The organism is Bradyrhizobium erythrophlei (assembly GCF_900129425.1).
Taxonomy (GTDB): Bacteria; Pseudomonadota; Alphaproteobacteria; order Rhizobiales; family Xanthobacteraceae; genus Bradyrhizobium; species Bradyrhizobium erythrophlei_C.
Genome location: NZ_LT670817.1, coordinates 6,161,964 through 6,275,134 on the forward strand (window position 1 = coordinate 6,161,964; position 113,171 = coordinate 6,275,134).

Genomic DNA, 113,171 nt, shown 5'->3' on the forward strand with positions numbered 1-113,171 from the left:
GTCACAATGCCATTTGGGAACAGGCGGCGGCCCTCATCAAGGCCGACGTCAATCCTGACAAGCTCTCTCATGCCGCGCTCGCCGCCGAACTGACCAACCATCTGGTGGATGGCGTCGTTCTAATCCCCGGTGCGGGCGGCACGATGATCGAATTACAGCAGGTCGGCTTTCACTACGCATCGTAACGCCGAACTCTGTCACGACATCCACGGTTAGTGGGACCCCAACTCGGGAGACCATCATGCGAAAGTTGATCACGACGATAGCGTTGCTGGCTCTGCTCGATACTTCGGTGGCGATTGCACAGACGGCTGATTCGCCAAATCCAGCCGCACCTGCGTCGACGACGTCCGGCCAGCCATCCCTGCCGGGTGAGGCACCGATCGGCCACCGCCAGCCACGCGCCGATCAAGTGCCCTCGGCGAAAAACCCGACGGATCCGAACGACCCGGTCAATCGCGAGAACGCTGCGCTCGACCGCATCATCAACGGTATTTGCCGCGGTTGCTAAGTAGGCGCCCTCACCTCTCGCTCCACAGAGGTCAAACAATGTTTGTGCAGACAAGTCCGGGCCAATCGGGTTCAGCGCATGTCGTTGTACTAGGCAACGAAAAGGGTGGCTCGGGGAAATCGACCGTTGCCATGCATGTCGCCGTTGCGTTGCTGCAGGCCGGCCAGCGCGTCGCGACCATCGACCTCGATTGTCGCCAGCAAAGCTTCACCCGTTACATCAACAACCGAAGCGCCTGGGCGCGCCGCACCGGCCTCCACCTCGAACTCCCGGTTCACCGTTGCACCGAGCCTGGCGAGACCATGCAGATTTTGGATAACGAATCGTCGGAATTGGGCCAGTTCCTGAACGCCGTCAGCGCCGTAGAGCGGGCATTCGATTTCATCGTCATCGATACCCCGGGATCCGACACCTACCTGATGCGTCTGGCGCATGCGATGGCCGATACGCTGGTGACGCCGATCAACGACAGCTTCCTCGATTTCGACGTCCTGGGAACGGTCGACCCCATGACCTATTCCGTGACCGGCGAGAGCCATTATGCCAAAATGTTGCGGGACGCGCGGCGCAAACGCCGCCAGCTTGACGGCGCCAGCACCGACTGGATCGTGGTGCGCAACCGGATCTCGGCACTTGAATCACGCAACAAGCAACTCGTTGCCGAGGGCCTCAATGAATTATCACTCCGACTGGGCTTCCGCTCGATCGATGGTTTTGCCGAGCGCGAGGTCTATCGCGAATTTTATCCCCGCGGCCTGACGGCGCTTGACGACCTTGATGAGGCACTCGGCACCGGCCCGGGCGCGGAGCATGTGACGGCGCAGGAAGAGGTCACGAGCCTGCTGCGCCAATTGAAACTGCCGATCGACGAGCGCGGCCGGCGCCGCGCAGCCAACCGGGCCGAATGGTTCAATCAGGTCAACAAGCCGCTCGATGTCCACGACATCCTCGGGGCGCCGCAAACCGGATTTCAAGCAGGCGATCGGCCTGGGCCGCGCTCTTAGCCTGAATTTACCGAAGGCCGCCCCTCCCGCCGGTTGATCGCGTCGAGCTGCCCTCCTGAACCGGGCCGACGCGGCGTCGGTTTGCAGCCAGGATGCTCGATTGAGGCAAGGCTCGTGACGCCCCAAATTGGCGCTTTTCGGGCTCAGCGCGACGTCCGGCTACCGCGCTTGTCGGGAAAAACGCTCGCGGCGAGCGTCCTCATTAGGAAATGATTAACCCCTAGCCGCAACAATCCTGTCATGAGAGTCGCAATGGCCACTTTGGTTGCTCTCCTCATACTCAATTTTGCGGATGAGCACTTTAACAGCGCCCGCTACACGCGGGGTGCGCTGGTCATGCTTTCTCATATCGCCCGGTCATTCAGCTAAAAAAACGCCGCCCTCAGGCGGGTACTGGCCTGTTTCCACCCTAGATTTTACGTTGGCAGTGGCCTAGTTTGGGGCACCGTAGAGCTACTGGCACGCGACTCGACCTGTAATGCAGTGATGGACGAACACCCGCGCGCCCCTCGCCGCCGCACGCTCAAGGCCGGAACGATAGAGTTCGGTGGCGGTGGAATTGACTGCACCGTTCGCAACATTTCAGAGACGGGGGCGGCACTCGAAGTTAATACGCCGCTGTTCATCCCCGACCGCTTCACGTTGTTTGTGCCGACCGAGCAATTGAAACGGCGATGCCGGGTTGTCTGGCGCAAGGAAAAACGGATCGGTGTGACGTTCGATTGAGGCCGCCTCAGTTGGCGGCCTCTTTCATTTGCAGGCCGCCCAGCGCCGTCCCGTGGTGCGCCCGGCAGGCGCAATGTCGAAATGGCCCTGGAAAGCAGGGCCGCAAGTGTCATCGGTACTCGTCCGTGACATGCCCAAATCGCCGGAGCACACGCTTATCGTTGAATTTGCCGATCTCGAAATCTGTCGTGCGGACGAACGCTATAGCGCCAGCATGGCCAAATACCTTCCAAAGCCCCTGCGCGCGTTCGATTGCCGCGGCGGGGCTCGCGCACTCAACGGGTTCACCAGCGGCAATCCCGCCATCGACGAAATCGAAAGGCAACGCCACGAAAACAGTGATTTCCGCCATAGGTCACCGCTTTGCTTGCAGGGACAACCGAATGGCCAAGGCTCAAGAATTTGAACTCAAACCGTGGCCGCCCGATGTCGGCAAGTCGGGGGGCCTCATCCACCACCCCGGCACAGGGCGGCGGCGCGGATTGATTCGTACACTGCGCCGCGTCAGGTACACGGAAAATTCTCGTTTCTGGCCTGTCTCGATCCTCCGGTGGGCCCAATTTGATCCTGAGAAGGGATCGCGAAGAGGTGTTCCGCACAGGAAACGCTAACGGCCTCCGTAGAACTACGGAGGTGGCGATGCTATCCTTTCGGCCATGAGAAAATCCGACGTCATCTGTCCTGAATGCAGCGCCGGCTACCGTCGCGTTGAATTGACCTCGAAACCGGGGACCAAGGGCGAGTTCCATTGCCTGGTCTGTGGCCATCTGCTCGAGGTTTTCGACGGATCAACCGAAGTTGCGCTACGCCTCACGGTCCAGCCTGAGAAGATATTCGAGTAAGGCCGATCCGGGACCTTTTGATTTGCTGTCATCGGACCTTGGCATATTTCGTGCAGACTTGAACTGCCGGGATTTAAGGACCCGACCGCGGAAATAACAACGCCGCCGGGCGATCATACTCCGCTCCGGCGGCGTTGTGCATTTGGCGAATGGCAAAAGAAACGGCCAGTTCGGGATTAACTTCCTGTTTTTTTGGAGTGGCCCGTTTTGAGGCCGCGGGTGGCCCAATTCGAAGATCCGCTATTCGTGCAGCGCTATGTTCGCAGGCGGACATACAGGGCAGTCAATTGATGGGTAAAATATTAGGCTGGCAACCTTTGCGTGGAGAATTTGATATGGACGACGCCGAATATTGCCGACTTCAGGCCCAAGAATGCCGTCGCTTGCTGGGCATGCCGCAAAGCCAGGCGCGGACCCAACTCCTGAGAAATCTCTGCCAGAGTTGGGTCAGGGTTGCCAATCAAGCCGAGCTGTACCGCGATATCGTGAGGCATGAGAGCAGATCAGGCAGCGGCAAGGCTGCTTAGCTGGCGGCCTCTTTTACTTTCGACTTTGCCGGACTTCCTGACCAGCCCGCTGAATGCCCTGGCCGCCGTGATTCCGTTAGACGAAGAAACGGCCCCAGCGCTGCGCCCCGCCGAGGCCGCCCGTGTCGAACCTCGACTGGGTGGTCTGCCAGCCAATGTCCGCACCTCTGAAAGTTTATGCCGGGTTTACCGATTCGTCCCGACCGAATTTGCAGTACCAGATCAGACAACGGTAGAGCCGCCCGAGTTGGCGGCTTTTTTCATTTCGGTCGCCGACGCTTCCGGATGATGGGCCCGCGCACCCCGGGTCATTTTCAACAGCGTCACATCACCCGCTGCCTCAGCGTGGCGCCCATGCTGCACGCGCTCAAAGTAGCACGTGCACGTTCGGCGATGGGCGTTCTCATTTTGCTGTTTGAACATACCGCCCTCTTTAGACTAGCCAGTCTAAATTCCTCAAAGCGCGGACTCAGCGCCGCGTTGGAATTGAGCACCTTTATCGTGCAGGCAGCGACGCACACGCCCATCAATGCCCGCGTAGCGTATTGAAGCGTGTGCTCGACCTCCTTCGCATTCTGCGATCGATGACGGCGTGAACGAGACGGCTTCAGCAATTTGCATGGCTGGTCCGCAGAGGATTTCGCCCGACAACGATCATTCTTCACACTGCCGTAACAATGAACGGCCGCCGCGCCGCGCTTGCACTCGCGGAGTGTGGGCTCGCGCAACGTTTTCATCGGAAAACGCTGCGGAAAGAGAATCAACACACGCCAAAATTTTTCAGAAACAATTCTCAGCATGGATGCTCTGCGCGCACGTTCGCATCGACGTTCTATCGATCAACCGAGACTCACGTAAATTTCATTGGCGTCGAGCGGTGCGCTCGGCGAAAGGGCCTGCGTTGGCGCTCCACTGAGCGCGGAATAACTGAGCGCGAGATAACTGAGCGCGGATAACGGGGCTAACTTGTGAAGAACTTCGGAACGATTCTTTTGTCATCCACGGCGGTGATCGCACTCTGCGGCGCGGCACACGCGGCGGATTTGCCTGTATACACCAAAGCCCCTGCGGCGCCGCTCGCGCCGGCGTCGTGCACCAACGCGGAGCAATTCATCACTACCGATTGCCTGCTGAGCTACTATGGCATCACCGTGTACGGCACGGTCGACATCGGCGGCGGGTATGAAAGCCATGGCACGCCGTTCAATTCGAGTATCATTACCGGCGTCGAAGAACTCGTGCAGAAGAACAGCAATAAGCCCCTGTGGCTTCTCACGCCTGGCGGCATGTCTCAATCGAACATTGGCATCAAGGGAAACGAATCCATCACACCTGGATTGAATTTCGTCTTTGATCTGAATTTCGGCTTCGACCCTTATTCCATGACCGCGGCCAACGGCCCGAATTCTCTTCTTGAGAACAACGGCGTGCCGCTCGCCTCCCAATCGTCGAACGCCGACTCGAGCCGGGCTGGCCAGTTTTACAACACAGTCGGTTATGCGGGCCTCAGCTCACTGACCTGGGGCACCCTGACCGTTGGCCGGCAAAACTCGCTTGAGCTCGACGGCGTAAATGCTTACGACCCGATGGGCGGTTCCTATGCTTTCTCGGTGATCGGCTGGCAGGGAACGGCCGTTGGCGGCGGCGATACTGAAGACGCCAGAATTTCGACGTCGGTGAAATATCGCGCTGATGTCGGCGACAACTTGTTCCGGGTAGGGGCCATGGCGCAGATCGGCGGCTATGACCAGAACAACGCAACACAAGGCGAATACGGGGTCCAGATCGGAAAGGATTTTGACCTCGGCGCTTCCGGCCGGTTCTCCCTCGACGGCATCTGGACCTACGACAAGGGCGCAGTGAAATCGACAGCGCTGGCCGCAGGTTCGCCGGCGTTTGCAGCAAATCCAGACACCCTGGGAGCCACTATTTCCGACGACGAGAGTGTGATGCTGCTGGCGAAATACACTTACCAGAAGCTCAAATTGTACGGCGGCTACGAATTCATCTCGTTCGCAAATCCAAGCTCTCCCTTGACCTCGGGCTTTACCGACATTGCCGGGATCCCGGTCCTCTTCAGCAATATTTCCCAGGCCAGCTTCGTCAACGACGAGCATTTGCAAGTCATGTGGACCGGCGCGAGATATGCCTTCACCAGTACGCTGGATGCCGGCGTCGCTTACTACCACTATGATCAGAACAGCTACGGCAAGACATTCTGCACCAATACCTTGGCGTCAACCTGCGCCGGCACGCTGGACGCGGTTTCGATCAACGTCGATTGGCAGTTCGCCAAGAAGTTCGACGCCTACGCCGGCTTCATGTATTCGCAAGTCCACAATGGACTGGCGAACGGCTACCTCTACACGAACAATTTCGCTCCCACGGCCGGACTTCGTTTCCGGTTCTGAAGGCCCGACGCAGCCTTAAGTTACGGAGTGAAGCGGCACGAAACGCGTGGGGCACCCGTTCCTGCGTCGCGCGTCCTCCGCCAAACAGAGGCGAGCATCGAAAAGGCTCGATGCTCGCCTCGAAATTTTTCCGTTCTATGGATGGTACAGCGGCAAAGTCACGATGAGCAGCGCGGTTGTCCGTTGATGGCACCTCTGAGATATGCCGCAAAGTTCGCCATACCGCTGCTCCCAGGAGATAAGCGGTTAAGCCGCCTGCCCGACCGCCGATGATGCGATCGCATCGCGCCCGGCGCGGGCGCTGCTCCGCAGAGCCGGGACCCATTCGGACTTGGATAGATGGACAAGGCCGGGCATGACGACGGTCTCCATAGAAAGCCCAAGCACTCAGCGAATGCTCTCTTCGGAAATGGTTTCTTCGGCCACTTTTGCCACTTGCCTGCTTTCTTCCGTCAGCAAGGTGGCTTTCCAGCCGCCTTGCGCGAACCAGCACGCCGAGACGATCGCGACCGCAATCGTGGTGACAGGAAACGACCACCACAGGCCCGACGCCTGCAGGCTGGTGTGCTTGGAGAGAACGTAGGCCAGTGGAAACTGCAACATGAACTGGGAGACCAGCGCGATCACCATCGCCGCCAGCATGTTTCCGGACGCACGGAAGGCGGAAACCACGCACAACTGCACGCCGATGCCGCCCCACGCCAGGCACATGACGCGAATGAACTGAGCGCCCTCGGCGATGACGTCGGGCGCGCGCGGCACGAAGAACGCCACCAGGGCCGGTGCAAAGATGTAGGCCATGATTCCCACGACCGAGAGAATGCCGAAGCTGGCGCTGGCGCCCAGCACCGTCACGCGCGCCGCGCGCTGGATATTTCCCGCCCCCATGTTCTGGCTGACCAGCGTTGAAACGGCTTGCGACATTCCCATCGCGGGGATGGTGACGAATTGCAGGATGTTCGATCCGACGCCATAGCCGGCCAGTGTCACCGTGCCGAAACTCGCCACCAGAAACGACAGCAGCATCGGTCCAAGGCCCCGCGTCGACAATTCGATCGATCCGGGCAAGCCCAGGAAGAACGCGCGCCGGATATAGACCGGGTCGGGACGAAAGCCCCGCCACGACAGTTGAATGCCATGACGGCCGCGCAGGAAAATGATGATCCCGAGCAAAGCCGCGAGCCCCTGGGTGGTCAGCGTCGCCAGCGCCGCGCCCATCACGCCCAGCGGCGGCAGCGGTCCGAGGCCGAAGATGAACAGGGGATCGAGCAGAAAATTCAGCACCACGGTTCCCAGCACGATCAGCAGTGGCATCCTGGTTTCGCCGACGCCGCGCATCAGCGCCTGGAACATGGCGTAGATGAAGATGAAGATGATGCCGACAAAGGACACCCGCATGAAACCGAGCGCGCCGCTGTAGACATCCGGTGCGACGCCCAGCAGATCGAGCAGCGACGGCGCGAGCGCATAGCCTGCCGCGCCCAGGACAGCCGACGTGATCGTGACCATCATCATGGTCTGCGCCGCGACATGATTGACCAGGTCCCGGCGGCCGGCGCCCATGTATTGCGCGGACAGCGTCGCGCCGGCGATGCCGAGACCCGCTCCGAGCGCGATCACCAGGAAGGTTACGGGAAAGCTGACCGACACGGCGGCCACCGCGGCTGCGCCCAACCGCCCGACCCAGAACGCGTCGGTCAACTGGTAGCCGGTCTGCAAGAGGTTGCCGAGGATGATCGGGATCGCGAGTCGGATCAGCGCGTTACCGATCGGTCCCTCGAGGAATAATTTTTGGCGGGCATGCGGCATGTCGTCGGCGTTCTGTCTGTTCGCGACGAGCGGCGCAAGTCGAAATGTTCGAAGTCCGGGTCGCAAGTCTGCCGCAATCAGTTGGCGGAACTTTGCCCGCTCCGTGTTCGCGGGGAGACCGCGGCCGGGAACAATCTCGCGGAGGGCGGCGTTTTCCCTGCTTAATGGGAGCCTGCGGATGGCGGACAATCAGGATCGAAAAGCCCCGGTCGGTGGCAGGACGCTGGCCATCATCGTTGGTGCAATCCTCGTGGTATTTATCATCCTCGTCTGGGGACCGTGGAACGTGACGCATGTCGCGAGCAATCCCGGACCGAGCGGAATACCGGGATCGACAACAATAGAACCGGCCCCGCCGCCTGCGGACGGTCCTTCCGAGTCAACCACGGGATCGGCGCGCTGAAGCCGATGTTTACGCGTCGATCGCGTCCTTGATGCGCTTGCGCGTCAGCGGCAGATTGCGCAGCCGCTTTCCGGTGGCGCTGGCGATGGCGTTGGCGATCGAGGCCGCCGCCGGCCCCTGCCCGGTTTCGCCGCTGCCGAGGAAGGGCTGGCCGGGCCGGTTGATGATATGCACCTCGACGCTGTCGGGAACGGCATTGAAGCGCAGGATCGGATAGGTCTGCCAGTCGATGCTGGTGATCCTGGTATCGTCGAAGGTGACGGCTTCATACAGCGTCCAGCTCATCGACTGCATGATCGCGCCCTCGATCTGGTTGATCAGCCCGTCCGGGTTGACGACCTGGCCGCTGTCGACGGAGGCCACCACGCGCACCAGACGCGGTCGGCCGGTCTCGCGGTTGACTTCGACTTCCGTCGCAACGGCGCAATAAGCCGCCAGATTCTTGTAGCGCGCGAACGCAAAACCGAAGCCGCGCCCCTGCGGTGCTTGTTGCCCCTTCCGCCAGCCAAAACCCTGCGCCGCCTTGTTGATGACGTCGCGGCCGCGCGAATCGTCGAGATGCTTCAACCTGAATTCAACGGGATCGGCGCCGGCCGCGGATGCGAGCTCGTCCATGAAACTCTCGATCGAAAACACGTTGTGGTAGGCGCCGAGCGCCCGCATCGACGAAATCCGCACCGGCATGTCCGGCAGGAAGTGGTGCACCACATGCGCATTGGGAAATTTGTAGAGCGGGATCGCGTTGCGGTCGCCGCCGCCTTCGGGCAATGGCAGCGGTTTCCCCGCCGGCACCGCGAACGGCTGCGCCATCTGCTGGGCCGCCAGCATCGAGCCGGCGCCGCCCGGCCGCATCGAATGGGTGTTGCTCCAGACTTCGAAATTCCAGTCGGCGATCGAACCGTTGCCGTCGAGCGAGGCCTTCAGCTTCGTCACCATCGCCGGGCCGAACGGCTCCCAGGCGTGCTCCTGCTCACGCATCCATTGCACACGCACGGGCACACCCGGCAACGCGCGCGCGATCAGCGCCGCATCGGCCGCGGCATCGTCGGCGCCGTTATGGCCGTAGCATCCGGATCCCTCGACATGGATGCAGCGAACGCTGGCCGGCGGCACGCGCAGCATCTCGGCGATGCCCTGGCGGTCAGGATAGACGCCCTGAGTGTGGGTCCAGACCGTCATGGAATCATTGACGGACTGAGCGACGGCACAGGACGGCCCGATCGAACCATGCGATTGATATGGCCGCGTAAAGGTGGCCTCGATGGTCCTGGTCCCTGATACCGACGGATTGCTCTGCTGAAAAATGGTGTGATCTTCCGACCGCATGCTGGTGAGGACATGAAGCAGATCGTCCTGCTTCGGCAGGCTCGGCGTCTCCTTCCATTGCGCGGCAGCCGACAGCGCATGCATCGCCTTGATCGCCTGAAATTCCCTACTGGCGGCGACGGCAAGAAAATTGCCGTCGCGGATCACTTTGACAACGCCGGGCAGTTTCTCGACCGCCGAGGTATCGCAGGCCGTGAGCTGCGCGCCGTAGCTCGGCGGGCGTACGACGCGGGCGTGCACCATGCCGGGCAGACGCATGTCCTGGACATAGGCAGCACCTCCGGTGACTTTGGCCGGGATATCGACACGCGGGATCGGCTGGCCCATCACCTTGAACGTCGCCGGATCCTTCAGCTTCGATTTCGGCTGCGCCTGTACGTGCAGCATGTCGGCAGCGACCAGTTCGCCATAGCCCAGGCGCCGGCCGTCGGGCGAAATCACCGCGCCGTTTTCGGTGCGCAAATTTTCGGCCGGCAGATTGAGACGCCGCGCGGCTTCCGCGACCAGCAGCTCGCGCACCTGCGCCGCCGCGTTCTGGATCGCGGTGCCGCTGTCCTGCATGGAATGGCTGCCGGAAGTGTAGCCTTCATTGGCGGTGCGGCTTGTATCGGCCGTGATGATCGTCAAGGACTCGAAGGGAACGTCGAGCTCTTCGGCGGCGATCTGCTGAAAGGCCGTCTTGAAACCCTGGCCGAGTTCGACCTTGCCGGTGAACGCGGTAATGCGGCCGTCGGCGTCGATGCGAATCCAGGAATCGAGGAATGGCGCCGTCGCGAGGCTGCCCGGAGGCTTCGGCGCCGGCGCTGCGACCGGCGCGCTCTGGTCCTGCGCGAAGGCATCCGACAGCGAGAAACTGACGATCAGCGCACCGCCGCCCGCAAGCACGCGGCGGCGGTCGAGAATGACGGGGGCGTTCATTGCGCGCTCCTCTGGTTCGGTGAAGCCGCGTCGGCGCTGTCCATCAGCCTGGCGGCGCGATGCACCGCGCGCAGGATGCGCATATGAGTGCCGCAGCGGCACAGATGCGGCTCCAGTTCGGCGCGGATCTGCTCGTCGGTCGGTTTTGTATTTTTCTGCAACAAGGCCTGCGCCCGCATCATCATGCCGGCAATGCAATAGCCGCATTGCGCGGCCTGCTCTTCCATGAAGGCGCGCTGGATCGGCGCCGGCGACTCGATTGACCCGAGACCTTCCAGCGTCGTCACCTGCTTGCCTTCGAGCAGAAGCAGCGGCGTCACGCAGGACAGCACCGCCTTGCCGTCGACGATCACGGTGCAGGCCCCGCATTGGCCGAGCCCGCAACCGAATTTGGCGGCATTGAGCTTGATGTCGTCGCGCAGCACATAGAGCAGCGGCGTATCTGGATCGGCATCGATCTGGTGATCCCGACCATTGACCTTCAATGTCATCATGGCTTGTCTCGCTGCGCTGGATCGGCGGGTGCGCTTTGCGGCCCCGGCGAGGTCTGGAGAAACACCGTCTGCGTGCGCCGTGCATCCGCGACGGTCTTTTCGACGCCGGTCCATGCCGGCTGGTTGCTGAAGCGGGAACGCAGATAATTCAGCAGCGCAACAATCTGGTCGTCGGTCATGCTGCTGGCAAAGCCCGGCATGATCGGGCTGCGCTCGCCTTCCACCGCGCGAACGCCTGACAGCACGATGTTGGCGGCGTTGCGCGGATCGGGGCCGGAGATCGGGGTCGACAGCGCCAGATTGACCCCGCCATAGGGCAGCGGCCTATTGCTCTCATGGCAGCTCGCGCAGGCCGCGGCGTAGATCGCCGCGCCGCTCACATCGACCAGCGCCACCGGCGAAGGCGATTTGGCCTGGGCGAGCACCTCGTCGCCCTGACGCTTACGCTCCGGGCTCGGGACGCCGAACACGTCGGCCATGTAGGTTGCGATCGCGTGCACGTCGCTCTCCTTCACCTGGGACAGGTTGCTGACCACTTCCGCCATCGGCCCGCGCGCGGTGCCGTGATCAGACTGCCATCCCTGGCGAAGATAAATGGAAAGCGCTTGCGCGTCCCACGGCACCGGCGCCGGTGACTGCGAATTGATCGCGTAGGCGTCCCAGTTGTCGGCGTCGCCGCCGGCAAACCGGGCATCAGGGCGTTCGGCGCCGAGCGCATTGCGCGGGGTGTGGCATGAGCCGCAATGCGCCAGTCCTTCGACGAGATAGGCGCCGCGATTCCATTTCGCGCTCTGGCTGCTGTCGGGCCGGTAAGTGCCGCGGTGAAGGAACAACAGCTTCCAGCCCGCGATCACAAAGCGCTGATCGAGCGGAAAACGAAGCTGGTTGTCGCGGGCGGGCGCGTGGACCGGCTCTCGCGTCATCAGATAAGCATAGAGCGCCTGGTCGTCTTCGTCAGTCACATTGGTGAAGTGATCGTAGGGGAAGGTCGGATAAAGATGCTGGCCATCGCGATTGACGCCCGAGCGCATGGCGCGGCGGAACGCGGCTTCCGGCCAGCGGCCGATTCCGGTGTCGGCATCCGGCGTGATATTCGAGGAATAGACCGTGCCGAACGGTGTCGGCACCGGCAGGCCGCCGGCAAAGTCCTTGCCGCCGCGAACCGTGTGGCAATCGCTGCAATTGCCGATCGCGGCAAGCTCGCGGCCGCGTTTGACCAGCGCCGGATCGAACGACTGCGGCGGCGGCGGATCGATCGCCGAGATCGCCGGCCGCCACGCGATTGCGAACGCCGCGGCCCCGCCGCCAATCAGCAGCGCCGCGATAGCGCCCGCGATAATCCCTGACTTTGTCATCTGTCCCGCCAGCTTTCGCCGTTATTGCTAGCACACAATCCGTTATGCCTCGCTCGGGGAAGCGATGCCGCCCCGGAAGCAACGCACTTCGGCCCGATGCAGTTGCAGCGGTCGATATGCATTGGACTTTTCGCGGCCCGGACTGAATTGTTACAGGAATGCCACACTCACCTGCAATCGACGATCGTTCTTGTTGCGTTCGAAAGAGTTGATGGGGGGCGCCCGCCGCATGCGGCTAAATTTGGCGCCGGGGTTGAGGCTACCGTCCTTCCTGAAGGAGAGCCGAGATGCCAGCCTACATTCATCATCATGAAGTCGAGACAGCCCCGGTCTTCTGCCCCGGTTGCATCGGACTGCTTCCGATGTACATCAGGGAGGTCGAGCCGCATTGGAGCATGGCGACAATCGACTTCATCTATGAGTGCTCGGACTGCGGCGCCGAGGTCAGGCAGACCATCCGCAAGCCGGAACGGCGGCATTAGCGCATTTCGCCTCCACCGACCGTCGGGATGGGCACCCTGATGGTGCGCCTGGCCCGTACGCTTCATCCGTCGATGATGGCGACCGCCCGGGTCCAGCCCGCCGAAGCGCGCTCGATCTTGACCGGGAAGCAGGACACGGTGAACCCGGTCGACGGCAATTGCTCGAGGTTGTGCAGTTTTTCGATGTGGCAGTAGCCGATATGGCGCCCGGCCTTGTGGCCTTCCCAGATCAGGCTGGCATCCCTGGTTTCGGCATATTTTTTCGCGGTATGGACGAACGGCGCGTCCCAGCTCCAGCCGTCGATCCCGGTCAGCCGCACGCCGCGCTCGAGCAGATACATCGTGGCCTCGTAGCCCATGCCGCAGCCGGAGGCGACATAATCCTGCCGGCCGTATTTGGCGCCGGCGCTGGTGTTGACGACGACGATCTCCAGCGGTGAAAGCGTGTGGCCGATGCGCTTGAGCTCGCTTTCGACGTCGCCGGCGGTCGCCACATAGCCGTCCGGCAAATGCCGGAAATCCAGCTTGACGCCAGGCTGCAAACACCATTCCAGCGGCACTTCATCGATGGTCCATGAGCGCTCGCCGCGATTCATGGTGGGATGAAAATGCCAGGGTGCATCGAGGTGGGTGCCGTTGTGGGTCGACAGCTGCACCTGCTCGACGGCCCAGCCCTGGCCATCCGGCAAATCCTCGGCCTTGAGCCCCTCGAAGAACTGCAGCATGCGCGGCAGTCCCTGCTGGTGATCGATGTACTGGATGGTGGGATGTCCTCCCGGCGGATCCGCGGGGACGTCGTTCTGCAGCGGCACCGAGATATCGATCAGTCGTCTGGCCATCGGCATTTCCTCGAAGATTTCCGTTGTGGCAGCGGTCCCTTCGGCGAGACCGGTGACGCGCCCCCATCGGTTCCAGTCAGACCGGCTTGATGCCCGCCTTGGCGACGACGTCGCGCCATTTCGGCACTTCGTCCTCGATTCGCTTGCGCATGCCGTCCGGCCCATTGGCGAGAACCTCGAATCCGTCGTTGCGAAGCTGCTCGGCGATCTCCGGAGTCTTGAGAATCCTGATCGCATTGGTCGAGAGCAGCGTAACGATCTCGGGCGGGGTTTTGACCGGCGCCAGAAAACCCTGGAACGTGTCGGCGATGAAATCCTTGTAGCCGAGTTCGACCATGGTCGGCACGTCGGGCAGATCGAACCAGCGATTGGCGCCGGTGACGGCCAGCGCCTTCAACGCCCCGGACTCGATATAGGGATGCGCCGGCGGCAACGCCGCGCAGGCCAGTTGGGTGATGCCGCCGAGCACCGCCTGAATGGCGGGGCCGGCGCCGGAGAACGGCACGTGCGTGATCTGAATGCCGCCGACGATTTTCAGCAGCTCGCCCGAAAGATGCGGCGTGGTGCCGATGCCGGGGCTCGCATAGTTGAGTTCGTTAGGATTGGCCTTGGCGCGCGCGATCAGTTCGGCGATCGAGTTGATGCCGAGCTTGGGCCCGACCAGGATCACGTTCGGCGAGGTCCCGAGTTCGGCGATCGGCGCGAAATCCTTGTAGGGATCATAGGGGATTTTCTCGTAGAGACCGGGATTGACGACATAGGCGCTCGATGTGACCAGCAGCGTGTAGCCATCCGGCTCGGCATGCGCGGCGGCGCCGATTCCGATATTGCCGCCGGCGCCGGCCTTGTTTTCGATGATCACCGAACCGCCGATGGCCTCGCCGAGATGCCTGCTGAGCACGCGCGCCATGATGTCGGTCGGTCCGGCCGGCGCGAACGGCACGATGATCTTGACCGGACGGTCGGGATAGCCCGCGGCCCTCGCCTGCCACGGCACCAGGCCCGACGTCGCCATCGCACCGATCGCGAGGCCGGCCCCGCGCAGGATCTCGCGGCGCGATGAAAGGGGCGGTTTGCTACCGGACATGGCGTTCTCCCGATGTCAGCGTCTTTTCGCGCTGGTTTTATGCCGGCCTTTTGCTACCGGAATTTTGGACCGGCAGAACTTGGCCGCCGATCCCGCTAGTCCTAAACGATATTTTCCATTATCGCTATCGCGGTCAAGCATGAGAGGTGGTTATGCGGTTGGTTTCGTTTCTGAAGGAGGGCCGGTGGTGCCCGGGCTTTCGTCGCGGCGATAGCATCGTGGAGATCGCGGACAAGGATCTGGTTTCCGCGCAGGCGGTGATTGCAGCGATGATGCAAGGCCGGAAGCTGACCGAAGGGCCGTCGCATCGCGTCGCCCAAGTCACCCTCGGCTTGCCGGTGCCGGAGCCGGACAAGATCGTTTGCATCGGCCTGAACTACGTCGATCACGCCAAGGAAGGCGGCAATCCGATTCCGGATTATCCGGCCGTGTTCATGCGCACCAAAAGCTCGCTGGTGGCTCATGGCCAGCCGCTGGTGCGGCCGACCTGCTCGGACAAGTTCGACTACGAGGCCGAACTTGCGATCGTGATCGGCAAGCGCGCGCGCAACGTCACCGAGGCCGATGCACTGTCACATGTGTTCGGATATTCCTGCTTCAATGACGGTTCGATCCGCGACTATCAGCGCAAGTCGACGCAATGGACCATGGGCAAGAATTTCGACGGAACCGGTCCGTTCGGACCCGACATCGTCACCGCGGATGAACTTCCCGCCGGCGCGGCGGGGCTGCGTGTCGTCAGCCGCCTGAACGGCGAGACCATGCAGAACGGCAATACCAGCGACATGATTTTTTCCGTCGCGCGCACCATCGCGTTGGTTTCCGAGGTCATGACGCTTGAACCCGGCGATGTCATCATCACCGGCACCCCGGCCGGCGTCGGCTATGCCCGCAAGCCGCCGGTGTTCATGCGGCCCGGCGACGTCTGCGAAATCGAAATCGAAAAAATCGGCATCCTGAGCAATCCCGTGGTGAGCGCCTGACGCGCGCTCACTTCCTGGCGCTCGACGACGCCAGCACCGCGGTCCATTTCTCGATGTCGGCCTGGATAAAATCGGCGAACTCCTTCGGCGTCCCGCCCACGGGATCGGTGCCCTGCTGCTTCAGGGCGCTTTGCACCTGATCGGTGTTCAGCGCCGCATTGGCGGCGGCCGATAGTTTATCGATAATCGCGGGCGGCGTGCCGGCCGGCGCCAGCAGCCCGATCCAGACTCCGGCGTCGAAGCCCGCCATTCCGGCCTCCGTGAGCGTCGGAACATCCGGCATGATCGAGGCGCGCTTCGATTGCGCCACCGCGAACGCCTTCAGCCTGCCGGCCTCGACATGCGGCGCCAGCGTCGCCGCCACGTTGAACATCAGCGTGATGCGGCCCGAGAGCAGGTCCGAGACCGCCTGGCTGCTGCCGCCCTGATAAGGGACCGCCAGGATCTTGGTGCCGGCCTTGGCGTTGAACAGTTCGCCCGCCATGTAGCTCGCCGTGGCATAGCCGGACGAGCCGAACGACAGACTTTCCGGCTTGCTCTTGGCCAGCGCGATCAGCTCCTGCAGATTATTGGCGGGCACCGAAGGATTCGCCACCAAGACGTTGGGAACGATGCCGAGCAGCGCGATCGGCGCCAGAGCCTTTCCGAGATTGAAGCTCGACTTGGTCTCCGCCGGATTGAGCGTGTTGGCGATGGTCGCCATGAACAGCGTGTATCCATCGGGGGCGGCGCGCGCCACGCTTTCCGCCGCGATCATACTGCTGTTGCCCAGCCGGTTTTCGACCACGATCGGCTGGCCGAGACTGACTTCCATCTGCTTGCCGACCAGCCGCGCCAGGATATCCGCGGCCGAGCCGGGCCCGAATCCGATGACCACCTTGATCGGCTGGGAGGGATAGGTTTGCGCCACGGCACCGGCGGTACCTGCGAGCGACGCCATCATGACAACAGCGCAAAGCGCGGCCAATCTAGAGTAACGGCTGAACATATTCCCCCCGGTGCACGCTTCGCCTGCGGTTGATTCCGCATGCGGCTTTGTTGACGCTCAGGGAGGTCGGCCCTAGAGCTTGGACCAATCCTTGCGTGAGGCCAACCGGCTGCAAGTCACTCTAACGCGACCGCGGACAGAAGGAAGCCATGATGCAGTCAGACCCCGAGCGCCGCGCGCGCGGCGCCCAAAAAATCGGTGAAATCCTCGGGCAAACGCCGGAACAGGTCGAGCGATCCCTGGGGGACGTCGCGCCCCAGCTCGCGACTTACGTGCTGGAGACGATCTACGGAGAAATCTACCAAAGCCCGGCGCTGGACTCGCGCACCCGCCAGATCGTCACCGTCGCGGCGCTGGCGACGCTCGGAACCGCGGCGCCGCAGTTGCGAACCCATATCGGCGGCGCGCTGCGCTGCGGCGTCACGCGCGAGGAGCTGGTCGAAATCATGATGCAGCTGGTGCCCTATGTCGGCGTCGCCGCGGCCATCAACGGCGTGGTGGCCTGCAGAGAGGTGTTCGCGGCCGCCGACAAAAAATAGTCGACCTCAAGTGCTGATGCATGGCGTAGACTTTTGCAAACGGCGCCGGACCGGCCGGCGAACGGATCCAGGGAAGGTCAAGGGGGGAAAGATGATTTGGCACAAGGCGATCGGCGATGGCCCGACCAAGGTCATGGTGATTCACGGGTGGTTCTGGGATCACCGGGTGTTCACCCCGATTTTCGACAGCCTCGATGTCAACAGCCACAGCTATGCCTTCCCGGATATTCGTGGGTACGGCCATTCGCGCGATGTGTCCGGTGAGTACAGTATCGGCGAAGTGGCAGGGGATGCGATCGCGCTCGCTGACCAACTGGGCTGGGACAAGTTTCATGTCGTCGGCCATTCCATGGGAGGCAAGGCGGCGCAGAAGGTGGCGATGGACGCCGGCGCTCGGGTGCGTTCGGTCGTGGCAGTCACCCCGGTGCCGGCCTCGCCGCTGCCGTTCGACGACGCGGTATTCGGATTCTTTGCGGCGGCCTGCGAGCAGGACGAGACGGCGCTGGCGCTGCTGGGCGATTCCGTCGGCAATCGTGCCCCCAAGGCGTGGCTCGAACTGATGCTGCGGCGGGCGCGCGACACCGCACGCCCGGAGGCATTCAGGAGCTATATGCGCTCCTTCATCCGGGATGACTTCGCGGCCGATGCCCACAAGGTCAAGGCGCCGATGCTGGTGCAATTCGGCGAATTCGACAACGGCGTCAGCGAGGCTCTGGTGCGCGGCGTCTACCCGGCGCTGTATCCCCACGCGGAAATCGAGAAGCTCGGCAATTCCGGCCACTACCCGATGCAGGAGACGCCGATCCATTTTGCCAACAGGCTGGAAGCGTTTATTGCCAAATCGGCGTAAGGCGCGGCTGCGTATCTCGGGCATCCTCTTCCGCAACGGAAGATGAGAAGATGGACGGCACCCTCAAAGCGTTACGACCTTAGCACCCATCACGCTTTCACTTCGCCCCGTCAAACTTCGCTTCCATCGCGCGCCGGGTCTTGATGGTCTCGTTATCGGCGTCGATCTCGACGTCGCTCCAGCGCACCACCGCGCCATGGGCGATGTCGTTCTTCAGCTTCACCCGGTGCGCCAGCCCGATCGGCAGCGCGCCTGCACGCAGGCTTGCCGCCGCCGGCATCAATTTGCCCCACACCGTGTAGCCGCCCTCGCCGTCGAGCATTTCGCCCGCGCGCAAATCGCGTTTGGCCACCGAGGCGACATCGCCGCGAAAACCATGCGGCTGCCCGGTCGGTTCGCGGCGAAGCGCGGCCGACAGAATCGAGATGTTCAGCTCAAGTCCGATCAGATGATACGGCTTGTACATCGCCGCGTAACGCCCGCTGGCATCGGTCTTCAGCCCATATTGCTTGAAACAATCCGCGGCGTAGTCGTTCGGCGCTTCCAGTACGACATAGACGCCCCAGCGCAGATCGCGGAACACCGGACGGCCATCGCGCTCCAGCGACGACACCACTTCCACCACGCCGGACTTCTCCAGCACGCCGCCCTTGTCGCGCGGCCGCATCACGTGCGGCAGATCGTCGACGCCGCAGGGCGGAAACAACAGACCGCCGGCGGGGACGTCGAGCCCGGTGGCGTTGGCGATCGCCGCCATTTCGATCGCGGACTTGGTGCCATCGAGAAACGAGTTGAACATCTGCGGATTCATGCCGGCCGACTGCGCCTCGTCGGCGGTCAATCCGTAATGGCCCCAGACCCCTGCTGGCGTCACGTCATGATAGGCCGGCAGGTATTTTGTCCCCTTGCCGGCAGCGACCACGTGGAATCCGGTGGCTCGGGCCCAGTCCACCATCTCGGCGGTCAAGGCCGGCTGGTCGCCATAGGCCAGCGAATAGACCACGCCGGCGTTGCGCGCTTCCTCCGCGAGCAGCGGCCCCGCCAGCACGTCGGCTTCGACATTGACCATGACGATGTGCTTGCCGGCCGCAATCGCGGCGCGCGCGTGCTTGATGCCGACCGCGGGATTGCCGGTGGCCTCCACGATCACTTCGATGTTGCCCGAAGTCGCCTTGGCGCCATCGGCGGTGAATGACGTGGCTGCGATCCGTTCCGCGTCCCAGCCGACGGTGCGGCACGCCTCGCGGGCGCGCTCCGGATCGAGATCGACGATTACGGGCACCTCGAGCCCCGGTGTATGCGGCACCTGCGACAGGAACATCGAGCCGAACTTGCCGGCGCCGATCAGCGCGACGCGAACCGGTTTGCCGGCGGCGCGGCGGGCGTTGAGGAGGTGATGAAGGTTCATGGAGGGGTCCGATGGGATTATCCGTCATTCCGGGACACGCGTCTTCGCGTGGACCCGGAATCCCGAGATGATTAGCACGAGATTCCGGGTTCGCGCTTTCAGCGCGCCCCGGAATGACGGTGTAACGCCTACTCCGCCGCCTGGCGATGGGCGCGGGCGAGCCGCAGCAGCGAATCGTCGTCGACGGTCTGGATCGGGGTAAAATCGCGATGGGCGATATAGTCCGGCCGGGTGGGAGTACGAATATAGTTCGAGACCGCGTTCAGCGTGAGATAGACGATCTTGCGCGGATAGGGCGTGATGTTGCCGGCCGAACCGTGCACCAGGTTGCCGTGGAACATCAGCATGCCGCCGGCCTTGCCGGTCGGCGCGACAATGCCGCCTTCTTTCACCAGCCGCGTCACGGTTTCTTCGTCCAGCGTCCATAGCGGATAGGAGGTGGTCTCAAGGTCATGCGAGGCCTTGAGGTCGCCGGCAGTCTGGCTCTTCGGCACCAGCATCAAGGGGCCGTTGATCGGCATCACCTCGTCGAGGAAGATCGCGATATTCATCGCGCGCGGCTGCGGCATGCCGTCGTCGCGCTTCCAGGTGCCGTAGTCCTGGTGCCATTGCCAGACGTCGCCGGTGAAGGCCGACTTGGCGTTGATCTTGTACTGGTGCATGTAGACCTTCTCGCCGAAGATCCGCTCGACCGGATTGATCATGCGCGGATGCGCGCCGAGCAGGCCGAACGCCTCGTTGTAGAGATGGGCGGCAAAGGCGGTGCGCGGCGCGCCGCTCTTCTCGCGCCAGACTTCCGGGCGCTTGGTGTCGTAGATGCCTTCCGCCTCGCGTGCCAGCAGCGCCACTTCCTCGGGGCTGAACAGCTCCGGCAGAAACAGCCAGCCTTCCCGGTTGAAGTCATCGATCTGTTGCTGGGTCAGTTCCATGGCTGGTTCCTCCTGTTAAGATCGTCGCCGCACTGGGTCAGCACCTTAACAAGAAGCGGGGCCGCCGAACACCCATAGACGTTGAATCAATCCGCGATGGCGGCGAATTCAGCAGGGGGTTGAGTTGATAGCGGCCTTGAGCATGCGCTCCGGCTGGCGACGTTAGCCGAGCGATTATGACTGCGCCGTGCGTCGAGGGAGCCACAGGCTGGAGCTGACTGATCATCAGCTCCAGCGATTGAAGGACTGGAAATTCCGCGGTCTTATCTCAAACACGCAACCGCGAATGAACCTCACTTCGGCGCGGCATTGGACCCGACCGTGGCGCCGCTGGCACTGGCCGATGACACCCGCCACACCGTATTTCCCAGATCGTCGGCGATCAGCAATCCGCCGGAATGATCGAGGGCCACCCCGACCGGCCGGCCGTGCGCCTCATCGCTTTTGGCGTCGAGGAAGCCGGTGACGACGTCCTGAGCCATGCCGCTGGGCTTTCCACCGCTGAACGGTACGAACACGACCTTGTAGCCGTTGAAGGGGGTGCGATCCCAGCTGCCATGTTCGCCCACAAAGGCGCCGTTCTGGTAGCTCGCGGGAAGACCGCCGCCGGCCTTGTACATGGCTAAACCAAGCGGTGCCACGTGGGAGCTCAGGGCATAATCCGGAGCTATCGCGCGGGCGACCAGATCGGGTCGCTGCGGTTCGACCCGCGGATCCAGATGCTGTCCGTAGTAACTATAGGGCCAGCCGTAGAAGCCGCCGTCCTGGACCGAGGTCAGGTAGTCCGGCACCAGATCGGGCCCGAGCTCGTCGCGTTCGTTGGCGATGGCCCAGAGCTTGCCGCTCTCTGGCTCCCATGCCAGGCCGGTCGGATTGCGGACACCGCTGGCGAAGATGCGATGGGCGCCGGAGGCCCGGTCGACCTCCCAGATCGCGGCGCGTTCGTATTCGGCGCCGATGCCGTTCTCGGTGATGTTGCTGTTCGAACCGACGCCGACGTAGAGCTTGGAGCCATCAGGGCTTGCCAGCAGCGACTTGGTCCAGTGATGATCGATCGGTCCTCCGGGAAGGTCGGTGAGCTTGGTGCCCGCGTCCGCGATGCTGGTTTCTCCCTCGGTGTAGGGATAGCGCATGATCGCGTCGGTGTTGGCGACGTAAAGGTCGTTGCCGACGAGGGCGACGCCGAACGGCGAATTGAGGTGGTCCAGGAACACGGTGCGTTGCTTTGCGCTGCCGTCAGCGTTCATGCCGCGGAGCAGCGTGATGCGATTTGCGCCCTTGGCGCCGCCGCCGGCATAGGATTGCACCACGTGGAACACGATATCCTTGGGACGGTGGATCGGCGCTCGCGGGCCATTGCCTTCCACCACCAGCACGTCCCCGTTGGGCAGTACGTAGAGCTGCCTGGGATGCTCAAAGCCGGTGGCCAATGCATGGATTTGCAGTCCGTCCGACACCACGGGCGTTTCGTCCTTCCCCCATGGCGCTGGCTTCGCCACCTTCATCGGCGGCATCAGGTATTGCTGCGGCTCGGGCAGCTTGAGATTTGCGCCGATCTGCAGCCGGGGATCGCCGCCCTGGTCGTCGCAGCCAGCCAGTCCCAATCCACAGATGGCGATGGAGAGAGCCGCGAGGCGTGAGAAGCGGTTTGCTTGCCGGGTGATTTGAGGGGCGCGCATCATTCGGTCACTCCCACGCCGTACTGATACACCATGGTCCGTCCCATCCATGCCGTGTACGCCAGGATAATGACGACGAGCACCGACAATATCAGGCCTTCCGGCACCACCGAGGTATAGCCATCGCGGCTGTGCACGAAGGCATTGATCAACGCCAGAATGAGCGCGATCGTGTTACCCAGCGCGTGTGGCCAGGCCGGCGACAATCCGCGGATTTCCCGGTTGCTCAAGAAGTCGATGGCGCCGGTAACGGCCGCAAGCCCGCCCATGATAAGGCCGGCGGTAATCAGCCAGATCGAAAAGGTTTCCCACATCATGCTGGCGGTGCGCCAATAGACCAGGTCGGTCACAAGGGCTCCCACGAAAAAGGCGATGGGAAACGGCACAAACATCGGGTGAAGCGGATGGCCAGCCATCCTCGCCACGGAACTTGGGTTGGCGTGCATGCGTTTTCCTCGAACATTCTTGGAGCCCGAACCAAAGGGCATAGAAAAGACACGGGCATCGCACGAATGCCGTATGCCCGCCCAATGATGATCAAAGTACGGACGTCGCGAAAGTTCCGAAAGATCGTTCACGAATTTTTCATCCCGCGCGCTGCGGGCGCGCAGGCCATCGCCGAACCCTGAGGCGTTCGCGTCAGGGTGCGCTCTTACCAACAAGGCGAACGGAAACCGGAATAGCGGCTCGCACCAGCCGCCTATGGCGATGTGGGCTTAAGTGCCTGTCAGGCAGCCTTTTCGATCCGGAGCTGACGGCTGATCATCTGCTCCAGCGTTTTGATCGACTGAAAATTTTCGGGCGTTATCTCGCTTTGCGGAATCGTGAAGTCAAACTCGGCTTCCACGCCGAGCATCAGACTGACCATATCCATCGACGTCAGCCCAACATCTACCAGCCGGGATTCCGGATGGACTTCGACGGCCATCGAGTTCTGCTCGAGGATCGCCTTGACGAGAGCAAGGATGCGGTTCCGAACGCCGGGGTCAAAGGCCTGCATCTTCAACTTTCCACTGTCGTTGCAACACTACGCTGTCACTGAAAGGACGATAACGAAATCGCCTATCGTCACATGGCAGCATAATTCCGCCCTGCTTTGAAAAACAGTGACTCTCGTTTGACGCAAGCCGTCATTCTGTTCTTAACGCTAACGGCGATTGCCACAAAACGATCGATCGAAAAGCCGCCGGTTAACTTTCATCATCGAAATGAAAAGCGTTTACCTTCATTTTCATCGACGCATTTGAATTAAATCCCTAGCCTTCAGGTTAGATCCTGAGGGGTCAGGCGGCCGACGCGGCATCGGGAGCGATGCCTGCGCGGATATTTTTTGCAACGAGCGCTGGAGGGCGAATCGGCCATGAACGTGCAAGAAGAAGCCGGGTTGCGCGGCTCATCCGCGGATGAAACAAGCGACCAATTCGTTCTCGATCGCAGTTCCTTCGCTGAGCGAACGGCGGCTGTCGCAGCCGCGGCGGCGGCGGAAGCTGAAGACGTCGATCGGCAGGCACGCTTCCCGAAGTCCGCCATCGACGCGGCGCGCCAGCAGAAGCTGTTGGGTATCCAGATTCCGCACCGGTTCGGCGGAGACGGCGCGTCGATATTCGACGTCACCGACATGTGCTACACGCTCGGCCGCGCCTGCGCCTCCACGGCTATGATCTTTGCGATGCATCAGACCAAAATTGCCTGCCTGATCCGGCACGGCACCGGCAGCGGCTTTCACGAAACACTGATGCGCCGCGTCGCGTCCGAACAATTGCTGCTCGCATCATCGACAACGGAAGGACAGAACGGCGGCAACGTCCGTTCGAGCTCGGCCGCCATCGAGCGAGACGGAACTGACATATCGCTGGTGCGCAACGCGACCGTGATTTCCTATGGCGCACAGGCTGACGGCGTCGTCACCATCGCCCGCCGCGCCGGTGATGCCGCTGCTTCCGATCAGGTGCTGGTGGCGTTTACCAGGGATAATTACACGCTGGAACGCAGTCTCGAATGGGAGACGCTCGGCATGCGCGGAACCTGCAGCGCGGGATTCGAGCTGAAGGCAAAAGGTTCGGCCGACCAGATCTTTCCGGAAGGCTACGACAAGATTCACGCGCAGACGATGACGCCCGTCGCCCATCTGTGCTGGTCTTCGGCCTGGGCCGGGATCGCCGCAGCGGCAGTCGAGCGCGCCCAGCTGTTCATTCGCAAGGCGGCTCGCGGTTCGGGCGGCCAGATGCCGCCTGGTGCTGCGCACTTTACCGCGGCCAGGATGACGCTGGCGAAACTGCGCGCCATGATCACGGCGAATCTCGATAGCTATGCGGCCCACGAGCACGACGAACGCGGGCTCTCCTCGCTCGACTTCCAGTCATCGATCAACCTGCTCAAGGTGGAAGCTTCCGAGCTTGCGGTTGAAACCGTCATGAGCGCGATGCGGGCTTGCGGGTTGTCCGGATACCGCAACGACGGCGGCTTCAGCGTCGGCCGTCATCTCCGTGACGTCCTTTCGGCGCCGCTGATGATCAACAACGACCGGATCCTTACCAATATCGCCACCGCAAGCCTCATGAGCGGCATCCCCGCCTTCCTGCGCGATTGATCCGCAATCTTCCGACAAACAAATGGAAGCCTGAACATGAATGTAGCCGTCCGAACCCCCTCAGCGGAGATTGCCCCGCACCCGGCCGATCCGCTCGACCACCTCGCCGATGTGCTGTTCCACAAGATGGGCACCGACGGCGTCTACGCGAGAACCGCGCTGTACGAGGATATGGTGGAACGGCTCGCCGCCCTGATCACGCGCCATCGCCAACCCGATACCGAGGTGATGCGCTTTCCGCCGGTCATGAACCGCGGACAGTTGGAGAAATCCGGCTATCTCAAGAGCTTTCCCAACCTGCTCGGCTGTGTCTGCGGTCTGCATGGCACCGAACGCGAGATTCACTCCGCGGTCAGCCGTTTCGATGCCGGCGGCGATTGGACAACGTCGCTCTCGCCCGCCGATCTCGTGCTCTCGCCGGCGGCGTGCTATCCGGTCTATCCGATCGCCGCGGCACGAGGGCCGCTGCCATCGGGAGGCCTGCGCTTTGACGTCGCGGCCGACTGTTTCCGCCGCGAGCCCTCCCGTCATCTCGACCGGCTGCAGTCGTTCCGGATGCGCGAATATGTCTGCATCGGCAGCCCGGACGACGTGTCCGATTTCCGCGAACGCTGGATGGTGCTCGCCCAGGCGATCGCGCGCGATATCGGCCTGGCCTTCAAGGTCGATTATGCCAGCGATCCGTTCTTCGGCCGCGTCGGTCAGATGAAGGCTGTGAGCCAAAAGCAGCAATCGCTGAAATTCGAGCTGCTGGTCCCGCTGCGTTCCGAGGAGCAGCCGACGGCCTGCATGAGTTTCAATTATCACCGCGACCATTTCGGCACGACGTGGGACATCAGGGATGCGGCGGGCGAACCGGCCCATACCGGCTGCGTCGCGTTCGGAATGGACCGCCTGGCGGTCGCCATGTTCCATACCCACGGCACGGACCTCGCCAAGTGGCCGGTCAAGGTGCGGGAAATGCTCGGCCTTTGATGGCCAGCGGCGTTCGATGACCACGCAAGGCTGGCGCGGGTTGTGACGAATCGTCAGACAGACGGTAAATGGCGGTGCTCACACAAAAACTTCGATGCCGCGAAATTTCCGAGGCCGATCTGGATGGGGTCGCGGATCTCCTGACGCGCGGATTCGTCGGCCGGTCGCGCCACTATTGGATGCAGGGATTGCGCCGCCAGGCGGCACGCCAGGTTCCGAACGGCTATCCGCGTTTTGGTTACATGCTCGACAATGGCGGCATGCCTGTCGGCGTGCTGCTGCTGCTGTATTCGTCGAGGATGAACGGCGGCGAGACCGCGGTCCATTGCAATCTGTCGAGCTGGTATGTCGATCCGGCGTTTCGCAATTACGCGCCGCTGCTGACCAAGATCGCGCAGAAGAACAAGGAAGTGACCTACCTCAATATCAGCCCGGCGACCTGGACATGGCCGATCATCGAGGCGCAGGGGTTCAACTCCTATTGCAGCGGATTGTTTTTCTCGTTGCCGGCACTGTCTCGTCTCGAGCCAGGCTTGACCGTCGATACCATCTCGCCTGATACGCACGCGATTGAAGGCCTGCCCGATCCCGAGGTCGAATTGCTGGTCAACCACGCGCAATATGGCTGCCTCAGTCTGGTATGCCGCACGCCGGGCGGCGGCCCTTTTCCATTCATCCTGATACCGATGCGCATCCGCCGCGGATGGCTTGCGCCGCCGGCGATGCAACTGGTCTATTGCCGCGATATTGCCGAGTACGTCCGATGCGCCTGCGCCATCGGGCGAACTCTGCTTCGGCGCGGCAAGCTTTCAGTCATCCTCGATGCCAATGGACCGGTACCGGGTCTCACCGGTTTCTATTCAAAGGCGCGCGGCCGCAAATACTTCAAGGGCCCGCATCGTCCCCGTCTCGCTGACCTGACCGACACCGAGCTTGTGCTGTACGGGCCTTAAATAGCCCTGCATCGTCAAACGAGCGCCGCAGCGCGAGGTGGCTTGCTGAACCCTTCACGGGCATGGGCGAAGTCCCAGTAGAGCTTCCGCGCGTGGCTGTAGAACGGTCCCGGCTGCAGGCTGCGATCGTCGATCCGGACGACCGGCGCGACTTTTGCAAAGTTGCCGCTCGAGAAGATTTCGTCGGCGCCCAGAAAATCGGCGTAACTGAGCGTCGTTTCGACCACGGTCGCGCCGTCGCCGCGCAACAGATCGATTACCCGCTGGCGCGTGATGCCATTGAGAAATGTCCCGTTCGGCGCCGGCGTATAGACCACGCCGTTCTTAGCCATGAAGACGTTGGAGTTGCCGAATTCCGCGACATTGCCGAGCATGTCCAGCATCAGGCAATTGTTGAACCCGCGCGCCTGCGCTTCCATCAAGGCACGCGAATTGTTGGGGTAGAGGCACGCCGCCTTGCAGTCGACCGGGGCGTTTTCCATCGTCGGCCGGCGGAATGGCGACAGCGTGATCGCCGAGCCGGACGCCGGCGGCATCGGCGCCACATAGATGCTGAGGCACCAGTTCGTCGTTTCCGGATCGAACAGCACGCCGCCGCCGCTGCCGTTTTGAGCCCAATACATCGGCCGGATGTACAGTTCCGCGTTGGCCTCGAAGCGGGCAATTCCTTCGCGGGCCAGTCCCAGCCAGGTTTCGGTTTCGACGACGGGCTTCAGCTTGAAATTGACGGCGGACTGGTTGATCCGAGCGCAATGGCGGTCGAGATCGGGCGCGACGCCTTCGAAGGCGCGCGCGCCGTCGAAAACGATCGAACCGAGCCATGCCGCATGCGTGCGGGGGCCCATGATCGGCACGTTGCCTTCATGCCAGTCGCCTTCAAAGAAGGTCCAGGTCTGCGAGAAACTGACGGGTTTTATGATCTGCGCCATGGCTGCCATCTACGCTGCGGCCCGCGGGGCCGCGCTCATTGCCGCTACTATTGGCCTAATTTCCTAAAGGATTTCCTTTCGCGGCGCTCGGGCGATAGCGATGGATTTACGATTGATCGACCACAATGGCGCGGCGCCTTCCCGCGCCGGAGCCGATATGCCGCTCGATCCCCTGGCCAAGCGTTTTCTCGCCATGATGGCGGCGGCCTCGCCGGGCGATCGATCGCGCCCGTCTCTCGAAGACCGCCGCCAGGCATTCGCAAAGCTCATGCAGCGGTTCGCACGCGCTGACGCGACGGGCGTGGTGACTGCGGACGGCATGTTGCCGGGCCCAGCGGGCGATATTCCCTACCGTCTTTATGCGCCCGCAAATGGAAGCGGCGAGCATTTACCGGGCTTCGTGTTCTTCCATGGTGGCGGCATGGTCGGCGGCAGCATCGACACCCATGACCGCGTCTGCGCGGCACTCGCACAAGCGGCAGCGTGTCGCCTTGTTTCCATTGGCTACCGCCTCGCGCCCGAGCATAAATTTCCGGCAGCGGTAGAAGACGCGATCGCAGCAACCGGATGGGTGTCCCGGCACGCGCCATCGCTCGGCATCGATGCGGCAAAGCTCGTGGTCGGCGGCGATTCCGCGGGCGCGACGCTCGCCGCCGTGGTTTGCCAGGACGCGCTCCGAAATGCCGGGCCTCCGATATCAGCGCAATGCCTGATTTGTCCGGTGCTGGATTTCGGCGGAACGTCACCCTCGCGCGACGCCTTCGCAGAACATCATCTCCTCGACAGGACCACGCTCGAGGCTGATCTCGCCGACTACCTTCCTGACGGTGCGGATCGCGCCGATATCCGCGTTTCGCCGCTTCGCGCGGCTGACCTGGCCGGCCTTCCCGCCGCCATCATCCATACCGCCGAGTTCGATCCGATGCGCGATGAAGGCAATGCCTATGCGCAAAATCTTGCTGCGGCCGGCGTTGCCGTGGAGCACGTCTGTCACGATGGCATGATCCATAATTTCCACGCCATGGGCGCCATTCTTCCGCAGGGCCGGCTGGTGCTGCAGCAGATCGGCGAACAGGTCAGGCGCGCGCTTGGAAATTGATTCAAATTTTAATGAATTGGCGGCGTTTCATTAGGGTTATTTCCTCAATTTTCACGCGAATTATTGTCGCCTTGATAGCTCCCCTCTAACAAAGACACGGTCAAAAAGCGCATGGGAAATGCGACGGTAGAGGTGGAACAATGCGCAACGAAACCATTGCAATTCACGCCGGCTACGACCCCGATCCCACCACCAAGTCCGTCGCCGTTCCGATCTACCAGACCGTCGCCTACGCCTTCGACAGCGCCGATCACGGCGCCGCGTTGTTCAACCTCGAAGCCGTAGGCTATCGCTACAGCCGGATCGCGAACCCGACCACCGACGTTCTTGAAAAGCGCATTACCGAGCTCGAAGGCGGCGTCGGCGCGCTAGCGGTCGCCACCGGACAGGCGGCGCTGCATTTCGCCCTCGTCAACCTCGCCGACACCGGCGGCAACATCGTCTCGGTCCCCCAGTTGTACGGCACCACGCACACCCTGCTCGCACACGTCCTGCCGCGGCAGGGCATCACCACCCGTTTCGCCGACAGCGACAGGGCCGATGCGATCGAGAAGCTGATTGACCAGAACACCAAGGCGATTTTCTCCGAGACCATCGGTAATCCCGCCGGCAACGTCTGCGACATCGAAGCGCTGGCGAAGGTCGCGCGCCGCCATGGCGTGCCGCTGGTGGTCGACAATACGGTGGCGACGCCGATCTTGCTGAAACCATTCGACTACGGCGCTGATATCGCCGTGCATTCGCTGACAAAGTTCCTGGGCGGCCACGGCACCACGCTCGGCGGCGCGATCGTGGACAGCGGACGGTTTCCCTGGACCGAGCAGGCTCGCCGCTTTCCCGCCTTCAACGAGCCCGATGAATCCTACCACGGCCTGGTCTACACCAAGCAGTTCGGCACCAGCGCCTACATCCAGCGCGCGCGCAGCGTCTATCAGCGCACCATGGGATCGGTGCTTTCGCCGTTCAATGCGTTCCTGCTGTTGCAGGGCATCGAAACGGTTGCGTTGCGGGTCGAACGGCATGTCGAGAACGCCCGCAAGGTCGCGGAGTTTCTGCGCAGCGACCCGCGCGTCGCCTGGGTCAACTACGCCGGGTTTCCCGACAGCCCCTATTATGCGCTGGTCCAGAAATACCTCGGCGGCAACGCGTCATCGCTGTTCACCTTCGGCATCAAGGGCGGGCTGGAGGCCGGCAAGACCTTCTACGACTCGCTTAGTCTGATCACGCGCCTGGTCAATATCGGCGACGCGAAATCGCTCGCCTGCCACCCCGCCTCGACCACCCACCGCCAGATGTCTCCCGAACAGCAGCGCATGGCGGGCGTGCTGCCGGAAACCATCCGGCTTTCGATCGGCATCGAACACAGCGCCGACATCATCGAGGACATCGACCAGGCCCTCGCGCAGGCCTGCTCGCGGCATCAGCGGCTCCAGGCCGCGGAATAGATCGATCAGGCCCGGCATGACGCTGCTGTTCGATAGACATCGGCCGATCGTCAGTCCGGCGCTGGCGCCTACGCAGCTGCGCGACGCCGATGAATTCGATCGTCCTGAAAATACTGCCGATGCGCTGCTCAACATCGGACTCATCAACAATATGCCGGACTCGGCACTGCAGGCGACCGAGCGCCAGTTCAGGCGTCTTCTGAAAGCTGCCGCGGGCAACAATCGCATCAACCTCTACTGCTTTTCGCTGCCCTCCGTGCAGCGATCGCAAACCGCCAGATGGCATATCGACAGGCAGTACACCGATATCGCCGACCTCGGGCGCCTGCAACTCGATGGGCTGATCGTGACCGGCGCCGAGCCGAACGCCGCAGCGCTGCCCGAAGAGCCGTTCTGGCAGGACCTCACTGACGTCATCGACTGGGCGAAAACCAACACGCGTTCGACGATCTGGTCGTGCCTTGCCGCTCACGCCGCCGTGCTGCATCTCGACGGCATCGAGCGACAGCGGCTGAATACGAAGTGTTCGGGTGTCTATTCCTGTTTCAAAGCGATCGACCATTGGCTGACGGAGGGTGTCTGCACGCCGTTGAAGGTTTCGCATTCGCGCTTCAACGAATTACGCCACAGCGACCTGGCTGCCCGGGGCTACCACCTGCTGACCCAATCGCCGGAAGCCGGCGTCGACATCTTCGCTAAAGAGTTGCGCAGCCATTTTATCTTTTTTCAAGGCCACCCCGAATACGAGGCCCTGTCGTTACAGCGGGAATATCTGCGCGATATCTCCCGGTTTCTTTCCGGCGAGAGGGACGGCTATCCGGCCGTGCCTGCCGGCTATTTCGACCCCGAGACAGAATACAGGCTGGCAAGCTTTCGGAGACGGGCGATCGCTGGGCGCAAGCCTGCGCTAAGCGCCGAACTTCCGATCCTTGCGCTTCGTCAAGACATTGCAGCCGGCGCCGCCGCAGCAGTTATTTTCCGGAATTGGCTCGGATATCTTTCCGATGGTGCCGCAGTGATGGCGCCGCACACTGACCGCGGCACAGCGCGATAAATGCTCGATAGCTCGACGGCGCCGGCACAACCTCAGCGCTTCTCCGCCGTCGGGTAGACCAGCGATTGATCCTCGATGTCCTGGTTGGGAAGATTATTCACCCCAACCATGGTGTGGAATTCCTGCAACGACGGCATGGCAGCGGTCGCGGCCGAGAGTTCGAGCGAATGAGATCGCGACCGCACCAGGTCTGTTGAAACCGCAATCACCGCGACAAACGCTATCACTGAAATGATCAGGCGCATTATGGGAGCCTCCGTTTCTCGCCCGCAAATGGGTCGGCGGAGCCGCGGTAGGGTTCAACGTGCCGTCCCGGAAGCATCAAGGCGGCCATCAACAATCCGCGAGGACGGAGACCATGCCCCGTAAAGTTGTCCTGACGGTCCGCCTCCCGCGAGCCCTAGACTCTCGCGCTGGGCTCGGCGAACGCAACCGAGACAGGTTCCTGCACGAAATGGTCAAGAATGGCAGCCACTCCGACGGCGATAACGCCGGCGACAACGCAGGCCGCGATAAACGCGCGCATCAGGTTTCTCCTGGTTCCTGCATCCCGTATCCAACACGTTTCCTCAACGGAAGGATCCGTCGGACGGATAAAACGCCGCCCGAGTTCAAATGTTCAAGCCGACAGCGCAAAGGCTTCCGCCTCAATGTCCACGAAGGCTCGCCCAAGCGAGCCTACGCGCGCGTAAAAGTCGGCCGTTTCGACGTGCTCCAGATCGACGAAAAAGCGCCTGATCCAGGGAGCGAGGTGTTTTGCGAAGAAATCACGATCGGCGCCGGCTGGAGCGGCGATACCGCCGCCGACAAGGCCGGCCATGATCTCGCACAGGATCGCGGCATGATCCTCAGGCTCCGACTGCCCCGCCGCCTTTTCGATGCCGAGAGCTTGAAAGGTTTCGCGCACCCGCACCAGCGGCCGTCCGTACAGTGCGCCGGTCAAATAGTGCGATGCGTATGGCGACAGCGAGCCGCCTCCGACCCCGGTAAACAGATCGAAATATTCCCGCTTCACGCGGTCCTCCGTCGCGCGCCCCGCCGCCTCCCCGAGCGCGGCATGCGCGACACCGATCGGGCTTGCATCGCCCTTGAGGCGGGCCAAACCAGAGATCAATCGGGAATCCGGGCTGCGCGAGAGCAACGTCGCCAGCAGCGCATATTCCTCCGCGCGGGCGCGGTCGAACTCGTCGACCCCGCGCTCGGAAGAATCCGGAGAACTCGACTTCTGCATCCGTTCCATTCTCAGCCCACGCTGTAGCAAGGCGACCGATAACGGTCGCGCTTCCGATGTTAGCGCGGCAAAGCGCCGCCGTGATGACGACGATTTGGCGAAGGCTCGCTTCCTTCAATGGTGCGCACGCTCTCCGTCACCACATCCGCATTGTTGTCGACCTTCGACGAACTGGAAATGCCGGCATCGGCCGAAGGTAACTCGTCAGGCGTCTCCCGAACGCTCCGGTCAGCCGGGGCAGGCTCGTCATCGGTTGCCGCCGAAGGCGTCTGTCCCACCGCAGGCGAAATTTCGAGAATTGTCCTGGGACCTTCGTTCGATGTCCCGATTGCCCTGGCGAGAAGAGCGGAACCGTTGTCGGCCTGCAGCGGACCGAACCCAGGTATCGCATTCGGATCGTTGAAATCCCACTGGTTCTCCGCGATGCCGATAAAGTCGCGAATGGCGGGATCAGCGGCCCAGGCCCGCTGCAATGCGGCGCGCGTCAAGCCGGCCGGCACGCGGCTTTGCAGAAACGCGCGGATGTCGGTATCGGCGGTGATCGCTTCGATCGACGGCAGGCTTGCCGGATCAAACGGCTCCTCCGCTGTCGCGTCGCCTTGGGGCTGCGCGACACTCGCTTCCGCACAGTCTGCCGGTACTTCGACGGACGGCGGTTCTCTGCGTTGAGCGCCGGACTCGCGCTTCAATCGCGCCCAGCGTGAGATGAAATTGTCGGGCTCGGTCATTCCCCGTGCTCCCGTCCATTTCCGCGCCGAGCAAGCAGTGGCTCCGCCGGCTGGCGGCGACGCTTGACGAAGGGCCGCTCGATGTGATGCGCGGCGATGAATTGTGCGACGATCTCGACGACCTCGGGAGGCATGGGCACTGTCTCGACAACATTGCTGCCGGCCTCGGTGAACGCTTCGCCCTCCGCCGGATCGGCCGTGACGGCAAGAATCTCATACGGCCGCTCCGAAGGCACGGGACGCAAGGCCACCCATAATGCTGGCGCGCCCGATGAGAGATTATTGCGATAATTTGCCGTCTCGGTGCGGTGCAATTCGATCATGGCCTCACCCGCATAGAACAATGTCTTTTCCGCCGACGTATCGAGCGTTGTCCAGGGCGCGGCCGATGGATTTCCGACAAAAACGGATACCGGCCGCCACACGAAATCGACCCAGATACTCCTGGCCTTGCACCGCTCGACCACGACGCCCACTGCGATGCGCACGAGAGCCGTCGATCTCAATTGACTGCCTCCCCTTGCCGGATTGGCAGGCCGGTCACGAGATTTTGCGGCTTCAATCGCAGCTCCTCGTCAGCCGTCATCGCCGCCAGCAGATACACCGGCTCGCCCCTGATCCTTTCAATCATATCCGCGGGGTCGCGGAAGGTCAGCCGAAACAGGCCCACCAGCCGGGCCCGCATTGCATCGTCGAAATCGCCGCCATTCCAAACTGTATCGCCGATACGGGTGCCGTCGGAATCGAGCCCGACATACCATGAAAAGCGCGCATCACGCAGTTCCATCAAAGGTTCGATCGCGACATCGATCGCAAGCAAATGCGAGAGCCAGCGCGTCATGACGTCGCCAAGCGCGGTCAGACCGCGCTGTCCGGCTGTCACATCGAGCCCCATGTCGAAGCGGTCACTGCGTCCCCAATAGGTGTCTGCGGTTGCATCGTTGAGCATGTCGACCTCGACGGTCGCCGGCAATCCCAGCAACGCAACCAACGGCGATTGGGGCTGCCGGCCGAGCAGCGACTCCGTTTCTTCGTCGATCGCGACGATCGCACCTTCCTGCATCATCAGCCGCTGCGGACGGAAGAACATCTCGGCGGCGCGGAGGATAAAAGCATCTTCGCAATCATTCAGTGCGCTTCTGAGAATCGCCTGCACCAGATGCCCAATAAAGACCTGTGGGAGCCTGATATTGCGCCTGAAGATCTCGAGGTAGGCCACCTCCAGCGTCCTGTGCTTTACGAGATGATCGCGCCACGCGATCATGTTCTCCCAGTTTTCGCGTGCGTCGGGATCCGCGAGCAGTTCAAGTTGCGTCTGCGTGACGGGCTGCCTTGGATGGCTCAGCAAGGAGCCGTACAGTTGCCGCTCTGCGGGACATGCTTCCGGCGGCGGTATAAGCTCGGGACGCGCGAGATACGCCTTCAGGAATTCATCGGTAACAAGCAGCCGGCCCGCGTTGTCGCGATCGAGGAGGTGATAGCCGCAGGAGAGCCAGAAGTCTCGCATTGCCATCAACTGCGCTCCCGAAAATTCGCTCCAGCATCTGACTTTTCGGCGGAACCGGTATATACTTTACTGGTAATTCTGGCCAGTTCCCGCCACGGCCGGGACGCTGTCCGGTTACAATAAATTGTGAGAGCGATGGCTGATTCCACTAGGCATCTCCTGATCTGCTCGTGCGACCACACCATGCCTCTTGACGCCGACGCGGTCAGGCGCGGTTGCCGAGGCGAGCCGACGACCGCGACCCAGCTTTGCCGCGCCGAACTCGATCGCTTCCGCGCGATCGCTGCAGAAGACACACCGCTCACGGTCGGCTGCACACAGGAAGCGCCTCTGTTCACCGAGGTGGCGGCCGAAAGCGGGCGATCCAGTCCGATCTGTTTTTCCAATATTCGGGAGTCCGCCGGATGGTCCAGCGAAGCCGCCCGGGCGGGACCGAAAATGGCGGCGCTGCTTGCGGCTGCGGCCGAGCCCACGCCGCCGGTGCCATCAGTCGAACTGGTGAGCGGCGGCGTCATTCTGATCTGCGGCCGCGATGAGACCGCCGTCGAGGCCGGCAACCTGCTCAAGGACCATCTGGACGTCACGGTGCTGATCGAGCCGCCGGCGGCCCTCGTGCCGCCACGCGTCGCGAGTTTTCCGGTGGCGAAGGGAAAGGTCAGAGGCGCCAGCGGTCATCTCGGCGCATTCGAGGTCAGGGTCGACGATTTCGCGGAGCCTGCGCCATCCTCGCGCGGCACGTTCGCGTTCGGCCCATCACGCCATGACGCCCGGTCGAACTGCGATATCATCCTCGATCTCACCGGCGGCTCGCCGCTGTTCCCCGCGGCCGATTTGCGCGACGGCTATTTGCGCGCCGATCCCGGCAATCCTGCCGCGATGCTGCAGGCGGTTCTCAGGGCGCGCGACCTCGTCGGCAGTTTCGAGAAACCGCGCTATGTCGCTTTCGATGCCACGCTGTGCGCGCATTCGCGTTCGCAGATCGTCGGCTGCACGCGTTGCCTCGATCTTTGCCCGACGAGTGCGATCAAGCCCGCCGGCGATCATGTGGCGATTGACGCCGACATTTGTGCGGGCTGCGGACAATGCGCCGCGGCTTGTCCAACCGGTGCTGCGTCCTACGCGCTGCCCCCGGAAGACGCGCTGATGCGCAAGCTGCGCGCGATGCTTGCGGCCTATCGCGAAGCGGGCGGCGAACGGGCGATCGTGCTGGTTCATGATGACCCCCATGGCACGCCGCTGATCGATGCGCTGGCGCGGTTCGGCGACGGACTGCCGGCAAATGTCCTGCCGTTCGCGGTCAACGAGATCACGCAGGTCGGGCTGGAAAGCATCGCCGCGGCCTTCGCCTACGGCGCATCGGCGATGCGATTTTTGCTTCGTGCGCGACCGCGACACGACGTCGCCGGCTTGATCCGGACGATCGCGGTGGCGGATCCGATCCTCGCGGGGCTCGGCTTCGGCGCCGGCCGGATTGCGACCATCGAGACAGACGATCCGGACGCCCTGACAGAAGCGTTGCGTGCCATCCCGTCGATGCCGCCGACGCCACGACCGGCAAGCTTCCGGCCGGTAGGCCGAAAACGCGACGTGCTCCGGTTTGCGCTGGGCGAGCTTCATCGCGCGGCCCCCGCCCCCGTCGATGTCATCGCGCTTCCCCAGGGAGCCCCGCTCGGAACCGTCGACATCGACGCCGGCGGATGTACGCTCTGTCTGTCCTGCGTGTCAGCCTGCCCAACCGGCGCGTTGCGCGACGATCCCGAACGGCCGATGCTGCGCTTTGTCGAGGATGCCTGCGTGCAGTGCGGCTTGTGCCAGGCAACCTGCCCCGAGAACGTGATCACGCTCAAACCTCAAATCGACTTTCGCGCTGCGCGGGCGCCGGCCCGCATCCTCAAGGAGGAAGAGCCGTTTTGCTGCATTCGATGCAGCAAGCCGTTCGGCGTAAAGAGCACGATCGAGCGCGTGGTGGCGAAGCTTGAGGGCAAGCACTGGATGTACCCTTCCTCAGCCCGGCGCCTCGACGCCATCAAGATGTGCGATGATTGCCGCGTTGCATTCGCCTTGGAGGAAAGTTTCGATCCGCACGCCGCGCCACCGCCACCCGTCCGCACGACCGACGATTATCTGCGCGAGCGGGAGGCGCACAAGCACAACGGCCACGGCAAGCCTTGAATTGCAGGCGCCTCCCGCCATGCAAAAACGGTATCGCGCCGAGCGGATCAGACCGGCACAACCGGAAACTTTTCCTTGTGGAAGGCTGCGAGTGTCGGCGGATCGATTTTCAGGTGTGCCTGCACCAGCTCGGGAGGTGTCAGCGCCAGCCACTGATTGAGCGAGACGTCGGCGTAATAGCTGCTCCTGAATATCTCCAGGAACCGCAGCAGCGTCGTCCCGGTGTTTTCGATGTAATGACCCATGGCGAAGGGTATGTAGCCGACATCGCCGGCCTGGTAGTCGAAGGTGCGCGCCTGGCCGGACGCCCCGAACACACCCATGCGGGCCTGCCCATCAATGTAGTACTGCCATTCATTGGTGTTGGGATGCCAGTGCAGTTCGCGCATGCCGCCCGGCTCGACCTCGACCAGCGCCGCGGCGATCGTCTTCGAAACCGGGAACACACTGCTATCGGTGATCCGCACGGTGCCGCTCTTCGTCTTGATCGGCTGCTGCGCCATCATCTTGTGGCTGAAGCCCGGTGACGCCGCGGTCGCCCCGGCGATCTTGTCGGAGTCAAGCGGCCCCGGCACAGAGGCAGGGAAAATGTAGAGTTCGTTCGGGTCCGGGACATGAGCGAAGGATGAACCAGGGACACCAAAATTCTTGGACAATACTTCTTTCGGGGTGTGCTTGAACCAGTCGCTCAGCAGGAAGGTATCGTCTTCGTCGAAGTCGCCGTCGTCAAAAACCAACAGGAATTCGCATCCGTCCGGGTTGAGCCCCTGGATGGAATGCGGGACACCGCCCGGAAAATACCAGAGATCGCCGACGCCGACATCATCAACGAAGTTGTGCCCCTCGGAGTCAACAGCTGTAATACGGGCAGTGCCGTAAAGCATGTAGGCCCATTCGGCCTGCTTGTGCCAATGCAGTTCGCGAACGCTCCCGGCGTTCAGTCGCATGTCCACGCCGGCAATGTCCTTGGAAATACCGAGTTCTCGCACGGTGGCCTGACGGGTCCAGCCGCCGGATGTCAGCCGGGTATGAGCGTCCGCGAAAGAGAAGCGCAGATTGGGAAGCGTGCCCTGATCGGTGGAGGGTGGAACCAGCAGATCGGGATTCTGCCTGTCACGGGTGACGTTACGCGGACCGGGATCGGTGCCGCCATATCCGGGACGCTGCGGCTGCGGCACCGGTTCACTGGTTTCCGCACCAGCGGCTTTTGCCGCCGTGAGAATCCCGCCTGCGGCCGTCGCCGCCAATAATGTACGTCGCGTAACATCATCCATCACATGCACTCCTTCAAGTATTCAAGTATCGATACTTCGCAGATGTCCCCTGGCCTCCGAGCAAAAAATTATCGTCGTGATGCAATTTGGCTTCGGTCGACGTTGACGGTTGCCTGTTCACCGAGCTCGGCTATGAGCACAGGGATCGAGATCCTCATTCGGCCGGCGTCGCGGAGGGCTGCCGCTGGCGGTCCTGGTTTGCCAGTTGTTGAGCCAGCCAGAGATCGTGATGCTCTTTCGCCCAATTGAGATCGACCTCGCCGGTGCCCATGGCCTCGAATGCACCCTCGATCCCGAGCGTGCCGATATAGATGTGGCCCAGGATCAGGGCGACGAACAGGACAGCCACGACGGCGTGAACCACCTGCGCGAGCTGCATCTCGGCGATATCAGTCCCAAAAAACGGGAACAGCAGCAGAAATCCTGACACGGAGACGGCAAGGCCGGCAGCCAGGGAAAGCCAATAGACGAGCTTCTCGCCAAAATTGAAGCGCCCGGCGGGGGCGTGCCTGGACTTGATGAAGCCGCCGCCCTGCTTGAGCCAGTCGATGTCTACCTTTTCCAGCAGATTGTCCCTGAAAAAAATCACGACGATCAGGACGAGGCCCGCCACGAACGCGAAGCTGATGAAGTTGTGCACGTACTTCGCCGCTTGCGAAACGTCGGAGAACGCTTCGGGGCCGATAAGCGGCAAAAGCACGATCTTGCCGAAGGTGATGTTCAGGCCGGTCAGGCCGAGGATAACGAACGAGACCGCCGTCAGCCAATGTGAGAATCGCTCGAAAGCCTTGAAGCGAAGGATTTTTCGCCCGGACCGCCCCTCGGCAATTCGGATCCGCCCCATGATGATATAGGCCAGTCCGAGCAGCGCGATGGTGCCGAGGATCACGATCGCGCCGCCCCAATGCAGCAGCACCTCGTGGAAATAATCCCAGGTCCGTCCGGCCGGCTGGACCAGGACGCTGGCCTTTGTATCGGGAATGTCGATACGTCCTTCGATGCGCGGAACCTGCTTCAGCAGCGTCCCCTGATCGACCACACTCGCCGTCGGATTAGGGGCGCCATCCGGGCCGAACGTCTCGGCGCGGGCGGAGACCGCCGCGACCATCGAAAGCAGCGCTACGGTGACGATCACAAGGCGAGCACGCGCAACAAGCGTCATGACGATCAACGTCCTCTCATGCCGCGGACGACCTCCAGGATCTTCCGCTCAGACCTCGATGTCCTCTTTGTAAGCCGTTACCCAGCCCCACGCGCCGGAGCCGTAGCCGCGCTTGGCAACCCGCTCCCTGTAGATCTGGGCGATGATATCGCCGTCGCCGGCGAGCAACGACTTCGTGGAGCACATCTCGGCGCACATCGGCAGCTTGCCTTCGCCGAACCGGTTCGAGCCGTATTTTGCAAACTCCGCGGCGCTGCCGGGTGCTTCGGTTCCGCCGCCGCCGGCGCAGTAGGTGCATTTGTCCATCTTGCCGCGCGAGCCGAAATTGCCGACCCGCGGATATTGCGGCGCCCCGAACGGACAGGCATAGAAACAATAGCCGCAGCCGATGCAAATGTCTTTGTCATGCAGCACGATGCCGTCGTCGCTCGGATAGATGCAGGTCACCGGGCAAACCGCCGCGCAGGGGGCGTCGGTGCAATGCATGCACGCCATCGACACCGAACGCTCGCCGGGCTTGCCGTCATTGATGGTGACGACGCGCCGGCGGTTGATGCCCCAAGGTACCTCGTTTTCGTTTTTGCATGCGGTGACACAGGCGTTGCATTCAATGCATCGATCCGCGTCGCAAAGGAATTTCATGCGTGCCATCGATCCGCCCTCTCACGCTGCTTTGATCTGGCAAAGGGTCGCCTTCGGCTCCTGCATGCCGGTCGCCGGATCATAGCCGTAGGTGGTGAGCGTATTGACGCTCTCGCCGAGCACGATCGGATCGTTGCCTTTCGGATATTTGGCACGCAGATCGGCGCCTTCGAACCAGCCGGCGAAATGAAAAGGCATCCAGGCAACCCCCTTGCCAACCCTCTCTGTCACCAGAGCCTTCACACGTGTCTTTGAATTGCCCTCCGGTCCGGTCACCCAGACCCAATCGCCGTCCTTGACTCCCCGCTCGCCCGCATCGGCCGGATTGATCTCAACGTACATGTGCTGCTTCAACTCGGCGAGCCACTTGTTGGAGCGCGTTTCCTCGCCGCCGCCTTCGTATTCCACGAGCCTGCCGGAAGTCAGAATCAGCGGGAACTGTTTGGCGATGCCCTTGTCGACGGCGGCCTTTTGCACGCTGAAGCCGACGTTGGGCATGCGGAACTGCCTCGCGTCCGGCAAGGTCGGATAGTCGGCAACGAGATCCGGGCGTGGGGTAAAGATCGGTTCGCGTTGCACGGGAATTGGGTCGGGAAGATTCCACGCGATCATGCGCGCCTTGCCGTTGCCAGCAGGCGAACAGCCGTGCTCGATCGCCACCCGCTGGATGCCGCCGGAAAGGTCGGTCGACCAGGACACGGCATCGGGATTGGCGGGATTCACGCGCTGGATGGTTTCCATTTCCTGCGAAGTGAGGTCCTTGTCCCAGCCGAGCTTCTTGAGCACGGCCAGGGTGAACTCTGGATATCCATCCTTGATTTCGGAACCGACCGAGTAGGAACCTTCGGCGAGGAGGTTGTAGTGTTCCTCCTTTTCGACCTCCTGCCCGTTTTCCATCACCTTGCGCTTGACGATGCGCTCGACACCGAACCGGGCGCGGAACGTGCCGCCGCCCTCCTTCACCGGCAGATTGGTGTTGTAAAGGATAGGCGAGCCGGGGTGCCTGAACTCGGGCGTTCCCCAGCACGGCCACGGCAGACCGTAATAGTCGCCACCGACCTCCGGATCATCTTTCGGCGCCCGCAGCGTAACCACATCGAACTTGGCCTGGTTCTTCATGTGAGCTTTGAGCCGCTCGGGCGATTGCCCGGAATAACCGGTCGACCAGCCGCCGCGATTGATCTCGCGCAGAATATCTTCCGCCAACACCGCGTTGTTTTCGACCTTGATGTTCTTGAACATCCGGTCGGCAAAGCCGAACTTGCGGGCGAACAGGTACATCGTGTCGTAGTCGTTTTTGGATTCGAAGACCGGCTCCACGATCTTCTCGCCCCACTGCAGCGAGCGGTTCGAGGCCGTGCGCGAGCCAGCCATCTCGAAACTGGTGCAGGCCGGCAAAAGATAAATGCCGTCCTTGCGTTCCGAGAGAACCGACCACGCGGTCGGATAGGGATCGCACACCACCAGCAGTTCGAGCTTCTCGATGCCGCGCTTGGCGTCCGGCATTCGGGTAATGGTATTGACGCCGTGCCCCATGACGAACATCGCCTGCACATTGTTGGGCTGGCTCACTTGGTCCTTCGGCAGCAAAGTCGCATCGAACCAGCGCGTGCTGGTAATGCCCGGTGTCTCCATCAGCGTCTTGTTCGGGAAGCGGGTGCGCATCCAGTCGTAATCCACTTCCCATACCCGGCACCAATGCCGCCAAGCCTCCTCGGCAAGTCCGTAATAGAGCGGCAGCGTCACGACATCGAGGCCGAGATCGGTGGCGCCCTGCACATTGGTGTGGCCACGAAATATGTTGGCGCCTGCTCCCGCGTATCCCACATTGCCGGTGGCGAGAGTCAGAATGCAGCTGGCACGGACATTCGCCGTGCCAGTCGTGAACTGGGTCTGTCCCATCGCCCAGATCAGCGTCGCGGGTTTTTCCTTGGCGAAGACTTCGGCGATGTGCTTCACCTGTGCCTCAGGCAGACCGGTGACTCGCTCGACCTCGTGCGGTGTCCATTTTGCCACCTGCTTGCGAATTTCATCGACGCCGTAAACACGCTGCCTCAGGAATTCCTTATCCTCCCAGCCGTTTTCGAAAATATGCCAAAGCATCCCGTAGATCGTGGCAATATGGGTGCCCGGACGCACACGCACATATTCGGTTGCGTGCGCAGCGGTCCGCGTCATCCTGGGATCGACGACGATCATGTTGGCGCGGTTGAGTTCCTTGCCCTCAAGAATATGCTGTAGCGAAACTGGATGCGCCTCCGCCGGGTTGCCGCCCATGAAGAGAATGGTCTTGGAATTACGGATATCGTTGTAGCTGTTCGTCATCGCGCCGAAGCCCCAGGTATTGGCTACGCCGGTGACGGTGGTGGAGTGACAGATACGCGCCTGGTGATCGGAATTGTTGGTCCCCCAAAAGGCGGCGAGCTTGCGGTTGAGGTAGGCGGCCTCGTTGGTGAACTTGGCCGAGCCCAGCCAGTAAACCGAGTCCGGTCCCGACTTCTCGCGAATCTGCAGCAGCCTGTCGCCGATCTCGTCAACCGCCTGGTCCCAGGAAATGCGGGTCCATTGGCCATCCACGAGCTTCACCGGGTAGCGCAAGCGGCGCTGGTTCAGCACGTCGTCGCGGACCGCGGCGCCCTTGCAGCAATGCGATCCACGATTGATGGGGCTGTCGTAGTCCGGCTCCTGCCCGATCCACACGCCATTGGCGACTTTGGCGATCACCGAACAGCCGACCGAGCAATGGGTGCAGAAATTCTTGCGGGTTATAACCGCGGCCCCCGGGGGCGGTGGCGGACCGGCTTCCGCTTTGCGTACCGCGCCGAGCGGCAGATTGCCGAGCGCCGCGAGAGCGCCGGCCGCGAGGCCGGAGCGCTTCAGGAACGTGCGACGATCCGTGCCAGAGTCTGATTGGCTGGCCAGCGCGGCTGCGAATGTCCCGCGACTTCCATGATGTCCCGACTTCCTGATCAGCACGCGCGTCTCCCTTATCGTGCCGGGTAACGGTTGACGCGGTAGAAATCCTGAACTTCAGCCGAGTTCGCCTGGTAGCGAGCTTTGCGCTTATCGGGGCTGCCTAAGGGCTCCGCCGCGAAGGCTGCTGGTGCCACCGTTTCCGTGGCCGCAGCGACGGCGCCGGCAACCGCCAAATGAAGCAAGTTGCGGCGGTGCACTATCGTCAGGAGCTGTCCCTTCATGGAGGAACCCTTCCCGAACAACCAAGTATGAAAGCCGAAATCGAGGTCGGCATTTCAAATAACGCCCAGCTTTCGAAGCATAGTGAGCGAGCAGTATGACTGCAACCGCCCAAAGTCCTTTTTTTTTGAGCCCGCGAAGTTGACAGCGGTCAACGCTCCCCGTGCGCCGCCGCGCAGGGGCGAATACCCCTGCAATTTTCAGCAGCGTCGGCTTCGGTGTCGCAACTTCAGGTTCGACTTTCCGATTTCCTTAGACTGGCGGCACCACGCTCCAGCGCTTGCTGTTCCTCGGGCGACATCTCCGGTTCGAACGTCCGCACCACGCCATCTCGTCCGACGACACTCGGAAGTGACAGTGTGACGCCGAACTTTTCATGGTAACTGCCGATCGGTATCGCCGCGCGCTCATCGCGAAGAACCATTTCCGCGATCCGCGCGGAAACGATGCCGATACCGAACTGACTGGCGTCGTTGCCTTCGATGATGGTGATATTGGCGTAGCGAACGCTCTTTTCGATCTGCTCGCGCACCTTGTCGAGCGTCTCACCGCGTTGCTCGATCAGTTTGTTGATCGGCACACCGGCGATGCGTGCGCTCGACCACAAAAACACCTCTGAAACTCCATGTTCGCCAATGACCTGCGCCTCAACCTGGTTGGCGTCGACCTCAAAATGCTCGGCCAGATGAACGCGGAAACGCAGGCTATCGAGGAAAGTGCCGGTACTGAGCACCCGATCATGCCCTGCGCTATCGCGGGCTATATCGGCAAGCGGATCGGGCGGGTCGGTGACGACCAGTATGACGGCGCCGGGCGCCGCTCGTACCACCCGCGGAACGATGTCGCGATAGATTTCGGCGTTCTTTTCGAGAAGCCGCAATCGGCCCTGGGGATCGCTGCGGTCGGTGGCGCCGCCGGTTTTTTCGTTGATGCCGGCGGTGATCATCACCAGCGCGGCATCCGCCAGCTCCTCATAATCCCCGTCGACAATAGTCGTCTTGGGACAAAGCGGCGTTCCGTAGCGAAGGTCGGTCGCAACCGCCTTTGCACGGGCGCGCGTCCGATCCACGATGACGATCGCCCGGGCGCTGCCGCGTACGACAGCGGCGAGCGCACAAGCACACCCGACCCTTCCGGCACCAACGATTCCAATCTTCATGATCAAACCCGCATCCAGAGCTGTTCACCGACGTTGCCGTCGCACCGCGATATATCGTCGTTCCCCGCCAGTATTGCGCACTGACCGGGGCGCCAGGCCCGGCACCCCAGGAAGATACCGTCTATTGCGGCCAAGCCGCCGATGCTGTTCTCCGGCGGACTCGCTAGACGGCCTTGGTGAGGGCACCGTCGATAATAAGATTGGTGCCGGAAATGCGACTCGCCACCGGGCTTGCGAGGAACACAACGCCCGCGGCGACTTCCTGCGCCGTGCCCATCCGTCCGGTCGGGTTCAACGACATCGCCGTCTTATAGAGGTCGGGCACGCCGCGTTCGATGTTCTGCCAGATGCCGCCTTCGAAGTAGGTGTTGCCAGGCGATACCGCGTTGACGCGGATGCCCTTGCCGATGAGCTGGTTGCTGAGTCCCTTGGCGTAATGAATCAGCGCCGCCTTGAAGGCGCCGTAGGAACCGGCGGCGAAATCCACCTCGAAGCCGGAAACACTGGAGACGATCACGATCGAAGCGGATTTGGATTTCTCCAGATAAGGCAGCGCGGCCGCGACGGAATTGACGGTATGCATCATGTCGGTGCGAAACGACTTCTCCCAGGTCTCGGCGGTATCGCCGACGGCAAGCGCGCTGACATTGCATACGATGGTGTCGATCCCGCCGAGTTCGGCTGCCGCGCCCTCGACCCATTGCTTCAACGCCGGAGGGTCGGCGACATCGATCGCCCCGCCTGACGCCTTGACGCCCTTCGCCGCCAAGGCCTTCACCGCCTTGCCGACCTCGTCGGCATTGCGTGCACAGATGGCGACGTTGGCGCCTTCATCTGCAAACAGCTCGGCGATTGCTCGCCCAATGCCCTTGCTTCCCCCGGTCACCAGCACGCTCTTGCCCTTTAATCCGAGATCCATGGTCGCCTCCGTTGATGATGCTGCGTGATTGCCGCGCCCTGCGGCGCGGCATCTGACCACCTCGTTGACTTACATCCTGGTCCAGTCGCAGGCGTCTTCGAATGCCGCGGCCGCCCGATAGATCACCGACTCGTCGTAGTACTTGCCGATCAGCATCAGCCCGATCGGCAGGCCGTCACTCATGCCGCAGGGAAGGCTCATCGCCGGATGCCCGCTGGCGTTGAAAGGCGCCGTGTTGGGAACCATTTCGAATGCGCGCTGGATGTAGAGTTCGCGCGGTGCATCGGCCGGCGGCAGCGGGGTCGCCTTCATCGGCAAGGTCGGCATCAGCAGCAGATCGTAGCTGTTCAGCGCGGTATCGTAGGCGGCGCGCAGCTTGCGGTTCAGGTTCTGCGCCTTGGCATAGAAATGACCGCGATAGTGCTTGGTAAAATATTGGCCGAGCAGCATCGTTATCTTGAGGCTGTCGGACAATTCATCGGCGCGATGCTGCCAGCCGGAATGGGCGTCCAGCAGCGTCGTATTGTAGAGACCGCGCCAGTTGGTCCCCATGCCGTTGCCCTTCATCATGAATTCGGTGGCGCCTTCCGCGGCAATCGGCAGCCAGATCGCCGGGGCCAAGAGATGCATCGGCACCGAAATTTCATCGACGGTCGCGCCGAGCTTCTTGAAAAGCTGGGCGGCGGCCATGACCTTGGCATCGACGTCGCGCTCGGAACTCGGATGCCCAAAACCTTCCTTGACGATGCCGATGCGCAACCCCTTGACGCCACCTTCCAGCGCTTCGGTGTAGTGCGCGACTTTGGGCGCAATTTGCCTGGGATCGAGGCCGTCCGCGCCCGCCAGCACCTCCAGCAGAAGCGCGTTGTCGCGCACATTGCGGGTCATCGGTCCGGTGTGATCGAGGGTGAGTTCGATCGGCATGACGCCGGTATAGGGCACGAGGCCGTGCGTTCCCTTCATTCCGTAGACGCCGCAAAACGAAGCGGGGATGCGGATCGATCCGCCCTGGTCGCCGCCGATCGCCATGTCGGCTTCGCCCAGGGACACCACGACGCCGCTGCCTGAAGACGAGCCGCCGGACGAATAACCCATCTTGTGGGGATTATGGACAGGACCCGTCGCGTTGGTATGGCTGCCGCCGGAAAAGCAGAAATACTCGCAATGGGTCTTGCCGACGATGGTGCCGCCGGCATCGAGGATGCGCGTGACGATGGTAGCATCCGTATCGGGGATGTAGCCTTCGAGCGTCGAAGCGCCGTTCATCATGGGAACGCCGGCGAGGCTGACATTGTCCTTCAGCGCAACGGTCTTGCCGGCGAGCTTGCCGCTCGGCGCGCCCTTGATCGTGGTCTTGACGTACCAGGCATTGTACTTGTTTTCCTCGCCCTCGGGACGATAGCCGGGCGTTCGCGGATAGGTCACGGCGGGAACGTAATCCGGCATCGCATCGACGATATCGTAGGCGGCGTAATTGCCCTGCATCAGGGTGTCGTAGGATTTGAGTTCCTCATCGCCCATATGCATGCCGAGGTCCTCGGCGACGCTGCGCAACTGATCGAGAGTGGGTCTTCTGACGGCCATGGTCTTTCTCCCTGTGATACCGCCCGCTGGATCGGGCTTAGGTGGTGATTCCGATAAATTCGCCGATGAGACTTGCGTCGCCGAGATCGCCCGGCTGCACTTCCCTCGTGATCGTGCCTTTTTGAATGATGAGGATCCGCTTCGAGAGCGCGGCGATGAAGTCGAGATTCTGCTCGACCAGGATCATGGTCAGGCCGCTGTTGTCGCGCAGCCGCAGCAAGACCTCGACGATCTCGTCGATGATCGAGGGTTGAATGCCTTCGGTCGGCTCGTCGAGAAGGACGAGACGCGGCTTGCCGCAAAGGCAGCGCGCGATCGCCAGCAGTTGCTGCTCGCCGCCCGATAGCGCGCCGCCGGCGCGATCGAGCAGCGGCTTGAGGCGGGGAAACTCCTCCAGCACATCGGCGATGGTTTCTTGCTCGCTGCCGGCGTGCTTGGTGCATCCCATGCGCAGATTATCGTAAACCGTGAGGCCCGGGAAAATCTCGCGCCCCTGCGGCACGTAACCGAACCCCAGCCGCGCACGGCGATAGGGTTCGGCGGCGGTCACGTCGTTGCCGTCCAGCCGCACCAGCCCGCCGGTCGCCGGCAGAAACCCCATTAACGCCTTGAGCAGCGTCGTCTTGCCCATGCCGTTGTGACCGAGAATGCCGATGAACTCGCCTTCGTTGACCGCGAAGCTGACCCCGTTGAGGATCGGAATGCGACCGTAACCTGTGCGTAACCCCTGCACGTTGAGCATCATGCGGCCGCCTGTTTGCCGAGATAGATATCGCGCACCAGCGGGTTGCGCAGGATGTTTTCCACCGCATCCTCCACCAGTACGCTGCCCTGATTGAACACCGTCACCTGCTTGGCGATCATACGGATGAACTGCATGTCATGCTCGACGACGATCAGAGCCTTGCTGCGATTGATCTCGCGGACGAGCTCGGCGGTCTTGTACACCTCCTCATGCGTCATGCCGGCGGCAGGCTCGTCGAGCAGAATGAGTACGGGATCCGTCGACAACACGATGCCGAGTTCCACCCATTGCCGCTGACCGTGGGCGAGTTGGCCGACCAGGCGCGCTGCCGCCCCAGTGAGGCCGATACGTTCCAGCATCTCGTCGACTACGCCATTGACCCGTTCGCGGGAATGGATGCGGCTCGCCGCGAGCCAGATATTCTCGCGCACGCTCAAACCATCGAACACGCTCGGCACTTGGGTCTTGATGCCCATGCCGAGACGCGCGATCTCGTGGGCGTGGGCGTTGGAAATATCGTGGCCGCGGAACAGCACCTGGCCCTGGCTCGGCTGCAGCTGCCCGGTGAGCATCTTGAAGAACGTGCTTTTGCCGGCGCCGTTGGGGCCGATCAGGCAACGCAGCTCGCCTTCGGCCAGCGTGAAGTTGACGTTGCGTACCGCATGGACGCCGCCGAAGCGCATGCCGAGATCGCGGGTGTGAAGCAGCGGCGCGGCCATCATCCCTCCCCCGCCTGCTTGGGTTTAAGCCCCGCAACCCTGCGCCGAGTACGCAGGCGCAGCAACCATTGTCCGAGGTCACCCAGCGTCGGCACCAGCCCCTTCGGCACCAGCAGCACGAACGCGATGAGGATGATTCCAAAGATCAGCGGCGCATTAGCGAGCAGCCTGGTCCACCAGTCCGAACCGCTGGGCTGGTTTGCCCCCAGCGCCGTGGTGAGCCATTGGATGCCGATGCAACCGACGATCGGACCGATCAGCGTGCCGCGCCCGCCGACGATGACCCAGATGATGATCTGGGCGGACTGCGCCAGCCCGAAGATGGTCGGGCTGACGAAATTGCCCCAATTGGCGAAAAGGCAGCCGGCGAAACCGGCCAGCGCCCCGCCGATGGTGAAGGTCGCGAGCTTGTAGGCGCGGGGATCGTATCCCAAAAGCTCGGCGCGCCGTTCGTTTTCCCGGATGCCGACAATGACGCGGCCGAACCGGCTGCCCAGCAGCAGCCGCAGTCCGAAATAGCTCGCGAGCAACGCCGCCGTCGCCAGATAGAACATGCCTTCGAGATCGATCACCGCGGCCTTGTCGCCGGGCACATTGAGCGGCGGGATCCCCGGAATGCCGTTGAAACCGCCGAGCCGCGCCACGCCGATATGGAATTCCGGGCCGGCGGTGGAATTCACCGAATTGAACAGGATCAGCGTCACCGTCAGCGTGATGACGCCGAGATACACGTCGCTGATGCGCCCGTAGAACATGAAATAGCCGAGCAGCGCGGCGAACGCCGCCGGCAGGGCTATGGCGAGCAAAAGCGGGATCGTGCTCTCACCGATATTGAACATGGCGATCGCATAGGTATAGGCGCCCAACCCGAAGAAGGCCGACTGGCCGAAGCAGAGAATGCCGCCGAAACCCCAGATCAGCCCCAGGCTGAGAGCCAGAATGGCCATGATCATGTAAACGGTAAGTTCGAGTACGGTATCGAGTTCAGCGAAGCGCGGCGTCAGGATCAGGAACGCGACACCGACGATAGCGACCAGCCCGAGGCCGAGCAGATTGAGGGCGCGGGCGTTCACAGGCCTCTCCGGAAGAAGCGACCGGTGATGCCCTGCGGCAGCAGGCGGATCAGGACGATGGCTGCGGCAAGCAACGCCACCTCGCCGAACACCGGCGTGGTGGCAAAGGTGGCGACCTGATTGATGGTGCCGAACAGCGCCGAGGCGGAAACCGTTCCGCTGAGAATCGCAGCGCCCCCTCCGATCACGGTGATGAAGGATTTGGCGACATAGGCGACGCCGATGGTGGGAAATACCCCGGAGACCGGCGCAAGCACCGCGCCGGCAAGACCCGACAGGGCGGCGCCGATGCCGAAGGTGACGGCATAGACGCGCGGCGGATTGACGCCGAGCGCTGCCGCCATGTTGGCGTTCTGCATGGTGCCGCGGGCGATCAGGCCGAGCCGCGTCCAGCGCAGCACGGCGAAGATGCCGGTCAGCACGACCACGGCGACGGCGATGACGAACAGTGTGTATCCGCTGGTGCGATAGGCGCCGATCTGGAAACTGCCGAGCGGCGCCGAGATGCCGACCGTGGTGTTGCCGAAGATGGCCGTCGTCAGCCCGACGAGAAAAAGGCTGAGTCCCCAGGTCGCAAGCATGGTGTCGATCATGCGGCCATACAGGAACCGGATAATCGTCATTTCGACGATCACCCCGATTATGCCGACGACCACGGGTGCCACCACCAGGATGGCGATCCAGATGCTGATGCCGTGGCCGGTGGCGACGATCGCCGCATAACCGCCGAGCATCAGAAATTCCCCATGCGCGAGATTGATAACCCGCATCATGCCGAAAATAATCGCCAGCCCGACGCTGATCAGCGCCAGGCTGGCAATCGCGTAAAGCACCTGGATCGCCAGGAGAGCAACGAGATCCACGTTCACCATTCCCAAAGATACGAGGCCAAGCGACCTCAGATCTTGATCACGTATTGCTGGTTATCGTTGGGGTTCTTGATAAGGTCGCACACCGCGGCGGTGTCCGACGGTTTCTGCTGCGGGAAATCTTCCAGCACCTTGAGCTTCTTGTCGTTGACCTCGGCGATGTGCACGTCGAGCACGCAATGGTGGGTCGGCGGGTCGATCGTGACCTTGCCCGAGGGCGCATCGATGCTGATTCCGGTTTCCAGTGCCTCGATGACCTTCATGCGGTCGACACTGCCGGCTTTCTTGACCCCTTCCGCCCACAGCCGGAAGCCTTGATAGGTTCCCATGGCAAGTTCGGTGACGTTGGGATAATCGGCGCCGAAGCGCTTGTGGAAGCCGGCAACGAAGGTTTCGTTGGTCTTGTTCTTCAAATCCTGGAAGTAATTGTAACAGATCAGCATGCCGTCGCACTCGTCCGGCGACAACACGATATGCTCGTTGCCGACGGCAAAGGTGGTCGACGCCATCGGAATGCTCTTGCGCATGCCCGCCGCGGCCCACTGACGATAGAACGACATGTGCGCGCCGCCGACCAGCGCCGACCACACGAAATCCGGCTTCTCCGCCTGGATCTTGGAGATGGTCGAGCCGAAATTGGTGACGTCGAGCGGGAAGAAGTCGATCGACAAGACTTGGCCGCCGTTTTCGGTGACGTATTTCTTCACCCATTGCGAGGTGATCTGGCCGTAATTGTAATCGGCTGCGACGACATAAACCTTCTTGCCCCATTTCTTCATGGCATAGGGCACGAGCTTTTCCACCGTTTGCGCCGGGGTCACGCCGGTGTCGAACTGATCGCGGTCGCAGACGCCGCCTTCATATTGCGTATTGTAGAAGTACAGCGTCTTGAAACGGTCGAGCACCGGCCGGATCACCTCGCGCGAGGCGGAGGTGATGCCGCCATGCACGACGGCAACCTTGTCCTTCAGCGCCGCCTGCTGGGCAAATTGCGTGTAAAGCTGCATGTTTGATTGCGTATCGTAATTGATTAATTTGATCTGCCGTCCCAGCAGGCCGCCCGCCGCATTAGCCTCTTCGACCGCGAGCGTCAGCGCATCGACCATCGGCTTGCCGTAGATGTCGAGCCCGCCCGACAGATCGTGGATGCTTGCGACGCCGATCGGATCTTCGGCCCAGGCACTGGAACCAAACATCCCGGCAGCGGCAGTAACAGCCGTGCCCTGTAAGAACCTTCTGCGATTGACCTTCATTGCAGTACTCCTCCTCGTTGTGGCCGGGATTTCATCAGACCAGGTATTTTTTCAAAATCGAGGCGCCCATGGTGTATTTCGGATCGACCATGTTTCCGAGCCGGATGCGTCCGGCCTGACTGAGAAGCATGTAAGCGTCGATTTCATCGAAGCCGTAATCCGCGCTCATCCAGCGCACGAGTTCGCGATAGGCGATCCGTGCCGCGTCTTCCAGCGGCCGGGCGCTGCCGATCGTCATGAGAAACTTTTCGGTCTCAAGCCGCGGCCACGCAAAACTCCAGTTCTTGATGACGTCGATCTGCAGCGTGACGGTGGCGCGCTGTTCGATCGCGACCCCCGACAACTCGCCGTCGCCCTGCGCCGCATGGCAATCGCCGACGTAGAGAAGGCCGCCTTTGGTATGCACCGGAAAGTAAAGGATCGCACCCGGCGCGACGTCGGGCAAATCCATGTTGCCGCCGTGATAGTCCGGCTGCAGCGACGAGATCGCCTCGATCTCGGGCGAAACCCCGATGGTACCGATAAACGGCTCGTAAGGCAGAGTGATCTTGTCGTTCCAGCGCACGCCGTCCTTGTCGACGTGCATTTTCCTGACCCGCTCCGGCAGGGGCGGATTGAGCATCGCCGTCGACGCCGTCCCGACCAGGCCGCCGAATTCCGGGATGATGCAGGTGGTGCCTGCGGGCTGCGCGCCTCGCGTCTCCACGGCATGAATGTGGACCGCGAGGCAATCGCCCTTCTCCACCCCGCTGACGGCAACCGGACCACATTGCGGGTTCAGAAAGGGAAACCGCAATTTCGCGGTCGGGCTGTCTTGCTCGCTGGTGAGGACGCCGCCGAAGGCATCTTCCGTCTCCACCACGACGACGTCGCCGGGATCGATCGTGAGCACCGGCTTGGCATAGGGCCCGTAGACATAGTGGAAGTCGCCTTGCGCCGCGATCGAGAGTTCGTGGCGTTTGCCGGCCTGCGCCTTGGCGAGGCCGCGCTTTGCCATGATCGAGGTCTTGAGCCAGGGATCGTTGATCATCGCGATATCCTCATTCGTCAAAACAACTTCCAGTCGCCGCCGGCCTCGACCGCGGAGGCAAGCTGTATCAAGGTCGTTTCCTCGAAATGCCGTCCGACCAGCATTAAGCCGACCGGCAGACCGTTGACACGGCCGCATGGCACCGTGAAGGCAGGATGCCCGGACACGTCGAACGAGCAGGTATTCGCCTGCATGTTGAGCGCGGTATCGATCGCGGTGCCAAGCGGCGCATCGGCCGGCGGAATCGGCGTTGCCGTGAATGGAATGGTCGGCATTGCCAGCACGTCGAATTTTTCCAGCGCCTCGTCGTAGGCTTGGCGCAGCAGTACTCTCAGGTTCTGTGCCTTCGAGTGATAGCGCCCGTGATAGTTGCGGTGCATGTATTCGCCGAGCATCAGCACCAGTTTGACGGTGGGGGAGACGTCGTTGATCCGCGTTCCCATGCCGCGGGCGAAGGCTTCCTGCATGGAAAGCGGATAGTAGCCGTGGATGTTGTTGCCGACGCCATATCCCTTCAGCATCATCTCGGCCGCGCCTTCCAGGATGATGCCGCTCCAGACATGCGGTCCATCAAGGTGCCAGGGCACCGAAATTTCCGCGCTATCGACGCCGACCTTTCCCAATGCCTCGATCGCCGCGCGCACCTTGGCATCGACCGCGGGATTGCTTTCGGGATGACCAAAGCCTTCGCGCACTACGCCGACGCGCAATCCCTTGGCCGGCTTGCCGATCGCGGCCATGTAATCGCCGGTCCGGGCCGCAATCGTTCGGGTGTCCCAGCCGTCATGGCCGGCAATTACCGTGAGCAGCCGGGCAACGTCTTCGACCGTGGCACCCATCGGACCGCAGTGATCGAGGGAATAGCTGATCGGCATCGAGCCCGTGGTCGGCACCAGTCCCCAGGTCGGCTTCAGGCCATAGATGCCGCACCAGCTCGACGGCGTGCGGATCGATCCGCCCTGGTCTCCGCCGAGCGTCATCGGCACTTCGCCGGCCGCTACCAGCGCCGCGCTTCCCCCTGATGAACCGCCGGCACTGTGGGCGACGTTGTGCGGATTGCGGATCACACCGCTCGCGCAGGTGTGGCTCGCGCCGGAAAAGCAGAGATCTTCGCAGGCCGCCTTGCCCGCGATGGTGCCTCCGGCGTCGAGGATCCGCGTCACCACGGTGGCATCGATCTCCGGCACGTATCCTTCAAGCAACGCCGATCCGTTCATCATAGGAACGCCGGCGACGCAGATGTTGTCCTTGATCGCGATCTTCTTGCCGGTCAGCAGACCGTTGCCGCCGGCATGGATATTCGTCTTCCAGTACCAGGCGCCATACGGATTTTCCGACGCCGAAGGCCGGTATCCGGGCGAGCGCGGCGCAATCGGCGCCAAGGCAGGCGGCACCAGTTCATCAAGCCGGCCATATGAGGCCAAAGGACCCTTGAAGGCCTGCTGAAACGCCGCAACCTCGTCAGCGGTGAGAACAAGCCCGAAATCGGATCCGAGATCATCGATTTGCTGCAACGTCGGAAGGCGCACCACCATGCTTCACCCACTTCTTGTCTTTCGGAAGAACAACGAAAAAAGCCATCCGCGACCCGAAAAGGCCCCGAATGGCATCAATGCCGCTGCTATCAATGGTCGCGTAGGCTTACGTTGCAGAACGAAATTTTGGCGGTCGTCACTCAGGCGACATCGGCTGCGCGAGAACTCTTTCGTCATGCACGTACTCACGTACCGGTACATTGTGTCTTAGCGTCGCCAGCCTTGTCAATGAGACCCGCACCTTTTTTATGCGCGGGTAGTCTCAAATGACGCGTAGCGCGGATTGATGATAAGAGGTGACAGACCGATCTTCTTGCGATGAGATAATTGCCGCGCAGCTCCCGGACTCCTGATGAAAAAGCCGTCCATCCCTCTCGGTCTCGTATTTTCCCAGTCGGGATCCTACGCCATGATGGCGGGCGAGATGCTCAAGAGCGCGTTGATGGCGATCGACGAGATCAATCAAAGCGCTCAGTTCGACTTCACCTTCGCAACTCATCTGCGTGATCCCGGCGGGGTCGTCGCCGCCTATCATACGGCGTGCGACGAGCTCATTCGCGAAGAGCGCGTCGATCACATCGTCGGCTGTTATACGTCGGCCTCGCGCAAGCAGGTCATTCCCATCGTCGAGCGCACCGAACGGCTGCTCTGGCATCCGGCGCGGTACGAGGGGTTCGAAAGCAGCGACAACGTGATCTATGTCGGGGCCGCGCCCAATCACAACGTCGTGCCGCTGGTGCGGCACATGCTGGACCACATCTCCGGTGACGTGTTCTGCATCGGGTCCAACTATGTCTGGACCTGGGAAACCAACCGGGTCATTCGTGAAATCGTGACGAGCGCGGGCGGCGGCATCCTCGCCGAACGCCTGCTGGAGCTCGGCGAGACCGCGGTGGGCCACATCGTCAAGGAGATCATCGAGCGAAAGCCGCCGGTCGTGTTCAACACGCTGGTCGGAGAATCCAGCTACGCCTTCGTCCGCGCGCTCCACGAGGCGACGGCACGCGCCGGCCTCACGATCCCGATGCTGAGCTGCAGTCTGTGCGAACCCGAACTGAAGCTGATCGGACCGGCGGCTTCCGTCGGATGCATCACGTCGTCGGCTTATTTCGAGAGCATCGAACACTCCGAGAACCGCGCTTTCGTTGCGCGGTGGAAGGCCCGCTACGGCGCGTACAGCAGCCCATCCGTCGATGGACAATCGACGTATGTCAGCGTCATGCTGCTGGCCCGCGCCATCCGCCGCGCCGGCTCGGCCGATGTCGCGGCGGTCCGGCGTGCCGCCGCCAACCATCGCTATGATTCTCCGCAAGGTCCGGTCTGGGTCGATCCCGACAACAACCACTGCTTCCTGACACCCCGTTTGGCACGTTCTGTGCCTGGATGTCAGTTCAAGATCTTCTGGGAAGCCGACGCCCCCGAACGCCCCGACCCCTATCTTTCGAACCTCGATCTGGCGGCGATTGGCACAAGGCTGCAAAAGAGCAATGATGCGATGACGAAACGGTCCAACCATCTGCGTGTGGTGAAATGACAAAGCCATCGCCTTTCTCGGTCCGCGGCCGGCACGCCCTCATGGCGATGCGGGACGAACGCGAAATCGCCATGCTGCGCCGCCAGCTCAACCGGCTGGGTATGACGACGACACAATATGATCCGACCGGGTTACCGCCGCGGGACGTATCCGTTGACGTCATCGTGGTGGACGCAGACTCCATTCCCATCAAGTCCGATCCGGCCACGGCATGGAAGGCCGGCACGCCGATCATCGCGCTGATCGGAACCGAGACGCCCAGCCGGTTGAAGTGGCTGCTCGACCTGAAGCCGGCATCTTTCCTGATCAAGCCGCTGCGCTCGGCGGGACTCTATACCGCATTGGTGGTCGCTTTCGATTCGGCGCAGCGCAAAGTCGATGAAGCCGCCCATATCGAGAGACTGGAGGATCGCATTCGGTCCCGGCGCATCGTTTTCGCCGCGGTTCTGCAGCTCATGCGCGGTCACGGCCTCTCCGAAGAAGCCGCGTTTACGCTGGTTCGACAGACGGCGATGCGGCACCGCACGACGATCGAGCAATTGAGCGCCGAGATCATAGCGGTCGGTGGCATGCCGAACCGGACGACGCGGACCGCATGATTTGAGATCATCGCGCTATCCGAGATCGTTGACACGCTGAACGCCGGCGTCAGCCATTCCAGCCCAGGCAGCATCGAGCGACCCCGCCAGATCGATGGCCCGGCATCCGGCCTCGACGAGCACGGTGTCGAAGCCGAGCCGGCGCGCATCGACAGCGGAATAATAGACGCAATAGTCCGTTGCGAGCCCGACGAGAAAGATTCGCCGCAAGCCGCGTTCGCGCAGATAACCTGCGAGGCCCGTCGGGGTACGCCGGTCGTTTTCATGGAACGCGGAATAGGAATCGATCGCCGCGCGAAAACCCTTGCGGATCACCAGTTCCGCCCGGTCTGTCGCCAGTTGCGGATGAAAGGCCGCGCCCGGCGTGCCCTGGATGCAATGATCGGGCCAGAGGGTTTGCTGCCCATAGGGCATGCTGATCGTGTCGAAGGCAGCAGCGCCCGGATGGGATGTGGCAAAGGAACTGTGACCCGGGGGATGCCAGTCCTGGGTCAGCACGACGTGATTGAAGCGCTCGGCGAGCCGATTGATGACCGGCACCACGGCATCGCCGTCGGCAACCGCCAGCGCGCCGCCGGGGCAGAAATCGTTCTGCACGTCGATGATCAGCAGCAAATCGTCGTCGCCAAGCCGCATCTGCATGTTGGTCTTGCCCATCATCCGATCGCCACTCTTTAGCGCAAAGCACAGGCGGCGGCAGCAGGGAATTGCAGCGCGCGATTTATTTGCATACGAATGAATAATCCAACTTGATCGGGCCGCCAAGCCGCGCTCAAATTCGGGTTCGAACCGGCGACCGCATTGAACAGCAAGGGAACAAGTCCATGGCCCACGATGAACCTCAGGCAGCCGGTCGCAGCAAACTGGTAATCCGCAATATCGGCCTGCTGCTCTCGGGCGCCATGGAAAAGCCGATCCTCGATGCCGACACGATTGTCGCGGAAAACGGCAAGATCACGGGAATCGGCCGCGCCAAGGATATAGATGCCGAAGGCGCCACCACCATCATCGATGCCAATGGCACCACGGTCGCGCCCGGCCTGATCGACAGCCACGTTCATCCCGTCGCCGGCGACTGGACGCCGCGGCAGAACCAGATCGGCTGGATCGACAGTTTTCTGCACGGCGGCGTCACCACCATGATCTCGGCGGGCGAGGTTCATATGCCCGGCCGCCCCCGCGACGTCGTCGGCCTGAAGGCGATGGCGATTTTCGCGCAGCGCGCGTTCTGGACGCTCCGCCCCGGCGGCGTGAAGGTTCACGCCGGCGCGCCGGTCATCGAAAACGAGATGGTCGAGGAAGATTTCAAGGAATTGGCAGCGGCCGGTGTCAAGCTGCTCGGCGAAGTCGGTCTCGGCGGCGTCAAGGATGGCCCGACCGCGCGCAAGATGGTCGGATGGGCACGCAAATACGGTATTCAAAGCACCATCCACACCGGCGGTCCCTCGATTCCCGGCTCCGGCCTGATCGACAAGGACGTGGTGCTGGAAGCCGACACCGACGTGGTCGGCCACATCAACGGCGGCCACACCGCCCTGCCCGATGACCAGATCCGCTGCATCTGCGAGGGCTGCAAGCGCGGCCTCGAGCTGGTGCACAACGGCAACGAGCGTTCGGCGCTTTATACGTTGCGGATCGCGCGCGAGATGGGCGATCTCAGCCGCGTTATCCTCGGCACCGATTCCCCCGCGGGCTCCGGGGTGCAGCCGCTCGGCATTCTGCGGATGGTATCGCTGTTGTCGTCGCTCGGCGATGTGCCCGCGGAAATCGCGTTCTGCTTTGCGACCGGAAACACCGCGCGAATGCGCGCGCTGGACTGCGGCCTTGTCGAGGTCGGACGGGCGGCCGACTTCGTCATCATGGACAGGGCGCAGCATTCCCCCGGCAAGACCATCCTCGACAGCGTGCAGCTCGGCGACTTGCCCGGCATAGGCATGACCATCATCGACGGCATCGTCCGCACGCAGCGCAGCCGCAACACGCCGCCGGCGACGAAGGTGCCTGTCATCGTCGGGCACTGACCGATCTCGATTTTCGTTCGAAACCTGTTCTGCCCGGGAGCCCGCATGACCACACCGCTCGATCCTGTCATCGCCCAGATCATTCCGCTGCTGCCGCTGCGCGATCCCGAGACCATGACGCCGCAGAGCGCGCGCGATGCGCTCCGCGCGCTGGCCGCGGCGCGTGCTGCCGTTCCGCCGCCGCAGGTGGCGAGCGTGGCTGATATAGAGGTGAAGGGCGCCGCCGGGCCACTCGCCGCGCGCGTCTACCGCCTCTCGCGGGAAAAATCGCCGACCGTGGTGTTCTTCCACGGCGGCGGCTGGGTCGCCGGCGATCTCGAAACCCATGACCGGCAGGCGCGCCTGCTCGCTATCGAGACAGGTGCGGTCGTCGTCTCCGTCGACTACCGGCGTCCGCCGGAAACACGTTTTCCCGGCGCATTCGAGGACGCCTTCGCCGCCGCGCGCGACATTATCGCTGGTATCGCCGAGTTCGGTGGAGACAGCACGCGGGTTGGCGTCGCCGGGGACAGCGCCGGCGGCAATCTCGCGGCTGCCGTTGCGATCGCCTGCCGCGACGCGGGCATCAAGCTCGCCGCGCAGTTGCTGGTCTACCCCGTGACCGATGTCGCCGGAAACTACGCCGACGCCGGCGAGAACGCGCGCTTTCCCTCCCGCGCGGAAAACGCCGAAGGCTACTTCCTGTCGCGCGCGGTGATGGAATGGTTCGCCGGCCATTATCTTGATGACGCCAGGCACGGCGGGGATTGGCGGGTTTCGCCGTTGCGCGCGAAAAGTCTCGCCGGGCTTGCCCCTGCGATCGTTTGCACGGCGTGGTTCGATCCGTTGCGCGACGAAGGCAAGGCCTATGCCGACGCGCTCGCCGCCGCCGGCGTCGCGACGAACTACTATGACGGCAAAGGCCTGATCCACGGCTATTTCGGCCTTGGCGAAGTGTCGGAAACCGCGCGGCGCGAGGCGCAACGCGCGCGCGCCGATTTCAAGGCATTGCTCGAACGCGGCGCGTGAGGCGCTTCGCGGGTAATGACAGTTGGGCGAGATAATCGATACCCCACGTCATTGCGAGCGCAGCGAAGCAATCCACTCTTTCTTTGTGTTGCAGCATGGATTGCTTCGCTGCGCTCGCAATGACGGAATGACACACCTTCGCGATCTCGCGGCGCGGTGCGTCCGAGGTTTGCCAAAAACATCCGCCCTGAAAACAGAGGGCGTGGGGAATGCCGGGCGCCCGATGCACCCGCAGCCTCGTGTGCGCTATTGGTAGCAAGTATGCACACGAGTATTCACAGCGAGCCATCGGAAATCACCCGACATTCCCGCACGCAATGGTTTACGGCTTATACCGTGCTCTCCCCGGTGATCGGCTTTCTTGCCACCGTCGTTACGCGGATTAATCCGCAAACTTGACACCAGCGTCGGGGTGTCAGGACCACACGTCTTCGCCGTCCGCCAAATCAGTGCGCTCGTCAGTCGCACCGCCGGCGTCCATCGCATCTCGCCCCGCGTTCGTGACGATCGCGAGCGCCCCTGTAGTCGGGACGAGACGGCGAGAGATATACAGCTGATTTACGTCTTCTGAAAATCAGAATATTTTTCGCCATGGGGCTGGACAAGCCGCGACTACACCAAATCTAGCCCGTCAGGCACGTGTTTTTTGCGCGACACGCTATCCGCCGATCCGACGGAAGAGAAAAATTTGACCCGTCGGGCAAATCACCGGCATCTGTTCATCATCACGGCAATCAAAGTGTTTCTGGCGAAGTGGGAAACCGGTTCGCGTCAAAAAAACGCGTCGAACAAAGACAAGAGCATCGTCACGAATTCACGAGCGCCAAGGCCGTCATTGCGAGCGCAGCGAAGCAATCCATCCCTCCCCACGGAGAAAGAATGGATTGCTTCGTCGCAATGACGGCGATCCAATCTCACGCACGGCTTTTTCGGCCTCGCGGCGCGAAGCGCCCGAACCGCGCCAAAACTGTTCGTCCCGAAAACAGAGGGCGTGGATGCCGGGCGGCCCATCGGACGCGTTTGCTGCGGACCCGTTGGCGCCTCTGGCTGTCCACATCACCTCAACTTGCTCAGCAGCACCAACAGCGTCTCGCGCTCCTTCGCATCGAGCGGCGCCAGCGTCTCCTTGGTGATCGCCAGCGCGTTCGGTGCGGCTTTTTCTGCCATCTGCTGGCCGGCACGGGTGAGGCTGACCAGCAGGCGGCGGCCGTCTGCGGGGTCGGCGCTGGTCTCGGTCAGGCCGCGCGCGGTGAGCCGGTCGATCACGCCCTTGATGGTGGCGACATCCATCGCCGTCAGCCGCCCAAGCTGGTTCTGCGAGCACGGTCCGGTCTCGGTGAGCTTGGCCAGCGCCGCCCATTGCGTCGGCGTCAGGTTGATTCCGATCTCGCGCGCGAAGATCGTGGCATGGCGCTGCCACACCTGGCGCAGGATGAAACCGATCTGCTCCTCGAGAATATAAGCCGGCCGCGAAGGTCTTATGCTTCGTTTCGGCGAAATACTCCTGGCCATCCCCCTGCCCCTTTTTGCCGGCGCTCACAGCGCCAGATGCGCATCGCGAATGTCCGGACGCGCATCAAGCTCGCGCATGGTACCGGTAAAACAGATACGGCCGCGCTCGATGATATAGGCGCGGTCGCAGATCAGCCGGGCGAAATGCAAATTCTGTTCGGAGAGCACGATGCTGACGCCTTCCTTCTTCATGATCAGGATCGCCTCGACCATCTGCTCCACGATCTTCGGTGACAGGCCTTCCGACGGCTCGTCGAGCAGCACCAGCGACGGGTTACCCATCAAGGTCCGCGCAATCGTCAGCATCTGCTGCTCGCCGCCGCTCATGCGCCCGCCCGCGCGGCCGCGCATTTCGCCGAGGTTCGGAAACAGCGTAAATAATTTTTCCCGCGTCCAGTGCGGCGCGTTCGGGCGCACCGGCTGTCGGCCAACTTCAAGGTTTTCCTCCACGGTCAGGTCCGTGAAGATGCGCCGTTCCTCCGGTACATAGCCGAGCCCGCCACGCACGATTGCGTGGGTCGGCTGAGCCGAGACATCCCTGCCCTCGAACAGGATGCGGCCGGTACGCTGCGCGACCAGACCGACGATCGAGCGAAAGGTGGTCGACTTGCCGGCGCCGTTACGTCCGAGCAGCGCGACCACCTCGCCGTCGCCGACCTCGAGCGCGACGTCGAACAGGATGTGAGCCGGGCCATAATGGCTGTTGAGATCCTGCACGCTGAGCTTCATGCCGGCGCCCCGTCGCGATGGCTGATGTCGTAGACCAGGCCCTCGCCGAGATAGATGGCGCGAACTTGCGGGTTACGCCGAACTTCTTCCGGTGAGCCTTCGGCGATCAGTGTGCCGCGATTGAGCACCAGGATGCGATCGGCGTGTTCGAACACCACGTCCATGTCATGTTCGGTAAAGAGAACGCCGATCGATTTTTCCCGCGCGATCTCCGCGGTAAGCCGCATCAGTTCGATGCGCTCGCGCGGCGCCATGCCGGCGGTCGGCTCGTCCATCAAAAGCAGTTTTGGCTGATTGGCGAGCGCGACGGCGAGTTCCAGCCGCTTGAGATCGCCATAGGCGAGTTCGCCGCAAGAGCGTTCCGCGTAACCGCCCATGCCGACGAGTTCGAGCAGCCCGCTGGCCTCCGCTTTCGCAAACCGCGGCGTCGAGGCCCGGAGATTGAACAACTGCCTGTGATACGACACCAGCGGGACCTGGACGTTCTCGCGCACCGTCATGGTCGGAAACGTTGCCGTGATCTGGAAGGTCCGTCCAACCCCCATTCGCCAGATCTCGCGCGGCTTCTTGCCGGTAGTGTCCCGGCCGAGCAAATGGATCCGGCCGGAATCCGGAACGTTCTGGCCGTTGAGCATGTCGAAGCAGGTGCTCTTGCCGGCGCCGTTGGGTCCGATCAGCGCCAGGATTTCGCCGGCCTTCAGTGCAAACGACACACCGCGCACCGCATGGACGCCGCCATAGGATTTGCTCAGGCCTTCGACTGAAAGCAGCGTGGGCGCGGTGCTCATTCGGCGGTCTCGATTCGCGAGTTCAGCAGTGCGGACTTCGGCGATGCCGGCCGGCGGCGATTCCGGATCGTCTCCAGCATCCCGACAATGCCCTTCGGGAAGGCGACCACGATCAGGACGATGACGCCGCCCAGCACCAGCTTGGACAGGTCGGTCTGGCTCACCAGCCAAATCGACAACGCCTTGTAGACGATGGCGCCGACCACGGCGCCGGACACCGTCTCGACGCCACCCAGCAGCACCATCACAAGCGCATCGACCGAGAGCGAGATGCCGAGATTGTCGGGAAAGACGCTGCCCTTGAGATACGCGAACAGCGCGCCGGCGATGCCGGCGACGGTGCCGGCGATCACGAAGGCGGTCCACCGGATGCGCTTGCCGTCGATGCCGACAGCCTCGCTGCGCAGCGGCGAGTCGCGCGTCGCCCGCAGCGCGAAGCCGAACGGAGAGAATACGACGATCCGAAGTGCGGCGACCGCCAGCGCGGCGACGCCGAGCGAAAGCCAGTAGAAATGCGTCGGGCTCGCCGCCCATTTCTCGGGCCAGACGCCGAGGATGCCGTTGTCGCCGCCGGTGACGCTGACCCATTCGAACGCGATCGACCAGACGATCTGCGCGAAGGCCAGCGTTAGCATCGCGAAATAGACGCCGGACAATTGAACGGCGAAGAACCCGAACACCGCCGCACCCAGGCATCCCAGGAGCGGACCAAGCAGAAGCGAGACGATCATCGGCAGTCCGGCGAGCTTGGCGAGGAGCGCGACGCCGTAGGCGCCGAGCCCGAAATACGCCGCATGGCCGAACGAGGCGAGCCCGCCGACCGACATCAGGAAATGCAGGCTGGCGGCAAAGATCACGAAGATCGCAATCTCCGAGCCGACCGTGAGCGCGTAGTTGCCGCCGATCAGCGGTAGTGCCGCCGCCAGGGCCAGTGCGGCGATCGCCGCGAGGCGTTCATTCGACGTCAGCGGACGCCACGGGTTTACGGTCAGCCCGGGCGTGCGGCGTGCCGGCGCTTCCGCCTTCCCGAACAGGCCCCATGGCCTCACGATCAGCACGGCGGCCATGACCAGGAATACCAGGATGATGGAAATCTTCGGAAAGATCAGGATGCCGAACGCGTTCAGCTCCGACACCAATACCGCCGCCACAAAAGCGCCGATGATGCTGCCGAGGCCGCCGATCACCACCACCACGAATACGTCTACGATGATCCGCAGGTCCAGGGCATGATGCACGGCGTCGCGCGGCAGCTGCAGCGCGCCGCCGAGCGCGGCGAGAAACACCCCGACCGCGAACACGCTGGTAAACAGCCATTTCTGGTTAACGCCGAGCGCCGCCACCATGTCGCGGTCCTGCGTCGCCGCGCGAACCAGCACGCCCCAGCGTGTTCGCTGAAACAGCAGCCACAGCACGCCGAGCACGACCGGACCGAGGCCGATCAGGAACAGGTCGTAAGTCGGAATATTCTGGCCGAAGAAATCGACCGCCCCCTTGAAGCCCGGCGCGCGGCGGCCCAACAGGTCGCTCGGTCCCCAGATCAGGACCACGAGATCCTCGACCATCAGGGTCAGGCCGAAGGTTGCGAGAAGCTGAAACAATTCCGGCACATGATAGATCCGGCGCAGCAGGATCATCTCGACCAGCGCGCCGACGACGGCCACGATCAGCGCCGCGGCGACGATGCCGCCCCAGAAACCGACCGCGCCGGAAAATCGTTCGGTCAGCGTAAACGCCACATAGGCGCCAAGCATGTAGAACGCGCCATGGGCGAAATTCACGATCCGCGTGACGCCGAAAATGATCGACAGCCCCGACGCCACCAGAAACAGCGACGCCGCGCTGGCAAGACCGGTCAGGAACTGAACGAAGTAAAAGGCCATTTGCGGTCCGGGCTAGCGCGCTTTCCGATACAGTGGCTTCATCCTTCGAGACGGCGCTTCGCGCCTCCTCAGGATGAGGTCGTTCCCTTCTCACCTCTCCCCGCCTGCGGGGACGGTTATCGCATTCTTACCCTCCCCTGGAGGGGGAGGGTCGGCACGCATCGCGCGAAGCGAGATGCGTGCCGGGGTGGGGTGATCTCTCAACTTGGGCACTGTTCAAGGGGAGAGACTGTCACCCCACCCCGCTCGCACCGGACGATGCTGCGCATCGCCGAGCGCGAGCGACCCTCCCCCTCCAGGGGAGGGTAAGGTGAGTCCCTCATTCTTTCGGGCGCATCTTTTCGATTTCAGCGTCGCTGGGCAGATAATCGGAGCCCTTGCGATAGGACGTGCCCACCATGATGCCCTTGCCGTCCTTGAGCGCGGTCTTGCCGATGAACGCGCCCAGCGTCGACTGGTGGTCGATCTTGCGGAAGGTGATCTCGCCGAACGGTGACGGCACCGACAATCCTTCCGCTGCCGCGATCAGCTTATCCGGATCGCTGGAGTTGGCCTTGGCCAGAATGGCCGCGGCGGACTTGATGGTCTCGTAGCCGACGATCGAGCCGAGCCTCGGATAGTCGTTGTACTTCGCCTGGTAGGCCTTCAGGAACGCGGCATGCTCCGGCGTCTTGATGCTGTACCAGGGATAGCCGGTGACGATCCAACCTTCCGGCGTTTCATCCTTCAGCGGATCGAGATATTCGGGTTCACCGGTCAGGAAACTGACCACCGCGCGATCCCTAAACAGGCCACGGGTATTTCCTTCGCGCACGAGTTTGACCAGATCGGCGCCGAAGGTGACGTTGAGGATGGCTTCCGGATTGGCCGCGGCGACGGCCTGCACCACGGGACCCGCGTCGATCTTGCCCTGCGGCGGCCATTGCTCGTCGACCCACTGAATATCGGGGCGCTTTTCCGACATCAGCTTCTTGAACACCGCGACCGCGGACTGGCCGTATTCATAATTCGGCGCGATCGTCGCCCAGCGTTTTGCCGGCAGTTTTGCGGCCTCTTCCACCAGCATGGCTGCCTGCATGTAGTTGGAGGGGCGCAGCCGGAAGGTATAGCGGTTGCCCTTGGCCCAGGTGATCGCGTCGGTCAGAGGCTCGGCGGCAAGAAAGAAGACCTTCTTCTGGTTGGCGAAGTCGCTGACGGCGAGACCAATGTTGGACAGGAAGGTGCCGGTCAGCATCGCCACGTTCTCGCTCGACACCAGTTCATTGGCCGCGGTCTGCGCGTCGGCGGGCTTGCCTCCGTCATCCTTGGAGATGACAACGAGTTTCTTGCCGTTGATGCCGCCGGCGGCATTGATTTCCTCGACCGCGAGCTGCCAGCCCTTGCGATAGGGCTCGGTAAAGGCGGGAAGCAGCGAGTAAGAGTTGATTTCGCCGATCTTGATCTCGCTCTGCGCCATGGCCGAATGCGCCATGCCGCTGAACAGAATCGCGAACCCCGCGCCCAGGTAGATCTTGCTTCGTTGCATCCCTAACCCTCCAGTGTTGATAAACCAGTTATCGAAGACCGTCCTCGCCCTTGATTTCCGCCGTCGTCAGGCCGCCGACGCGCGGCAGCGGCCTGCCGCTGTCGGTGATCGCGACCGCGACCATGATCTCGTTGGCGCGCGGCGCGTCGTTGATTTGCACTTCCATGCCGTCGAAATGGCTGCGCACGAACGCCGCGTCCTTGTGGCCGAGCGGAATATCGAGCGTCGTGCCCGGCCCGCTGCGCTTCTTCGATGACGGAATCAGCGCCGCGCCCTTGCCGAGGATCTTGCGCACCGGCGCGCCCATCTTCGGGTGCAGGATCGCGGCCGCGTGTTCGAGCTCGCCATTTTCGCCGACCGCAGCCGCCTTGCCGTAGCTCTGCGCCCTGGCGCCATCAATTCCGAGCGCGGCAACGGCCCTTGCCGCGAGCAGCTCGCCGAGTTCCTCGCCGATCGCGATCAGCGGGCTGAGGTCTTCGACATATTTTCCGGCGAACGGATTTTCGATCACGGCGATGGCCGCCGCCCGCCGGGTCGGCGGCGAGACGGTCTGTCCCATCTCCAGCAGCGTTTCCTCGACCACCGTGACGATCTTGCGAATGACCGCGCTCATCGTTGTCAACCTCGTTGCCTGAGTTCTCTGAATTTAGACATGCATCGCGCTTTCCGTTGCGCTGCTGCGGCGTTGGGTTTGCAATCCCGGCATCTCGATCGCCCTCGCCGCCACAATGATCATCTCGCCCTGCAAACGCAATGTGGCGCCGTCGATCAATCCGGCCGCGAGCTGCCTTCGCGCGCAAGCCGCGCCGGCTTCGAGCGCATCCTCGATTTCGCCGGCTGACAATTCGCCGACGCCGCGGGTGACAAGCCGCGCGCCGAGATCGCTGTCCGGCTGCAGATCTCGGGCCGGGCAGCGAACGATGCCAGGGTGTCCGGGCAAATCGACTGAATTGGCAATGATGGTGGCGGCAGCGTCGGCCTGCGACGCGGTCCGCGCCAGTACGGTGACGGCGTCGGCAATGCCGAGCGAAAAACTGCGTCCGTGACGCCCACTGGTCGCGACCCCTTGCGTGGGGTCATCGTGACCGATGATCATGGTTCGCATCAAACCGGGCTGGTCGGGCCGGTCCGCCAGACCCACGGTAAAACGTTCTCCGTCCGCCAGATGCAGCGCGATGTCGCCGCCATTGTTGACATAAGCGCGCTCAAGCTGCGCCTCACGCAGCATTGCGCCGAGAATCTCTTCCGCGACGGCGCCTGCGACCGCCGCCATCGGCGTGATGAAATGTTCGGCGGCAAAAGGCGCCACCGCCGCATGCATGCGGCGAGCCACCGTGCCCCGCAGCAGGCACCGCGTGGGGTCGGCTGCTTGGCGCAATTCCGGCAGTTCATCGCAGAGTTGATCGAGCAGACCGGTAAAGCGGTGTGCCGCGGCGTCATAAGCCAACCGCACGTTCGCCTCGCCGCCGCGCGCTTCCACGATCAGGTCGATCGGGCCGTCCTGCAGGTGAAGCCGCCTCCCATCAGCCAGAAAACTGATTTGCGGGCGTCTCGTCATGCGCGCGGTCCCGGCGTCGGTGGCTGCGAAGGCATCTGGCGGATTTCGGTATTGTCCTTCAGCGACGCCAGCGGACGAACATGATCCATATGGCCGCCCAGCGCCGCATAATCCGACAGCCGCAACGTGAACTCGATCGGCGCCACCAGCGCCGGCGTCGGAACATAGCCGAACGCGCCCGCCGGCAACCGCGTGACATCAACCATGAAGGTGATGCCGCCGCCCGGCCAGACATAGACCGGCGCGCCGCCGCTCGTGACGCGTGTCAGCGCGTCCTTCACCGAGCGCGTCAGCCGCACCGGATTGTCGGTGACTCCAGCCCGCAGCGACCCGCCCGCCCCGCCCATAAAGAGCACCGTGCATAGCGCCGGTTCGCAGTTCTCCCGGATCCGCTCGACCGATTGCTTGAGATCGGCCGGCATCTGCTTCTCGATCGGCTTGAGCGTCTCGTCGAGTTCGTAATAGGCCGCGTGCTCGCCGGTCGTGCTGACCATCAGCATGGTCATACCGGGACGCGCGGTCTTCGGATCGAACGGGCCCAGCACCGACAGCGGGTCGGAGATCATGGTGCCGCCCCAGCCGGTGCCGGGCTCGGCGACCTGGAAATAACGGCCGGGCGTCGAGCGCCGTCCCTTCATCTTGATTCCGGTGTCGGGAATATCGAGCAGCTTGCCGGCCTGGTGCTCGCTGAGAACGCCGGTGATGTGGTCATCGACCACCACGACCTCGTCGACCTTGCCGTGCCATTGCTTGGCAAACATGCCGATCGTCGCCGAGCCGCAGCCGACCCGCATGCGCTCCTCGGCCACGCCGTTGACGATCGGCGGATAACCGGCCTGCACCACCACGGTCGCACCGCCGTCGATGGTGAGTTCGACCGGCTTGCAGTTGCTCAGATCCATCAGCGCGTCGCAGGTGACGCGGCCTTCTTTCTTGGAGCCGCCGGTGAGATGATGAACGCCGCCCAGCGACAGCATCTGCGAGCCGTATTCGCTGGTCGTCACGTGGCCGATCGCCTCGCCCTGCGCGCGGACCGTCGCCGTCTCGGGTCCGAGATAACGGTCGGTGTCGATCTTCACCTTGACGCCGCAATAACTGAAGATGCCTTCGGTCACCACGGTGACCATGTCGACGCAGTCGATTTCCGAAGACACGATGAAGGGCGCCGGCTTGTAGTCGGGATAGGTGGTGCCGGCGCCGATGGCGGTCACGAAAACGCTGGGCTCGCGCACGATCTTGCCGTCCCAGTCGCCGCCGGCCTGAAACGGCACCAGCCGCCCGCCATGGGACACCGTTCGCTCCAGAACGATATGAGGGTCGACGCGGACCAGTTCGCCATTGTGATTGGCGTAGCGGTCGCAGGCCCCCGCCGCGCCTGGCCTGATGTAGCACATGACCGGACACGCATCGCAGCGGATCTTGTCGGTGGCAGCCTCAGTCGCATCAGTCATGCATGAACGAGCTCACAAGCCAGCGTCAAACTGTCCAACGCCTGGATTGACAACGATGTACGTTGTCCCAAACCAGGCAAATCGAGACGGTGTTCGGCATATCGCGGCCGGGACACTTTGTTCGTATACGAATGATGTTGCGCGTGCAGCAAAATACTGTCAAGCGCCGCCGGCCGCGAAAACACGCCCCTGCCGAATAAAAGCTCAGTTGCCTCCCATCTCTGTTCATAAACCGGGCACAAGCATCGGCCGGGAATGGCATGCTTGCACGTTTGTATGCAAACGGTATCCTCACACGGATCTACCGCGCAGTTTGCAGCGCAACGACCGGGCCGGAACCACAGGCATGACGCAGACCCCGATCCGCCTCGCAGTCAACGGCAGGATCCATCACGTCGACGCCGCTCCCGATACCGCGCTGCTTTACGCATTGCGCAACGATCTGGAATTGAACGGGCCGAAATATGGCTGCGGGCTTGGCGAATGCGGCGCCTGCGCCGTGCTGATCGACGGCATCGCCGCCCGCTCCTGCGTGATCCCGATCAGCGGCTGCGTCGAGCGCGACATCGTGACGCTCGAGGGCCTCGGTTCGCGCGATCATCCCGATCCGGTGCAGGCCGCCTTCATCGGCGAACAGGCGGCGCAATGCGGTTACTGCCTCAACGGCATGATCATGACGACGAAAGCCCTGCTGATGCGCAACCCGCGGCCCTCCGAGACCGAGGCCCTGGAGGCGTTGCGCTACAATCTTTGCCGATGCGGCGCACATGTTGAAATCATGCGCGCGGTGATGCGGGCGGCGGGTCATGTCGTGGAGGCGCTGGATTGATGACCGCGCCGGCTTCGGACGATCGCGAACTTGAGCCGGGATCGTTGTCGATCGTTCGCCCCGCCGTTCCAGGTGCGGCAGGCGTAGTCGAGACCTTCATCAAGATAACCGCAGATGGTTCGGTCACCGCCTTCAACGGCCATGTCGACCTCGGGACCGGCATTCGCACCGCGCTCGGACAAATCGTCGCCGAGGAACTCGACGTGTCCTTTGCACGCGTCGTCGTCGTGCTGGGCGACACCTCGCGCGTGCCCAATCAGGGCCCAACCATCGCCAGCGAGACCATCCAGGTATCAGCGGTGCCCTTGCGCAACGCCGCGGCGCAAGCGCGGCAGTTTTTGCTGGCCCGTGCTGCGGAACGGCTCGAACTTCCCGCGGCAGATCTATCGGTGGAAGATGGCCTGGTCCGCAGCCGCGACAACCGCAGCGTCAGCTACGGCGAACTGATTGCCGGCGAGACGATCCGCCTTGAACTGGCGGAGGACGTTGAGGTCAAGGCGGTCGATGCCTACACCATTGTCGGGCAGTCGGTGCCGCGCACCGACCTGCCGGCGAAGGCGACCGGTGAACTGGTCTACGTTCACGACGTGCGTCTGCCCGGCATGCTCCACGGCCGCGTCGTTCGCCCGCCCTACGCCGGCGTCGATTCCGGCCCGTTCGTCGGCACCAGCCTGATCGCGGTCGACGAGACCTCGGTGAGCAATATTCCCGGGCTGGTCGCGGTGGTCACGATCGGCGATTTCGTCGGCGTCATCGCCGAACGCGAGGAAAACGCGGTCAAGGCGGCTGCGCAACTGAAGATCAGTTGGAAGCCGACGCCGACGCTGCCCGATCTGAAGGACGTCGAGACCGCGCTGCGCGCCCATCCCTCGATGCCGCGAACCCTGATCGACAAAGGCGACGTTGACGCGGCCCTTGCCGCTGCCGCCAAGCCGATGCAGCGGACCTATATCTGGCCGTACCAGATGCACGGTTCGATCGGGCCGTCCTGCGCCGTTGCAGATTATCAAGACGGTCACATCAGGGTGTGGTCCGGCACGCAAAATCCGCACATCCTGCGCGCCGACCTGGCGCTGTTGCTGCAACGGCCGGATGCCGAAATCGATGTGATCCGGATGGAAGCCGCCGGCTGCTACGGCCGCAACTGCGCCGACGACGTTTCGGCCGATGCGGTTCTATTATCGCGCGCCGTCGGCCGTCCCGTCCGCGTACAGCTGACGCGCGAGCAGGAGCACGCCTGGGAGCCGAAGGGCACCGCGCAGCTGATGGACGTCAGGGGCGGCCTGCGTGCCGATGGCAGCGTCGCCGGCTACGATTTTGCGACACGCTATCCGTCTAACGGCGCGCCCACTCTGGCGCTGCTGCTGACGGGGGCGGTTGCGCCGGTCCCTGATGTGTTCGAGATGGGCGACCGCACCGCGATCCCGCCTTACGACTACGACGCTATGCGCGTGGTCGCGCACGACATGCCCCCGATCGTTCGCGCGTCGTGGCTTCGCGGCGTCTCGGCGTTGCCGAACACGTTTGCCCACGAATCCTATATCGACGAGCTGGCAACCGAGGCTGGTGTCGATCCGATCGAATATCGCCTGCGGTATCTCAGGGATAAGCGCGCCGTCGATCTGGTCAACGCCGTAGCCGAGCGCGCCGGCTGGAGCCCGCGTCCCGTCCGGCAAGAGCCGATAGCCGAGGGCGATGTCGTGCGCGGGCGCGGTTTTGCTTACGCGCTCTATGTGCACAGCAAGTTTCCGGGCTACGGCGCGGCGTGGTCGGCCTGGATCGCCGACGTCGCCGTCAACAAGGCCACCGGCGATGTCAGCGTGACCCGCGTGGTTGCCGGTCAGGATTCCGGCCTGATGATCAACCCCGAGGGCGTCCGTCACCAGATCCACGGCAACGTCATCCAGTCGACCAGCCGGGCGCTGATGGAAGAGGTTTCGTTCGACCGCAATTCGGTGACGAGCCGCGAATGGGGCGCCTACCCCATCATCAAATTCCCCGATATTCCCAAGATCGACGTGTTGATGCTGCCGCGGCAGGACCAGCCGCCGCTCGGCGTCGGCGAATCCGCATCCGTCCCGAGCGCCGCGGCGATTGCGAACGCCATCTTCGATGCAACCGGCGTGCGTTTTCGGGAATTGCCGTTCACGCCGGAACGAATTCTTGCGGGGTTGCGCGGCGAACAGAGTGTCGCACCAGGCGCATTGCCATTAACGGCGGCCAAGCCTCCAGCTTCGGCCGACAAGTGGCAAAATCCATTCGCCCGCCGACGCGGTGCCTTTGCGACGATCGCGGCGTTATGTACCGCAGCGGTCGGCATCGCCATCGCCGTGCTGCCGTGGCGGTCGATCGCGCCGATCGCACGGCCGGATGCGTCGGTCTATTCGGCCGCCACCATTGCCCGCGGCCGGCAACTGGCCGCGCTCGGCGATTGCGCGGTTTGCCATACTTCGGCAGATGGGGCGGTCAATGCGGGCGGCCGGGCGATCGAGACGCCGTTCGGGACCATCTACAGCACCAACATCACGCCCGATCCCGAGACCGGCATAGGCGGCTGGTCCTATCCCGCCTTCGAGCGCGCCATGCGCGAGGGCATCCATCGCGATGGCCGGCATCTTTATCCGGCATTTCCCTATCCGCATTTCGCCAAGGCAACCGATGCCGACCTGCAGGCGCTCTACGCGTATCTGATGGCGCAGGCGCCGGTGCATGCCGGGAATCCCAAGACCCAGCTCGCCTTTCCGTTCAATTGGCGTCCGCTGATGGCGGGATGGAACGCGCTGTTCCACCAACCCGCCATATTCGAAGCCGACGCGACGAAATCGGAAGTTTGGAATCGCGGCGCCTATCTGGTCGAAGGCCTCGGCCACTGCGGCGCCTGCCACTCGCCGCGCAATGCGCTCGGCGCGGAAAAAGCCAAAGCCTATCTGGCCGGCGGGTTCGCGGAAGGCTGGGAGGCGCCGGCGCTGACGTCGCTTTCGCAGGCGCCTATTCCCTGGAGCGAGGACGAATTGTTCGCCTATTTGCGCTCCGGCGAATCCCGCTTTCACGGTGTCGCCGCCGGCCCAATGGCGCCGGTGGTGAAAGAACTCGCTGGCTTACCCGACCAGGACATCCGCGCCATGGCGGTTTACCTCGCCTCGTTCAGCGAGAGCGCCATCGGTCAACCGGCCCAGGACGTGCGGGCCGCCCAACTCGAGACCTTGACCAGCACCAGGGTGGCTTCGGCATCGGCTCCCGGCGCACGGCTTTATGAGGGCGCCTGCGCGGTTTGCCATCAAGTCGGCGGGCCGCCTTTGTTCGGCAGCCGGCCATCGCTGGCGCTGAACAGCAATCTGCATAGCGCCGTGCCGGACAATTTGATCCAAGTGATCCTGCACGGCATTACTGCTCCGGTGTCGAGCGATCTCGGCTACATGCCGGCCTTCAAGGACAGCATGACCGACGATCAACTCGCCGAACTCGTCTCCTACCTGCGGCAGCAATTCGCCCCGGACAAGCCGCCCTGGACCGGTGTGCGCGCAGCCGTCAGCCGGGCCAGAGGCTAGCTAACGCACCGAACAACCGCTGCATGGCAACGGCGGGCACCGCCCGCCGTTTTCGTCCAATGCCGTCGTTACGCAACAACTTATCTATTCCCGGCAACGCGCCGAACCGGCCGCGCGTCGCGTTGTCTCGGCTGCACGGGCACGGCTCCGATTTGTGGTCGGCCAGCGGCGTCCATTCTGGACGCCATCGCCAGCAATGCGTTGCGATCAACCTTGCTCAACGCGTTGCGCGGCATTTCCTCGATGATCAAAAGCCGCTCCGGAACCTTATAGGATGCAAGCCGTCTCGCGGCCTCGCTGAGAATTTCGGAAAGGACCGTATCCTTCGTCCCGTCGGCGAGCTTTACGAAACCGAACACGCGCTGTCCGAATACCGCATCCGGTATTCCCACCACGGCGGCTTGCTCGACCGCGGAATGCGAGGCGACCAGCGCCTGCTCCACCTCGGGAGGCGAGATATTGGTGCCGCCGCGAATGATGATGTCTTTCTTGCGGGATACGAACCAGAGCTCATCGTTCTCGCCGCGCCGCATCAGATCCCCGGTATGATACCAGCCGGCCTTCAGGCATTCCTCTGTCGCTCGAGGATCGTTCCAATAACCTTCGAACACATTCGCCCCGCGGATCAGAAGTTCTCCGGGTTCGCCGTCGGCGACATCAGCGCCATTTTCGTCCACCAACCGGATTCGGGCACCTTTCTGGATCCGCACGACCGGTCCACGTTGCAGGCCGAAAGTCAGGGATCCCACGGCTTCCGTTGCAGCCCAAAAATTGCGGAGATGTACGCCAAAGGTCGATGTAACCTGATCCTGCAGATCGATCGGGCAGACATCCGCCCCGGTCAGGCAGATTCGCAGGGAACCCAGATTGCGCGGCTGGGCTCGCTGACTCTCGAGAAGCGCCGCATACTGGGCCGGGAAGCCGATACACCAGGTGCAGCCATGGCGTTCGATGGTGTCCAGCACAGCGTCGGCGTCAAAGCCTTCGAGCAGGACGAAAGGGGCGCCGAACTGAACGAAGGACAGAAGGCAGATGAGCCCGCTCATATGCGCCATGGGCAGCGGCAGGAGCATGACGTCATCGTCCGAAAATCCCCAGTGCCCGACGATCAGATCCACCGATTCGGATAGCGTTGCCGGCGTATGAACCACGAATTTCGGCTGGCCGGTCGTCCCCGAGGTATTGATCAGCACGGCAGGCTTGTACGATGCGGCCGGGAATCGCAAACTCCCGTTACTGGCCTCGTCAAACAGCCCTTCCCAGGGCTGGACGCCGTGATCCTCAAAGGTCCCGTTGACGATGAAGCGCTTGTTCCTGGGGAGAATTGAAGCGTCAACGGGTGCAACATTCTCGTAGAGCCCGATTTCGCCAATATAAATTGCCGGTTTCAACCGCTGCAGGAGGGGGGCGAGTTCGGCGAATTTGAAGGCCGTGCGCAATGGGGCCGCGATGGCCCCCAATTTAAAGCAGGCATAGTACGCGATGATCATTTCGGGACGGTTCATCATATGAAGGACGACGCGATCACCCGGTCCGATACCGCGCTTAGCCAGTCCGCGCGCGAGCCGTTCAGCTTCGATCGCAAGCCGCTTGTAAGTCCAGACCTGTTCGCCGAAGACGAATGCAGTACTTTGTGGCCGGGTTTCCGACTGGCGTAGGAGGGCGTCCATGGGGGTCATTTTCATTGGCTGGTCTCCGGTTGCTGATATGTGACAGCTAGCCTGGACCGGCCGCACTACGGCCCGATTTCAGCTTCGGAAGAAATGGTTGCAATCGTAGCCGAGTGGGCCAACAGGTGGCGGAAACCGGATAAACCTCGCTCGCCCCCCGGAGCGGGATCGGACGGCGATCAGGCCGGACGGCCGTCCCTCAGGCGGCCGGGGCGTTGGCAGCCGACGGGCGCAACCGAAAGCCACTGGTTGCAGGGCTCCCGGCGAGCTAGAGTTGTAATATGGCAGTCACAGATATTGCATCCCGGACCTACAATCACGGCTGGCGGCTCGATCCGATCGTGCGCAGCCTGCTCGATACCGATTTCTACAAGCTGCTGATGGTGCAAATGATCCGGGAATTCTACCCGAACACGCGCACCACCTTTTCGGTCATCAATCGCAGCCGGCACGTCCGGCTCGCCGAGGTGATCGACGCGGGCGAGCTTCGCGCCCAGCTCGATCACGCCCGCAGTATCCGCTTCAGCAAGAAAGAGCTGATCTGGCTTGCCGGCAATACCTTCTATGGCAAGACCCAGATGTTTTCGCCGGACTTCATCAACTGGCTCGCCGCGTTCCGCCTTCCCGAATATGAGCTGCACAAGGTGGATGGCCAATACGAATTGCATTTCCATGGGCCCTGGACCCACACCACGATGTGGGAGATTCCGGCGCTTGCGATTCTCAATGAGTTGCGCTCGCGCCAGGTGACCAAGGGACAGGGGCGATTTGTCCTCGACGTTCTCTATGCCCGAGCCAAAGCCAAGCTTTGGGCCAAGGTCGAGCGTCTGCGCAAATTGGACGGCTTGCGCCTTTCCGATTTCGGCACGCGGCGGCGCCATGGTTTCCTGTGGCAGCGCTGGTGCGTCGAGGCGGTCAAGGAAGGCCTGGGGCCGTCCTTTACCGGCACCTCCAACATCTTGCTGGCAATGGACAACGATCTCGAAGCGATCGGGACCAATGCCCATGAATTGCCGATGGTGGCCGCGGCCCTCGCGAACGACGATACTGAATTGCGCTGGGCGCCGTATCGCGTCCTGGATCAGTGGCGCCATACCTATGGCGGCAATCTTCTGATCGCCCTTCCCGACGCCTTCGGCACCACGTCATTCCTGCGGGATGCGCCCGAATGGGTGGCGGACTGGACCGGCTTTCGACCGGACAGTGCGCCGCCGATCGCGGCAGGCGAAGAAATCATCAAATGGTGGAAGCAGAAGGGCCGCGACCCCAGGGAGAAGCTCTTGGTGTTTTCCGACGGAATGGATGTCGGATCGATCGAGGAAACCTACCGTCACTTTGCGGGACGGGTGCGGATCAGTTTCGGCTGGGGCACCAACCTGACCAACGATTTCGTGGGCTGCGCGCCTGACGGCTCGGTCGATCTCGACCCGATCTCGATCGTCTGCAAGGTGACGTCGGTCGACGGCAGGCCCGCCGTGAAACTCTCGGACAATCCGGAAAAGGCTACCGGTGACTTGTCCGAAGTTGACCGCTATCTGCGCGTGTTTGGAAACGCAGGCCGGGTGCGCAGCGCTGTGCATGTCTGAGGAGCGGCACAAACGATCCCGGGATATGGCGAGAACGGAGTTTTCACCGGCAGCCATGGCTTGATGTATGACAACTTCGGAACGGTTATCTGGCGATTGATTTTTTGGCGGAACGTTCGCTCGCTTTCGGCGCCGGCAGCGGTATCGCGGAGAAAACGTTGTCAGGATCGAAGCGCTGCTTGACCTCCCGCAACCGGTCAATATTGGCGCCGTAGGCCAGCGCGATTTGATCGTGTTCGTCCGGACCCAGAAGATTGGCATAGCCGCCGGGCAGCGCGGCCGTCGCCAACACCCGCGACAGGTGACGCGCCCACTCTCGATGGACACCGCCATTTTGTTCGTCGCCGGGCTCCCACGCCGCGATAGCCTCGACCAGGAAATGTTCCCGCCGTATTCCGAAGGCGGATGCATTCACGGGAATCCGCGTCGGCGCACCGTGGAAATGATGTAGCGCAATCATCGTGAAGCGTGATGTTCTCTTGCTCCCGGCCGCGACCAGCGATACGATGACATTGGACGACAGTTCGGCGAGCCACCGTGTCTGCAGCGCATAGTGTCTGCCGTTTACTACCTCGGCATCGAACATCGCCAGATGATCGAGGCAGCTCATGACATCGATCCGGGTCATGATCGGCGTGCCCAGGTCTTTCAGACCGTCCATAACCTGCGCGCCTTCCGCGGGGTCGCCGCTCCAGGTTGGCGCGAGAAACAGCACCGGTACGCAGTCCGGTCCCGAGAGAACACCGGCTGTCACCGCGAATTCATCAGGAGCCGACGCAACCATTGTTGCGTAGCGTAGCAGTACTGTCTCGGCCTCGGACCATGGAAACAGAATCAGTCCTGCCAACAACTCACTAACCGGATGCAGGCGGATGCGCATCGAGGTCACGACGCCAAAATTGCCGCCGCCGCCGGACAAAGCCCAGAACAGGTCGGGGTGCTGGAACGCATCCGCGATGATGCTTCGTCCATCGGAGAGGACAATCTCGGCGCCAAGCAGGTTGTCGAGCGCGAGACCAAATCGCGGACTGAGCGGACCGTATCCGCCGCCGAGCGTGAGGCCGACCATGCCGACCCCGCCGCAATTGCCGGTGACGGCGGTTAAACCGTGCGGAGCCGCCGCGGCGACCACATCCTTGGCTCGGGCGCCGACTTCGACAGTTGCAACCCGCGCCGTTGCATTCACGGTTACCCGCCGCATCGCAGAGAGGTCGATGACCAGACCTTCGTGGCGCAGGGCTCGCCCGGCCCAGTCGTGCCCGCCGCCCCGCACCGAGAGCGGAAGCTGATGGGCCTGCGCAACGCGCACCGCCGCCTTGACGTCCTCCTGGGTCTCGCAGATCGCCAGAAGCGCCGGCCGGTGATCCACCGCACCATTCCAGATCTGCCGGGCGGATTCATAGGCATCGTCCCCGGGCACCACAACCTTGCCTCGCATCGCCGTGCGGAGTTCGCGCGCCGCGGCGAGTTCGGGCCTGGCTGTCTTGCGCATCGTTTCCATCTCAATCTCCCAACTGATGACGGGAGTGAGAATCGGGAGAACGCGCTACCTCGCGATTTCGGCAATGGAAAATTACGTTACGGCCGTAACAGTGCGCAGTGCGCTTTTCTCATGCGACCAGCAATGCGTTAAGGAACTGGTTGCCGAGCAGCGGGTTCGCGGTTCCGCGACCCACTCAATGCGCCAGGGAATATGCCGCCCGCGGGGGGCCCGGCGGTAGTTTCGCTTCACGCCTGTTCAGCTCCGAACAATGATCGAGCGCCACGGCGATTTCCGCAGCAACAATCGGCCAATGCACGACGTCGGCGATACCGGCCACCATGAGAGCATCGGCACCGATTTCTCCAGTCGATTTCGTCGCCAGCACGACCGGCAGACGGGGCGCGGCTTGATGCAGCGCGGTCGCCAGTTCAAGCGATGCAACAGTCGACCCGAGATGGCCGACGACCAGCACATCGAACCGCTCCGATGCTGATCGGCATGCGGCCAGCGCCGAATCCTTGTCTGTGAATCCGACGGGCTCATAGCCGAGGGCCGCCAACATCTCCTCTTCCCTCAGCAGCTGGCTGCTGTCGTCGGCCACCATCAATACGGTTTCGCCGCGTCCCAGTGCAAGCGCTGGCGCATCCACCTGAGGCGCCGGCGTGGCCGTCGCCAGGCAGCGCAGCCAAATCTCGAAACAACTGCCCACGCCCGGGGTACTCGCAACGTACATCGCTCCGCCATGCTCGCGCACGATCTCGCGTACCGTCGCCAGTCCGAGCCCGTTCCCACCCGAACGCGTGGTAAAGAATGGCTCGAAGATCTGAGCCATCGTGGGCCCGTCCATGCCACGGCCGGCGTCTCTCACCGCGATGCTGACATAACGGCCCGGTTCAAGCTCGCCATGGGTAAGGCGGCGCGCTTCGGAGACTTCGTGCACCGTGGTCTCGACCTCGATGCGTCCGGTATTTCCCATTGCCTGCGCCGCGTTGTTGCAGAGATTGAGGATCACCTGCAGCAGTTGGGCGAATTCGCCGGAAACGATGGCAGCCGCCGGCGGCTCATGGATCACGAGTTCCATCGTCGGCGGCAGCGAGACATTCAGCAGCGAGGCCGCCTCTGCAACCAGAGTCCCCGCGCTCAGGGCCCTCCGACTCGCATCGCGCGGGCGCCCGAAAGTCAGAATCTGATCGACAAGATCACGCGCCCGCTCCGCTCCAAGGCGTATCGCATCGAGACTGTGACGTGGCCGGGCATCGGAAGCGAGTTGCTCTTCTATCACTTCCGAATGGCCGAGAATTCCTCCGAGGATATTGTTGAAGTTATGAGCGATACCACTGGTGAATGTACCTACCGTCTCCATGCGGCGCGCCTGCTGCAGGCGCTGCTCCAGCCGGGCTCGTTCCTTTTCCATGGAGTGCCGCTCAACGGCGTGGACAATGGTATCGAGAGCCATGCGCAGGAGACTGAGTTCGCCGGCCGCCGTAATGCGGCAAGGCCGGCCAATCGCATCAAAACCCAGCACGAAGCCGGTACCGTCCTTGTCGACGTTGGTCACGCACGCCCATCCCCCGAGGCCAAGGGCAAGGCACGCTTCCTTGTTTACACCGGGAGGCATCCAATCGACGCGCGGAACCTGGATAATTCCATCGACGGCGGGGCCGAACCGGGCCGCAAGGGCCGGCGCGCGCTCCGGCCATCCCGGCGGAAAGCTCTTTCCCGCCTTGCACCAGGCATGCACCCGCGGGGTTGGACCGGACATCACAAAATAACCGCGGTCAGAGCCGACGCATTCCGCCATATCGCCGAGCGCCCGGTCAATCTCGGCACCGATATTCTGAGGCGGCGCGTTGATGAAACGCATCGAGATACCCGCGATCACATGCTCGAACGCGGCGCGGCGCTGAAGCACGTTCGCCCGCGCCCGGAGCCGCAGGCCAAGGTAAACCAGCAGCCCGACCAATAGCAGCGATGTCCCGTAAAGCGCCCGACGGAACTGTCGCGCGGTCGTCCTCGACGCGCTTTGGCGTATCAGGACCATGGTGCGAAGGCTGTCCTGGTCGCGCTTTCGCGGCAAAGCGCGCATCGCTTTCAACGTATTGTCGACGGCGGGAAGCAGGTCATGAAGCAGCCGTCCATGCGCCAGCAATCCTCCCACGACATCACCATCACCAGCTGTGGAAGCCCGCTGTAAGGCGAGTTCATCCAACCGATCCTTAACGTCGCGGACAGCCGCCGAAGAGGTATCGAGGGTGAGGTGCAGCATCGCGGCCGAGGCGGCAGTGACTGCCGGACCCAGATCCGATGACTCCAAACGGACGCCGAACCGTCCGAAAAAGGAAAGCGAATTGTGCAACAGGGCGTTGTCGCTCTTGAATTGTTCGACCAGTTCCTCCTGCCGGTCGATCGACGCCGCCAGTTGATCCACCGCCGCCGTCGTCTCGGTATCGATGGCCGCCGTCTTGCGCAATTGACCGAGCGAATCGTGCAGTGCGTTGATCTCCCAAACCAACGGATCGTAGTTGCGCAGCGTGCCGGCGCGCGCGCTGAAGACATCGCGATACAGTGCGCTTTCTATCATTGCGAAACGGTCGAGTTCGCCGAGGGCACGGTCGAACAGCTCCGCTTCCGGATTGATCGCGCGTACTGAGAGCCAGGTAAGCAGCAGAACGAGAACGGGAACCATCGCCGCGGCGGGTGTTACCTTCATGGTTGCGCTCCAGCGACAGGTGCGCCGCGATAGGTCCCGGTCAGCGTGCGCAGGAAGGCGACGATGGCATCGATTTGCGCGGCGGACAGCGTTCGATCCAGCTGCGCTGCGGCCATTTTGCGCACGGCCTCGTCAAGGGTCGGTGTGCTGCCGTCGTGAAAATAGGGCGCCGTCGTCGCGACATTGCGCAGGCTCGGTACCCGCACGATCTCCGGCTTTGCCTGGACGAGCGGGCGGAATATGCCCTGCCGCTCGAACAGATTGCCCCCGACATTCGCGCCCTGATGGCAAGAACTGCAGCCGAGCGACTTGAACAGTTGATAGCCGTCCAATTCCTCGGTCGAAAGCGCCGACGTGTCCCCACCGAGCCAACGATCAAACCGGCTGCCCGGCGTGAGCAAGGATTCTTCAAAAGTCACCAGCGCGTCCAGGAAGCTGGACCGATCCGGGGCCCGACCGTAGGCCGCGCGAAACTGCCGCACCATTTCCGGATCGGCGTTCAGCTTCCCGACAACCTCGTCAACGCTCGTCCGCATATTCGCCGGATTTTCCAGCGACGACTCGGCCTGGGCTGCGAGAGCCCGAAAATTACCCTCCCAGTTAAGCCGAAAGCTGAGCGCCGCATTGAAGACGGTCAGCGTGTCGAAGGGAGCGTTCGAACCGTCACGGGCCGTCATGGTTCGACCCCCGCCGGCGCCATTGGTTCGCAGGTCGTGACACGAAGAGCATGCGAGTTTTCCGTCACCGGACAGGCGTGGGTCGCCGAACAATCGCTCTCCCAGCGCCAATTTCCGCGGATCGGCCGCAGGCGGCGGCGGAATCGGTGTTATCGGTTCCTGGTCTGCCAACGGCTTTGCGTCCGGGGTCCGATTGTCGGAAACCTGCGCGGCCGACGCGGTCGCCAGAAGCAGCAATCCCAGACAGATCCACAGCAACCGGCAATGCGCGCGCAAGGCTGTCGGCACCACGGGCCCGCGCGCAAATGAAATTTTAAAATGGTGTGGCTGACACGAGGCCGGCGACCACGATCCTATCATTCCCGGCGACCTCCGCGCCCGGCAAGGTATTCGATGTCAGCGCAAGAAATTCCGGCGTCGTTCGGGGATCGATGGTTGAGAACCCGCGATACGGTCGCCAGCCGGGCACCGGGATCTCCCCGCCCGGATTGCGCACCGCCCGCCGGATCTCCGCCGTCTGCGGATTTGCCGGAGTCGAGAAAGCACGGATCCATCGCCACGGCATAGGCGGCGCAGCCCGCGAGAACCTCTGCGATCGTCCATGACATGACCACGAGCAGGAGACGCGGAAAGGCGACCTCGCCGCACGCGGCAAAGCCCAAGACTGCCTTCGTCACAAACCCGGTCGCGGCGCCGGCGATCGCGCGCCACGCCGTATGTTCCGCTGACGACGTCCGCAGCGTTTGGTTGTCGCCGTTGAGCCGATCCTGAGCCGGCGGGCGCGGAAGCTGGCGGTATGATCGGCCGCGCAGCCACGCGGCGCCGGATTGTCCACCGGGCGCGGTGCGGGCTTCCGCCGCAGAGTATCGCCGAGATATTGCTTTCTCGTCTGTGTATTTGGCGTGCGTGAGCGACGATGGCTCGCCAGCTAACCGGTTCTGGAACTGCATGGACCTCTCCCAAGAGCTGTTGGCTCGGGAGATTCTGCCTTGGCTATATTGCCGCATCATTCCAGTGCGTGAGATTGAGGTTACCGCCGTAACGCGGCGCGCCGCTGTTCCGCTTCGGGAGGCAGGTCGCCCTGCGAATTGCGGGGTTCGCCCCGCGGTCTCCTCCCGTTGCCTTCGACAGGCCGTCATCAGAGTTGTTCGACGGGCAACGCAAACACATAGCCGACGCCGCGTTCGGTCAAGATCACGCGCGGCGCATTTGGATCGGTCTCCAGTTTACGCCGCAAGCGCAGCACCTGCACGTCGATGCTGCGGTCGAAGACATCTTCATGGATGCGGGTTGCCTGCAGAAGATGTTCGCGGGAGAGCGGTCGTTGCGGGGCATCGAGAAACGCGATCAGCAGGCCGTATTCGCCCTTGGTCAGCACGACCTGCGTTCCGCTGGAATCGCTCAGCCGCCGGCTGCGCCGATCGAGCTGCCAGACGCCAAACCGGCAGCGGCCTCTTTCCGAGTCGCGCTGAACGGTCGCTTGTCCGGCTTCCCGCCGCCGCAGCACCGCCCTGATGCGCGCCACAAGTTCTCTCAAACCGAAGGGCTTGGTGATGTAGTCATCCGCGCCCAATTCCAGTCCGACCACGCGGTCGATCTCATCGCGACGATGTCCGGTGGTGATGATCACCGGAACATCGGATCGCGAGCGGATCTCACGCAGCAGGTCGAGCCCATCCTCCTGGCCAAGCCGCAGATCGAGGATGACCAGGCTGGGTTCGTCGCTGGCGAACAGGCCGGCTACTTCCTCGCGTCCCGAGGCCGAGATGGCGTGGATGCCGTGTTCTCTGAGGTAATTCATCACCAGATGCCGCATGGTGCGGTCGTCTTCGACGACAAGGCATGTCGGCTGGCTTCGTTCCACCCTGTTGTGTTGCTCGGACTGGTTGAATGACTCGGCGCCATTTCTGCCAAGTGCGCTTGCTTCGCTGCGCGCGGTTTGGCTGCCGCGGTTGGCTACGATAAATTCGGCCCTCACCGTCATCTGCACTATCTCCGACGCCATTAAAAAATAAAGCTATCGAACACCGCATACTGCATTGCAGCACATTACCAGAGACAATCTCCATCGTTAGTAACATTGACGCGATGATCAGAGTCGGACTATTCCTAGCAGAGTGATCACTTACTCGGGGCGATGGGATGGCCGACGGCCAAAACGCCGGAATCAGCCGGCGTGAGGAATATGCGGAAGCGACGCGGTGCGCGATCGTGGCGGCGGCCCGTCGGCTGTTCAGCGAGCGCGGCTATTTTGCGACCAAGGTCGACGATATCGCTGCCTCGGCGCGGGTAGCCCCTGCGACCGTTTATGCCGTGTCCGGAGGCAAGCAGGGCCTGCTACGCACCCTGATGGAGACCGCAATCACCGATCCGATCGTCCAGACGACCATCGGACGCGTTGAGGAGCTGGACGACCCTGCGGCCATTCTCAGCCTGGTTTCGGCCACCGTTCGAAATATGCGGGAGGAGTCCGGCGACGTCATGCGTGTGCTGCTCAACACCGCGCCGCACGACAAGGCGGTCTTCGAAAACCTGGCCATTGCCACAGCCCGTTACCGCAGCGCTTTCGAGCCGATCGCCCGGCGTCTCATGGATCTGGGCGCCTTGCGTGAGGATCTCGAACTGACCGACGCGATTGATGTGTTCTGGTTCTATTTCGGCTATTCCGGGCTGTTCACTCTGCATGACGAGAATGGCTGGAGTTTTGAGCGGGCTGAACACTGGCTCTGCCGCGAGGCCAGCAGAGCCTTGCTGCGCGACCACACCTCGCCCCAAGCCGGCAGAAAAACGCGTTGATCGCGGACGCCGCCAAGCTGATCGCGATCGACGGCTGCAGCCTCGACACTCGGGAGTAACGACCGCGCCATTGGGAACTGCCACCTGCGATGTTTCGTCGAACGACGGCGCAGGGCCCTTATCCTCAGCCCGTCAAATAACCAGCGCGTCAAAAAAATTCGGAGGTGGCCACCGATGTTGCGCGCAGTCCCCGAAGGGGACCTTTGTCACAACCGGCGGTCCACCTCCGTGGAAATACGGAACTGTCGCTTTCGCTTATTTGCGGGCCGCGCAGGCGTACATGTTGATTTCCATGCCGACCGGCACTTCAACGATTTTTGGAGTCTTCCAGGCCATTGAGATCTCCCTTGCTGCCGGGACGACAGATTGTCATCCCGGCACGACGATAGGACCGCCTCCAAAATATCGCAAGCGGACATCTGCACGCCCACTATCGCGAACGACGGTTCCAGTGGGCGTGGGAATTGCGGCGCGATATGACAGGCGACCGAAGTCCACCATGCCGCGGTCTCGATAGCCCAGAAGTTTGCGACCGTGATATCAGCCAGATCGGTCCGTTGTACTGGCTATATTGCGCGCAATCGTTGGCGCGGTTACGATGCAACCTTACCGTGTATCGAAAGCCGGGCGATCAGAGAGGAAACGGACATGAAAGAAATATCTGGTGCTGCTATCGCCATCTCGCTGCTTGTCCTGACGGCCGCCTCTGCTTCCGCGCTCGAATCCAATATCCAGGGCTCATCCACCGCTTCTGCGGATGCGGTCTGGGCGAAGATCGGCGATTTCTGCGGCATCAGCAATTGGCTCCCGGCGATCGAGAAGTGCGCCCTATCGGCGGATGGCAACATCCGCACACTATCGATAAAGGGCGGCGGAACGGTCATCGAGAAGCTTGAGAACCGCGATGATGCTGCCCGCTCCTACAGCTATTCCATCGTCGAAGGAGAGCTCCCGGTCGCCAATTACATATCGACGATCAGCGTTGCAAAAGCCGGCGCGGGGTCGACCGTTATCTGGAGCGGTAAATACGACGCCAACGGCGCCAGCGACGTCGACGCCAAAAAGCTCATCGACGACATCTTTCAAACCGGCGTGGATGTGCTTGTGAAGTAAAGCTGAGCCGCCCGAACCGAGCGTGGCTGTCCTGAGCGCCTCGCGCCGGGGCGGTCGCCGCAAGCGATTCAACGGCGGCCGCCTGGCTTATCGATTCCAGTAAGCATATCCCGCCCAACCCAGCGCCGCGGCCCCGGAAATCCAGATCGCAACGATGACAATCGCAGCCCCCCTGCTGCGCGGACGCTGCCTGGCCTCGTCCGCCTTGGTACGATACTCAGCCATCACTTCATTCGGGATCAGCGACACCACCACCGCAATGCCGAGCGGCACGATGATCAAATCGTCGATATATCCGAGGACCGGAATGAAATCCGGAATGAGATCGACAGGTGAAAGCGCATATCCTGCGACGGCGATCGCGAGCGTCTTGGCATACCAGGGCACGCGGGTATCGTGGGCCGCCAGATACACCGCGTGCGCGTCCCGTCGCAGCCCGCGCGCCCAGATTTTTATGTCGGTGACCAGAGAGCGGACGGGGGCGGCACGGCCGCTCGTCATTTCAGCTTGCACTTGGTTTCGGGACGATCGAGACCGAGGGTGTCAAGCGCCGATGATTGATGAAGAAACCCCTCCTGGGGCGACACCGACACGGTATTTCTGCCATCGAACAGCAGGATCGGCTGCCGCAGCTGCAGGTTCCAGTCACGGACCGTCAGCTTCTGGCCCTTGAAGGCCGCAACCGAAAAATCGGGGCTTTTGATATAGGCGAGCATCTTGCCGGAATCGCCGGAGCCGCTTCGCACCGCCGCTTCACCGATCATGCGGACCGCCGTCCAGACCTGCATGTCTTGCGCCGTCATCGGACGCTGAAATTGCTTGGTAAAGCGGTTCTGCAACTGCACCGCGCCCCATTGATCGAATGCCGCATTCCATGTGGTGGGCACGAGACCGGCCGAGCCGGCGACGGGACGGGCATCCCATGTCCGGTACGGCAGATAGCCTGCAAAAACCTCGCTCTCATCGGCCGCAATGAGCACGTCGTGTTCCGGCGCGCCCTGCGTTACCACCGGCATCTGCCGCTGAATTTCCGCTACGCCGCTGTCGGTGCGCCGCGCGCCGCCGGTGTCCTTGAATTCGCGCTGCTCGACGATCTTGGCACCGAAACGCGTCGCCGCATGGCGCAATGCTTCGGCAAACAGCACATCGTTTGGGTGCGAGCCTGTCAGCAGCATCCATTTGGTCCACTTCTTCCAGACCAGGTATTGCGCGAGGCCGTCGGCGAGCATGGAGCGCGTGGGAGCAACATGAATGACGTTGGCGCGGCAATCCTGCTCGCGCAGGCGCTCGTCCAATGCGGACGCGTTGAGCAAGGTCACGCCGCGCGCCTGGCCCGCGTCCGCAACTTTCAGCAGCCGATCCGCATCCAGGCTGGTGACGATGAAGGAAGCTCCCTGGTCGGCCAGCGCATTCATGGCCGTGACCGGATCCTCGCCCTCGGCAAGCAATTTCTCGATCAGCGTATAGTGCTGATTAAGGAAGCGGCCGGTGGTATTGTCGTCCTCAATGGCCAGTTGAGCGCCGGCGAGACCGTCGTTGCCGGCCGGCACATCGATCAGCGATATCCGGATTCGCGATGGCGCCTCGCGAAGGTAGCCGATCTTGATCTCCTGCGGCTGATCGGACAGGCCAGTTCCGATCGAGGCCAAGAGTGCGCAGACAGCAACCAGAAGCCGGAGCAAATTAAGCCTCCCAATGCGATGATCAGACGAACCCCGCGGCTCGACTGCACCGCAACATTGCGAATCCACGCGTGTTGTCGCGCCGAAGTGGCGATCACGGTCGATGCTGGCATACCGGCCTGTTTTTGATTGGTTCCCGCTCGCGACCGGCAGGATACTCCATTCACCGTATATCGCAACGAGATGCCGAATGCAGGCTGCGCACCTCGACACAGACATTCGACACAGACAATTGTCTAATCGAACAGGTCGGCATCAAATAGGCATTGGGTTGCCAGCGGGGAAAAAATCTTTGCATGATCGCCGGACCCGGAACCCTGGAGAACGCCACATGTCCGATGTACGCCGGATCGCCATACTTGGCCTTTCCCTGATCGGGCTTTGTCTTTCGACTGATTCTGCTTTCGCCTTCCTTGCCTATATTTCCAATGAGAAGGGCAACTCAGTCTCGGTGATCGACACCGACAAGATGGAGACGATCGCCACCGTCAAAACCGGGCAACGGCCGCGCGGCATCAAGGTCTCCCCGGACGGCAAATCGATTTTTGTCGCCGTTGGCGACGACGACACCATCGAGGTCATCGACACCAAGAGCCTGAATGTCGTCGGCGATTTGCCCTCGGGCCCGGATCCCGAACAATTCACTCTCGATCCCCAGGGGAAGCTTCTCTACGTCGCCAATGAAAATGACGCCATGGTGACCATCATCGACGTGCAAAAGCGCGCAACCGTCGGCGAGGTGTCGGTCGGCATCGAGCCCGAGGGCATGGCGGTCAGTCCGGATTCCAAGGTTTTGGTATGCACGTCGGAAACCACGAGCATGGTCCATTTCATCGACACCACGAGCCGCCAGATCGTCGGCAACCTGCTGGTCGGTTCTCGTCCGCGTTTCGCGGCGTTCAAAGCCGACGGATCGGAGTTATGGGTGAGTTCGGAAATCGGCGGCGGCCTCGCGATCATCGATCCGGCAACACGGCAACTCAAGCAAACGGTAAATTTCGAAATCCCGGGCCTGCGGTCCGAGGCGATCCAGCCCGTCGGCATCAATATCACCCGGGACGGCAAGCTTGGCTTCGTCGATCTGGGGCCCGCCAACCGGGTCGCGGTGGTCGACGGCGTCACCCATGCCGTCTTGAAATACCTGCTGGTCGGTCAAAGGGTTTGGCACGGCGCCTTTACGCCGGACGAGAAATATCTTCTGGTCGCCAATGGCGTCTCGAACGACGTCTCGGTTATCGACGTCGCGAGCCTGCGGGTCATCAAGTCGATCCAGGTCGGTGAATTGCCCTGGGGTGTGGCCTTCGCCCCGAATTGAAAAATCGAAACGTGCTGCCACCGAATGGACGCAACCGCGGCGCCCTTGGGCACACGCCCACGAGAGCCAATCAAATTTGCCGCTTCTGGCTGCCTGGATAGTCGCAACTCCATTTCGTCGCGATCCATCCGGGATGCTGACCGATCCACTGCGCGATATAGGGCTGGGCAGCCATCATGCATTGATTGAGCGAACCATCGAAGGCGAACTGAAGATATTTTTCTTCGCAATGGGCCGGATTGGCGATGGCGCAGACAGTCAGGATGATTTCAATCAATCTGCCCTCCATTCATTTGCTTTACCGTTATTACGCGCAATTCCACCTGACGTTTCAAGTTTTGCCGAAAAGCAGCCTCTTACCCTCCCCGGAACCGCCGCGTTGCCGACATAACGACATGGCGAACGCGCGGGAACACGGCGGCGCGCCCACCCACGGTGGTGGATGGCTGCCCCACACGTCTCGAGTACCATCGCGAAACGTAGCGGAGCGGGTCACCGAATACTTGATCGGCTCGGTCGAGCCCTTATTGCCTTTCCGCATCGCAAACTGTACGGCGGCCACTCGTGCAGAGAGGAGCTACCAAACCACCGGCCTTGACATTGGACGCGAGCGTGCAATGTTTCAGGCATACGCTTGCTTGAGTTTTTGCGCTTTGCCGCGCTCTGGACAGGTGACGCTGTGAATGCGTTCCATCGTCAGCGAGCTTTTGCCAAACCGACGATGGATCTTTCAAAACCGTAAATTGTCCAGGCCCAAGAAAAGTCCTCGAGTGGAGGAACGGAAAATGAAGACACGTGCCGCTGTCGCGTTCCAGGCAAAGAAGCCGCTTGAAATCGTCGAGGTCGATCTGGAGGGTCCCAAAGCCGGCGAAGTCCTTGTCGAGATCATGGCGACCGGAATTTGCCACACCGATGCCTATACACTTGACGGATTCGACAGCGAGGGAATTTTCCCCTCGATCCTCGGCCACGAGGGGGCCGGCATCGTGCGGGAGGTGGGAGCCGGCGTCACTTCGGTCAAGCCGGGCGATCATGTGATCCCGCTTTACACACCCGAATGCCGCCAGTGCAAAAGCTGTCTCAGCCAAAAGACCAACCTGTGCACCGCCATCCGCGCGACGCAGGGCAAGGGCCTGATGCCCGACGGCACGTCGCGCTTCAGCTACAAGGGCCAGCCGGTGTTCCACTACATGGGCTGCTCGACGTTTTCGAATTTCACCGTGCTGCCGGAGATCGCCGTCGCCAAGATCCGTGAGGACGCGCCGTTCGACAAGAGCTGCTATATCGGCTGCGGCGTCACCACGGGTGTCGGCGCGGTGGTGAATACCGCCAAGGTCACCCCGGGGTCCAATGTGGTGGTATTCGGACTCGGCGGCATCGGGCTCAACGTGATCCAGGGCGCGCGGATGGTCGGCGCCGACAAGATCGTCGGGGTCGATCTCAATGATTCCAAGGAGGAATGGGGCCGCCGCTTCGGCATGACCCATTTCGTCAATCCGAAAAAGATCGACGGCGATATCGTCCAGCACCTCGTCACGCTGACCGACGGCGGCGCCGACTACACCTTCGACTGCACCGGCAATACCACCGTGATGCGCCAGGCGCTGGAAGCCTGTCATCGTGGCTGGGGCGTCTCGGTCGTGATCGGGGTGGCGGAATCCGGCAAGGAGATCGCCACCCGGCCATTTCAGCTCGTGACCGGCCGGGTCTGGAAGGGCACCGCATTCGGCGGCGCCCGCGGCCGGACCGATGTCCCGAAGATCGTCGACTGGTACATGACCGGGAAGATCCAGATCGATCCGATGATTACCCATGTCCTCAAGCTGGACGAGATCAACAAGGGGTTCGACTTGATGCATGAAGGCAAGTCAATCCGTTCGGTCGTCGTGTTCTAAATCTGCGTTCTGAATCAAAAATGTCAAACACAAGGGAGGATTGGCTATGACTGTTCACATCCATCCGTCGGTTGACAGCGGAGTCAAGAAGGGTTCAGGCAGCTTTGCCGGCGGAACCCTGGTCTGCAAATGCAAGGACAAGCAGGTCAAGGTCGGCATCAAGGGCGACGTCGCCCACAACCACGCCTGCGGCTGCACCAAGTGCTGGAAGCCGGACGGGGCGATCTTTTCGGTGGTCGCCGTGGTGCCGCGGGACAACGTGACCGTTCTCGAGAACGGCGACAAGCTGCAAGTGATCGATGCCTCGGCGACGATCCAGCGGCATGCCTGCAAGGGTTGCGGCACGCATATGTACGGCCGGATCGAGAACAAGGCGCATCCGTTCTACGGACTGGACTTCATCCATCCCGAACTGTTCCAGGAAACCGGCTCCGCCGCTCCGGGATTTGCCGCGTTTGTGTCATCGGTGATCGAGTCCGGCGTCGACCCCGCAGAGATGGACGGCATCCGCTCGCGGCTCAAGGAACTCGGACTGGAACCATATGATTGCTTGTCGCCAGCCCTGATGGATGCGATCGCCACCCATGTGGCGAAAGCAAAAGCCAAGGCGGCCTGATCCGGCTGCTTCGGCTCGGTGGCTGATAAGCTACTCACCGAGCCGAATTTTATTGCCGTCGCAATCCCGCCGCTGCGCGGCGCCGGAGCCGTAAAGTTATGACGATCGAAACGGTTTCTCTCAATCGATCCCATGGCGGCATGCAAGGTGTTTACAAGCACGTCAGCCGCGAGACCGGGACGAGCATGACCTTTTCGGTCTATGTCCCTCCGCATCCGGACGACGCAAAGCTGCCGGTGGTCTGGTATCTGTCGGGCCTGACCTGCACCCACGCCAACGTCACGGAAAAGGGCGAGTTTCGCAAAGCCTGCGCGGAATTGGGACTGATCTTTGTCGCGCCGGACACCAGCCCGCGCGGCGAAGGCGTGCCCGGCGATCCCGCCGGTGCCTACGATTTCGGGCTTGGCGCGGGCTTTTATGTCGATGCGACACAGGAGCCGTTCGCACGCAATTACCGGATGTGGAGTTATGTGACGGAAGAACTGCCGGAATTGATCGCCGGACATTTTCCGGTCGATGCCAACAGGCAATCGATCCTCGGTCACTCCATGGGTGGACACGGCGCCCTTACGGTGGCGCTGCGGCATCCTGGCCGCTATCGCGCCGCCAGCGCTTTCTCGCCGGTTGTCGCGCCGTCGCAGGTACCGTGGGGGATCAAGGCCCTCAGCGGATATCTCGGCGAGGCGCGCGATGCCTGGCGCAGGCACGATGCGGTCGCACTGATCGAGGATGGCGCGCGGTTTTCCGATTTCCTTGTCGATGTCGGCGATGCCGATCCATTCCTGACCGACCAGCTTCGTCCTGAACTGCTGGAACGTGCCTGCTCGCAGGCGGGCATTCCCCTCCTGCTTCGGCGCCAGCCCGGCTACGACCACAGCTATTACTTCATATCGACCTTCATGGAAGATCACATGCGCTGGCACGCCGCGCGATTGAGGCGATGATCGGCGATCCCGCGGATCTGGTTATTTCGACTGCGCGCCGTTGTCTGGGGGATCGTCGGCCGGAAGCCGGTTCCTGACCAGGAAGCGTACCCCGTGCTCATAGGCCTCGGCGGTGTCGCCGCGAATCTGGCCGCCGAGATGCGCGACATCGGCGCCGCTGGAAGCGTCGAGTATCCAGATGTCCATCGACGAGATCAGCGACGACACCTTGTGAACCACCGGCACGATCGCGAACGCGGCGCCGGCCTGGCGTGCGACGGGAAGGAAACAATTTCCGCAGCGGTAACGCGGCGACGTCGCCGCGACCTCGGCGCCGAACGGCGCGAGATCGACGGGCGAATAGCGGCCGGTCTTTTCGAGCGCTTCCGACAATACCCGCGTTGCCATCGCAAGCCGTTCGGTGAGGTCGGGTTGCGGCGCCTCGCCGCTGGTATCGAAAATTTCAAACGGAAAGATCGCGGCGGCCGGAGCGGCCGCAGCGATGCCTGTCCAACCCACGGCGATGAAAGCAGCAGCCGAAATTCGTGCCAGAGTTCTGGAGCGCACCATCATTCCTCCCGGGTAAGCCTGCAGTTTGCGACAAGTGTCGCAGATTGCTAGTAACAACCTGTTCAGGCGCTGACCAATCGTATCGCTCGCATTCTGGAATTCACCATGCATCGACCGTGATCGCGAAGTGGAATTTGCGCCGCAACATTTTCGGAGGAGCAGGACATGGCCAGAGCGGCGGCTTTGATAGCGTTGATTTTAGCATTCGTTCCCATAAACGCGTCGGCGAAAGACACCCGGTTCTGGAACCTGACGGCCGACACGATCACTTCGCTGCAGCTTTCGCCAGCCGGCAAAAACGAATGGGGCCCGAACCAGGCCGACAATGATCGGGATCACACGGTCGATCACGATGAGCGCCTGAAGATTACCGATACTGCCCCCGGCATTTACGACGTCAAATTTGCCGACAAGGGCGGACGGACCTGCATTGTCCGGGGCATCGAGGTCAAGACGGGCGCGATTTTCTCGATCGAGGAAAAGAGTCTGAAGGACTGCACCAAATAGAAGAGCGCTCAAAAGTTCACGCCGAACAAGAGGCGCGCCTGCCGGCGTTCGAAATTGACGAGGTCAAGCGTACCAATTGATGCCGTCGCCCGACCCGCGACCTGGGCGCTCCATGCAGCCGTAATCCAGGCTTTTTCGGAGAGTTTGACGTATATTGTCGGCCCCACGAAAAAGCCCTGTCCGGCGAGCACATCCAGCCCAAGGCCGTCATATTGGCGCAGATAGCGGGCTTCGCCGCCGACAAGAATTCCTGGACGTATCTGCACCATCAGCCCGGTTGCAAAACCCGCCGTGGATTCCTGCGACCAGGTATAGGACACTTTCGAACGCGTGGTTTGGGGCTGATAAAGCAGGTTGAACGCCGCAACGACGCGGTCGGGAACGAGCTCCCAGTCGGCCGCCGCGACGAAGTCGACGCCATATTGGCTGGCGGGTTCGCCGGTCATGTCGTTGGCGCGGCCCCAAAACGGCTCGGCGCCGATGGCAAAACCAAAGGGCGCGGTGGCACGGTCAACCAGGCGGTACCGGATGTCGGCCGAGAGACCTCCAAACGTGGCATAGCGCTGATCGGCCAATCCGCTGACGCCGGCTATGTCATAGGCGACGACCGCACCGGTAAATTCGGTCCGAAGATTTGGTATCGGCACGAATTCGGCTGATAACGTGCTGGCGCCCGCATCGTAGGTTCCGGTTCGCTTCGCAAATCGGCCGGTCACGGTTCCCTCGAGCTCTCTTTCTCCGACTTCGCCCACATCGCTTCCGATGGTGAAGCCGAACAGATGCTCGGTCTCGATTGTTTCGCCGCGGGCGCCGATCGGAGTCATGGCAAGCGCGAGCAGCAGGCCGGATTTCGCCGCCCGTTGCGCCGCCGAAACGAAACGTTTCGATGCCCTCAACCCTGCCATGACCGCATCCTAGCCGCACTTCAGCCGGCTTGCGTAGCACTTTGCGGCACCGCAATTTGAAAATCCGCAAAAGCGTCGCCTGTTTGCCATCAATGATCAGGGGGAATCCGGCTTGTAGTCGTGAATGATTCTCGCAAGAATGATGGCGTGGGAAACCTGTCCTCGAACCCGCGATCTCGGTGCCTCGCAGCAAAGTCCGGTCGCTCGGAAACGTCGGGAATGTTGAGAATTGTCGTGACGCTCTGCCTCGTCATTGGGGCGACGCCAGCGTTGGCCGGCGAGGCCTTGCGCATCGGCTTGCAAACGACCGGCACGTTCGCCTGGCAATTGGATGTGATCCGCCGTCACGGCCTTGCCGCCAGCGCCGGCCTCGATTTGAAGATCAGCGAATACGCTTCGCCGGACGCCGGCAAGCTTGCTCTCAACAGCGGTTCGGTCGACCTTGCCGTCGTCGATTGGCTCTGGGTCGCCCACGCGCGCGCCCTCGGCGCCAGATTGCTGTTCTATCCCTATTCCAGGGCGGTCGGCTCCGTCATGGTGAAGGGCGATTCACCGCTGCGGACCATCGGCGATCTCAAGGGCCGGGTTCTCGGCGTTGCGGGCGGCCCGCTCGACAAGAGCTGGCTGATCGTCCAGGCGGCCGCGATGCGCCAGGGCGTCGATCTCAAGCGCGACACGACCCTCGAATATGGCGCCCCGCCATTGATCTTTCAAAAATTGCAGCAGGGCGAGGCCGAAGCCAGCCTCAATTTCTGGAACTTTTGCGCCAGGCTGGAGGCCGAGGGCTATCGCCGGATCCTCGACGTGCGCGATGCGCAAGCCGCCCTCGGGCTCCACGAGCCGGTCGCCCTCGTCGGTTACGCGTTCTCCGAGGAGTTTGCAGCAAGTCACAAGAGCACGATCGACCGCTTCATCGCGGTCGCGCAAAAGGCCGATGACATCATGCTGCGATCCGACGAGGAATGGGACGCGCTGCGGCCGCTGATGAAGGCTGAGGATGAATGGACGTTCAAAGCCTATCGCGATCGGACCAGAGAGGGGATTCCGCGGCGGCCAATCGCTGAGGAAGAAACCGACGCCCGCAGGCTGTTCCGAGCGCTCGCCAGCGTCGGCGGACCCGCGCTGGTAGGTCCATCGCAAGAGCTCGATCAAGGTCTTTACTATCAACCCGCCGCGCCCGGAGATTGAGCGTTGCCGAGAATTTTTTCGCTGGCCGCCCTGATCGCGATTTGGGCTCTTGCAGCCGCACTGGTTCACTCGCGGTTGCTGCCGGGCCCGCTGGCGGTCGGCGCGACGATTGTTGCCGACATCCGTTCCGGCGAACTGCCGTTCCAGATGGGCTGCACGCTGGGGCGCGTGATCAGCTCGTTCGCGATCGCGATGCTCCTCGGCGCATTCGCCGGTTATGCGATGGGACGCTCGCGAGCCGCCGATCGATACGCCGACCCATGGCTGATCGTGCTGATCAACATGCCGGCGCTGGTGACGATCATTTTCGCCTACATCTGGATCGGTCTCAACGAAACCGCCGCGATCCTGGCTGTGGCCGTCAACAAGCTGCCAAACGTGATCGTCGTGATGCGCGAGGGCGCCCGCGCGCTCGATCCCGAACTCGACGAAATGGCGAAGGCCTTCCAGTTCACCTGGTTCAGGAGGATCCGCCACGTCGTGATACCGCAACTCGCCCCTTATCTGGCGGCCAGTTCGCGTTCCGGCCTGTCGATCGTCTGGAAGATCGTACTGGTGGTCGAGTTGATCGGACGCCCGAACGGGGTGGGATTCGTGCTCGGTTCGGCATTCTCGCTGTTCGACATGACCCGGATACTGAGCTATGCGATCTCCTTCATCGTGCTTATGCTTGTGATCGAAAGCCTGGTGGTACAACCGCTTGAACGACGCGCAATCCGCTGGCGACGCCGCCCCGCTTGAACTTCGCATCGATGCGAAGACGTTTCTGTCGGCCGACGGCACGCCGGTCGAGGTCGTCAGGGGCCTGGAACTCCGGCTTGAGGCGGGATCGTTCGGTGCGCTGATCGGCCCTTCTGGTTGCGGCAAGACGACGATCCTGAGGATTGCCGCCGGTCTCGATCCGGATTTCCGCGGTCGGCTCCGTACACCGGGATCGGGCCGTCTCGGGATCGTATTTCAGGAGCCCCGTCTGCTGCCCTGGCGCACGGTCGAGGACAATATCCGGCTTGCGCTGCCTGCCCGCGATGCCGCCGCCGATTTGACGGAACTGGTCGAGCTCCTCGGCCTCGGCGCCCATATGGCACGGTACCCCGGCGAATTATCGCTGGGTCTCGCACGTCGCACGGCCATCGCCCGCGCCTTTGCGGTGCAACCGGATTTTCTGCTGCTCGACGAGCCCTTTGTGTCGCTCGATGAGGCGGTCGCCGACCGGCTGCGCAACGAACTCGTGGCGCTGACGACGCGGACAAAGGTGACCACGCTGTTCGTGACCCATGACCTGGCCGAAGCGATCCAGCTGGCGGACCATTTGTTTTTTCTGTCCGACCGGCCCGCGCGCATTATTCTCGAGAAGTCGCTGCCGCCGCCGCGGGGAAAGCGCAGCGCTGACGTCATCGCGTCAATTGGCGATGAAATGCGGCCGCTGGTGTCGCGGGCGATGGCCAATGGCGGCAGAGGATAATCTCTCACACCAGGCGGCTCTCGATCGCGAAGCGCACGAGTTCGGAGGATGAGCGCAGGCCAAGCTTCTGGCGCATGATGGAAGAGGTATTTGCAATCGTCTTGTAGGATGAATGGACCAGCCACGCGATCTCGGACAGACTTTTGCCGGCGCCCAGCAAACGCAGAATCTCGATCTCGCGCTGCGTCAGTTTCGCAAGTCGGTTTTCGGCAAATCCCGGACCGGAAAATGCGATGCTCTGCGCGATTCCGGACGGCAGGAATACCCCGCCCTCGCCCACCCTGCGAATGGCTTCGACCAGATCGCCGGGGTCGCCGGATTTGGAAACATAACCCTTGGCACCTGCCTCGATGGCGCGTGCGGCAAATATCGGATCGTCGTTCATGCTGAACATGATGATGCGGGCCGCGGCGTCGTGCGCCAGGATTCGCCTGGCCAGCTCAAAGCCCGAAACCCCCGGCAAATTGATATCGAGCACGCAGATATCCGGCCGTTCGGCGACGAAAACCCCCTCGCCGCTCTCGGCGTCCGATGCTTCCAGAATCGCGATGTCCTGGTGGCCGGCCAGCAGTGCGCGACAACCCGAGGCAACAATCGGATGATCGTCAACGATCAGGATTCGCATCGGCATCGATCGCAAGGCCTCATAGCCAGCATCAGCAAATCAGTTTGCAGCGCAATACGGACGGCGCGGGCAACCCGCGACGATGAACAGCATGTACATCTCTCGCCTCCTCCGCCCCGGCACTTCGCACCATGCCTTTTTAGAAGAAGTACGCTACCGTTCAATTAGATAGAGGCTGTTTTTCGCTGTCAACGTTTGGCGACTTGCAGCGCGATGCAGCGGCCAGGAGTGGGGCATGGCAATGTGGCAGAAGCTATCCTTGCGTGCGCGGCTGAATATGCTGCTGGCACTCGTCATGGTGCTTGGGCTGGCGGTAAACATCGCACGGCTGCTGCTGGAGGCCGGGCCACGTGTAGCGGCTGAAGACCAAAGTGTCGTCAGGCTTGCGCGCGGTTTTGTCGAGACTTTGGTGTCGGACATCAATGAGACCCCCAATCCCGAAGCCCGGCTGGACCAGATTGTCGAGGGCCTGAAGCAATTGCGCCATGTCAGCATTACGCGCGAGCAGACCGCAAGCACGACACCTGCCGCGCCGGCGCCGCCCGGCACCTCAGGCGAGCCGAGGCAGGTTCCCGAATGGTTTGTAACCCTTATTCACCCGGAGCAGACAACGGTCGGGGTGCCAATCGCCGTCAACGGGCGATCATTGGGGTCGCTCGTTATTACGTCGCACCCGACCGACGAAATAGCCGAAATCTGGGACGGCATCGTCACCCAGCTCGAAATCGGATCGGCGATTGCCGCGGCGCTTCTTCTGATCACCATGGTTGTCGTAAACCGTGCGCTGCAGCCAATCACCTCGCTCGCCGACGCCATGACCGCCATCGAGGCGGGCCGCTATGACACGCGCGTCAGGCCCGGCGGGTCGCCCGAACTCGCCGCGATCTGCGGCAAATTGAACCATCTTGCATCCGTCCTCGGGACAACCGTCGAGGACAAGCGGCATCTCGCCGAACGCATGGTCTCGCTGCAGGATGTCGAACGCAAGGAGATCGCCCGCGACCTGCATGACGAGTTCGGGCCCTATCTGTTTGCGTTGCGCGCGCACGCCTCCGCATTGACGCAACTGGCCGACGCGGCCGAACCCGATCTCGAGGTTTTGCGGAAGCATATCGGCGCGATGTCCGATCAGGTCAATGCGCTGCAGCAATTCAATCGACGGGTCCTCGAGCGGTTGCGGCCGGTTGGGCTTGCGGAACTTGGACTGGCCGACGCGCTCGCGGCGCTGATGCGTCTGTGGCGTGAAACCCATCCCGGCGTCGAGATCAAAACCTCGATCTCGCCGTTACTGGGCGCGCGCGGCGAAACGGCGGAACTGACGATCTATCGCATCATTCAGGAAGCCCTGACCAACGTCTTCCGCCACGCCCGCGCGACCCGCGTCGATATCAGCGTTGAGCCGGCGGCAGCCCGGCCCGGAACCGTCGAGCCGGAGGCGATCATGGTCAGCGTACGCGACAATGGCGCTGGCCTGCCGGCCGATCACAGGCAGGGTTTCGGCATGATCGGCATGCGTGAGCGGGTGCTGGCCCTGGGTGGCACCATGACCGTGGCATCGACCAACCATGGCGTCTCCGTGGAAGCCCTGGTTCCCCGCGGCACGGAGCAAACCGCTGCGGCAACGCCTGCCATCCTGGCCGCCGGGAATTTTTCCCGATAGCCCGACCTAAATTTCCCGATGTCGATCATCGGCCGATCTCCTAGCATCGCTGCGGGCGGACGCGAGAGCTGCCGCGGGATGGAACAAGGGGAATGGGCGCTCGATTCCTGTCGATCGTGTCGATATCGATATGCCTGTTTTCAGGCGATGATAGCGCTCGCGCCCAGGATTCGTCCTCCGCTGTACAGGCCTTGCCGCCGATCGTGGTGACCGGAACGAAACCGGGCGTTAAACGCGGTCGCACCGAAAACGCGACGCGCGTCGTTCGAAGGCCACCGACCCTCGTGGTGTACCCGACCACGCCGCTGGCCGGCTCCAGCATCGATCCGGACAAGGTGCCGGCCAGCCTCAATGTGGTCGACGCCAGTCAGATCAAGCAAACCGAGTCGCTCAACATCGCCGTAGCCCTGACGAGATATGTGCCCAGCATTAATCTCAATGAAGTTAACGGCAATCCATTCACGCCCGATGTGCAATTTCGCGGCTTCGTTGCATCGCCGGTGTCGGGCACGCCGCAAGGGCTTGCGGTCTATCAGAACGGCGTACGCATCAATGAGGCATTCGGCGACACGGTCAACTGGGATCTGATTCCGACTACCGCGATAAAGTCTGTCGACGTCGTGACCAACAATCCCGCGTTCGGCCTCAATGCGCTTGGCGGGGCCGTCGTTGTGCAGATGAAGGATGGTTTCAACTATCACGGTGCCGAAATCGATACGTTGGGCGGCTCGTTCGGGCGCATCCAGAGTTCGCTGCAGTGGGGCAAGCAGGTCGATAACTTTGCCGTCTACGGCGCGCTGGAAGGGGTGCACGAGGACGGATTTCGGAATTTTTCGCAGTCCGACATCCGCCGGTTCTATAGCGATGTCGGGTTCAAGAGCGACAGCAGCGAATTTCACGTCAATATGGGCGTGGCCGATAATGATTTCGGGGCGCCCGCGACGGTGCCGATTGAATTGCTCCAGCAATATTGGGGCGCCACCTACACCACACCGCAAACCTCGACCAACCGTGTTGGCTATGTCAATTTCACAGGGAAGGTCGAGGTTACGCCGACCTGGACCGTCGAAGGCATCGCGCATGCGCGGATTTTCGATCAGCAGGTCCAGGATGGCAATCCGACCGGAGCCCAGCCCTGCACAGCCGATGCGACGCTGCTGTGTTATGGCGACGGCACCTCACCCGCCAATGGCCTGAATGGCGCCCAGCTTTCCAATCCGTTCCCTGCGGACGCTGTCCTGGGGGAGAACGATCGAACCACGACGCATACGACCACGACGGGCTTCTCCTTGCAGGCGACCAACACCGATCAGTTGTTCGGGCACAACAATCAGTTCGTGGTCGGAACCAGTTTCGATTACAGCGTGACCAATTTCTCGGCCAGCGCGGAACTGGGCACCCTCGGTTCAAACTATGTCGTCAACGGCAGCGGCATATTTCTTGGTGAATCCGGCAGTCCGATTTCGATCGGCCCGGTGTCGCTGCGCGCCACCAATCAGTACACCGGGCTGTATACGCTCGACACCTTTAACGTCACCAACGCGTTCGCGATCACCGGCGGCGGCCGCTTCAATGTCGCCAATATCAATCTGCAGGATCAACTCGGCACGTCGCTGAACGGCAGCGATACCTATACCCGCTTCAATCCGATCATCGGCGGCACCTACAAGATCACGCCGGAATTGACCGCCTATGCCGGCTATTCCGAAGCCAATCGCGCGCCGACCCCGCTGGAACTCGGTTGCGCCGATCCCGCGCAGCCCTGCATCATTGCCTCATTCCTGGTATCCGATCCACCGTTGAAACAGGTGGTGTCGCGCACCGTGGAAGCCGGCCTGCGCGGCACCAAAGAGCTGAACATAGGTACGCTGGGATGGAAGCTCGGCGTGTTCCGCGCTGACAACACCGACGACATTCTCGCCATTCCCAGTGAGGTGCAGGGCTTCGGCTATTTCCAGAACGTCGGCTCGACCCGCCGCCAGGGCATTGAGGCCGCAGTCAATCTCAAGTCAGCGACCACAAATCTGTACGCCAGCTATAGCCTGGTGGACGCGCGATTCCTTAACGCCCTCACGCTCGGCTCCCCCAACAGCCCCTTCGCCGACGCCAACGGCAACATCCAGGTGCTGCCTGGCGACCAGATCCCGGGGGTCCCGCGCAATCGGATCAAGGCCGGCTTCGATTATTTTGTCACCGACGCGTCCAAGGTCGGCGGAGATATGCTCTACGTCAGCAGTCAATACTTTGTCGGTGACCAATCCAACCAGTTCCCGAAGCTGCCGGGCTACGCCGTTTTCAACCTGCATGCTTCCTATCAGATCAACAAGAATGTGCAGATCTACGCGCGCGCAGACAATATCTTCAACAATCTCTACTCGACCTACGGGACGTTCTTCGAAACCGACGCCCTACCCAATTTCGCCAATGGCGGCGCGCCGTTCACTGATCCGCGTTCGCTTAGCCCCGCGCGGCCGCGCGCCTTCTACACCGGCATGAAGGTCACGTTCTGACGCTGTACGGAAAGCTCGCTTCAACCCGCCGGCGTGTTGCGCCGAGCCAGGAAACCGCGCGCCGGATCGTAAGCCAAAATAGCGCCGAACAGGAACACGATGGTGCAGCCGACAACCACGCCCAGCGAAATCCAATTCACCTGCTCATAAAGCGCAAAACGAATGAGCTCGGTCGCATGGGTGAACGGATTGATCTGGCAGATATAATACAGCAGCGGACTGGATTCCTTGACGCGCCATAGCGGATATAGCGCTGACGATGCAAAGAACATCGGAAAAATGACAAAGTTCATGACGCCGGCGAAATTCTCCAGCTGCTTGATCAGCGATGAAATCAGCATTCCCAATGCCCCAAGCATGAACCCGCTGAGCAGCAACGCCGGCAGCAGCGCCAGATAGCCAAGCGGCGGCGCTTCGATATCCCAGAACCAGGCGATCAGCAGGAAAGCGTAGGCCTGCAGCACGGATACCAGCGTGCCCGCCAGAAGCTTCGATGTGAGCAGCCACCAGCGCGGGAACGGGCTGACCAGCAGCGTGCGCATTCCGCCGGTCTCGCGGTCATAGACCATCGTGAGCGAGGACTGCATGCCGTTGAAAAGCTGTATCATCGCGATCAGTCCGGGGGCGATATAGACCTCGTAGAGGACATAGGTCTCGTAGGGCGGGATGATCGAGACGCCGAGCACCTGGCGAAATCCGGCGGCGAAAATGAACAGCCAGACCAGCGGACGCACCAGCGCGGAGACGAAGCGTTCGCGCTGGTGGATGAAACGCAGCGCTTCCCGCCAGACGATGCCCTTGAGGCAGATAAAATACTGCGCCAACGAGAAGCTGTGTCTGTCGCCTGCTTCGCCGATAGCCACCGTCATCTGGCTACTTCCAATTCTTCCCGATCGGCGGTCCCGGTCAGCCGGTTGAAGGCGTCGCGCAGATCGGCGCCGTCGGAACTGCCGACGACGTCGCCGAGCGCGCCATGGGCCAGGACGCTGCCTTTGTGCAAGACCACCACGTCATCGCCGGCGCCGGCTTCGTCGATCAGGTGCGTCGCCCAGAGCACGCCGATGCCCTCCACCACCGAGAGCCGGCGAACGTGCTCGAGGATGTCGGCGCGCGCCTTGATGTCGAGGCCGACCGTCGGCTCGTCCAGCAGAAGCAGGCGGGGCCGGTGCAGCAGCGCGCGGGCTATCTCGATGCGGCGCATCTGCCCGATCGAGAGATTGCCGACGCGATCCCCGCTGCGATCGGCCATCGCCACGCGGTCCAGGACCTGCGCGATCAGCTCATTGGCGCGCTTGCTGGCGATGCCGTGCAGCGCCGCGTGGTACATCAGGTTCTGCCGCACCGAAATGTCGAGATCGAGCGCGCGGGATTGAAAGACCACGCCGAGCATGCTCAAGGCCGCCCCCGGTTCGCTCGCAACATCGTGCCCGAAAATGCGGATCTGACCCGATCGTATCGCATAGAGCCGCGTGATCAGCGAGAACAGCGTCGACTTGCCGGCGCCATTCAATCCCAGCAGCACGGTGAAAGACGACTGCCTGACGGTCAGGCTGACATCGTTCAACGCGATCCGCGCGCCGTAGCGATGACTGACGCGACTGACCTCAAGTGCCGGTGTCTGGGCGTGCCCGACCGGCTTCAAGAGCATTTCCGACGGCCCGGAATCCATCTGCGAGAGCGACAAACAGACCTTTCAGAACCTCGCGCGTCGTGCCGTCGAGCGCCGGATAAATGCGTCATGCCGGTCCATTTCGACGCGCAGACCTTCAGGTTCGATGTCGGCGATTTAACCTACTGGGTCGGCGGCGGCAAGCTTCGCCGGCCCAAGCTTGACCCGGATTGCCGATCCTGACAAAATTATTGAGCTGGCCGACGCGGGAAGTTTGTGTTGCAGCGCATTGAACGTTTGGATTCCAATAAGTGCAACAACGGATGGGCCAGTGACAAATCTTCAGGTGTATGTTTTCGCCGCCTTCGTGCTTGCGGGTTCGGCGGGCGCCGCGGGCGCCCAGGATGCTGCGCTCGGCGAGAAGGTATTTCTCAAGTGCAAGGCCTGTCATCAGATCGGCGAAGGCGCCAAGGACGCGGTCGGCCCGGTGCTCAACGGCGTCGTCGGCCGCAAGGCCGGCACTTATCCCGACTATAATTACAGCGACGCCAACAAGAATTCCGGCATCACCTGGGACGAGGCGACCCTGAAGGAATACCTGAAAAATCCGCGCGCCAAGGTTCCCGGCACCAAGATGATTTTCCCCGGATTGCCGAAGGAGGAGGACATCGACAATGTCATCGCCTATCTCAAGCAATTCGGCCCCGACGGTAAAAAATCCTGAGCGGGTATCGCTTGGAGCCGGATCGAACGCAGGCCAGGCTTTGCCTTTGTCGAGCAGGGATAACGGCGTGAAGGGCGTTGACGATGGCTTGCTTGCGCACTTTGTTCCGATCAGGCGCCCTTTTGGCGATCTCTCTCGTCGCCGCGGCTCCCCGGGTCATGGCTGAAGATCTCAACGACTACCCGACATCGGCGCGCGCAGACTATGTTTTCGGCTGCATGAAGGCCAACGGCGAAACCCAGGAACTGCTGCAGAAGTGTTCCTGCTCGATCGACGTGATCGCGTCGATTATCCCTTACGACCGTTACGTGGCCGCCGAGACCATTCTCTCGATGTCCCAGGTCACGGGACCGGTCGGTTCTGAATTTCGGTCGACCGAGCCAGCCAGGTTGGCATTGCAGGAATTCCGCCGGGCCCAGGCGGAAGCCGAAGTTCGCTGTTTCTGACCGGATTTTGTCGCGGTTGGCATTTTCTCGCGCGGTGACCGTGTCAGGCCGCAAGCGGAAACTCAGAAGTCCGTCAAACGCGGATGGCCGGGGCGAAGCCCGGCCATGACGAAAAGCAGAATTATTTTAAGCACTTCCGCTACAGCATCGGTTTTTCGACCGGCCATTCGTCCTTGAACAGATTTTTGCTGGTATCGATTCCCTCGGCGCGAAATCTGGCGGCGCCGTTAGGCTTGTAGTTGAAGCGGATGTTCGGATCTTCCGAGATTGCGATCCCGCCATCCATCGCCATCACAAGATCGTCGCCCTGCCAGATCTTGAGGTTCTCGATAAAGAACGGCGGCACGTAAAGCCGGGTCAGTTGATCCATCTGCAGGCCCGAATTCTGCGGATGTCGCAGCATGAGCTGGGCTTCGGGCAGCGCCTCGGCCTCCTGCCGGAACGTCCGGAATTTCATCTGCCCGAGCATCGATTTGGTGGCGTCGCTATTCGATGAAGCCGGCGCCGAACAGCCCCCGGACGCCTTCACGTAAGCCTTGACGCCGTAGAGCTTGCCATCGCTGAGTTCGGCGACGGCGCGCACATAGGAGTAGCTGTTGACCCGCACGCGCGTTGAAATAGAGGTCACGCCGGAATGCGGTCCGATCGTAAACGTTCCGGCGACCGGTGCGGGATTTTCGTCGATGACCAGCGTCAGCGATTGCAGCGTGCGCTTGTCGTCACCGGTGAAGTTGACGCGCATGCCGATCGGCACGATGGCGGAATCCTCGGCGCGCCGCGGCGCATCCAACACCACCAGGCCGGAGCCATCGAGAATTGGACGGCCCTTGAAGATATCGTCCTTGATACTGTTCCAGGTTTCTTCCGAAGGCTGATCCTGGGCCGCAGTCGTGGACTGAGCCCGCGCCGGCGGCGGTCCCGCAAAACAGAGCGCGACCATCAGCGCCGGCACGATCACTCTGGAAAAAATCGACATGGTCGAATTCCATTTCCATAATGAAGCAGCGCCATGTCTACAGGAAAACGCTGCAAGCGACAAGCCGCGCTGCGTCGCAGCGAAGCCAGACGATAGGACCATCACTCCCATTCAAGTTCACCGAATGCGGCGATGACGTTGCGTGAGCTGTATTCGTCGAACAATTGCCATTGCGACTTTTCGCTTCGCCCGGCCTTTCTGGCCGCCTCGGTAAGCGGAGTTCCTTTGGCAATGAGGCCGCGCACTTCCGTGACGAGGCCGTCGAGGTAGCGACGTTCGTTGTCAACAGCGCCGCGCCAATCGCCGACGATGGGGCCATGCCCGGGAACGACGCGCGTGGCGGGAATGCGCAATAGCGCCTGCAGGTCGCCTAGAAAGCCGCGAACGCTGCCATCGATGACCGGTATATGCCCGACGAACAGCAGATCGCCGGCGAACAGGGTGGAACTTGTATTGTCGAAGACCGTCAGATCATTGTCGGTATGCGCCGCTTGCCAGGCTTTCAGCGTGAGCGTTCGCCCGCCGAGATCGAGTTGCATTTCATCGTCGACGAGCAGCGTGGGCGGCACGATCTTCACTTCATCGATCAGTGCATCGCCGAGCACTTCGCGGAATGCCTTCAGGTAAAATTCGCCCCGCGCCGTCATCGCACGCGGCAAATTATGGTGCCCGACAAAAATAGTTCCATTCCGCACGAAGGCCGCGTTGCCAAAAATGTGATCGGGATGAACGTGGGTATTGACGACATAGCGAACCGGCTTTGGAGTCACGGCGCGGATCGCGGCCAGCAGGCGGGCTCCTTCGCGCACGCTGCCGCCGCTATCGATCACCGCGACCGCATCGTCGCCGACAACAAAGCCGACATTGGCGGTGTCGCCCTGATTGGTCTTGTTCATCATCGCGATATCGCCGACGTGAGCGTAGACCCCGGGCGCGACCTCGGAGACTGGCAACGGCGTCAGCGCTGGTTGTTGCGGCTGCGCATGGCTGACGCGCGAAGGCAGCGCCAAAACAAAAATCGTCCCAAGAACAATTCCCACGAAACACAATGCCCACCGTGCATGACCATCAGGATGGGCACGCCGCCCACGCCCGCGAGACAAACGGTTTCGGTCAGTCGCCAGTTTCTCGCCTTTCATCGTTCTCCACCGGACGGATGGAGGCTTGGTAACATGTTATTCCAACCCGAAATGTGCGCGGCCGGTTCAGAGGTTCCAACGCACATTGCGGTGCAAGAGAGCGCAAATCATAACTTGCTTATGCTTGAAGAGTTACATAAACTTTTTCTGCTTCTGGCTTCATGAGTAACGGTGAATAGTTGCGGGCACTGTTCGCTGCACTCTAGATTCACAGACTGTGAAACGATTCACAGCCATGACACGGTGCCGAAAAATTCATCCAAATGAGGGCGAAAGACGTCCCGTGGAGAATGTCCGCGTTATCCAAGGAGCGTCAGCGACCCTCTAGGCAAAAAACCCAGGGAGGAAGCGAATGAGTAAATTTTTAGTCGTTACGACTTCGATCTTCGGCCTGTTGGCCGTGCAGGGCTTTGCGGCACGCGCCGACGAAGCCTTGGACAAGGCCGCCAAGGACCCCAAGCAATGGGCGATGCAGCAAGGCGACAACGCCAATACGCGCTATTCCAAGCTCAATCAGATCACCTCATCCAACGTCAAGAAGCTGCAGGTCGCCTGGACGTTTTCAACCGGCGTGCTGCGCGGTCACGAAGGCGGACCGCTGGTGATTGGCGACGTGATGTATGTCCACACGCCGTTTCCAAATACGGTGTATGCGCTTGACCTGAACAATGAAGGCAAGATCCTCTGGAAGTATGAACCGCGGCAGGATCCCAACGTCATCCCGATCATGTGCTGCGACACCGTCAATCGCGGCGTTGCCTATGCCGACGGCAAGATCTTCCTGCATCAGGCCGATACCACGCTGGTCGCGCTCGACGCCAAGACTGGAACGCCGGTCTGGTCGGTGATGGACGGCGAGGCCGGCAAGGGCCAATCCGGTACCGACGCGCCGTTCATATTCAAGGACAAGGTTCTGGTCGGCGTTTCCGGCGGCGAATTCGGCGTTCGCGGCTGGGTCAGCGCGTACAACATCAAGGACGGCAAGCTGGTCTGGCGCGGCTATTCGGAAGGGCCGGACTCCGACACGCTGATCGATCCGGACAAGACGACGTCGCTCGGCAAGCCGGTCGGGCCTGATTCATCGACCTCCACCTGGCAGGGCGATCAATGGAAGATCGGCGGCGGCGCCACATGGGGCTGGTACTCCTACGATCCCGAGTTGAACCTCGTCTATTACGGTTCGGGCAATCCCTCGACCTGGAACCCGGTGCAACGCCCCGGTGACAACCGGTGGTCGATGTCGATCTGGGCGCGCGACCTCGATACCGGCAAGGTCAAGTGGATCTACCAGATGACCCCGCACGACGAATGGGACTTCGACGGCGTCAACGAAATGATCCTCACCGATCAGACCATCGGCGGCACCCCGAGGAAGCTGCTGACCCATTTCGACCGCAACGGCTTCGGCTACACGCTCGATCGGGCGACCGGCGAATTGCTGGTCGCGCAAAAATTCGATCCGGTGGTGAACTGGGCGACCAAGGTCGACATGGACAAGTCGTCCAAGACCTACGGTCGGCCGCTGGTCGTCGACGCCTATTCGACCCAGCATAACGGCGAAGACACCAACTCGAAGGGCATCTGCCCGGCGGCACTCGGCACCAAGGACGAACAACCGGCCGCCTATAGCCCGGAGACGCAACTGTTCTACGTGCCGACCAACCATGTCTGCATGGACTATGAGCCCTACAAGGTCGCCTACACGGCCGGTCAGGCCTATGTCGGTGCCGCCGTGGCGATGTATCCGCCCAAAGGCGACAGCAACATGGGCAATTTCATCGCCTGGGACGGCAAGACCGGCAAGATCGTGTGGTCCAACAAGGAGCAGTTCTCCGCCTGGGGCGGCGCCTTGGCAACCGCCGGCAACGTGGTCTTCTACGGCACGCTGGAGGGCTATCTGAAGGCGGTCGATGCCAAGACCGGCAAGGAACTCTACAAGTTCAAGACCCCGTCCGGCATCATCGGCAACGTCATGACCTACGAGCACGGCGGCAAGCAATACATTGCCGTGCTTTCCGGCGTCGGCGGCTGGGCCGGCATCGGCCTGGCGGCCGGTCTGCTGCAGCCTGAGAACGCCGCCGCCTGGCATGGCGCCGTCGACCAGGGCAAGTTGCCGACCAAGGACAAGACCGTCGACACCGCGGGCCTCGGCGCCGTCGGCGGCTATGCGGGCCTGGCGTCCTATACATCGCTGGGCGGGACGTTGACGGTATTCGCCTTGCCGAGCGAATAGGCGCGACGTCACGGTGAGATGACCACAGATCGGCGCGCTGCGCTTTCCGCCGCGCGCCGATTTTTTATCCGCCCCCCAAAACTTCAAAATGCACAAGGACAGTTGCGTGACGATCAATCACTGGAAATTCGCGCTCGTTATCCTGGCGAGCGCCTTCGCCGGCACGGCCGCCTATGCTGACGGGTCGGGCGATCCGGCGGTGGCGTCATCCGACAATGGCAAATATGCGGACAAGGACGGCAACCCGACCTACAAGATCAGTCCGGACGGAACCGTCGACTGGTACACGTTCTCCGGCTTCCGCCGCTATCATTCCGACTGCCATGTTTGTCACGGGCCCAACGGCGAGGGATCGAGCTACGCGCCGGCACTGGCGAATTCACTGAAGACGCTGAGCTACGCCGACTTCGTCAATATCGTCACCAACGGCCGCAAGAACGTCGACGCCGCCAACGACAAGGTGATGCCGTCGTTCGCGACCAACGTCAACGTGATGTGCTACATGGACGACATCTACGTGTATCTGCGCGCCCGCGCCAACGATGCCATTCCGGGCGGCCGCCCGCCCAGCCACGAAGACAAACCGGAAGCGGCCAAAGAGGCCGAGGAAAGCTGTACGGGGATCAAATGATGTTGCGACGCACCGAAAACCCGGCGATGCTGATGCCTGTTGTTTCGAGGCGGCCGGCGATCGTCCTGCCGCTGGCGGGTGCGCTGGTATGCGCGTTCGCTGCCCTGTGGTCTGTCGAGGCCTGCGCGCAGACCAGCGACCCCGGTGCGCTGGAGCTCGTCGATCCGCAGGTCTTCCGCGCCTGCGGCGATCCGCGCAATCTGCCGTTCTCCAACGACAAGGGCGAGGGATTTGAAAACAAGCTGGCCGAGTTGTTCGCCGCCAAGCTCGGCAAGAAGCTCAGCTACACCTACTTCCCGCAGGCCACCGGCTTTGTCCGGATGACGCTGGGCTCGTACCGCTGCGATATCATCATGGGATTTCCCCAGGGCGATGATCAGGCGCAGGTGACAATTCCCTATTACCGGACCACCTATGCGTTGGTCACCAAGCCCGGAAGCGGACTTGAAGATGTAACGGCCATCGACGATCCGAAGCTCAGGGACAAACGCATCGGAGTCGTCGCAAAGACACCGCCCAGCACCAACATGGCGATCAACGGTCTTTTGGCGCACGTCAAATCCTATCCGCTTTTCATCGACACCCGCGCGGATTCCTCGGCGCAAGCCATGATGGACGACCTCGCCCGCGGCGATATCGATTGCGGTATATTGTGGGGCCCGATGGCGGGCTATTTGGCCAGGCAGGCGACGCCGCCCTTCATCGTGGTGCCGCTGACCAAGGAAACGAACGGTCCGCAGATGACCTTTCGTATCGGCATGGCGGTGCGCCCGGCGGACCAGGAGTGGAAGCGCACGCTCAATCGGCTGATCATGGAAAATCAGGCCGAGATCAACAAGCTCTTGATCAGCTACAATATTCCCATCCTCGACGAGGCCAACGTGCCGATCACCGCCGAGACGCTTTCCAAGCGACCATGATCAAGGCAGCCGTCTGCTTTGCATTCATGGTCATCGTCGCTGCCGCCACCGAGGCTGGCGCGGCGGATGTGCCGGAGCCGGATGGCTATCGTCTCGGAGATTATCGCGCGCCGACGCCCGCAACGCTGCGTGGCGCGAGGGCAATAGGGACCGACGAATCGGAAACCATCTGGCGCAGCCATTCGGCTTCCTTTGTCGATGTGCTGCCAAGGGCACCGCGACCGCGGGATTTGCCGGCGGGAACGCTCTGGCGCGACAAGCCGCGTGCCAATATTCCCGGCAGCATCTGGCTGCCCGACACCGGCTATGGCGAACTCGCGGCGAGCATGGCCGATTATTTCTCGAAGGGCCTGGAAAAGGCGACCAACGGCGATCGCGCCAGGACGCTGGTGCTATATTGCCTGGCGGATTGCTGGATGTCGTGGAACGCCGCCAGGCGCGCGCTGACGCTCGGTTATTCCGACGTCGTGTGGTATCGCGACGGGACTGACGGCTGGCTCGCCGCCGGGCTTCCACTGCAGGATTCCGCGCCGGAACCGCGTCCTGGCGAATAGACCGGTCGCTCGGGAGAATCTCATTTCGCTGACGAGCCGGCGTTCAAGCTATTCTGGATCGCGCTCCCCAAATCAAACAGCCGCTTCTCGATAATCACGGGCACGTCGCACACGTAGGATGTCGATTTCCGCCGATCCTCGAAAATGCGCGTCTGCCACAGCAACTGACTGGCGAGTTCGTCGCTCTGCGCTGGATCGGCGTTCGGCTTGTCCTGCAGTTCCCGCATCTTCTCGGTCTTGTCGCGTATGTCCTCGGCCGCAGCCTTCTGCTTGCGCGAAAACCGCTCGATCCCGCTCATCACCTGGTCGCGTTGCGCGTTGAGGGTCGAATACAACCCGGCGAACAGCGTCGTCGCCTTCACTTTTTTTTCCTCGTTGGTTCCGACCACAAAGTCCGCGATCAGTTTCCGCGCCTCCTCGATCGGGGTGCGGCGAGCCGCCAGACGCGCGACCAATTCCGTCTCCTTTGGATCGGCGGCCTTTTCCTTGTCGATGGCGTCGATCGGGGGGCCGGTCCAGACACTTGCGATCGAAATCTCCGGCACCTTCAATTGCTGGCAGGGCCAGTCGGGATAGCGCGGGTCCAGCGCGGACGCCGGCTGCGTCGCGCACAGACTCGTCGCAATCGCAACGCAACAAAAAAGATTACGCGTCGAATGGGCCACGCCGCACCTCCCTGGGAACTCGCACCCGCCTTCCTGCGTCGCGGCCCAGCCGACACTTGATCGGGGAGCCGGTTTGCTTATGCCGCGGGCGGGCGAACGTGCCGGAAATATATTCGATATCGTTGTGCCCGCGTAGTTAAATTCGGCTTGGCGAGGCGCGCCTGGCGAGGGGGCATCCACGATGAGGGAGGGATTCTGCGTGCTCAATTATATCTGCGCGGGATTTTGCGCCTGCCTGACATCGGTACTGCCGGTCGCCCCTACGCATGCCGGCGACGCCAGCACCCCCACGATCACGCCCTCAAGCCTGGCACGTGTCGGCACGGTCGACGCTCGCTTCCAGTCCTACAACATCGAGATGGTCGAAGTTACCGGCGGACAATTCTGGAAGCCCTACCGGCCGGAGTCGGGCGCTCCGCCGACGCCGCGCTCCGGATCCGGCACACCGACGGGCATGAATTCGAATTTATTCCAGTACCTGCCGCCGATCGATCTGACCAACGCGCAGTTGCGAAAGCTCGCGAACGCGCTGGCGCCGGCCTATCTGCGGGTCAGCGGCACCTGGGCCAACACCACCTACTTTGCCGGCAGTGACAACCCGCCGTCGGCGCCCCCTGCCGGATTCAAAGGCGTTTTGACCCGGCAGCAATGGCGAGGCGTGGTCGATTTCTCACGATCGGTGGACGCACCGATCGTGACGTCCTTCGCCGTAAGCTCCGGCGCCCGCGATGCCGACGGAGTCTGGAACCCGGATCAAGCCCGGCACCTTCTCGCCTATACCCGCTCGATCGGAGGCCGAATTGCCGCCGCCGAATTCATGAACGAACCGAACCTCGCCGCGATGGGCGGTGTGCCCACAGGATACAATGCGGCGGCGTACGGACGGGACTTCAGGATATTCCGCAATTTTCTGAAGCAGGCCGCCCCCGCGACGATGATCCTCGGTCCCGGCACCACCAGCGAGACGCCGATCGCGTCGGACCTGCTCGCCGCCTCCGGGCCCGGCGTGGACGCGGTCTCGTATCACTACTATGGAACGCTGTCGGAGCGATGCAACGGCAAGCGCGCGCCGGAGGCGGCCCTCTCCGAAGATTGGCTGTCGCGGACGGATGGGAATCTGGCTTTCTATCGATCCCTTCGCGATCGATTCGAGCCCGGCAAGCCGATCTGGCTTACTGAAACCGCGGATGCAGCATGCGGCGGAAACCGCTGGGCCGCGAGTTTCCTCGATACGTTCCGCTACCTCGATCAGCTCGGGCGACTGGCGAAGGCCGGCGTTCAGGTCGTCATGCACAACACGCTGGCGGCAAGCGATTACGGCCTGCTCGATGAAAATACGCTGGCACCCCGGCCGAATTTCTGGGGCGCGTTGTTGTGGCGGCAATTGATGGGGACCACGGTGCTCGACGCCGGCATACCGATTCAATCCGGCCTTCACGTCTATGCTCATTGCCAGCGAGGCGTGCCCGGCGGCGTGGTTCTTCTCGTGATCAACCCCGACCGCGACGCGCCGCACGCGCTGATGCTTCCCGTAGCGTCCGCGCGCTACACCCTGGAGGCCGCCAGCTTGCTGGACGGTGACGTCAAGCTGAACGGTCGCACACTGGCACTTTCCGCAGGCGATGAACTGCCGGCGATCGCGGGCGCTCCGACACCCGCCGCTACCGTAATGTTCCGGCAGGCCACCATAACCTTCCTGGCCATTCCGGACGCCGGAAACAATGCATGTCGATAATTGCGTCGAACGCTCACCGATGGGACGCTGCGGAATCCATTTTTCCGTCTGATGTCGGCCGCCTTCTTGGCACAGGCTCGCCGCTGTGCCAGCCTCATGGCTGCAACGAAGAAACGTGCCAGGGAGCGACCGCCTTGTACCGCCAAGTCTTGAATTGCCATGTCTTGTGCCGCCGTGCGGTTTTTCTGGCCTCGATCGCGATCGCCCTTGTGAGCGCAGCGCCGGCTGCTCGCGCCGCGGACCCTGACCGATGCCAGGGGCTGGCTCGCCGGTTTCAAATTGCCAAGCCGCAGATCACCGCGATGGAAGTGTCGCTGACCCTGTTTTCCGCGGTCGACGGCAACTGCATCGATCTGGCGACGGAACTGCTTAACCAGGGCGCATCGGTCGACGCGCGCGACCGGCTCGGCGCCCGGCCGCTGAGTCATGCCGCCAAGTCCGGGCATCTGCAGATGGTGGATCTTCTGCTGGCGCGCGGCGCTCCGATCGATGCACGCAATCTCGCCGGCGCCACCGCGCTTTATTTTGCCGCCGAAGGCAGCCACATCTCGATCGCGCAGCGGCTGATCGAACGCGGCGCCGACGTCAAGCTCACCGGCCGAAGCGGGATCTCGCCGATCGCCGCCGCCGCCTATGCCGGCAACGACGTGATCGTCGAAGCCTTGCTCGCCCGCGGAGCAGACGAGCGCGCGCCCGACGAAACCGGCAA

108 protein-coding genes (2 of these 108 cut by a window edge) are annotated in these 113,171 nt (G+C 62.3%); 46 read left to right on the forward strand and 62 right to left on the reverse strand.

Annotated features, from left to right (window positions below):
• The 4 genes from B5527_RS29565 to B5527_RS29580 all read left to right on the forward strand — a co-directional run.
• Nucleotides 1-185, forward strand: the 3' portion of a protein-coding gene (locus B5527_RS29565; RefSeq protein ID WP_245332310.1) for a transcriptional initiation protein Tat. Its footprint begins 718 nt before the window's first position; 185 of the gene's 903 nt are visible here — the last part of the coding sequence; its start codon lies beyond the left edge, outside the window; it ends in the stop codon at nucleotides 183-185.
• 56 nt (nucleotides 186-241) lie between these two features.
• On the forward strand, nucleotides 242-511 hold the full coding sequence (locus B5527_RS29570) for a hypothetical protein (RefSeq protein WP_079604655.1): 270 nt from the start codon (nucleotides 242-244) through the stop codon (nucleotides 509-511).
• A gap of 38 nt (nucleotides 512-549) precedes the next feature.
• On the forward strand, nucleotides 550-1,515 hold the full coding sequence (locus B5527_RS29575) for a division plane positioning ATPase MipZ (protein WP_079604656.1): 966 nt from the start codon (nucleotides 550-552) through the stop codon (nucleotides 1,513-1,515).
• A gap of 486 nt (nucleotides 1,516-2,001) precedes the next feature.
• A complete protein-coding gene (locus tag B5527_RS29580) occupies nucleotides 2,002-2,241 on the forward strand; it encodes a PilZ domain-containing protein (protein WP_079604657.1) in 240 nt (79 codons plus the stop codon).
• Between the two features lie 109 nt (nucleotides 2,242-2,350).
• Here the strand turns inward: B5527_RS29580 and B5527_RS29585 are convergent, their stop codons facing one another.
• Nucleotides 2,351-2,593, reverse strand: coding sequence for a hypothetical protein (locus B5527_RS29585; protein WP_079604658.1), 243 nt, complete (start codon nucleotides 2,591-2,593; stop codon nucleotides 2,351-2,353).
• A gap of 982 nt (nucleotides 2,594-3,575) precedes the next feature.
• On the opposite strand from B5527_RS29585, the gene B5527_RS44690 reads away from it, so the two are divergent.
• The gene (locus B5527_RS44690; RefSeq protein ID WP_154072606.1) at nucleotides 3,576-3,899 is read left to right on the forward strand and encodes a hypothetical protein; all 324 of its coding nucleotides are present in this window, start codon (nucleotides 3,576-3,578) and stop codon (nucleotides 3,897-3,899) included.
• Nucleotides 3,900-3,933: 34 nt separating this feature from the next.
• Here B5527_RS44690 and B5527_RS44695 read toward each other — a convergent pair whose 3' ends face one another.
• Nucleotides 3,934-4,410, reverse strand: coding sequence for a hypothetical protein (locus B5527_RS44695; protein ID WP_154072607.1), 477 nt, complete (start codon nucleotides 4,408-4,410; stop codon nucleotides 3,934-3,936).
• Between the two features lie 192 nt (nucleotides 4,411-4,602).
• On the opposite strand from B5527_RS44695, the gene B5527_RS29605 reads away from it, so the two are divergent.
• Nucleotides 4,603-6,021 (forward strand): porin, encoded by a 1,419-nt coding sequence (locus B5527_RS29605; RefSeq protein ID WP_154072608.1) that lies wholly within the window; start codon nucleotides 4,603-4,605, stop codon nucleotides 6,019-6,021.
• A 387-nt stretch (nucleotides 6,022-6,408) separates the two neighbouring features.
• Here the strand turns inward: B5527_RS29605 and B5527_RS29610 are convergent, their stop codons facing one another.
• Complete coding sequence (locus B5527_RS29610) at nucleotides 6,409-7,830, reverse strand: MATE family efflux transporter (protein WP_079604664.1); 1,422 nt, start codon at nucleotides 7,828-7,830, stop codon at nucleotides 6,409-6,411.
• A gap of 178 nt (nucleotides 7,831-8,008) precedes the next feature.
• Here B5527_RS29610 and B5527_RS44700 point away from each other — a divergent pair, with 178 nt between their 5' ends.
• Nucleotides 8,009-8,233 (forward strand): hypothetical protein, encoded by a 225-nt coding sequence (locus B5527_RS44700; RefSeq protein ID WP_154072609.1) that lies wholly within the window; start codon nucleotides 8,009-8,011, stop codon nucleotides 8,231-8,233.
• Between the two features lie 9 nt (nucleotides 8,234-8,242).
• Here B5527_RS44700 and B5527_RS29615 read toward each other — a convergent pair whose 3' ends face one another.
• The 3 genes from B5527_RS29615 to B5527_RS29625 are packed head-to-tail and all read right to left on the reverse strand — an operon-like array spanning nucleotide 8,243 to nucleotide 12,326.
• Nucleotides 8,243-10,477, reverse strand: a complete 2,235-nt coding sequence (locus B5527_RS29615; RefSeq protein WP_079604665.1) for a xanthine dehydrogenase family protein molybdopterin-binding subunit — start codon at nucleotides 10,475-10,477, stop codon at nucleotides 8,243-8,245.
• Nucleotides 10,474-10,971: a (2Fe-2S)-binding protein gene (locus B5527_RS29620; RefSeq protein ID WP_079604666.1), complete on the reverse strand. Its 498-nt coding sequence runs from the start codon at nucleotides 10,969-10,971 to the stop codon at nucleotides 10,474-10,476. Before B5527_RS29620 ends, B5527_RS29615 begins: the two co-directional genes overlap by 4 nt.
• Nucleotides 10,968-12,326, reverse strand: a complete 1,359-nt coding sequence (locus tag B5527_RS29625) for a cytochrome c (protein WP_079604667.1) — start codon at nucleotides 12,324-12,326, stop codon at nucleotides 10,968-10,970. The genes B5527_RS29620 and B5527_RS29625 overlap by 4 nt, the downstream gene beginning before the upstream one ends.
• A 287-nt stretch (nucleotides 12,327-12,613) precedes the next feature.
• Between B5527_RS29625 and B5527_RS29630 the strand changes: the two genes are divergently transcribed.
• Entirely contained in the window at nucleotides 12,614-12,808 is a 195-nt protein-coding gene (locus tag B5527_RS29630; protein WP_079604668.1) for a hypothetical protein, read from the forward strand.
• Nucleotides 12,809-12,870: 62 nt separating this feature from the next.
• Here the strand turns inward: B5527_RS29630 and B5527_RS29635 are convergent, their stop codons facing one another.
• Nucleotides 12,871-13,647: a cyclase family protein gene (locus tag B5527_RS29635; protein WP_079607604.1), complete on the reverse strand. Its 777-nt coding sequence runs from the start codon at nucleotides 13,645-13,647 to the stop codon at nucleotides 12,871-12,873.
• Between the two features lie 76 nt (nucleotides 13,648-13,723).
• On the reverse strand, nucleotides 13,724-14,734 hold the full coding sequence (locus B5527_RS29640) for a Bug family tripartite tricarboxylate transporter substrate binding protein (protein WP_079604669.1): 1,011 nt from the start codon (nucleotides 14,732-14,734) through the stop codon (nucleotides 13,724-13,726).
• A 152-nt stretch (nucleotides 14,735-14,886) separates the two neighbouring features.
• On the opposite strand from B5527_RS29640, the gene B5527_RS29645 reads away from it, so the two are divergent.
• Nucleotides 14,887-15,717, forward strand: coding sequence for a fumarylacetoacetate hydrolase family protein (locus B5527_RS29645; RefSeq protein WP_079604670.1), 831 nt, complete (start codon nucleotides 14,887-14,889; stop codon nucleotides 15,715-15,717).
• 7 nt (nucleotides 15,718-15,724) lie between these two features.
• On the opposite strand, the gene B5527_RS29650 is transcribed toward B5527_RS29645, so the two are convergent.
• Entirely contained in the window at nucleotides 15,725-16,705 is a 981-nt protein-coding gene (locus tag B5527_RS29650) for a Bug family tripartite tricarboxylate transporter substrate binding protein (RefSeq protein WP_079604671.1), read from the reverse strand.
• A 149-nt stretch (nucleotides 16,706-16,854) separates the two neighbouring features.
• Between B5527_RS29650 and B5527_RS29655 the strand changes: the two genes are divergently transcribed.
• Entirely contained in the window at nucleotides 16,855-17,244 is a 390-nt protein-coding gene (locus B5527_RS29655) for a carboxymuconolactone decarboxylase family protein (protein WP_197689227.1), read from the forward strand.
• Between the two features lie 91 nt (nucleotides 17,245-17,335).
• Nucleotides 17,336-18,094: an alpha/beta fold hydrolase gene (locus B5527_RS29660; protein ID WP_172842704.1), complete on the forward strand. Its 759-nt coding sequence runs from the start codon at nucleotides 17,336-17,338 to the stop codon at nucleotides 18,092-18,094.
• 97 nt (nucleotides 18,095-18,191) lie between these two features.
• On the opposite strand, the gene B5527_RS29665 is transcribed toward B5527_RS29660, so the two are convergent.
• The 5 genes from B5527_RS29665 to B5527_RS29685 form a co-directional block, all read right to left on the reverse strand.
• The gene (locus B5527_RS29665) at nucleotides 18,192-19,502 is read right to left on the reverse strand and encodes an NAD(P)H-dependent oxidoreductase (RefSeq protein WP_079604673.1); all 1,311 of its coding nucleotides are present in this window, start codon (nucleotides 19,500-19,502) and stop codon (nucleotides 18,192-18,194) included.
• 128 nt (nucleotides 19,503-19,630) lie between these two features.
• Nucleotides 19,631-20,431, reverse strand: coding sequence for a phytanoyl-CoA dioxygenase family protein (locus tag B5527_RS29670; RefSeq protein ID WP_079604675.1), 801 nt, complete (start codon nucleotides 20,429-20,431; stop codon nucleotides 19,631-19,633).
• Between the two features lie 293 nt (nucleotides 20,432-20,724).
• Nucleotides 20,725-22,113, reverse strand: coding sequence for a PQQ-dependent sugar dehydrogenase (locus B5527_RS29675; protein WP_245332311.1), 1,389 nt, complete (start codon nucleotides 22,111-22,113; stop codon nucleotides 20,725-20,727).
• A complete protein-coding gene (locus B5527_RS29680; protein WP_425305034.1) occupies nucleotides 22,110-22,688 on the reverse strand; it encodes a DUF2231 domain-containing protein in 579 nt (192 codons plus the stop codon). Before B5527_RS29680 ends, B5527_RS29675 begins: the two co-directional genes overlap by 4 nt.
• A gap of 149 nt (nucleotides 22,689-22,837) precedes the next feature.
• Nucleotides 22,838-23,110, reverse strand: a complete 273-nt coding sequence (locus B5527_RS29685; protein ID WP_079604677.1) for a phosphopantetheine-binding protein — start codon at nucleotides 23,108-23,110, stop codon at nucleotides 22,838-22,840.
• 360 nt (nucleotides 23,111-23,470) lie between these two features.
• Between B5527_RS29685 and B5527_RS29690 the strand changes: the two genes are divergently transcribed.
• From B5527_RS29690 to B5527_RS29700, 3 genes are all read left to right on the forward strand, one after another.
• Nucleotides 23,471-24,700: an acyl-CoA dehydrogenase family protein gene (locus tag B5527_RS29690; protein ID WP_079604678.1), complete on the forward strand. Its 1,230-nt coding sequence runs from the start codon at nucleotides 23,471-23,473 to the stop codon at nucleotides 24,698-24,700.
• Nucleotides 24,701-24,736: 36 nt separating this feature from the next.
• Nucleotides 24,737-25,675, forward strand: a complete 939-nt coding sequence (locus tag B5527_RS29695; protein ID WP_079604679.1) for an amino acid--[acyl-carrier-protein] ligase — start codon at nucleotides 24,737-24,739, stop codon at nucleotides 25,673-25,675.
• Between the two features lie 68 nt (nucleotides 25,676-25,743).
• Nucleotides 25,744-26,628: an acyl-CoA acyltransferase gene (locus tag B5527_RS29700; RefSeq protein ID WP_079604681.1), complete on the forward strand. Its 885-nt coding sequence runs from the start codon at nucleotides 25,744-25,746 to the stop codon at nucleotides 26,626-26,628.
• 14 nt (nucleotides 26,629-26,642) lie between these two features.
• Here B5527_RS29700 and B5527_RS29705 read toward each other — a convergent pair whose 3' ends face one another.
• Nucleotides 26,643-27,557 carry a branched-chain amino acid aminotransferase gene (locus tag B5527_RS29705; RefSeq protein ID WP_079607607.1) on the reverse strand — a complete coding sequence of 305 codons (915 nt, stop codon included), beginning with the start codon at nucleotides 27,555-27,557 and terminating at the stop codon, nucleotides 26,643-26,645.
• Nucleotides 27,558-27,714: 157 nt separating this feature from the next.
• On the opposite strand from B5527_RS29705, the gene B5527_RS29710 reads away from it, so the two are divergent.
• The 3 genes from B5527_RS29710 to metA all read left to right on the forward strand — a co-directional run bounded on the left by B5527_RS29710 (nucleotide 27,715) and on the right by metA (nucleotide 31,155).
• On the forward strand, nucleotides 27,715-28,656 hold the full coding sequence (locus B5527_RS29710; protein ID WP_079607608.1) for an alpha/beta hydrolase: 942 nt from the start codon (nucleotides 27,715-27,717) through the stop codon (nucleotides 28,654-28,656).
• Between the two features lie 140 nt (nucleotides 28,657-28,796).
• Entirely contained in the window at nucleotides 28,797-30,101 is a 1,305-nt protein-coding gene (locus B5527_RS29715) for an O-acetylhomoserine aminocarboxypropyltransferase/cysteine synthase family protein (RefSeq protein WP_079604682.1), read from the forward strand.
• 16 nt (nucleotides 30,102-30,117) lie between these two features.
• Nucleotides 30,118-31,155: a homoserine O-succinyltransferase MetA gene (gene metA, locus B5527_RS29720; RefSeq protein ID WP_079604683.1), complete on the forward strand. Its 1,038-nt coding sequence runs from the start codon at nucleotides 30,118-30,120 to the stop codon at nucleotides 31,153-31,155.
• A gap of 32 nt (nucleotides 31,156-31,187) precedes the next feature.
• Here the strand turns inward: metA and B5527_RS29725 are convergent, their stop codons facing one another.
• From B5527_RS29725 to B5527_RS29745, 6 genes are all read right to left on the reverse strand, one after another.
• Nucleotides 31,188-31,400, reverse strand: a complete 213-nt coding sequence (locus B5527_RS29725) for a hypothetical protein (protein ID WP_079604684.1) — start codon at nucleotides 31,398-31,400, stop codon at nucleotides 31,188-31,190.
• 155 nt (nucleotides 31,401-31,555) lie between these two features.
• Entirely contained in the window at nucleotides 31,556-31,681 is a 126-nt protein-coding gene (locus B5527_RS47200; protein ID WP_276329285.1) for a hypothetical protein, read from the reverse strand.
• A gap of 93 nt (nucleotides 31,682-31,774) precedes the next feature.
• A complete protein-coding gene (locus B5527_RS29730) occupies nucleotides 31,775-32,395 on the reverse strand; it encodes a TorD/DmsD family molecular chaperone (protein ID WP_079604685.1) in 621 nt (206 codons plus the stop codon).
• A gap of 50 nt (nucleotides 32,396-32,445) precedes the next feature.
• The gene (locus B5527_RS29735; RefSeq protein ID WP_079604686.1) at nucleotides 32,446-33,114 is read right to left on the reverse strand and encodes a DUF3306 domain-containing protein; all 669 of its coding nucleotides are present in this window, start codon (nucleotides 33,112-33,114) and stop codon (nucleotides 32,446-32,448) included.
• Nucleotides 33,111-33,620, reverse strand: coding sequence for a DUF3305 domain-containing protein (locus B5527_RS29740; RefSeq protein WP_079604687.1), 510 nt, complete (start codon nucleotides 33,618-33,620; stop codon nucleotides 33,111-33,113). Before B5527_RS29740 ends, B5527_RS29735 begins: the two co-directional genes overlap by 4 nt.
• Nucleotides 33,617-34,627 (reverse strand): DUF6352 family protein, encoded by a 1,011-nt coding sequence (locus B5527_RS29745; RefSeq protein WP_338065047.1) that lies wholly within the window; start codon nucleotides 34,625-34,627, stop codon nucleotides 33,617-33,619. The genes B5527_RS29740 and B5527_RS29745 overlap by 4 nt, the downstream gene beginning before the upstream one ends.
• A 177-nt stretch (nucleotides 34,628-34,804) precedes the next feature.
• On the opposite strand from B5527_RS29745, the gene B5527_RS29750 reads away from it, so the two are divergent.
• The gene (locus B5527_RS29750) at nucleotides 34,805-36,793 is read left to right on the forward strand and encodes a 4Fe-4S dicluster domain-containing protein (RefSeq protein ID WP_079604689.1); all 1,989 of its coding nucleotides are present in this window, start codon (nucleotides 34,805-34,807) and stop codon (nucleotides 36,791-36,793) included.
• Nucleotides 36,794-36,840: 47 nt separating this feature from the next.
• On the opposite strand, the gene B5527_RS29755 is transcribed toward B5527_RS29750, so the two are convergent.
• The 15 genes from B5527_RS29755 to B5527_RS29825 form a co-directional block, all read right to left on the reverse strand.
• Nucleotides 36,841-38,067: a cupin domain-containing protein gene (locus B5527_RS29755; RefSeq protein WP_079604690.1), complete on the reverse strand. Its 1,227-nt coding sequence runs from the start codon at nucleotides 38,065-38,067 to the stop codon at nucleotides 36,841-36,843.
• A 154-nt stretch (nucleotides 38,068-38,221) separates the two neighbouring features.
• Nucleotides 38,222-39,229, reverse strand: coding sequence for a formate dehydrogenase subunit gamma (locus B5527_RS29760; protein ID WP_079604691.1), 1,008 nt, complete (start codon nucleotides 39,227-39,229; stop codon nucleotides 38,222-38,224).
• Between the two features lie 48 nt (nucleotides 39,230-39,277).
• Entirely contained in the window at nucleotides 39,278-39,880 is a 603-nt protein-coding gene (gene fdh3B, locus B5527_RS29765; RefSeq protein WP_079604692.1) for a formate dehydrogenase FDH3 subunit beta, read from the reverse strand.
• Between the two features lie 12 nt (nucleotides 39,881-39,892).
• On the reverse strand, nucleotides 39,893-42,847 hold the full coding sequence (locus B5527_RS29770) for a formate dehydrogenase subunit alpha (protein ID WP_079604694.1): 2,955 nt from the start codon (nucleotides 42,845-42,847) through the stop codon (nucleotides 39,893-39,895).
• An 11-nt stretch (nucleotides 42,848-42,858) separates the two neighbouring features.
• Nucleotides 42,859-43,068, reverse strand: coding sequence for a formate dehydrogenase (locus B5527_RS29775; protein ID WP_154072610.1), 210 nt, complete (start codon nucleotides 43,066-43,068; stop codon nucleotides 42,859-42,861).
• Nucleotides 43,069-43,295: 227 nt separating this feature from the next.
• Complete coding sequence (locus tag B5527_RS29780; RefSeq protein ID WP_079604696.1) at nucleotides 43,296-44,225, reverse strand: lactate/malate family dehydrogenase; 930 nt, start codon at nucleotides 44,223-44,225, stop codon at nucleotides 43,296-43,298.
• 163 nt (nucleotides 44,226-44,388) lie between these two features.
• Nucleotides 44,389-45,144, reverse strand: a complete 756-nt coding sequence (locus B5527_RS29785; protein WP_079604697.1) for an SDR family NAD(P)-dependent oxidoreductase — start codon at nucleotides 45,142-45,144, stop codon at nucleotides 44,389-44,391.
• 69 nt (nucleotides 45,145-45,213) lie between these two features.
• Entirely contained in the window at nucleotides 45,214-46,728 is a 1,515-nt protein-coding gene (locus B5527_RS29790) for an amidase (RefSeq protein WP_079604698.1), read from the reverse strand.
• Nucleotides 46,729-46,765: 37 nt separating this feature from the next.
• Entirely contained in the window at nucleotides 46,766-47,473 is a 708-nt protein-coding gene (locus tag B5527_RS29795; protein WP_154072611.1) for an ABC transporter ATP-binding protein, read from the reverse strand.
• The gene (locus tag B5527_RS29800; protein WP_425305035.1) at nucleotides 47,470-48,156 is read right to left on the reverse strand and encodes an ATP-binding cassette domain-containing protein; all 687 of its coding nucleotides are present in this window, start codon (nucleotides 48,154-48,156) and stop codon (nucleotides 47,470-47,472) included. The genes B5527_RS29795 and B5527_RS29800 overlap by 4 nt, the downstream gene beginning before the upstream one ends.
• A 35-nt stretch (nucleotides 48,157-48,191) precedes the next feature.
• Nucleotides 48,192-49,265, reverse strand: a complete 1,074-nt coding sequence (locus B5527_RS29805) for an ABC transporter permease subunit (protein WP_245332312.1) — start codon at nucleotides 49,263-49,265, stop codon at nucleotides 48,192-48,194.
• Complete coding sequence (locus B5527_RS29810) at nucleotides 49,262-50,128, reverse strand: branched-chain amino acid ABC transporter permease (RefSeq protein WP_079607611.1); 867 nt, start codon at nucleotides 50,126-50,128, stop codon at nucleotides 49,262-49,264. Before B5527_RS29810 ends, B5527_RS29805 begins: the two co-directional genes overlap by 4 nt.
• A 35-nt stretch (nucleotides 50,129-50,163) precedes the next feature.
• A complete protein-coding gene (locus B5527_RS29815; RefSeq protein ID WP_079604700.1) occupies nucleotides 50,164-51,387 on the reverse strand; it encodes a transporter substrate-binding protein in 1,224 nt (407 codons plus the stop codon).
• Between the two features lie 34 nt (nucleotides 51,388-51,421).
• Nucleotides 51,422-52,417 carry an acetamidase/formamidase family protein gene (locus B5527_RS29820; protein WP_079604701.1) on the reverse strand — a complete coding sequence of 332 codons (996 nt, stop codon included), beginning with the start codon at nucleotides 52,415-52,417 and terminating at the stop codon, nucleotides 51,422-51,424.
• 17 nt (nucleotides 52,418-52,434) lie between these two features.
• A complete protein-coding gene (locus B5527_RS29825; RefSeq protein WP_079604702.1) occupies nucleotides 52,435-53,952 on the reverse strand; it encodes an amidase in 1,518 nt (505 codons plus the stop codon).
• Between the two features lie 352 nt (nucleotides 53,953-54,304).
• Here B5527_RS29825 and B5527_RS29830 point away from each other — a divergent pair, with 352 nt between their 5' ends.
• Nucleotides 54,305-55,486, forward strand: coding sequence for a transporter substrate-binding domain-containing protein (locus tag B5527_RS29830; RefSeq protein WP_079604703.1), 1,182 nt, complete (start codon nucleotides 54,305-54,307; stop codon nucleotides 55,484-55,486).
• Complete coding sequence (locus tag B5527_RS29835) at nucleotides 55,483-56,085, forward strand: ANTAR domain-containing response regulator (RefSeq protein WP_079604704.1); 603 nt, start codon at nucleotides 55,483-55,485, stop codon at nucleotides 56,083-56,085. The genes B5527_RS29830 and B5527_RS29835 overlap by 4 nt, the downstream gene beginning before the upstream one ends.
• 15 nt (nucleotides 56,086-56,100) lie before the next feature.
• On the opposite strand, the gene pncA is transcribed toward B5527_RS29835, so the two are convergent.
• The gene (gene pncA, locus B5527_RS29840; RefSeq protein ID WP_245332313.1) at nucleotides 56,101-56,745 is read right to left on the reverse strand and encodes a bifunctional nicotinamidase/pyrazinamidase; all 645 of its coding nucleotides are present in this window, start codon (nucleotides 56,743-56,745) and stop codon (nucleotides 56,101-56,103) included.
• Nucleotides 56,746-56,909: 164 nt separating this feature from the next.
• Between pncA and B5527_RS29845 the strand changes: the two genes are divergently transcribed.
• Nucleotides 56,910-58,106, forward strand: a complete 1,197-nt coding sequence (locus B5527_RS29845) for an amidohydrolase family protein (RefSeq protein ID WP_079604705.1) — start codon at nucleotides 56,910-56,912, stop codon at nucleotides 58,104-58,106.
• 45 nt (nucleotides 58,107-58,151) lie between these two features.
• Nucleotides 58,152-59,114: an alpha/beta hydrolase gene (locus B5527_RS29850; RefSeq protein ID WP_079604706.1), complete on the forward strand. Its 963-nt coding sequence runs from the start codon at nucleotides 58,152-58,154 to the stop codon at nucleotides 59,112-59,114.
• A gap of 1,056 nt (nucleotides 59,115-60,170) precedes the next feature.
• Here the strand turns inward: B5527_RS29850 and B5527_RS29860 are convergent.
• From B5527_RS29860 to B5527_RS29895, 8 genes are all read right to left on the reverse strand, one after another.
• Nucleotides 60,171-60,626, reverse strand: a complete 456-nt coding sequence (locus B5527_RS29860) for a MarR family winged helix-turn-helix transcriptional regulator (RefSeq protein ID WP_079604708.1) — start codon at nucleotides 60,624-60,626, stop codon at nucleotides 60,171-60,173.
• Nucleotides 60,627-60,650: 24 nt separating this feature from the next.
• The gene (locus B5527_RS29865) at nucleotides 60,651-61,355 is read right to left on the reverse strand and encodes an ABC transporter ATP-binding protein (protein ID WP_079604709.1); all 705 of its coding nucleotides are present in this window, start codon (nucleotides 61,353-61,355) and stop codon (nucleotides 60,651-60,653) included.
• On the reverse strand, nucleotides 61,352-62,143 hold the full coding sequence (locus B5527_RS29870) for an ABC transporter ATP-binding protein (RefSeq protein ID WP_079604710.1): 792 nt from the start codon (nucleotides 62,141-62,143) through the stop codon (nucleotides 61,352-61,354). The genes B5527_RS29865 and B5527_RS29870 overlap by 4 nt, the downstream gene beginning before the upstream one ends.
• The gene (locus B5527_RS29875; protein WP_079604711.1) at nucleotides 62,140-64,026 is read right to left on the reverse strand and encodes an ABC transporter permease; all 1,887 of its coding nucleotides are present in this window, start codon (nucleotides 64,024-64,026) and stop codon (nucleotides 62,140-62,142) included. The genes B5527_RS29870 and B5527_RS29875 overlap by 4 nt, the downstream gene beginning before the upstream one ends.
• A 319-nt stretch (nucleotides 64,027-64,345) precedes the next feature.
• Nucleotides 64,346-65,551, reverse strand: coding sequence for an ABC transporter substrate-binding protein (locus B5527_RS29880; protein WP_079604712.1), 1,206 nt, complete (start codon nucleotides 65,549-65,551; stop codon nucleotides 64,346-64,348).
• 28 nt (nucleotides 65,552-65,579) lie between these two features.
• Nucleotides 65,580-66,164 carry an amino acid synthesis family protein gene (locus B5527_RS29885; RefSeq protein WP_079604713.1) on the reverse strand — a complete coding sequence of 195 codons (585 nt, stop codon included), beginning with the start codon at nucleotides 66,162-66,164 and terminating at the stop codon, nucleotides 65,580-65,582.
• Between the two features lie 33 nt (nucleotides 66,165-66,197).
• Nucleotides 66,198-67,109: a UPF0280 family protein gene (locus tag B5527_RS29890; protein ID WP_079604714.1), complete on the reverse strand. Its 912-nt coding sequence runs from the start codon at nucleotides 67,107-67,109 to the stop codon at nucleotides 66,198-66,200.
• Nucleotides 67,106-68,560 carry a 6-hydroxynicotinate reductase gene (locus B5527_RS29895; RefSeq protein ID WP_079604715.1) on the reverse strand — a complete coding sequence of 485 codons (1,455 nt, stop codon included), beginning with the start codon at nucleotides 68,558-68,560 and terminating at the stop codon, nucleotides 67,106-67,108. The genes B5527_RS29890 and B5527_RS29895 overlap by 4 nt, the downstream gene beginning before the upstream one ends.
• A gap of 346 nt (nucleotides 68,561-68,906) precedes the next feature.
• Here B5527_RS29895 and B5527_RS29900 point away from each other — a divergent pair, with 346 nt between their 5' ends.
• Together B5527_RS29900 and B5527_RS29905 are read left to right on the forward strand one after the other, a co-directional pair.
• A complete protein-coding gene (locus B5527_RS29900; protein ID WP_079604716.1) occupies nucleotides 68,907-69,389 on the forward strand; it encodes a (2Fe-2S)-binding protein in 483 nt (160 codons plus the stop codon).
• On the forward strand, nucleotides 69,389-72,937 hold the full coding sequence (locus tag B5527_RS29905) for a molybdopterin cofactor-binding domain-containing protein (protein ID WP_079604717.1): 3,549 nt from the start codon (nucleotides 69,389-69,391) through the stop codon (nucleotides 72,935-72,937). The genes B5527_RS29900 and B5527_RS29905 overlap by 1 nt, the downstream gene beginning before the upstream one ends.
• Nucleotides 72,938-73,017: 80 nt before the next feature.
• Here B5527_RS29905 and B5527_RS29910 read toward each other — a convergent pair whose 3' ends face one another.
• Complete coding sequence (locus B5527_RS29910; RefSeq protein ID WP_079604718.1) at nucleotides 73,018-74,622, reverse strand: class I adenylate-forming enzyme family protein; 1,605 nt, start codon at nucleotides 74,620-74,622, stop codon at nucleotides 73,018-73,020.
• Nucleotides 74,623-74,888: 266 nt separating this feature from the next.
• On the opposite strand from B5527_RS29910, the gene pncB reads away from it, so the two are divergent.
• The gene (gene pncB, locus B5527_RS29915; protein WP_079604719.1) at nucleotides 74,889-76,193 is read left to right on the forward strand and encodes a nicotinate phosphoribosyltransferase; all 1,305 of its coding nucleotides are present in this window, start codon (nucleotides 74,889-74,891) and stop codon (nucleotides 76,191-76,193) included.
• A gap of 85 nt (nucleotides 76,194-76,278) precedes the next feature.
• Here pncB and B5527_RS29920 read toward each other — a convergent pair whose 3' ends face one another.
• The 5 genes from B5527_RS29920 to B5527_RS29940 form a co-directional block, all read right to left on the reverse strand.
• The gene (locus tag B5527_RS29920) at nucleotides 76,279-77,694 is read right to left on the reverse strand and encodes an FAD-binding oxidoreductase (protein WP_197689228.1); all 1,416 of its coding nucleotides are present in this window, start codon (nucleotides 77,692-77,694) and stop codon (nucleotides 76,279-76,281) included.
• Between the two features lie 175 nt (nucleotides 77,695-77,869).
• Nucleotides 77,870-80,386: a two-component system VirA-like sensor kinase gene (locus B5527_RS29925; RefSeq protein WP_079604720.1), complete on the reverse strand. Its 2,517-nt coding sequence runs from the start codon at nucleotides 80,384-80,386 to the stop codon at nucleotides 77,870-77,872.
• A complete protein-coding gene (locus B5527_RS29930) occupies nucleotides 80,383-81,234 on the reverse strand; it encodes a cytochrome-c peroxidase (protein WP_245332762.1) in 852 nt (283 codons plus the stop codon). The genes B5527_RS29925 and B5527_RS29930 overlap by 4 nt, the downstream gene beginning before the upstream one ends.
• Nucleotides 81,235-81,419: 185 nt before the next feature.
• A complete protein-coding gene (locus B5527_RS29935) occupies nucleotides 81,420-82,013 on the reverse strand; it encodes a hypothetical protein (protein ID WP_079604722.1) in 594 nt (197 codons plus the stop codon).
• A gap of 188 nt (nucleotides 82,014-82,201) precedes the next feature.
• Nucleotides 82,202-83,047: a response regulator gene (locus B5527_RS29940; protein ID WP_079607615.1), complete on the reverse strand. Its 846-nt coding sequence runs from the start codon at nucleotides 83,045-83,047 to the stop codon at nucleotides 82,202-82,204.
• 227 nt (nucleotides 83,048-83,274) lie between these two features.
• On the opposite strand from B5527_RS29940, the gene B5527_RS29945 reads away from it, so the two are divergent.
• Entirely contained in the window at nucleotides 83,275-83,859 is a 585-nt protein-coding gene (locus B5527_RS29945; protein WP_245332314.1) for a TetR/AcrR family transcriptional regulator, read from the forward strand.
• 255 nt (nucleotides 83,860-84,114) lie between these two features.
• Here B5527_RS29945 and pqqA read toward each other — a convergent pair whose 3' ends face one another.
• Nucleotides 84,115-84,195: a pyrroloquinoline quinone precursor peptide PqqA gene (pqqA, locus tag B5527_RS29950; protein WP_009031067.1), complete on the reverse strand. Its 81-nt coding sequence runs from the start codon at nucleotides 84,193-84,195 to the stop codon at nucleotides 84,115-84,117.
• Between the two features lie 198 nt (nucleotides 84,196-84,393).
• On the opposite strand from pqqA, the gene B5527_RS29955 reads away from it, so the two are divergent.
• A complete protein-coding gene (locus B5527_RS29955; protein ID WP_245332315.1) occupies nucleotides 84,394-84,972 on the forward strand; it encodes an SRPBCC family protein in 579 nt (192 codons plus the stop codon).
• 87 nt (nucleotides 84,973-85,059) lie between these two features.
• Here B5527_RS29955 and B5527_RS29960 read toward each other — a convergent pair whose 3' ends face one another.
• The gene (locus B5527_RS29960; protein ID WP_079604725.1) at nucleotides 85,060-85,473 is read right to left on the reverse strand and encodes a YkvA family protein; all 414 of its coding nucleotides are present in this window, start codon (nucleotides 85,471-85,473) and stop codon (nucleotides 85,060-85,062) included.
• Nucleotides 85,470-86,654, reverse strand: coding sequence for an ABC transporter substrate-binding protein (locus B5527_RS29965; protein ID WP_245332316.1), 1,185 nt, complete (start codon nucleotides 86,652-86,654; stop codon nucleotides 85,470-85,472). The genes B5527_RS29960 and B5527_RS29965 overlap by 4 nt, the downstream gene beginning before the upstream one ends.
• Before the next feature lie 331 nt (nucleotides 86,655-86,985).
• On the opposite strand from B5527_RS29965, the gene B5527_RS29970 reads away from it, so the two are divergent.
• The 5 genes from B5527_RS29970 (at nucleotide 86,986) to fghA (ending at nucleotide 91,424) form a co-directional block, all read left to right on the forward strand.
• Nucleotides 86,986-87,969 carry a PQQ-dependent catabolism-associated beta-propeller protein gene (locus B5527_RS29970; protein WP_079604727.1) on the forward strand — a complete coding sequence of 328 codons (984 nt, stop codon included), beginning with the start codon at nucleotides 86,986-86,988 and terminating at the stop codon, nucleotides 87,967-87,969.
• Between the two features lie 133 nt (nucleotides 87,970-88,102).
• On the forward strand, nucleotides 88,103-88,360 hold the full coding sequence (locus B5527_RS47865; protein ID WP_154072612.1) for a hypothetical protein: 258 nt from the start codon (nucleotides 88,103-88,105) through the stop codon (nucleotides 88,358-88,360).
• A 394-nt stretch (nucleotides 88,361-88,754) separates the two neighbouring features.
• Nucleotides 88,755-89,864 carry an S-(hydroxymethyl)glutathione dehydrogenase/class III alcohol dehydrogenase gene (locus B5527_RS29980; protein ID WP_079607616.1) on the forward strand — a complete coding sequence of 370 codons (1,110 nt, stop codon included), beginning with the start codon at nucleotides 88,755-88,757 and terminating at the stop codon, nucleotides 89,862-89,864.
• A 46-nt stretch (nucleotides 89,865-89,910) separates the two neighbouring features.
• Complete coding sequence (gfa, locus tag B5527_RS29985) at nucleotides 89,911-90,480, forward strand: S-(hydroxymethyl)glutathione synthase (protein ID WP_079604729.1); 570 nt, start codon at nucleotides 89,911-89,913, stop codon at nucleotides 90,478-90,480.
• Between the two features lie 98 nt (nucleotides 90,481-90,578).
• Entirely contained in the window at nucleotides 90,579-91,424 is an 846-nt protein-coding gene (gene fghA, locus B5527_RS29990; protein WP_079604730.1) for an S-formylglutathione hydrolase, read from the forward strand.
• Nucleotides 91,425-91,445: 21 nt separating this feature from the next.
• Here the strand turns inward: fghA and B5527_RS29995 are convergent, their stop codons facing one another.
• Complete coding sequence (locus B5527_RS29995) at nucleotides 91,446-91,970, reverse strand: DUF3280 domain-containing protein (protein ID WP_172842705.1); 525 nt, start codon at nucleotides 91,968-91,970, stop codon at nucleotides 91,446-91,448.
• A gap of 168 nt (nucleotides 91,971-92,138) precedes the next feature.
• Here B5527_RS29995 and B5527_RS30000 point away from each other — a divergent pair, with 168 nt between their 5' ends.
• Nucleotides 92,139-92,480, forward strand: a complete 342-nt coding sequence (locus tag B5527_RS30000) for a hypothetical protein (RefSeq protein ID WP_079604732.1) — start codon at nucleotides 92,139-92,141, stop codon at nucleotides 92,478-92,480.
• Nucleotides 92,481-92,488: 8 nt separating this feature from the next.
• On the opposite strand, the gene B5527_RS30005 is transcribed toward B5527_RS30000, so the two are convergent.
• The gene (locus B5527_RS30005) at nucleotides 92,489-93,385 is read right to left on the reverse strand and encodes a hypothetical protein (protein WP_079604733.1); all 897 of its coding nucleotides are present in this window, start codon (nucleotides 93,383-93,385) and stop codon (nucleotides 92,489-92,491) included.
• 219 nt (nucleotides 93,386-93,604) lie between these two features.
• On the opposite strand from B5527_RS30005, the gene B5527_RS30010 reads away from it, so the two are divergent.
• Genes B5527_RS30010 through B5527_RS30020 form a run of 3 tightly spaced genes read left to right on the forward strand, consistent with a single transcriptional unit; the run spans nucleotide 93,605 to nucleotide 96,035 of the window.
• Nucleotides 93,605-94,573, forward strand: a complete 969-nt coding sequence (locus tag B5527_RS30010; RefSeq protein ID WP_079604734.1) for an ABC transporter substrate-binding protein — start codon at nucleotides 93,605-93,607, stop codon at nucleotides 94,571-94,573.
• A gap of 3 nt (nucleotides 94,574-94,576) precedes the next feature.
• On the forward strand, nucleotides 94,577-95,314 hold the full coding sequence (locus B5527_RS30015; RefSeq protein ID WP_079604735.1) for an ABC transporter permease: 738 nt from the start codon (nucleotides 94,577-94,579) through the stop codon (nucleotides 95,312-95,314).
• On the forward strand, nucleotides 95,274-96,035 hold the full coding sequence (locus B5527_RS30020; protein WP_079604736.1) for an ABC transporter ATP-binding protein: 762 nt from the start codon (nucleotides 95,274-95,276) through the stop codon (nucleotides 96,033-96,035). Before B5527_RS30015 ends, B5527_RS30020 begins: the two co-directional genes overlap by 41 nt.
• A 4-nt stretch (nucleotides 96,036-96,039) precedes the next feature.
• Here B5527_RS30020 and B5527_RS30025 read toward each other — a convergent pair whose 3' ends face one another.
• Complete coding sequence (locus B5527_RS30025) at nucleotides 96,040-96,660, reverse strand: response regulator transcription factor (RefSeq protein WP_079607617.1); 621 nt, start codon at nucleotides 96,658-96,660, stop codon at nucleotides 96,040-96,042.
• 241 nt (nucleotides 96,661-96,901) lie between these two features.
• Between B5527_RS30025 and B5527_RS30030 the strand changes: the two genes are divergently transcribed.
• Together B5527_RS30030 and B5527_RS30035 are read left to right on the forward strand one after the other, a co-directional pair.
• Nucleotides 96,902-98,320: a histidine kinase gene (locus B5527_RS30030; protein ID WP_079604737.1), complete on the forward strand. Its 1,419-nt coding sequence runs from the start codon at nucleotides 96,902-96,904 to the stop codon at nucleotides 98,318-98,320.
• A gap of 92 nt (nucleotides 98,321-98,412) precedes the next feature.
• Nucleotides 98,413-100,830, forward strand: a complete 2,418-nt coding sequence (locus B5527_RS30035; protein ID WP_079604738.1) for a TonB-dependent receptor — start codon at nucleotides 98,413-98,415, stop codon at nucleotides 100,828-100,830.
• 20 nt (nucleotides 100,831-100,850) lie between these two features.
• Here B5527_RS30035 and B5527_RS30040 read toward each other — a convergent pair whose 3' ends face one another.
• Together B5527_RS30040 and B5527_RS30045 are read right to left on the reverse strand one after the other, a co-directional pair.
• Nucleotides 100,851-101,699: an ABC transporter permease gene (locus tag B5527_RS30040; protein ID WP_079604739.1), complete on the reverse strand. Its 849-nt coding sequence runs from the start codon at nucleotides 101,697-101,699 to the stop codon at nucleotides 100,851-100,853.
• The gene (locus B5527_RS30045; RefSeq protein WP_425305112.1) at nucleotides 101,696-102,478 is read right to left on the reverse strand and encodes an ATP-binding cassette domain-containing protein; all 783 of its coding nucleotides are present in this window, start codon (nucleotides 102,476-102,478) and stop codon (nucleotides 101,696-101,698) included. Before B5527_RS30045 ends, B5527_RS30040 begins: the two co-directional genes overlap by 4 nt.
• A gap of 292 nt (nucleotides 102,479-102,770) precedes the next feature.
• Here B5527_RS30045 and B5527_RS30050 point away from each other — a divergent pair, with 292 nt between their 5' ends.
• Complete coding sequence (locus tag B5527_RS30050) at nucleotides 102,771-103,163, forward strand: c-type cytochrome (RefSeq protein ID WP_154072613.1); 393 nt, start codon at nucleotides 102,771-102,773, stop codon at nucleotides 103,161-103,163.
• Between the two features lie 158 nt (nucleotides 103,164-103,321).
• Nucleotides 103,322-103,609 carry a hypothetical protein gene (locus B5527_RS30055; protein ID WP_245332318.1) on the forward strand — a complete coding sequence of 96 codons (288 nt, stop codon included), beginning with the start codon at nucleotides 103,322-103,324 and terminating at the stop codon, nucleotides 103,607-103,609.
• 139 nt (nucleotides 103,610-103,748) lie between these two features.
• On the opposite strand, the gene B5527_RS30060 is transcribed toward B5527_RS30055, so the two are convergent.
• Both B5527_RS30060 and B5527_RS30065 read right to left on the reverse strand, forming a co-directional pair.
• Nucleotides 103,749-104,585, reverse strand: a complete 837-nt coding sequence (locus B5527_RS30060) for a quinoprotein dehydrogenase-associated SoxYZ-like carrier (protein WP_079604742.1) — start codon at nucleotides 104,583-104,585, stop codon at nucleotides 103,749-103,751.
• 101 nt (nucleotides 104,586-104,686) lie between these two features.
• The gene (locus tag B5527_RS30065; protein WP_425305113.1) at nucleotides 104,687-105,619 is read right to left on the reverse strand and encodes a quinoprotein relay system zinc metallohydrolase 2; all 933 of its coding nucleotides are present in this window, start codon (nucleotides 105,617-105,619) and stop codon (nucleotides 104,687-104,689) included.
• A 457-nt stretch (nucleotides 105,620-106,076) separates the two neighbouring features.
• On the opposite strand from B5527_RS30065, the gene B5527_RS30070 reads away from it, so the two are divergent.
• From B5527_RS30070 to B5527_RS30085, 4 genes are all read left to right on the forward strand, one after another.
• A complete protein-coding gene (locus tag B5527_RS30070; RefSeq protein ID WP_079604744.1) occupies nucleotides 106,077-107,957 on the forward strand; it encodes a methanol/ethanol family PQQ-dependent dehydrogenase in 1,881 nt (626 codons plus the stop codon).
• 88 nt (nucleotides 107,958-108,045) lie between these two features.
• Nucleotides 108,046-108,588, forward strand: a complete 543-nt coding sequence (locus B5527_RS30075; RefSeq protein ID WP_079604745.1) for a c-type cytochrome, methanol metabolism-related — start codon at nucleotides 108,046-108,048, stop codon at nucleotides 108,586-108,588.
• Between the two features lie 32 nt (nucleotides 108,589-108,620).
• Nucleotides 108,621-109,508, forward strand: a complete 888-nt coding sequence (locus tag B5527_RS30080; protein ID WP_079607619.1) for a substrate-binding domain-containing protein — start codon at nucleotides 108,621-108,623, stop codon at nucleotides 109,506-109,508.
• Complete coding sequence (locus B5527_RS30085; RefSeq protein ID WP_079604746.1) at nucleotides 109,505-110,062, forward strand: PQQ-dependent catabolism-associated CXXCW motif protein; 558 nt, start codon at nucleotides 109,505-109,507, stop codon at nucleotides 110,060-110,062. The genes B5527_RS30080 and B5527_RS30085 overlap by 4 nt, the downstream gene beginning before the upstream one ends.
• A 20-nt stretch (nucleotides 110,063-110,082) precedes the next feature.
• Here the strand turns inward: B5527_RS30085 and B5527_RS30090 are convergent, their stop codons facing one another.
• The gene (locus B5527_RS30090; RefSeq protein WP_245332320.1) at nucleotides 110,083-110,727 is read right to left on the reverse strand and encodes a hypothetical protein; all 645 of its coding nucleotides are present in this window, start codon (nucleotides 110,725-110,727) and stop codon (nucleotides 110,083-110,085) included.
• A 181-nt stretch (nucleotides 110,728-110,908) separates the two neighbouring features.
• Between B5527_RS30090 and B5527_RS30095 the strand changes: the two genes are divergently transcribed.
• Both B5527_RS30095 and B5527_RS30100 read left to right on the forward strand, forming a co-directional pair.
• Nucleotides 110,909-112,462: a hypothetical protein gene (locus B5527_RS30095; RefSeq protein ID WP_079604747.1), complete on the forward strand. Its 1,554-nt coding sequence runs from the start codon at nucleotides 110,909-110,911 to the stop codon at nucleotides 112,460-112,462.
• Between the two features lie 134 nt (nucleotides 112,463-112,596).
• On the forward strand, nucleotides 112,597-113,171 hold the 5' portion of the coding sequence (locus tag B5527_RS30100) for an ankyrin repeat domain-containing protein (protein ID WP_172842706.1). 376 nt of this gene lie beyond the right edge of the window; only the first 575 of its 951 coding nucleotides appear in the window; the start codon lies at nucleotides 112,597-112,599; the stop codon falls past the right edge of the window.

What these genes read in the sequence shown, in the direction of transcription:
- B5527_RS29570 (WP_079604655.1), top strand. Translation starts at nt 242, where the DNA reads ATGCGAAAGTTGATCACGACGATAGCGTTGCTGGCTCTGCTCGATACT.
- B5527_RS29575 (WP_079604656.1), top strand. Translation starts at nt 550, where the DNA reads ATGTTTGTGCAGACAAGTCCGGGCCAATCGGGTTCAGCGCATGTCGTT.
- B5527_RS29580 (WP_079604657.1), top strand. Translation starts at nt 2,002, where the DNA reads ATGGACGAACACCCGCGCGCCCCTCGCCGCCGCACGCTCAAGGCCGGA.
- B5527_RS29585 (WP_079604658.1), bottom strand. Translation starts at nt 2,593, where the DNA reads ATGGCGGAAATCACTGTTTTCGTGGCGTTGCCTTTCGATTTCGTCGAT.
- B5527_RS44690 (WP_154072606.1), top strand. Translation starts at nt 3,576, where the DNA reads ATGAGAGCAGATCAGGCAGCGGCAAGGCTGCTTAGCTGGCGGCCTCTT.
- B5527_RS44695 (WP_154072607.1), bottom strand. Translation starts at nt 4,410, where the DNA reads ATGCTGAGAATTGTTTCTGAAAAATTTTGGCGTGTGTTGATTCTCTTT.
- B5527_RS29610 (WP_079604664.1), bottom strand. Translation starts at nt 7,830, where the DNA reads ATGCCGCATGCCCGCCAAAAATTATTCCTCGAGGGACCGATCGGTAAC.
- B5527_RS44700 (WP_154072609.1), top strand. Translation starts at nt 8,009, where the DNA reads ATGGCGGACAATCAGGATCGAAAAGCCCCGGTCGGTGGCAGGACGCTG.
- B5527_RS29615 (WP_079604665.1), bottom strand. Translation starts at nt 10,477, where the DNA reads ATGAACGCCCCCGTCATTCTCGACCGCCGCCGCGTGCTTGCGGGCGGC.
- B5527_RS29620 (WP_079604666.1), bottom strand. Translation starts at nt 10,971, where the DNA reads ATGATGACATTGAAGGTCAATGGTCGGGATCACCAGATCGATGCCGAT.
- B5527_RS29625 (WP_079604667.1), bottom strand. Translation starts at nt 12,326, where the DNA reads ATGACAAAGTCAGGGATTATCGCGGGCGCTATCGCGGCGCTGCTGATT.
- B5527_RS29630 (WP_079604668.1), top strand. Translation starts at nt 12,614, where the DNA reads ATGCCAGCCTACATTCATCATCATGAAGTCGAGACAGCCCCGGTCTTC.
- B5527_RS29635 (WP_079607604.1), bottom strand. Translation starts at nt 13,647, where the DNA reads ATGGCCAGACGACTGATCGATATCTCGGTGCCGCTGCAGAACGACGTC.
- B5527_RS29640 (WP_079604669.1), bottom strand. Translation starts at nt 14,734, where the DNA reads ATGTCCGGTAGCAAACCGCCCCTTTCATCGCGCCGCGAGATCCTGCGC.
- B5527_RS29645 (WP_079604670.1), top strand. Translation starts at nt 14,887, where the DNA reads ATGCGGTTGGTTTCGTTTCTGAAGGAGGGCCGGTGGTGCCCGGGCTTT.
- B5527_RS29650 (WP_079604671.1), bottom strand. Translation starts at nt 16,705, where the DNA reads ATGTTCAGCCGTTACTCTAGATTGGCCGCGCTTTGCGCTGTTGTCATG.
- B5527_RS29655 (WP_197689227.1), top strand. Translation starts at nt 16,855, where the DNA reads ATGATGCAGTCAGACCCCGAGCGCCGCGCGCGCGGCGCCCAAAAAATC.
- B5527_RS29660 (WP_172842704.1), top strand. Translation starts at nt 17,336, where the DNA reads ATGATTTGGCACAAGGCGATCGGCGATGGCCCGACCAAGGTCATGGTG.
- B5527_RS29665 (WP_079604673.1), bottom strand. Translation starts at nt 19,502, where the DNA reads ATGAACCTTCATCACCTCCTCAACGCCCGCCGCGCCGCCGGCAAACCG.
- B5527_RS29670 (WP_079604675.1), bottom strand. Translation starts at nt 20,431, where the DNA reads ATGGAACTGACCCAGCAACAGATCGATGACTTCAACCGGGAAGGCTGG.
- B5527_RS29675 (WP_245332311.1), bottom strand. Translation starts at nt 22,113, where the DNA reads ATGATGCGCGCCCCTCAAATCACCCGGCAAGCAAACCGCTTCTCACGC.
- B5527_RS29685 (WP_079604677.1), bottom strand. Translation starts at nt 23,110, where the DNA reads ATGCAGGCCTTTGACCCCGGCGTTCGGAACCGCATCCTTGCTCTCGTC.
- B5527_RS29690 (WP_079604678.1), top strand. Translation starts at nt 23,471, where the DNA reads ATGAACGTGCAAGAAGAAGCCGGGTTGCGCGGCTCATCCGCGGATGAA.
- B5527_RS29695 (WP_079604679.1), top strand. Translation starts at nt 24,737, where the DNA reads ATGAATGTAGCCGTCCGAACCCCCTCAGCGGAGATTGCCCCGCACCCG.
- B5527_RS29700 (WP_079604681.1), top strand. Translation starts at nt 25,744, where the DNA reads ATGGCGGTGCTCACACAAAAACTTCGATGCCGCGAAATTTCCGAGGCC.
- B5527_RS29705 (WP_079607607.1), bottom strand. Translation starts at nt 27,557, where the DNA reads ATGGCGCAGATCATAAAACCCGTCAGTTTCTCGCAGACCTGGACCTTC.
- B5527_RS29710 (WP_079607608.1), top strand. Translation starts at nt 27,715, where the DNA reads ATGCCGCTCGATCCCCTGGCCAAGCGTTTTCTCGCCATGATGGCGGCG.
- B5527_RS29715 (WP_079604682.1), top strand. Translation starts at nt 28,797, where the DNA reads ATGCGCAACGAAACCATTGCAATTCACGCCGGCTACGACCCCGATCCC.
- metA (WP_079604683.1), top strand. Translation starts at nt 30,118, where the DNA reads ATGACGCTGCTGTTCGATAGACATCGGCCGATCGTCAGTCCGGCGCTG.
- B5527_RS29725 (WP_079604684.1), bottom strand. Translation starts at nt 31,400, where the DNA reads ATGCGCCTGATCATTTCAGTGATAGCGTTTGTCGCGGTGATTGCGGTT.
- B5527_RS47200 (WP_276329285.1), bottom strand. Translation starts at nt 31,681, where the DNA reads ATGCGCGCGTTTATCGCGGCCTGCGTTGTCGCCGGCGTTATCGCCGTC.
- B5527_RS29730 (WP_079604685.1), bottom strand. Translation starts at nt 32,395, where the DNA reads ATGGAACGGATGCAGAAGTCGAGTTCTCCGGATTCTTCCGAGCGCGGG.
- B5527_RS29735 (WP_079604686.1), bottom strand. Translation starts at nt 33,114, where the DNA reads ATGACCGAGCCCGACAATTTCATCTCACGCTGGGCGCGATTGAAGCGC.
- B5527_RS29745 (WP_338065047.1), bottom strand. Translation starts at nt 34,627, where the DNA reads ATGGCAATGCGAGACTTCTGGCTCTCCTGCGGCTATCACCTCCTCGAT.
- B5527_RS29750 (WP_079604689.1), top strand. Translation starts at nt 34,805, where the DNA reads ATGCCTCTTGACGCCGACGCGGTCAGGCGCGGTTGCCGAGGCGAGCCG.
- B5527_RS29755 (WP_079604690.1), bottom strand. Translation starts at nt 38,067, where the DNA reads ATGGATGATGTTACGCGACGTACATTATTGGCGGCGACGGCCGCAGGC.
- B5527_RS29760 (WP_079604691.1), bottom strand. Translation starts at nt 39,229, where the DNA reads ATGACGCTTGTTGCGCGTGCTCGCCTTGTGATCGTCACCGTAGCGCTG.
- fdh3B (WP_079604692.1), bottom strand. Translation starts at nt 39,880, where the DNA reads ATGGCACGCATGAAATTCCTTTGCGACGCGGATCGATGCATTGAATGC.
- B5527_RS29775 (WP_154072610.1), bottom strand. Translation starts at nt 43,068, where the DNA reads ATGAAGGGACAGCTCCTGACGATAGTGCACCGCCGCAACTTGCTTCAT.
- B5527_RS29780 (WP_079604696.1), bottom strand. Translation starts at nt 44,225, where the DNA reads ATGAAGATTGGAATCGTTGGTGCCGGAAGGGTCGGGTGTGCTTGTGCG.
- B5527_RS29785 (WP_079604697.1), bottom strand. Translation starts at nt 45,144, where the DNA reads ATGGATCTCGGATTAAAGGGCAAGAGCGTGCTGGTGACCGGGGGAAGC.
- B5527_RS29790 (WP_079604698.1), bottom strand. Translation starts at nt 46,728, where the DNA reads ATGGCCGTCAGAAGACCCACTCTCGATCAGTTGCGCAGCGTCGCCGAG.
- B5527_RS29795 (WP_154072611.1), bottom strand. Translation starts at nt 47,473, where the DNA reads ATGATGCTCAACGTGCAGGGGTTACGCACAGGTTACGGTCGCATTCCG.
- B5527_RS29800 (WP_425305035.1), bottom strand. Translation starts at nt 48,156, where the DNA reads ATGCGCTTCGGCGGCGTCCATGCGGTACGCAACGTCAACTTCACGCTG.
- B5527_RS29815 (WP_079604700.1), bottom strand. Translation starts at nt 51,387, where the DNA reads ATGAAGGTCAATCGCAGAAGGTTCTTACAGGGCACGGCTGTTACTGCC.
- B5527_RS29820 (WP_079604701.1), bottom strand. Translation starts at nt 52,417, where the DNA reads ATGATCAACGATCCCTGGCTCAAGACCTCGATCATGGCAAAGCGCGGC.
- B5527_RS29825 (WP_079604702.1), bottom strand. Translation starts at nt 53,952, where the DNA reads ATGGTGGTGCGCCTTCCGACGTTGCAGCAAATCGATGATCTCGGATCC.
- B5527_RS29830 (WP_079604703.1), top strand. Translation starts at nt 54,305, where the DNA reads ATGAAAAAGCCGTCCATCCCTCTCGGTCTCGTATTTTCCCAGTCGGGA.
- B5527_RS29835 (WP_079604704.1), top strand. Translation starts at nt 55,483, where the DNA reads ATGACAAAGCCATCGCCTTTCTCGGTCCGCGGCCGGCACGCCCTCATG.
- pncA (WP_245332313.1), bottom strand. Translation starts at nt 56,745, where the DNA reads ATGATGGGCAAGACCAACATGCAGATGCGGCTTGGCGACGACGATTTG.
- B5527_RS29845 (WP_079604705.1), top strand. Translation starts at nt 56,910, where the DNA reads ATGGCCCACGATGAACCTCAGGCAGCCGGTCGCAGCAAACTGGTAATC.
- B5527_RS29850 (WP_079604706.1), top strand. Translation starts at nt 58,152, where the DNA reads ATGACCACACCGCTCGATCCTGTCATCGCCCAGATCATTCCGCTGCTG.
- B5527_RS29860 (WP_079604708.1), bottom strand. Translation starts at nt 60,626, where the DNA reads ATGGCCAGGAGTATTTCGCCGAAACGAAGCATAAGACCTTCGCGGCCG.
- B5527_RS29865 (WP_079604709.1), bottom strand. Translation starts at nt 61,355, where the DNA reads ATGAAGCTCAGCGTGCAGGATCTCAACAGCCATTATGGCCCGGCTCAC.
- B5527_RS29870 (WP_079604710.1), bottom strand. Translation starts at nt 62,143, where the DNA reads ATGAGCACCGCGCCCACGCTGCTTTCAGTCGAAGGCCTGAGCAAATCC.
- B5527_RS29875 (WP_079604711.1), bottom strand. Translation starts at nt 64,026, where the DNA reads ATGGCCTTTTACTTCGTTCAGTTCCTGACCGGTCTTGCCAGCGCGGCG.
- B5527_RS29880 (WP_079604712.1), bottom strand. Translation starts at nt 65,551, where the DNA reads ATGCAACGAAGCAAGATCTACCTGGGCGCGGGGTTCGCGATTCTGTTC.
- B5527_RS29885 (WP_079604713.1), bottom strand. Translation starts at nt 66,164, where the DNA reads ATGAGCGCGGTCATTCGCAAGATCGTCACGGTGGTCGAGGAAACGCTG.
- B5527_RS29890 (WP_079604714.1), bottom strand. Translation starts at nt 67,109, where the DNA reads ATGACGAGACGCCCGCAAATCAGTTTTCTGGCTGATGGGAGGCGGCTT.
- B5527_RS29895 (WP_079604715.1), bottom strand. Translation starts at nt 68,560, where the DNA reads ATGACTGATGCGACTGAGGCTGCCACCGACAAGATCCGCTGCGATGCG.
- B5527_RS29900 (WP_079604716.1), top strand. Translation starts at nt 68,907, where the DNA reads ATGACGCAGACCCCGATCCGCCTCGCAGTCAACGGCAGGATCCATCAC.
- B5527_RS29905 (WP_079604717.1), top strand. Translation starts at nt 69,389, where the DNA reads ATGACCGCGCCGGCTTCGGACGATCGCGAACTTGAGCCGGGATCGTTG.
- B5527_RS29910 (WP_079604718.1), bottom strand. Translation starts at nt 74,622, where the DNA reads ATGAAAATGACCCCCATGGACGCCCTCCTACGCCAGTCGGAAACCCGG.
- pncB (WP_079604719.1), top strand. Translation starts at nt 74,889, where the DNA reads ATGGCAGTCACAGATATTGCATCCCGGACCTACAATCACGGCTGGCGG.
- B5527_RS29920 (WP_197689228.1), bottom strand. Translation starts at nt 77,694, where the DNA reads ATGGAAACGATGCGCAAGACAGCCAGGCCCGAACTCGCCGCGGCGCGC.
- B5527_RS29925 (WP_079604720.1), bottom strand. Translation starts at nt 80,386, where the DNA reads ATGAAGGTAACACCCGCCGCGGCGATGGTTCCCGTTCTCGTTCTGCTG.
- B5527_RS29935 (WP_079604722.1), bottom strand. Translation starts at nt 82,013, where the DNA reads ATGCAGTTCCAGAACCGGTTAGCTGGCGAGCCATCGTCGCTCACGCAC.
- B5527_RS29940 (WP_079607615.1), bottom strand. Translation starts at nt 83,047, where the DNA reads ATGACGGTGAGGGCCGAATTTATCGTAGCCAACCGCGGCAGCCAAACC.
- pqqA (WP_009031067.1), bottom strand. Translation starts at nt 84,195, where the DNA reads ATGGCCTGGAAGACTCCAAAAATCGTTGAAGTGCCGGTCGGCATGGAA.
- B5527_RS29960 (WP_079604725.1), bottom strand. Translation starts at nt 85,473, where the DNA reads ATGACGAGCGGCCGTGCCGCCCCCGTCCGCTCTCTGGTCACCGACATA.
- B5527_RS29970 (WP_079604727.1), top strand. Translation starts at nt 86,986, where the DNA reads ATGTCCGATGTACGCCGGATCGCCATACTTGGCCTTTCCCTGATCGGG.
- B5527_RS47865 (WP_154072612.1), top strand. Translation starts at nt 88,103, where the DNA reads ATGCTGACCGATCCACTGCGCGATATAGGGCTGGGCAGCCATCATGCA.
- B5527_RS29980 (WP_079607616.1), top strand. Translation starts at nt 88,755, where the DNA reads ATGAAGACACGTGCCGCTGTCGCGTTCCAGGCAAAGAAGCCGCTTGAA.
- gfa (WP_079604729.1), top strand. Translation starts at nt 89,911, where the DNA reads ATGACTGTTCACATCCATCCGTCGGTTGACAGCGGAGTCAAGAAGGGT.
- fghA (WP_079604730.1), top strand. Translation starts at nt 90,579, where the DNA reads ATGACGATCGAAACGGTTTCTCTCAATCGATCCCATGGCGGCATGCAA.
- B5527_RS30000 (WP_079604732.1), top strand. Translation starts at nt 92,139, where the DNA reads ATGGCCAGAGCGGCGGCTTTGATAGCGTTGATTTTAGCATTCGTTCCC.
- B5527_RS30005 (WP_079604733.1), bottom strand. Translation starts at nt 93,385, where the DNA reads ATGGCAGGGTTGAGGGCATCGAAACGTTTCGTTTCGGCGGCGCAACGG.
- B5527_RS30010 (WP_079604734.1), top strand. Translation starts at nt 93,605, where the DNA reads ATGTTGAGAATTGTCGTGACGCTCTGCCTCGTCATTGGGGCGACGCCA.
- B5527_RS30025 (WP_079607617.1), bottom strand. Translation starts at nt 96,660, where the DNA reads ATGCGAATCCTGATCGTTGACGATCATCCGATTGTTGCCTCGGGTTGT.
- B5527_RS30030 (WP_079604737.1), top strand. Translation starts at nt 96,902, where the DNA reads ATGTGGCAGAAGCTATCCTTGCGTGCGCGGCTGAATATGCTGCTGGCA.
- B5527_RS30035 (WP_079604738.1), top strand. Translation starts at nt 98,413, where the DNA reads ATGGGCGCTCGATTCCTGTCGATCGTGTCGATATCGATATGCCTGTTT.
- B5527_RS30040 (WP_079604739.1), bottom strand. Translation starts at nt 101,699, where the DNA reads ATGACGGTGGCTATCGGCGAAGCAGGCGACAGACACAGCTTCTCGTTG.
- B5527_RS30045 (WP_425305112.1), bottom strand. Translation starts at nt 102,478, where the DNA reads ATGCTCTTGAAGCCGGTCGGGCACGCCCAGACACCGGCACTTGAGGTC.
- B5527_RS30055 (WP_245332318.1), top strand. Translation starts at nt 103,322, where the DNA reads ATGGCTGAAGATCTCAACGACTACCCGACATCGGCGCGCGCAGACTAT.
- B5527_RS30060 (WP_079604742.1), bottom strand. Translation starts at nt 104,585, where the DNA reads ATGTCGATTTTTTCCAGAGTGATCGTGCCGGCGCTGATGGTCGCGCTC.
- B5527_RS30070 (WP_079604744.1), top strand. Translation starts at nt 106,077, where the DNA reads ATGAGTAAATTTTTAGTCGTTACGACTTCGATCTTCGGCCTGTTGGCC.
- B5527_RS30075 (WP_079604745.1), top strand. Translation starts at nt 108,046, where the DNA reads ATGCACAAGGACAGTTGCGTGACGATCAATCACTGGAAATTCGCGCTC.
- B5527_RS30080 (WP_079607619.1), top strand. Translation starts at nt 108,621, where the DNA reads ATGCCTGTTGTTTCGAGGCGGCCGGCGATCGTCCTGCCGCTGGCGGGT.
- B5527_RS30085 (WP_079604746.1), top strand. Translation starts at nt 109,505, where the DNA reads ATGATCAAGGCAGCCGTCTGCTTTGCATTCATGGTCATCGTCGCTGCC.
- B5527_RS30095 (WP_079604747.1), top strand. Translation starts at nt 110,909, where the DNA reads ATGAGGGAGGGATTCTGCGTGCTCAATTATATCTGCGCGGGATTTTGC.